This is a genomic window from Rhodopila sp., assembly GCF_035548095.1.
GTDB lineage: Bacteria > Pseudomonadota > Alphaproteobacteria > Acetobacterales > Acetobacteraceae > Rhodopila.
In genome coordinates, this window is record NZ_DASZUV010000005.1 from 230,687 (window position 1) to 316,009 (window position 85,323).

Annotated in this window: 78 protein-coding genes, 1 tRNA gene and 1 CRISPR repeat array (1 of these 80 running past the window's edge); of the genes, 32 read left to right on the plus strand and 47 right to left on the minus strand. The window is 66.1% G+C overall.

The annotated features are described in order from the left end of the window. From glmS to VHC04_RS07100, 3 genes are all read left to right on the plus strand, one after another. Nucleotides 1–44: the 3' portion of a glutamine--fructose-6-phosphate transaminase (isomerizing) gene (gene glmS / locus VHC04_RS07090; RefSeq protein WP_325679466.1), read on the plus strand. Its footprint begins 1,780 nt before the window's first position; 44 of the gene's 1,824 nt are visible here — the last part of the coding sequence; the start codon falls outside the window, past its left edge; the stop codon is at nucleotides 42–44. 188 nt (nucleotides 45–232) lie between these two features. Continuing rightward, nucleotides 233–478, plus strand: a complete 246-nt coding sequence (locus VHC04_RS07095) for a type II toxin-antitoxin system Phd/YefM family antitoxin (RefSeq protein ID WP_325679468.1) — start codon at nucleotides 233–235, stop codon at nucleotides 476–478. Between the two features lie 5 nt (nucleotides 479–483). Next, on the plus strand, nucleotides 484–867 hold the full coding sequence (locus VHC04_RS07100) for a type II toxin-antitoxin system VapC family toxin (RefSeq protein WP_325679470.1): 384 nt from the start codon (nucleotides 484–486) through the stop codon (nucleotides 865–867). 116 nt (nucleotides 868–983) lie between these two features. On the opposite strand, the gene VHC04_RS07105 is transcribed toward VHC04_RS07100, so the two are convergent. The 5 genes from VHC04_RS07105 to VHC04_RS07125 form a co-directional block, all read right to left on the minus strand. Further along, a complete protein-coding gene (locus tag VHC04_RS07105) occupies nucleotides 984–1,889 on the minus strand; it encodes a PhzF family phenazine biosynthesis protein (protein WP_325679472.1) in 906 nt (301 codons plus the stop codon). A 90-nt stretch (nucleotides 1,890–1,979) separates the two neighbouring features. Next, entirely contained in the window at nucleotides 1,980–3,110 is a 1,131-nt protein-coding gene (locus tag VHC04_RS07110) for an FUSC family protein (protein WP_325679475.1), read from the minus strand. A 12-nt stretch (nucleotides 3,111–3,122) separates the two neighbouring features. Beyond that, complete coding sequence (locus tag VHC04_RS07115; RefSeq protein WP_325679477.1) at nucleotides 3,123–4,151, minus strand: HlyD family secretion protein; 1,029 nt, start codon at nucleotides 4,149–4,151, stop codon at nucleotides 3,123–3,125. A gap of 75 nt (nucleotides 4,152–4,226) precedes the next feature. Then, entirely contained in the window at nucleotides 4,227–4,919 is a 693-nt protein-coding gene (locus VHC04_RS07120) for an SDR family NAD(P)-dependent oxidoreductase (protein ID WP_325679479.1), read from the minus strand. Nucleotides 4,920–4,921: 2 nt separating this feature from the next. Further along, nucleotides 4,922–5,668 carry an SDR family oxidoreductase gene (locus VHC04_RS07125; protein ID WP_325679481.1) on the minus strand — a complete coding sequence of 249 codons (747 nt, stop codon included), beginning with the start codon at nucleotides 5,666–5,668 and terminating at the stop codon, nucleotides 4,922–4,924. Nucleotides 5,669–5,849: 181 nt separating this feature from the next. On the opposite strand from VHC04_RS07125, the gene VHC04_RS07130 reads away from it, so the two are divergent. The 3 genes from VHC04_RS07130 to VHC04_RS07140 all read left to right on the plus strand — a co-directional run bounded on the left by VHC04_RS07130 (nucleotide 5,850) and on the right by VHC04_RS07140 (nucleotide 9,856). Continuing rightward, nucleotides 5,850–7,496, plus strand: coding sequence for a long-chain-fatty-acid--CoA ligase (locus VHC04_RS07130; RefSeq protein ID WP_325679483.1), 1,647 nt, complete (start codon nucleotides 5,850–5,852; stop codon nucleotides 7,494–7,496). Between the two features lie 56 nt (nucleotides 7,497–7,552). Then, nucleotides 7,553–8,203: a thiamine phosphate synthase gene (locus VHC04_RS07135; RefSeq protein ID WP_325679485.1), complete on the plus strand. Its 651-nt coding sequence runs from the start codon at nucleotides 7,553–7,555 to the stop codon at nucleotides 8,201–8,203. A gap of 129 nt (nucleotides 8,204–8,332) precedes the next feature. Further along, entirely contained in the window at nucleotides 8,333–9,856 is a 1,524-nt protein-coding gene (locus VHC04_RS07140) for a tetratricopeptide repeat protein (RefSeq protein ID WP_325679487.1), read from the plus strand. A 198-nt stretch (nucleotides 9,857–10,054) separates the two neighbouring features. On the opposite strand, the gene VHC04_RS07145 is transcribed toward VHC04_RS07140, so the two are convergent. The 19 genes from VHC04_RS07145 to VHC04_RS07235 form a co-directional block, all read right to left on the minus strand. After that, nucleotides 10,055–10,435 carry a histidine triad nucleotide-binding protein gene (locus VHC04_RS07145; protein ID WP_325679489.1) on the minus strand — a complete coding sequence of 127 codons (381 nt, stop codon included), beginning with the start codon at nucleotides 10,433–10,435 and terminating at the stop codon, nucleotides 10,055–10,057. A 141-nt stretch (nucleotides 10,436–10,576) separates the two neighbouring features. Further along, the gene (locus tag VHC04_RS07150) at nucleotides 10,577–11,059 is read right to left on the minus strand and encodes a phosphoribosyl-ATP diphosphatase (RefSeq protein ID WP_325679491.1); all 483 of its coding nucleotides are present in this window, start codon (nucleotides 11,057–11,059) and stop codon (nucleotides 10,577–10,579) included. Between the two features lie 2 nt (nucleotides 11,060–11,061). Then, the gene (gene hisF, locus VHC04_RS07155; protein WP_325679493.1) at nucleotides 11,062–11,832 is read right to left on the minus strand and encodes an imidazole glycerol phosphate synthase subunit HisF; all 771 of its coding nucleotides are present in this window, start codon (nucleotides 11,830–11,832) and stop codon (nucleotides 11,062–11,064) included. Between the two features lie 102 nt (nucleotides 11,833–11,934). Then, nucleotides 11,935–12,672 (minus strand): 1-(5-phosphoribosyl)-5-[(5-phosphoribosylamino)methylideneamino]imidazole-4-carboxamide isomerase, encoded by a 738-nt coding sequence (gene hisA / locus VHC04_RS07160; protein ID WP_325679495.1) that lies wholly within the window; start codon nucleotides 12,670–12,672, stop codon nucleotides 11,935–11,937. A gap of 31 nt (nucleotides 12,673–12,703) precedes the next feature. Next, a complete protein-coding gene (locus VHC04_RS07165; RefSeq protein ID WP_325679497.1) occupies nucleotides 12,704–13,273 on the minus strand; it encodes a GNAT family N-acetyltransferase in 570 nt (189 codons plus the stop codon). A 14-nt stretch (nucleotides 13,274–13,287) separates the two neighbouring features. Then, entirely contained in the window at nucleotides 13,288–13,923 is a 636-nt protein-coding gene (gene hisH, locus VHC04_RS07170) for an imidazole glycerol phosphate synthase subunit HisH (RefSeq protein WP_325679499.1), read from the minus strand. A 23-nt stretch (nucleotides 13,924–13,946) separates the two neighbouring features. Next, the gene (locus tag VHC04_RS07175) at nucleotides 13,947–14,318 is read right to left on the minus strand and encodes a DUF2628 domain-containing protein (protein ID WP_325679501.1); all 372 of its coding nucleotides are present in this window, start codon (nucleotides 14,316–14,318) and stop codon (nucleotides 13,947–13,949) included. Beyond that, entirely contained in the window at nucleotides 14,315–14,905 is a 591-nt protein-coding gene (hisB, locus tag VHC04_RS07180; protein WP_325679635.1) for an imidazoleglycerol-phosphate dehydratase HisB, read from the minus strand. The genes VHC04_RS07175 and hisB overlap by 4 nt, the downstream gene beginning before the upstream one ends. A 72-nt stretch (nucleotides 14,906–14,977) precedes the next feature. Further along, nucleotides 14,978–15,505, minus strand: coding sequence for a signal peptidase II (gene lspA, locus VHC04_RS07185; protein ID WP_325679503.1), 528 nt, complete (start codon nucleotides 15,503–15,505; stop codon nucleotides 14,978–14,980). Between the two features lie 8 nt (nucleotides 15,506–15,513). Further along, complete coding sequence (gene ileS / locus VHC04_RS07190) at nucleotides 15,514–18,321, minus strand: isoleucine--tRNA ligase (RefSeq protein WP_325679505.1); 2,808 nt, start codon at nucleotides 18,319–18,321, stop codon at nucleotides 15,514–15,516. A 464-nt stretch (nucleotides 18,322–18,785) separates the two neighbouring features. Continuing rightward, on the minus strand, nucleotides 18,786–19,679 hold the full coding sequence (locus tag VHC04_RS07195; protein WP_325679507.1) for an NAD(P)-dependent oxidoreductase: 894 nt from the start codon (nucleotides 19,677–19,679) through the stop codon (nucleotides 18,786–18,788). Nucleotides 19,680–19,736: 57 nt separating this feature from the next. Then, nucleotides 19,737–20,879, minus strand: coding sequence for an FAD-dependent monooxygenase (locus tag VHC04_RS07200; RefSeq protein ID WP_325679509.1), 1,143 nt, complete (start codon nucleotides 20,877–20,879; stop codon nucleotides 19,737–19,739). Continuing rightward, nucleotides 20,825–21,325, minus strand: coding sequence for a hypothetical protein (locus VHC04_RS07205; RefSeq protein ID WP_325679514.1), 501 nt, complete (start codon nucleotides 21,323–21,325; stop codon nucleotides 20,825–20,827). The genes VHC04_RS07200 and VHC04_RS07205 overlap by 55 nt, the downstream gene beginning before the upstream one ends. A 93-nt stretch (nucleotides 21,326–21,418) precedes the next feature. Next, nucleotides 21,419–22,090: an ABC transporter ATP-binding protein gene (locus VHC04_RS07210; RefSeq protein WP_325679516.1), complete on the minus strand. Its 672-nt coding sequence runs from the start codon at nucleotides 22,088–22,090 to the stop codon at nucleotides 21,419–21,421. Beyond that, nucleotides 22,083–23,336, minus strand: coding sequence for a lipoprotein-releasing ABC transporter permease subunit (locus tag VHC04_RS07215; protein ID WP_325679518.1), 1,254 nt, complete (start codon nucleotides 23,334–23,336; stop codon nucleotides 22,083–22,085). The genes VHC04_RS07210 and VHC04_RS07215 overlap by 8 nt, the downstream gene beginning before the upstream one ends. Beyond that, the gene (proS, locus tag VHC04_RS07220) at nucleotides 23,337–24,656 is read right to left on the minus strand and encodes a proline--tRNA ligase (protein ID WP_325679519.1); all 1,320 of its coding nucleotides are present in this window, start codon (nucleotides 24,654–24,656) and stop codon (nucleotides 23,337–23,339) included. A gap of 406 nt (nucleotides 24,657–25,062) precedes the next feature. Further along, complete coding sequence (locus VHC04_RS07225; protein ID WP_325679521.1) at nucleotides 25,063–25,332, minus strand: DUF1467 family protein; 270 nt, start codon at nucleotides 25,330–25,332, stop codon at nucleotides 25,063–25,065. Nucleotides 25,333–25,339: 7 nt separating this feature from the next. After that, a complete protein-coding gene (locus VHC04_RS07230) occupies nucleotides 25,340–26,992 on the minus strand; it encodes a ribonuclease J (protein WP_325679523.1) in 1,653 nt (550 codons plus the stop codon). An 18-nt stretch (nucleotides 26,993–27,010) separates the two neighbouring features. Then, the gene (locus tag VHC04_RS07235; RefSeq protein ID WP_325679525.1) at nucleotides 27,011–27,820 is read right to left on the minus strand and encodes a type III pantothenate kinase; all 810 of its coding nucleotides are present in this window, start codon (nucleotides 27,818–27,820) and stop codon (nucleotides 27,011–27,013) included. 564 nt (nucleotides 27,821–28,384) lie between these two features. Here VHC04_RS07235 and VHC04_RS07240 point away from each other — a divergent pair. The 5 genes from VHC04_RS07240 to VHC04_RS07260 all read left to right on the plus strand — a co-directional run bounded on the left by VHC04_RS07240 (nucleotide 28,385) and on the right by VHC04_RS07260 (nucleotide 33,989). Then, nucleotides 28,385–29,977, plus strand: a complete 1,593-nt coding sequence (locus VHC04_RS07240; RefSeq protein ID WP_325679527.1) for an ABC transporter substrate-binding protein — start codon at nucleotides 28,385–28,387, stop codon at nucleotides 29,975–29,977. Nucleotides 29,978–30,149: 172 nt separating this feature from the next. Then, complete coding sequence (locus tag VHC04_RS07245; RefSeq protein ID WP_325679529.1) at nucleotides 30,150–31,091, plus strand: ABC transporter permease; 942 nt, start codon at nucleotides 30,150–30,152, stop codon at nucleotides 31,089–31,091. Beyond that, nucleotides 31,088–31,999: an ABC transporter permease gene (locus VHC04_RS07250; RefSeq protein ID WP_325679531.1), complete on the plus strand. Its 912-nt coding sequence runs from the start codon at nucleotides 31,088–31,090 to the stop codon at nucleotides 31,997–31,999. The genes VHC04_RS07245 and VHC04_RS07250 overlap by 4 nt, the downstream gene beginning before the upstream one ends. 2 nt (nucleotides 32,000–32,001) lie before the next feature. Continuing rightward, entirely contained in the window at nucleotides 32,002–32,991 is a 990-nt protein-coding gene (locus VHC04_RS07255; protein ID WP_325679533.1) for an ABC transporter ATP-binding protein, read from the plus strand. Continuing rightward, complete coding sequence (locus VHC04_RS07260; protein WP_325679535.1) at nucleotides 32,988–33,989, plus strand: ABC transporter ATP-binding protein; 1,002 nt, start codon at nucleotides 32,988–32,990, stop codon at nucleotides 33,987–33,989. Before VHC04_RS07255 ends, VHC04_RS07260 begins: the two co-directional genes overlap by 4 nt. A gap of 132 nt (nucleotides 33,990–34,121) precedes the next feature. On the opposite strand, the gene VHC04_RS07265 is transcribed toward VHC04_RS07260, so the two are convergent. Together VHC04_RS07265 and VHC04_RS07270 are read right to left on the minus strand one after the other, a co-directional pair. Then, on the minus strand, nucleotides 34,122–35,444 hold the full coding sequence (locus VHC04_RS07265; RefSeq protein WP_325679537.1) for a hypothetical protein: 1,323 nt from the start codon (nucleotides 35,442–35,444) through the stop codon (nucleotides 34,122–34,124). Continuing rightward, nucleotides 35,441–36,853 (minus strand): MBL fold metallo-hydrolase, encoded by a 1,413-nt coding sequence (locus tag VHC04_RS07270; protein WP_325679539.1) that lies wholly within the window; start codon nucleotides 36,851–36,853, stop codon nucleotides 35,441–35,443. Before VHC04_RS07270 ends, VHC04_RS07265 begins: the two co-directional genes overlap by 4 nt. 373 nt (nucleotides 36,854–37,226) lie before the next feature. Here VHC04_RS07270 and VHC04_RS07275 point away from each other — a divergent pair, with 373 nt between their 5' ends. Then, nucleotides 37,227–39,020 carry a hypothetical protein gene (locus VHC04_RS07275; RefSeq protein ID WP_325679541.1) on the plus strand — a complete coding sequence of 598 codons (1,794 nt, stop codon included), beginning with the start codon at nucleotides 37,227–37,229 and terminating at the stop codon, nucleotides 39,018–39,020. A gap of 192 nt (nucleotides 39,021–39,212) precedes the next feature. Here the strand turns inward: VHC04_RS07275 and VHC04_RS07280 are convergent, their stop codons facing one another. From VHC04_RS07280 to VHC04_RS07300, 5 genes are all read right to left on the minus strand, one after another. Next, a complete protein-coding gene (locus VHC04_RS07280; protein WP_325679542.1) occupies nucleotides 39,213–40,202 on the minus strand; it encodes a sterol desaturase family protein in 990 nt (329 codons plus the stop codon). Between the two features lie 257 nt (nucleotides 40,203–40,459). Further along, nucleotides 40,460–42,484 carry a glycosyltransferase gene (locus VHC04_RS07285; protein WP_325679544.1) on the minus strand — a complete coding sequence of 675 codons (2,025 nt, stop codon included), beginning with the start codon at nucleotides 42,482–42,484 and terminating at the stop codon, nucleotides 40,460–40,462. Further along, nucleotides 42,477–43,622 carry a glycosyltransferase family 4 protein gene (locus tag VHC04_RS07290; protein ID WP_325679546.1) on the minus strand — a complete coding sequence of 382 codons (1,146 nt, stop codon included), beginning with the start codon at nucleotides 43,620–43,622 and terminating at the stop codon, nucleotides 42,477–42,479. Before VHC04_RS07290 ends, VHC04_RS07285 begins: the two co-directional genes overlap by 8 nt. Beyond that, nucleotides 43,619–44,863, minus strand: a complete 1,245-nt coding sequence (locus tag VHC04_RS07295; RefSeq protein WP_325679548.1) for a glycosyltransferase family 2 protein — start codon at nucleotides 44,861–44,863, stop codon at nucleotides 43,619–43,621. The genes VHC04_RS07290 and VHC04_RS07295 overlap by 4 nt, the downstream gene beginning before the upstream one ends. Continuing rightward, nucleotides 44,787–45,764 carry a UDP-glucuronic acid decarboxylase family protein gene (locus VHC04_RS07300; protein ID WP_325679551.1) on the minus strand — a complete coding sequence of 326 codons (978 nt, stop codon included), beginning with the start codon at nucleotides 45,762–45,764 and terminating at the stop codon, nucleotides 44,787–44,789. The genes VHC04_RS07295 and VHC04_RS07300 overlap by 77 nt, the downstream gene beginning before the upstream one ends. Nucleotides 45,765–46,027: 263 nt before the next feature. On the opposite strand from VHC04_RS07300, the gene VHC04_RS07305 reads away from it, so the two are divergent. The 3 genes from VHC04_RS07305 to VHC04_RS07315 are packed head-to-tail and all read left to right on the plus strand — an operon-like array spanning nucleotide 46,028 to nucleotide 49,608. After that, nucleotides 46,028–47,587 (plus strand): oligosaccharide flippase family protein, encoded by a 1,560-nt coding sequence (locus tag VHC04_RS07305; RefSeq protein WP_325679553.1) that lies wholly within the window; start codon nucleotides 46,028–46,030, stop codon nucleotides 47,585–47,587. A 7-nt stretch (nucleotides 47,588–47,594) separates the two neighbouring features. Continuing rightward, nucleotides 47,595–48,899 carry a glycosyltransferase gene (locus VHC04_RS07310; RefSeq protein WP_325679554.1) on the plus strand — a complete coding sequence of 435 codons (1,305 nt, stop codon included), beginning with the start codon at nucleotides 47,595–47,597 and terminating at the stop codon, nucleotides 48,897–48,899. Further along, nucleotides 48,883–49,608, plus strand: a complete 726-nt coding sequence (locus tag VHC04_RS07315) for a class I SAM-dependent methyltransferase (RefSeq protein ID WP_325679556.1) — start codon at nucleotides 48,883–48,885, stop codon at nucleotides 49,606–49,608. The genes VHC04_RS07310 and VHC04_RS07315 overlap by 17 nt, the downstream gene beginning before the upstream one ends. A gap of 20 nt (nucleotides 49,609–49,628) precedes the next feature. On the opposite strand, the gene glf is transcribed toward VHC04_RS07315, so the two are convergent. After that, the gene (gene glf / locus VHC04_RS07320) at nucleotides 49,629–50,801 is read right to left on the minus strand and encodes a UDP-galactopyranose mutase (RefSeq protein WP_325679558.1); all 1,173 of its coding nucleotides are present in this window, start codon (nucleotides 50,799–50,801) and stop codon (nucleotides 49,629–49,631) included. Between the two features lie 169 nt (nucleotides 50,802–50,970). Here glf and VHC04_RS07325 point away from each other — a divergent pair, with 169 nt between their 5' ends. Then, complete coding sequence (locus VHC04_RS07325; protein ID WP_325679560.1) at nucleotides 50,971–52,023, plus strand: glycosyltransferase; 1,053 nt, start codon at nucleotides 50,971–50,973, stop codon at nucleotides 52,021–52,023. 10 nt (nucleotides 52,024–52,033) lie between these two features. On the opposite strand, the gene VHC04_RS07330 is transcribed toward VHC04_RS07325, so the two are convergent. Then, nucleotides 52,034–52,759 carry an aspartate/glutamate racemase family protein gene (locus VHC04_RS07330; protein WP_325679562.1) on the minus strand — a complete coding sequence of 242 codons (726 nt, stop codon included), beginning with the start codon at nucleotides 52,757–52,759 and terminating at the stop codon, nucleotides 52,034–52,036. A gap of 61 nt (nucleotides 52,760–52,820) precedes the next feature. Here VHC04_RS07330 and VHC04_RS07335 point away from each other — a divergent pair, with 61 nt between their 5' ends. The 5 genes from VHC04_RS07335 (at nucleotide 52,821) to ligA (ending at nucleotide 59,580) form a co-directional block, all read left to right on the plus strand. After that, a complete protein-coding gene (locus VHC04_RS07335) occupies nucleotides 52,821–53,516 on the plus strand; it encodes an RraA family protein (protein WP_325679564.1) in 696 nt (231 codons plus the stop codon). A 368-nt stretch (nucleotides 53,517–53,884) separates the two neighbouring features. Then, nucleotides 53,885–54,832, plus strand: coding sequence for a UDP-3-O-acyl-N-acetylglucosamine deacetylase (gene lpxC / locus VHC04_RS07340; RefSeq protein WP_325679566.1), 948 nt, complete (start codon nucleotides 53,885–53,887; stop codon nucleotides 54,830–54,832). Nucleotides 54,833–54,887: 55 nt separating this feature from the next. Further along, the gene (locus VHC04_RS07345; protein ID WP_325679568.1) at nucleotides 54,888–55,739 is read left to right on the plus strand and encodes an outer membrane protein assembly factor BamD; all 852 of its coding nucleotides are present in this window, start codon (nucleotides 54,888–54,890) and stop codon (nucleotides 55,737–55,739) included. Between the two features lie 30 nt (nucleotides 55,740–55,769). Beyond that, nucleotides 55,770–57,467, plus strand: coding sequence for a DNA repair protein RecN (recN, locus tag VHC04_RS07350; RefSeq protein ID WP_325679570.1), 1,698 nt, complete (start codon nucleotides 55,770–55,772; stop codon nucleotides 57,465–57,467). 43 nt (nucleotides 57,468–57,510) lie between these two features. Continuing rightward, nucleotides 57,511–59,580, plus strand: a complete 2,070-nt coding sequence (gene ligA / locus VHC04_RS07355; RefSeq protein WP_325679573.1) for an NAD-dependent DNA ligase LigA — start codon at nucleotides 57,511–57,513, stop codon at nucleotides 59,578–59,580. 18 nt (nucleotides 59,581–59,598) lie between these two features. Here ligA and VHC04_RS07360 read toward each other — a convergent pair whose 3' ends face one another. From VHC04_RS07360 to VHC04_RS07385, 6 genes are all read right to left on the minus strand, one after another. Continuing rightward, nucleotides 59,599–60,144 carry an NUDIX hydrolase gene (locus VHC04_RS07360; protein WP_325679575.1) on the minus strand — a complete coding sequence of 182 codons (546 nt, stop codon included), beginning with the start codon at nucleotides 60,142–60,144 and terminating at the stop codon, nucleotides 59,599–59,601. Between the two features lie 111 nt (nucleotides 60,145–60,255). Then, a complete protein-coding gene (locus VHC04_RS07365; RefSeq protein WP_325679577.1) occupies nucleotides 60,256–60,834 on the minus strand; it encodes a DUF2852 domain-containing protein in 579 nt (192 codons plus the stop codon). A 318-nt stretch (nucleotides 60,835–61,152) separates the two neighbouring features. Then, nucleotides 61,153–63,834: an MGH1-like glycoside hydrolase domain-containing protein gene (locus tag VHC04_RS07370; protein ID WP_325679580.1), complete on the minus strand. Its 2,682-nt coding sequence runs from the start codon at nucleotides 63,832–63,834 to the stop codon at nucleotides 61,153–61,155. A 120-nt stretch (nucleotides 63,835–63,954) separates the two neighbouring features. Continuing rightward, entirely contained in the window at nucleotides 63,955–64,401 is a 447-nt protein-coding gene (locus tag VHC04_RS07375; protein WP_325679582.1) for a VOC family protein, read from the minus strand. 62 nt (nucleotides 64,402–64,463) lie between these two features. Continuing rightward, a complete protein-coding gene (locus VHC04_RS07380) occupies nucleotides 64,464–65,132 on the minus strand; it encodes an amino acid ABC transporter permease (protein WP_325679584.1) in 669 nt (222 codons plus the stop codon). A 19-nt stretch (nucleotides 65,133–65,151) separates the two neighbouring features. After that, nucleotides 65,152–66,051: a transporter substrate-binding domain-containing protein gene (locus VHC04_RS07385; RefSeq protein WP_325679586.1), complete on the minus strand. Its 900-nt coding sequence runs from the start codon at nucleotides 66,049–66,051 to the stop codon at nucleotides 65,152–65,154. Nucleotides 66,052–66,373: 322 nt separating this feature from the next. Between VHC04_RS07385 and VHC04_RS07390 the strand changes: the two genes are divergently transcribed. The 3 genes from VHC04_RS07390 to VHC04_RS07400 all read left to right on the plus strand — a co-directional run bounded on the left by VHC04_RS07390 (nucleotide 66,374) and on the right by VHC04_RS07400 (nucleotide 68,724). After that, nucleotides 66,374–67,216, plus strand: coding sequence for a lipid-binding SYLF domain-containing protein (locus tag VHC04_RS07390; RefSeq protein ID WP_325679589.1), 843 nt, complete (start codon nucleotides 66,374–66,376; stop codon nucleotides 67,214–67,216). Between the two features lie 108 nt (nucleotides 67,217–67,324). After that, the gene (locus VHC04_RS07395) at nucleotides 67,325–67,810 is read left to right on the plus strand and encodes a YcgN family cysteine cluster protein (protein WP_325679591.1); all 486 of its coding nucleotides are present in this window, start codon (nucleotides 67,325–67,327) and stop codon (nucleotides 67,808–67,810) included. After that, nucleotides 67,807–68,724 carry a dihydrodipicolinate synthase family protein gene (locus tag VHC04_RS07400; protein WP_325679593.1) on the plus strand — a complete coding sequence of 306 codons (918 nt, stop codon included), beginning with the start codon at nucleotides 67,807–67,809 and terminating at the stop codon, nucleotides 68,722–68,724. The genes VHC04_RS07395 and VHC04_RS07400 overlap by 4 nt, the downstream gene beginning before the upstream one ends. Before the next feature lie 100 nt (nucleotides 68,725–68,824). Here VHC04_RS07400 and VHC04_RS07405 read toward each other — a convergent pair whose 3' ends face one another. Continuing rightward, entirely contained in the window at nucleotides 68,825–69,469 is a 645-nt protein-coding gene (locus tag VHC04_RS07405; RefSeq protein ID WP_325679595.1) for a DUF4082 domain-containing protein, read from the minus strand. A 219-nt stretch (nucleotides 69,470–69,688) separates the two neighbouring features. After that, nucleotides 69,689–70,753 (minus strand): Ldh family oxidoreductase, encoded by a 1,065-nt coding sequence (locus VHC04_RS07410; RefSeq protein ID WP_325679597.1) that lies wholly within the window; start codon nucleotides 70,751–70,753, stop codon nucleotides 69,689–69,691. Between the two features lie 125 nt (nucleotides 70,754–70,878). Here VHC04_RS07410 and VHC04_RS07415 point away from each other — a divergent pair, with 125 nt between their 5' ends. After that, nucleotides 70,879–71,700: a nitroreductase family protein gene (locus VHC04_RS07415; RefSeq protein WP_325679599.1), complete on the plus strand. Its 822-nt coding sequence runs from the start codon at nucleotides 70,879–70,881 to the stop codon at nucleotides 71,698–71,700. Further along, entirely contained in the window at nucleotides 71,693–72,328 is a 636-nt protein-coding gene (locus tag VHC04_RS07420; RefSeq protein WP_325679601.1) for an NUDIX domain-containing protein, read from the plus strand. Before VHC04_RS07415 ends, VHC04_RS07420 begins: the two co-directional genes overlap by 8 nt. Before the next feature lie 500 nt (nucleotides 72,329–72,828). Here VHC04_RS07420 and VHC04_RS07425 read toward each other — a convergent pair whose 3' ends face one another. The 6 genes from VHC04_RS07425 to pdxH all read right to left on the minus strand — a co-directional run bounded on the left by VHC04_RS07425 (nucleotide 72,829) and on the right by pdxH (nucleotide 78,686). Next, nucleotides 72,829–73,971: an OmpA family protein gene (locus VHC04_RS07425; RefSeq protein ID WP_325679603.1), complete on the minus strand. Its 1,143-nt coding sequence runs from the start codon at nucleotides 73,969–73,971 to the stop codon at nucleotides 72,829–72,831. A gap of 333 nt (nucleotides 73,972–74,304) precedes the next feature. After that, nucleotides 74,305–74,400 (minus strand) — tRNA-Sec (locus VHC04_RS07430). Nucleotides 74,401–74,490: 90 nt separating this feature from the next. After that, on the minus strand, nucleotides 74,491–75,930 hold the full coding sequence (locus VHC04_RS07435) for an L-seryl-tRNA(Sec) selenium transferase (protein WP_325679605.1): 1,440 nt from the start codon (nucleotides 75,928–75,930) through the stop codon (nucleotides 74,491–74,493). Between the two features lie 309 nt (nucleotides 75,931–76,239). Then, nucleotides 76,240–76,986 carry an SDR family oxidoreductase gene (locus VHC04_RS07440; RefSeq protein ID WP_325679607.1) on the minus strand — a complete coding sequence of 249 codons (747 nt, stop codon included), beginning with the start codon at nucleotides 76,984–76,986 and terminating at the stop codon, nucleotides 76,240–76,242. A gap of 128 nt (nucleotides 76,987–77,114) precedes the next feature. Further along, complete coding sequence (locus VHC04_RS07445; protein ID WP_325679609.1) at nucleotides 77,115–77,981, minus strand: universal stress protein; 867 nt, start codon at nucleotides 77,979–77,981, stop codon at nucleotides 77,115–77,117. Nucleotides 77,982–78,089: 108 nt separating this feature from the next. Then, the gene (gene pdxH, locus VHC04_RS07450; RefSeq protein WP_325679611.1) at nucleotides 78,090–78,686 is read right to left on the minus strand and encodes a pyridoxamine 5'-phosphate oxidase; all 597 of its coding nucleotides are present in this window, start codon (nucleotides 78,684–78,686) and stop codon (nucleotides 78,090–78,092) included. A gap of 197 nt (nucleotides 78,687–78,883) precedes the next feature. Here pdxH and VHC04_RS07455 point away from each other — a divergent pair, with 197 nt between their 5' ends. From VHC04_RS07455 to cas2, 6 genes are all read left to right on the plus strand, one after another. Next, on the plus strand, nucleotides 78,884–80,050 hold the full coding sequence (locus VHC04_RS07455) for an acyl-CoA dehydrogenase family protein (protein WP_325679613.1): 1,167 nt from the start codon (nucleotides 78,884–78,886) through the stop codon (nucleotides 80,048–80,050). A gap of 276 nt (nucleotides 80,051–80,326) precedes the next feature. After that, the gene (locus VHC04_RS07460) at nucleotides 80,327–80,803 is read left to right on the plus strand and encodes a YybH family protein (protein WP_325679616.1); all 477 of its coding nucleotides are present in this window, start codon (nucleotides 80,327–80,329) and stop codon (nucleotides 80,801–80,803) included. Between the two features lie 304 nt (nucleotides 80,804–81,107). Further along, a complete protein-coding gene (locus tag VHC04_RS07465; RefSeq protein ID WP_325679618.1) occupies nucleotides 81,108–81,506 on the plus strand; it encodes a DUF6157 family protein in 399 nt (132 codons plus the stop codon). A 160-nt stretch (nucleotides 81,507–81,666) separates the two neighbouring features. Beyond that, entirely contained in the window at nucleotides 81,667–82,329 is a 663-nt protein-coding gene (locus VHC04_RS07470; RefSeq protein ID WP_325679620.1) for a hypothetical protein, read from the plus strand. 16 nt (nucleotides 82,330–82,345) lie between these two features. Further along, nucleotides 82,346–84,088 carry a CRISPR-associated endonuclease Cas4g/Cas1g gene (gene cas4g/cas1g / locus VHC04_RS07475; protein WP_325679622.1) on the plus strand — a complete coding sequence of 581 codons (1,743 nt, stop codon included), beginning with the start codon at nucleotides 82,346–82,348 and terminating at the stop codon, nucleotides 84,086–84,088. A gap of 7 nt (nucleotides 84,089–84,095) precedes the next feature. After that, nucleotides 84,096–84,389 (plus strand): CRISPR-associated endonuclease Cas2, encoded by a 294-nt coding sequence (cas2, locus tag VHC04_RS07480; protein ID WP_325679624.1) that lies wholly within the window; start codon nucleotides 84,096–84,098, stop codon nucleotides 84,387–84,389. A gap of 266 nt (nucleotides 84,390–84,655) precedes the next feature. After that, a CRISPR array of direct repeats spans nucleotides 84,656–85,284; the repeat unit is 36 nt; unit sequence GCTTCCGAGGTACGCGCGCCTCGGCCTCATTGAAGC. The last annotated feature ends 39 nt before the right edge of the window (nucleotides 85,285–85,323 follow it).

Genomic DNA, 85,323 nt, shown 5'->3' on the forward strand with positions numbered 1-85,323 from the left:
TGGATCAGCCGCGAAACCTGGCCAAGTCGGTGACCGTGGAATAGCGGCCCGGAGGAATAGCGGCCGGGGGAATAGCGGCCGGGGGAATAGCGGCATTAACCCCTTCTTCACGATCCACGGCCAGTATGGTCGCGGGTCGTGAAGAAGGAAGCGTCATATGGACGGATCGGTAAATGTTGACATCCGGAACGGCCCGGATGATATCTTGACCAACGTTGGTCAGGATCGTGCCATGGATACCGTCATCAACCTGTACGAAGCGAAGACTCACCTCTCCGACCTCGTCGAACGCGCTGCGCGGGGGGAGGAGATCGTGATTGCCAAGGCCGGCCGTCCCCTCGCCCGCCTGGTCAGCCTGGCTCAGCGTACCGCGGCGCGCCCGCTCGGCCTCTTCGCCGCCCAGGTCGCCATGGGCCCCGATTTCGATGCGCCGCTGCCGGATGACGTTCGCCTGGCCTTTGAAGGCGCCGCGCCCTGAGGCTGTTGCTGGATACGCACATCCTCATCTGGGCGCTGGCGGAGCCGGGCCGGCTGCGCCCGCGGATGCGGGGGGCGGTTGCATCGCCATCGAACCAGGTCTGGATCAGTGCCGCCACGGCGTGGGAAATCGCGATCAAACACGCCGCCGGACGGCTGACCTTTCCGGTGGCAGACTTTGACGACATGCTGCAACGCACGGGGTTTGAGCCGTTGGCCATCCAGCCGATGCACGCCATCGTGGCCGGCGGCCTGCCTTGGCTGCACGACGACCCGTTTGACCGGATGCTGATCGCCCAGGCACTGACCGAGCGGATGACGCTGGTGACGATGGACGACCGAATCCGGGCCTATGACGTGCCGGTCCTGTCGCCCGATGACGAAGACTGATACCAGCGTCATTCACGCCTTCCAACCGCCGGCTTCAGGCGATCGCGCTCCAGAAAGCCATGGCTGCCAAAAACCATGGCTGCCGGACACGGCGTCCGCGGGTCCTTTATCCCGCCTCAGATATCCAGCGTCCCCCGCATCATCGGCACGCAGTTTCCTGCCACCGTCGCCAGCACCGGCCCCTCCCCCGTCTTTCGCGCCGACGCAATGATCTGGCTTGGGCGGCCCATCTCGATCCCCTGCTCGATCTCATAATGCAGATCGACATTCTCGCCCGGCGCCAGTGATGTCAGCAGCGCCGCCAGGGCCGCGTTGGCCGCCCCGGTGGCCGGGTCCTCCAGCACGCCGATCAGCGGCGCGAACATGCGCGCGCGCAAGTGCAGAAAGTCGTCCTTGCGAGCATACAAATGCAGGTTAAAGCGCTCGGACAGCTCGGCGATGTGCCTGGCGCCATCCCGAAAGGCGGCCAGATCCGGCCTCGCCCGTGCCAGGACATCGACCGAGGCGACCTCGGCGATGACGAAAGGCGTGCCGACCGAGGCAACGATCGGTTGGTGCAGCTCCGTGGAGATGTCGGACGGAGCCAGGCCGGCGCAACGAGCGACCAGGTCGATCGGTACGGCGATATCCAGCGACAGCGCGCGCGGCGCGGAGACACGGGCGCCGCAAATGACCTGGTCATCGTTGCGGAGGACATGCACGCGCACCAGGCCGGCGCCTTCCTCGAACGTGAAATGTTCCGGCGGATTGTCCAGCATCCTGGCCAGGACATAGCCCGTGCCGACGTTCGGATGGCCGGCGAAGGGGATTTCGGCCTTCGGCGTGAAGATCCGCACGCGCGCGTGATGCTGCGGGTTATCCGGCGGAAGGACGAAGCTGGTCTCCGACAGGTTGAACTCCGCCGCGATCGCCTGCATCTCGCCGTCGGTCAATCCCTTGGCATCCGGGAACACGGCAAGCGGATTGCCGCCGAAGCGCTTCGACGTGAAGACGCCGACCGTGACGTATTCGTAGCTCGACATAAGACACCCTCCGAACCGGGCGGCACAATGGCCCGTCCGGGCGGCCTTCCGCAATCGCGGGCTTTCCAGGACCGCGCGGCCGCGACCGCCTCAAGCCGATGGGGCCGTTGCCGGACGGCGCGGCGGCGTGGTCAGCAGGACGACGGCCATCACGATCAGCAGGCCCAGGAAGATGCCGGCGAGCCGGTCGAGCGCCGGCTCCAGGCTGGTCGGCGGCCCGTGGCCCTGGATCAGCGTCATGACCAGCACGACGCCGGCCTGGGTGCCGACATAGGTCGCCGTATGGCTGCCATTCGCCACATAGGCGAACAGCCAGACCGGAACGGCCAGGCTCAACAGCCATGGCACGGTCGAATCGATGCCGAGGCCAAGCAGCGCCAGGCCTGCCACGCCGCCGGCGGCGCAGCCCACGAGGCGCTGCAGCCCCTTTGTGAGAATCTGGCGATTGGTATCACGCGGGTCCGATGCCACCGGCGTTGCCAGCACCGCCACCAGCGTCACCGCCATCTGCGTCATGCCGGTCACGCCGAACAGCCGCCACAGCCAGGGCAGCATCGCTACCGCAACGGCCCAGCGGATGGCATACAGCGTGACATCCAGCTGCGGCCCCAGAAGGCCGGACCAACCGCGCTCGACCGCGGGCGGCAGCGCGGGTGTCGGCTCCAGCACCAGTGCCATGCCGACGGCGCAGACCGTGCCGACCGTGACCTCCAGCACCCGGTAGACCGCGGTGACCGACGCGAGCGGCGGCGCATCCAGCGACGGCAGCACCACCAGGCCAAACGTGACCACGATCAGCAGCCAGGCATAGGCGTAGCGGCTGACATTGGCGCCGATCAGCCCGACCAGGGCAACCGCGAACAGCACCAGGGTGCACGCGATCATGTCGTAGGCGATCCACGAAATGGCCATGACGCCGAGACCGGCCCCCACGATCGTGCCGAGGATTCGAAGGATCGCGCGCCGCACCGAATCCGCTCCGCTCCGCTGTGTCGCCATCAGTCCGCTGATCGCCGCCCACCAGGGCTCGGGCAGGTGCAGCGCATTGGCCAGGCTGACTGCCAGCACCACGGCGAGGGTGGACGTCGTCGCCACGCGGGCGGCCGGTCCCTGAAACCGCGCGTCCAGGCAAGCCCTGCCGAACACAAGCGCCGAGGACATCACGGTCTCGGAGATCAGCGCGGAGATCCTGGCGATTTCCCTGATCAGGGCAGAGCGCATGCCGGCGGCCCTTCACGGGAAGATGATGACGCGGGCGTCCGAACCCATCAGCAGCATGCCGTCCGGCGGCAGTTCCAGCAAAGTCAGGGTTACCGGAAACCGCCGCTGCAGGCGGATCCAATCGGTCGACGGCGCGACATAGGGCAGCAACGCATTCTCTCCGTTCCCGCGGCTGATGCCACGCGTCACACCCTCGATACGGGCCCGGTAGAAGTGCCAGGGATGGGAATCGAGCCAGACCCAGGCCGTGCCGCCCGGCTGGAAGTGGCGCACGTAATCCTGCTTATAGTTGGCGACGATGCGGAATGCGTGGGCGTCGACGATGCCGATCAGCGGCGCGTCCGCGCGCGCCGTGTCGCCCGCCCGCACGGTGAGATTGTTGATGGTCCCGTCCACCGGTGCGTACATCCTGGTACGCGCCAGCTCCCATTCGGCCGTCGCCAGCTCCGCCTGCGCCTTCCGTTCCGCCGCGTCCGCCATCGTGATCATACGCTGCTCCCGGTCGACCTCGGCCTGGGCACCGTCCATGTCGGCCTGGGCGCGGCGCAACGCCTCGTTCGCGTCATCCAGTGCCTGCCGGGACCCGAAGGCATCGGCGGCGAGGCTGGCCGCGCGCCGCTGGTTCTCCATGGCAAGATCGCGTGCCGCAATGGCCGCGGTAAGCGTGTTGCGCGCGATCACCTCGGCATCGCGGTCCGCCTGCGCCTCGGCCTGGGCGCCTGCCACGGCCGCGCTGCGCGCATCCACGGCAAGCTGAAACGGGACCGGATCGATGGTGAGCAGCAGATCGCCCCGGTGCACCATCTGGTTGTCGGAGACATGGACGGCGGCGACGTGTCCGGTGACCTCGGGCGCGAACGCGACCAGATCGGACTGGACATAGGCATCATCCGTGTAGGCGACGATCGAGGTCAGGACCTCCCATCCCACGAACGCGGCGAGAATGGCGAGGGCCGCCAGCAGCATTCGTCGGCTGACCGGCATCGCAGCCGCGGGTTCGGTCCGGGCGGTGTCCGCGGCGCGGGAAACATCGTCGGGCATGGCGTCGGGATATCAATCGGTTCCCGGATCGTCATCGGCAAAGCGCATTCGTGCCCCCCGGCGGGCGCTTCGCCCTTAGAACGTCTCCACCCACGGGCGCAGCTCGACCTCCCAGGACCACGCGCTGCGTGGCTGCGTGGCGACCTGCCAATAGGTCTGGGCGATCGCATCAGGGTCCAGCGTGCTGTCCGGCTTGTCCGCCGGATCCGGTCTGGCGGCGCTGCGGATGCCGCCGTCGATGACGAAATGGGCGACGTGAACGCCCTTCGGCGCCAGTTCCCGCGCCAGGCTCTGGGCCAGGCCGCGCAACGCGAACTTGCCCATCGCGAAGGCGGACGAGTTGGGGTAGCCCTTCACGCTGGCCGATGCGCCGGTCAGCAGGATCGCCCCGGAACCGCGCGGCACCATGTGCCGGGCCGCCTGTTGCGCCACCAGGAACCCGCCATAGCCGCTGACGGCGATCGCGCGGGCAACCTCGGCCGGGTCCAGCTCCGTCACCGGGCCGCGCGCCCGGGCGCTGGCGTTGTAGACGACGATGTCCGGCACGCCCTGGGTGGCGAGCACGACGTCGAACAGCGCCGCGACTTCCTCGGGTTCGGTGGCCTCGCAGGCGAAGGTCGCGCCGGCGGTTTCCTCGGCCAACTTCCTCAGCTTGTCCGGCTCGCGCGAGGCCATCGCCACCTGCAGCCCCTTGCTGGCGAAGAGCCGAGCGAGCGAGGCGCTCAGGCCGGCGCCGGTTCCGACGATCAGCGCGGTTTTCGGGTCCATTCTCAACGCCCTCCTGATACCGGCACGTTTGCGCCCGTGACGTAAGATGCGTCCGGGGACAGCAGCCACAAGACCGCATGCGCAACTTCCTCGGCGCTGCCGGACCGGGCCATCGGCACGCCGGGTGTCATCCGGGCAACGCGGTCGGGCGCGCCGGCGCGGGCGTGCAGGTCGGTCTCGATCAGGCCAGGGCTGACCGCGTTGACACGGATGCCACGCGTCGCCAGCTCCTTCGCCGCGCCGATGGTCAGGCTGTCCAACGCGCCTTTCGACGCGGCGTAGTGGATCCATTCGCCCGCCCCGCCCAGTCCGGCGGCGCGAGAGGACACATTGACGATGGCGCCACCCGGCCCGCCCCGATCGGTGGCCATGCGTTTCACCGCTTCCCGGATCAGCAGGAAGGGGGCGCGGACATTCACCGCCAGAACCGTATCCAGGATCGCCGCGGTCACGCCATCGATCGGCGTGATCGGTCCCGGCGTGCCGGCGTTGTTCACCAGCGCGGTAACGGGGCCAAACGCCTCGTCCACCGTGCGGAACAGCGCCAGGATGGAGTCCTCATCCGCCATCTCGGCCCGCACCGCCAGGGCCTTGCCGCCGGCCAGCGCGATCCCGTCCGCGACCTGGTCGGCCAGCGCGCGGTTGGACTGATAGGTGAGGGCGACCGCGTAGCCCCGGGCCGCGCCCAGCCGCGCGATGGCGGCGCCGATGCCTTGACTGCCGCCCGTAACGATCATGACCTGCCGCATCGGACCATTCCCCCGCTTTCCAGCCCATTTTCCGCACCATACCCGGGCTGCCAAAGGTCGGCCAGGGATCGACCGGCCAGGGACCGGCCAGCCAGGGACCGGCGGGCGGGCGATCCGTCGCGCCTTTCCCCTGTCGGCCGCCACGACAGCCGTGTAACATCCCGATGCAAGAAAGCAGGAGGTGACGTCTGTGCTCGGCTTGATGCAGTCCCAGGGACTGATGATCTCGTCCATCCTCAAGCACGCCGCCCGCCACCACGCGGAGGCGAAGGTGATTTCCCGGACCCATGAGGGAACGACCCACCGGTATACCTGGGGCGAGGTGGAACGCCGGGCGCGCAAGCTGGTGCGCGCGATGGAGGCGTTGGGCGTCGGCCGGCAGGACCGGGTCGGCACGCTTGCCTGGAACGGGTACCGCCACCTGGAAGTGTATTACGCGGCGCCGGGCTGCGAGGCGATCTGCCACACGATCAACCCGCGCCTGCACCCGGACGACATCACCTACATCATCAACCATGCCGGCGATAAAGTACTGTTCGTCGACGCCAGCTTCGCCGGCTTGATCACCGCCATCGCCCCAAGGATCGCCGACACGGTGAAGGCGGTGGTGATGCTGACCGCGCCGGAGCACATGCCGGAGGTGACGCTCGCCCCCGGCATGGCGGTGCACTGCTATGACCGGATCGTCGACGACGCGGACGAGGACTACACATGGCCGCTGTTCGATGAGCGGACGGCCAGCGCGTTATGTTACACATCCGGCACGACCGGGCGGCCGAAGGGCGTGCTGTACAGCCACCGCTCGACCTTCCTGCACGCCTATGCCATTGCGCTGCCGGATGTTCTGGATCTGCGGGCAACCAGCCGGGTGCTGCCGGTGGTGCCGATGTTCCACGTCAATGCCTGGGGTATCCCCTATGCCGCGGCACTGACCGGCACCTCGCTGGTACTGCCGGGCCGGCACCTTGACGGCGCCAGCATGGCGACCCTGCTGAACGATGAGGCCGTCACCTTCACCTGCGGCGTCCCCACGGTCTGGCTTGGCCTGCTGCAGCACCTGCGCTCCAGCGGTGAACGGCTGAACACCGTGCAGCGCATCATGACGGGCGGGTCAGCGGCGCCGCAGCTGCTGATCGACGCTTTCCGCGACGAGTACAACGTTACGGTCGAGCACGGCTGGGGCATGACCGAACTCAGCCCCGTCGGCACCTACAACGCGCCGAAGCCGGCCCAGGACGGCCTGTCCGTCGAGGAAGCCACGCGGCACATGCTGAAGCAGGGCCGCGTGCTGCCCGGCATCGACATGAAGATCGTCGACGGCAACGGACAGGAGCTGCCCTGGGATGGCGTGGCGTTCGGCGACCTGAAAGTGCGCGGCCCCTGGGTTGCCAGCGCCTATTACGGTGACGAACCCGGCAGCGCGCTGGATGCGGATGGCTGGTTCGCCACCGGCGATGTGGCCACCATCGACGCGGACGGGTTCATGGAGATCACCGACCGATCCAAGGACGTGATCAAGTCGGGCGGCGAATGGATCAGCTCGATCACGCTGGAGAACATCGCCGTCTCTCATCCCGATGTCGCGGAAGCCGCGGTGATCGCCGCAACGCATCCGAAATGGGATGAGCGGCCGTTGCTGCTGGTCGTGCCGCGTTCCGGCGCGACGGTCGATCCCGCGTCGGTGCTGGCGCTGTATGAGGGCAAGGTCGCCAAATGGTGGCTGCCGGATGAGGTCGTGGTGGTTCCCGAACTGCCGCACACGGCGACCGGCAAGCTGCTGAAGACCGACCTGCGGTCGCAGTACCGAGACCACTATCTGAAGGCCTGATCTTGGATCACCGCCTGATCGCCTGGGGCCTGCGAACGCCGCGAGGAAGCCGGGCGATGCCTCGCCTGTGGCTGTTCACGGACCAGGCGCGCCTGCCCGACCCGCGCCCGGTGGCGGCCAGGCTGCCGGCCGGCCGCGCCGGGATCGTCCTTCGTCACGACGCGGCGCCGGACCGGCAGGCGTTGGGCCAGGACCTGGCCCGCATCTGCCGAACCCGCCGGCTGGTGCTGGTGGTGGCGGGCGATGCCCGGCTGGCGGCACGGCTTCACGCCGGCCTGCATCTTCGCGCCGGACGCTGGCCAGGCGCGGCGACACGACGCCAGGTCACGCGGTCGGGGGCATCCCAAGCGACATCGCCAATAGCATCCAGGGCGGCATCCACGGTGGCACCCGGGATGGCACCCGGGATGGCGTCCAGCGGGATGGCTGCACGGACGGTGCCGATTACCAGCTCCGCACACACGGTGGCGGATCTCGTCCGCGCGCGTCGAGCCGGTGTCATGCTGGCATTCCTGTCCCCGGCCTTCCCCACCGCCAGCCATCCCGGGGCACCGGGCCTGGGGCCGGTACGCTGGGGCCTGATGGTCCGCCAGGCGGTCCCCGCCGCGCTGCGCATCGGCGCGCTGGGTGGCGTGGACGGCCGCACCATCCACCGCTTGCCGGCCCGATGCGTGGCGGTCGGCGCGATCACCGCCTTCTGGGGATGATGCCGGCCGCGACACCGATAGCCGGTCCGGCGAACGTCGCGGATCATATCAGCGGACATCCGAACCGGAATCCCGGCATGGCCGTAGCCCTGTGACCCGCACAGGATGAACGGCCCGCTTCCCCTTGGAATGACCGACGCCCAAAGGCTGCTGGAACAGGCGCAGCACGCCCTGGGGAACCGTCGTCCCGACGACGCGAAGGCGTTGCTGGACCGCGCGCTGCGGGCCGAACCAGGCAACCCCATGGTGCTGACGAAGCTGGCCGAGTTCGCGCTGCGGGATCGGGACCAGGCGCTGGCCGAACGGCATCTGCTGGCCGCCCTCGCGGCCGAACCGCATTTCGCGCCGGCCTGGACGGAGCTGGCGCATGCACGCTGGCTGGCGGGCCGCCGTGGCGCCGCGACCGAAGCGGCCCGGCGCGCGCTCGACATCCAGCCATTCGTCATGCGGTTTCGCCTCCGCTACGTCCAGTTCGCCGCCTGGACCGGCCATATCAGGGAGGCACGCGAAGCACTCGCGCCGCTGCTCGATCCCGCCGGGTCCGAACCGCCCGCGCAGGCGATGGCCACTGCCATGCTGGGCGAGATCCTGATCGCCGCCGGCCAGTTCGAGGCAGCCATCCAGCCGTTGGAGGATGCGCTGCGCCGGCTGCCGTCGCTGCCCGCGGCTACCATCATGCTGGCGATGAATCGGCTCCGGCTTGGGGATTTCCGGGCGGGGTGGCCGGGCCTGGACATACGGGAGCCCGGCCGGGAACTCTACAAGGACGGGCCGCCCGCCGCCTTCGGCGCCTGGTGGACGGGCGGCCCGATCGCCGGCCGGTCGATCCTGATCGCCGACGACCAGGGCCATGGCGATGCGATCCAGGTGTTTCGCTATCTGCCGATGATCCGGGCGATGCGGCCGGCGCGGATCACCTGGCGTACCTTTCCGCCGCTGGTGCGCCTGTTCGCCGCGGCAGCCCCGGATGTGACGGTGCTGGCCGGGCTGCCGGAGGACGCAGCGTTCGACACACACTGCACCTCGACCAACCTGCCCCGCTGGCTGGACACGACGGCGGATACCATTCCCGGCGGCATCCCGTATCTTCGCGCCCCGGCCCGGAGCCGGCTGTCGCATCCGCGGAACCGCCGGCTGAAAGTCGGCCTGGTCTGGTCCGGCGACCAGCGCCACATGCGGGATCACCTGCGGTCGATTCCGGCGGCGCTGTTCCTGACACTCGCCGACATCCCGGACATCGCGTTCTACAGCCTGCAGCATGAGGTGCGGGACCAGGACCGCCCTGCCCTCGACGCTCGGCCGGCGATCGACCGCCGGGTCGAACAGGCGATTGACCTGGCCGACACGGCCACGCTGATCGCCGGTCTGGACCTGGTGATCGCTGTCGATACGGGCGTGGTGCACCTGGCGGGGGCGATGGGCAAGCCGGTCTGGCTGCTGCTGCACAGCACCCCCGACTGGCGCTGGCAGGCAGAGCGGACGGACAGCCCGTGGTATCCGTCGCTCCGGCTGTTCCGGCTCAAGCCCGGGGAATGGATCGACCGTCCGCGCCGCGATCCCGAGGACATGGGATGGCGCCCGCTGGTGCGCCGGGTCGCCAAGGCGCTGCGGACCCTTTCCGCCCGCCGCGACGGACGAGGCATGACCGCCTGAGACGGGCCAGCGGCCGGAAGAAGCGGGTCAGGCCGCCGAATCAGAGCGCGATCGCCTGAAGCCGGCGGTTGGAGGGTGTGAAGCGTGCTTTTGAAGCAAAGAGTTGCTGAAGCACGGGGTCAACCTGACCCCATGATGCCTAGAGGATTGCAGGGCATGATGGGATGAACCCATCAGGCTCCGGCCAGACCGCCGGCGTCAGGCGGTCGGGATCATCCGGCCGAGCGGGCGGCCGCCAAACAGGTGGACATGGAAATGCGGCACTTCCTGTCCTCCATGCTGACCCATGTTGGCCAGGATACGGTAGCCCGGTGCCTCCAGCTCCAGGTCGCGCGCGATCTTGCCGACCGCGCGCATGAACCCGGCGATCTCGTCAGGGCTGGCCAGGGCGCTGAAATCGGCGAAGGAACAATACGGCCCCTTCGGGATCACCAGGATGTGGATCGGCGCCTGCGGCGCAATGTCGTGGAATGCCAGCGCCCAGTCATCCTCATAGACTTTCTTGCTGGGTATCTCCCCGCGCAGGATGCGCGCGAAGATGTTCTGATCGTCGTATGGCGGCAAACCGGTAACCGGCATCCTGCATATCCCTCCCCGCGGCCCGGTCAGCCAGGCCACGCCGGTCAAAAGGCGCATCAGGCCGCGTCGGGCGAGTATACGCCGATGACCGGCCGCGCTGAAGCGCAACAAGGCCGGAACGCCGGTCCCGGGCGATCGGCGCTATGGAATTTTCTTCGTCCGCAGCCGGCGCGGGATTGCCAGGACCTTCTCCCTGGCGGCCTTTTCGGCAATGCCGCTGATGCCTTCCCGCCGGGTCAGTTCCGCCCATACCTCATCCGGCTCCACGCCGGCCGACACCCACAGGACCAGCAGGTGGTACAGCACATCCGCGCTCTCCGCGACCACGGCGGTGCGATTGCCGGCCACCGCCTCGATCAGGCACTCGACCGCTTCCTCACCGAATTTCTGCGCCACCTTGGCTGGTCCGCGCTGCAGCAGGCGGGCGGAATGGCTGATGTCCGGGCTGGCCGTGCGCCGGGATTCGACAACCGCATACAGCCGGTCCAGCACCAGGGCGCTGGCGTCGCCGGTGCCGATGATTGGCAGGACCTTCTTGATCGCCGTCCGCTTCTTCGGCTTGTTCGGTTTCGGCTTGGCGACGGCCTTGTCGCCTTCGACCTTCTTTCTTGCGGACTTCGCCATGATCAGGCTGCCTTGCGCGGCAGTCGCACCGGCAATCCGGCAGCGGCCAGGGCGGCCTTGACGTCGGATATGGTGAACGTGCCGAAGTGGAAGACACTGGCGGCGAGCAGGCCGGTCGCACCGGCCTTCGCCCCCTCGACGAAATGCTCCAGCGTGCCGACGCCGCCCGAAGCGACGATCGGCACCCGCACGGCGGCACAGGCGGCACGCAGCAGATCGAGGTCGAACCCCTTGCCGGTGCCGTCGCGGTCCATGCTGGTCAACAGAATTTCTCCCGCACCCAGTGAGACCACCTGCCGGCACCATTCGATTGCATCGATCCCGGTGGGCCGCCGGCCGCCATGGGTGAAGACGTCCCACCGCCCGGGCGCGGTCTGCTTCGCATCCACCGCCACGACGATGCACTGGCTGCCGAACTTGGTCGCCGCTTCGCGCACCAGCTCCGGCCGCGCCACCGCCGCCGAATTGATGCTGCACTTGTCGGTGCCGGCCAGCAGCAGGCGCCGCATGTCCTCGGTCGAGCGGATGCCGCCGCCGACGGTCAGCGGCAGGAACACCCGTGCCGCGGTACGCGAGACGACATCCAGGATGGTGTCGCGATCTTCGTGGCTGGCGGTGATGTCCAGGAAGGTCAGTTCATCCGCGCCGGCCGCGTCATAAACCGCAGCCTGCTCAACCGGATCGCCGGCATCGCGAAGGGACACGAAGTTCACGCCCTTGACGACGCGACCGTCCTTCACATCCAGACAGGGAATGACCCTCAGTTTCAGCATGGGGGCGCTTTAGAAAACGTCGCTCCCGCCGATGCAAGCGATTTAGCCCCACCGCCGCCAACTAATCCGGCCAGTGCCCGACGACAGGGCAACTCATCCGCATCATGCCGCGAACAGCGCCAATGCCGCCGCCGGATCGACCCGCCCGTCATACAAGGCACGCCCGACGATGACGCCTTCGATTCGCGTACCGCGCGCCGCCTGCTTGAGCGCCGCCAGGTCATCCAGCGATCCGACGCCGCCGGAGGCGATCACCGGAGTCGTCAGCCGCTCCGCCAGTTCCACTGTCTGTTCCAGGTTCAGACCGGTCAGCATGCCGTCACGGCCGATATCCGTGTAGATGATCGCGGCGACCCCGGCATCCTCGAAGCGCAGACCCAGATCGACGGCGGACATCGACGATGTCTCGGCCCACCCCTCGGTGGCGACGAAGCCGTCGCGTGCATCGATGCCGACGGCGATGCGTCCCGGAAAGCGCTGGCAGGCCTCCAGCACCAGCGGCGGGTTCTTGGCGGCCGCGCTGCCCAGGATGACGCGGTGGACACCGTTGTCCAGCCAGGCAGCGATGCCGGCGATGTCGCGAATGCCGCCGCCCAGCTGCACCGGGACCGAGGTGCAGGCGAGGATGGCCTGAACCGCGCCGCCGTTGACGGGCCGGCCGGCGAAGGCTCCATTCAGATCGACCACGTGCAGCCGGCTGAACCCGGCATCCTGCCAGGCGCGCGCCTGGGCTCCCGGATCGGCGGAATATACCGTGGCCTGGTCCATTTCCCCGCGACGCAGCCGCACACAGGCGCCGTCCTTCAGGTCGATGGCCGGATAGATCGTCAGGCTGGTCATGGGATCGGCCCATCCATCGGTTCAGGGCCGGTCATTGACCGAACGCGCCCTTCGGCGGTCGCAGCCGCTTGTAATAGAAATAGCCCCGCACGGGCCGGCCGCGCACCAGCGCGTATTCCGGATGCTCACCCCAGCGGTGGTAGCCCAGGTGCTCATACAACCGGATGGCCGAGGTCTGGGTTTCGCGAACATCCAGATTGAGGATGTGATAGCCCAGATCGCGTGCCCGATCCTCCACGCACAAGGTCAGCATGCGCGCCAGTCCGTGGCCGCGCGCGTAAGGCGCGATATAGGAGTGCATCAGGTTGGCGGCGAAGGACTGCGCCTCGTTGTTGCGCGGCGGGCGCACCAGGATGGCGGACCCGACGATGTCGCCGTTCAGCCGAGCGACGAACAACTCTCGTTCCGGCACCAGCAGAACGCCGCGAAAATAAGTTTCCAGCGCCCGCCGGCCCGGCGGATTGAGCCAGCCGAACCCGCCGCCGTCGATGATCGCGGCGTCCGTGGCCTCGCACAGGGCGTTCAGGTCGGCGTCGGAAAACTCCTCCAGCCGCTCGACGAAAAGCTGCGGCTCGACGTCGGGCTGCCGGGCTCCGGGCATCGCTGTCGGCACGGTCACGGCGCCCAAAGCAGGAAGTTGCTCAACAGGCGAATGCCGACATCCTGGCTCTTCTCGACATGGAACTGGGTGCCGGCACGGTTGCCCGCGACAACGACGGCCGGCACGACACCGCCATAGTCGGTCGTCGCGATCGTTTCCCCAGCCATGCCATTGGTCAACGCGTAGCTATGCACGAAATAGACATGGTCATCGGGTTGCAGGCCGTCCAGTAGAGGATGCGATCCAGGAACGAAATCCAAACCGTTCCATCCCATCTGCGGCAGGCGCAGCCCTCGCGCCTCCATCTCGGCGATATCGCCCTTGATCCAGCCGAAGCCCGGCGTCACCCCATGCTCCAGCCCACGCTCCGCCATCAGTTGCATACCAACGCAGATGCCCAGGAACGGCGTGCCGCGCGCCGTGGCCCTTTCGATGACATCGCGCATGCCCGGTACCGCGGCCAGGCCGGCGGCGCAGTCGGCGAAGGCACCCTGGCCCGGCAGGACGATCCGCTGGGCGTTCGCAACGACCTCGGGCTCTGCGGTCACCAGGACTTCGGCCGGCAGCCCGGCACGGTCCGCAGCCAGGGCCAGAGCCCGCGAGGCAGAGGCCAGGTTGCCGCTGCCGTAGTCGACGACGGCGATGCGCATCGGGGGCTTCCCGGCAGGCGCGGTCATGGCACGCCGACGCCCAGGCGCGCCACCAGGTCGGGCCGGTGGGTCAGCAAGCGCATCCACGCATCATCCCGATCCCGGCCCGCCACCACATGCGCAACGACATAGCCGCGATGATCCAGCGCCCAACCCTGCATATCGTGCCCGTTCAGGCCCAGCAGCAGCGCAATGCCACAGGCCGCCGCGACGCCCCACGCGGCGGGCAGCCACAGCAGAACCACCACATAGGCCAGGAGGCTGAACGCCGCCGGTATCCAGGCGCGCTGCGAGGCCAGCCAGAGCGGCCCGAGGAAGAACGACGCCCAGGCAAACCCTTCCGACATCAGTACCGGCTCGGCGTCCGGCTTCACATGCACGGCGTAGAGTCTCACAGCGCCCCCTTGGTCGACGGGATGGCATCCCCGATCCGGGGGTCCTTCGCCACCGCCATACGTAGGGCGCGCGCGGTCGCCTTGAAGCACACCTCGGCAACGTGATGCGCGTTACGGCCGGCCCGCCGCGTCACATGCACCGTCATCATTGCGTTGAAGGCCAGCGCTCGGAAGAATTCCTCGAACAGCTCGGTGTCCATCTCACCGATCTTCGGCCGCTCGAACGTCACGTCCCAGGCGAGGAAGGGCCGGCCGGAGATGTCGATCGCCACCTCGGCCAATGCCTCATCCATCGGGGTCACGGCGTGGCCGAAGCGGGTGATGCCCCGCTTGTCACCCAGCGCCTTGGCTATGGCGGCGCCGATCACGATGCCGACATCCTCGGTGGTATGATGAAAGTCGATGTGCAGATCGCCCTTCGCCCGCACCGTCAGGTCGAACAGGCCATGGCGTGCCAGTGCGGTCAGCATATGGTCCAGGAAACCGACGCCGGTGCTGATTTCGGCCTTGCCGGTGCCGTCCAGGTTCAGGGAGACGGTGATGTCCGTCTCCGACGTCGTGCGCGTCAGGGTCGCGGTGCGTGCCATCATGCACGTTCCACTACAGCGGCAGGCCGGTGCGGTCCAGCGCGGTCAGCGGCCGGTGCGCACCGGTGCCGATCAGGCCGGATCGGCGGATCGGGACCCGTGCCGGCGCAGCACCAGGGAGTCGAGGATCAGGGCCGCGACACCGCAGACGATCGCCGCGTCCGCCACATTGAACACGTACCAGGACACGTCGCCCCAAGGGGTCGCGACATGCGCATGGATGAAGTCGACCACGGCGCCGAACCGCAGCCGGTCGACCACGTTGCCGATGGCTCCGCCAGCGATGGCGCCGATCGACATGGCTACCAGCCGCGTCTCCGCCCGCCACAGCCAGAAGCCCAAGGCCGCCACGACCACCAGCGCGACGGCCACGAGGCCCAGCGCGCCGGACGCGCCGAAGCTGGTCAGCAGACCGAAGGTGACGCCGCGGTTCCAGACCATCGTCAGGTTCAGCACCGGCAGCAGCACCACCTGCCGAAGCGCCGGCAGGTCCAGCATGTCCAGCACCCACCATTTGCTGAGCTGATCGGCCGCGAGCACGATCAGGGCTGCCAGCAGCCCCAGCGCGATCAACCGCCCCCGCCCCGGATCACCCGCCATGCCGGGGCTCACGCCACCTTGCACACCAGCCCGGACTCCACCGCGTCGGCGCAGCGCAGGCACAGCGTCGGATGGGTCGCGTTCGTCCCCACTTCCGGCAGCACTTTCCAGCAGCGGGCGCATTTCTCGCCGGGCGCGGGCGTGACCTTCGCGGGGGTATCGTCCATTGCCGGCGCGATCCGTACGGAGGAGACGATCGCGATCTCGGACCATGCGGCTTCATCCAATAATGTCTGATCGTCGGCCAGTAGCGGCAGTTCCACCGCCGCCTGCAGGGAGGAGCCGATGATGTTGTCCTTCCGCGCTTCCTCGATCGGCACGGTGATGCGCCGGCGGATGGCGCGGATGCGCTCCCACTTCGCGGCCAGCAGCGCATCCCGCCAGGCGGCGGGCGGCGTCGGGAACAGTTCCAGGTGCACGCTGGTGTCCTCACCGAAACGGGCGCACCAGGCCTCCTCGGCGGTGAAGCACAGCACCGGGGCGAGCCAGGTGCACAGGTAGCGGTGCAGATGGTCGAGGACGGTCCGAGCGGCGCGGCGGCGAAGGCTGTCGGGACGGTCGCAGTAGATGGCATCCTTGCGGATGTCGAAATAGAACGCCGACAGGTCGACGGAGCAGAAATTGTGCAGCTCCGGATACACGCCGGTCCAGTCATAGGACGTGACGGCGGCGCGGATGCGTGCGTCGATCTCGGCCAGGCGGTGCAGGACCCAGCGTTCCAGCTCCGGCATCTCGGTCTCGGGGACGCGTTCGGCCGCGGTGAACCCGTCCAGGCTGCCCAGCACCCAGCGCAGCGTGTTGCGCAGCCGGCGGTACAGCTCCGCCTGCTGCTTCAGGATCTCCGGCCCGATCCGCAAATCCTCGCTGGTGTCGGACATCATCACCCACAGGCGCAGGATGTCCACGCCGTACTGCCTGGCGACCTCATCCGGCGCGACGACGTTGCCCAGGGATTTGGACATCTTGCGGCCGTGCTCATCCAGCACGAACCCGTCGGTCAGCACCGCCTTGAACGGCGCCACGCCACGGGTACCGACAGCCTCCAGCAGCGAGGACTGGAACCAGCCGCGATGCTGGTCCGACCCTTCCAGGTACAGGTCGGCCGGCCAGGGCAGGCCGCGTGCCTCCAGCACGAAGGCGTGGGTCGAGCCGGACTCGAACCACACGTCGACGATGTCCATCACCTGTTCATAGTCATCCGGGTTGCGGTCCGGACCCAGGAAGCGGGCGGGCGGCGAGGCATACCAGGCATCCGCGCCCTCGGTGGTGAAGGCCGCGACGATCCGGTCCACCACGACCTTGTCGCGCAGCGGCTCACCGGTGCGCTTCTCGACGAAGACGGTGATCGGCACGCCCCAGGCGCGCTGGCGGCTGATGCACCAGTCGGGCCGGTTGGCGACCATGGAGCCGATGCGGTTGCGGCCCCGGTCGGGCACGAAGGTGGTGGCGTCGATCGCCGCCAGGGCCTTCTCCCGGATTCTCTCCGGCCCGTCCATCCGCACGAACCATTGCGGCGTGGCGCGGAAGATCAGCGGCGCCTTGGAGCGCCAGGAATGCGGATAGGAATGGACGATCTTGCCGCGCGCCAGCAGCGCACCGGCCTCGGTCAGCGCCGCACAGACCGGATCGGCGGCCTTGTAGACATGGGCGCCGGCGAACAGCGGCACCCAGGCGTTGAAGGTGCCGTCGTCGCCGACCGTTTCCGGGATGTCCAGCCCGTTCGCGCGGCCCAGATGGAAGTCGTCCTCGCCATGGCCGGGCGCGATATGGACGAAGCCGGTGCCGGCCTCGGTGGTCACGAAATCGGCCAGCAGAAGCGGCGTATCCTGGTCATAGCCCTTGCCGCGCAGCGGATGCGCCATGACGGTGCCGGCCAGATCGGCGCCCTTCACGGTCGCCAGCACCGTATGTGCGGTGATGCCGGTATCGGCCAGCACGCCGGGCAGCAGCGCCTCGGCCAGCACCAGCCTCTCACCGGTGCGGGCCAGCGACTTGTCGGCCGCGCCGTCGACGCGGATCACCACGTAGTCGAACTCCGGTCCGGCCGCGACGGCGCGGTTGCCCGGCATCGTCCAGGGGGTGGTGGTCCAGATCACCACCGACGCATCCGCCAGCGCAGGGACCGACGGGCTGATGACGGGGAAACGCACCCAGATCGTGGTGCTGGCATGGTCGTGGTATTCGATCTCGGCCTCGGCCAGCGCGGTCTTCTCGACCGGCGACCACATCACCGGCCGCAGGCCGCGATACAGCGCGCCGTTCAGCAGGAATTTGCAGATCTCCGCCGCGATCGCCGCTTCCGAGGCAGGGTCCATGGTGGCGTAGCGCTGACGCCAATCACCTTCCACGCCCAGGCGGCGGAACTCACGGCCCTGCACCGTCATCCAGTGATCCGCATAGGCCCTGCATTCCGCACGGAAATCCAGGACCGGGACGGAATCCTTGTCCTTCTTCCTGGCGCGATATTCCTCCTCGATCTTCCATTCGATCGGCAGGCCGTGGCAGTCCCAGCCGGGGATGTAATTGGCGTCGAACCCGGCCATCTGGCGGGTGCGGTTGATGACGTCCTTGTGGATCTTGTTCAGCGCCGTGCCGATATGGATGTTGCCGTTCGCATAGGGCGGGCCATCATGCAGGATGAACAGCGGACGCCCGGCCGAGGCGGTGCGCAGCTTGTTCCACAAATCCATGGCATCCCAGCGGGCGAGAATCGCTGGCTCCTTCTTCGGCAGGTCTCCCCGCATCGGAAAGCTGGTGCGCGGCAGGAACACGGTGTCCCGGTAATCGCGCTGGGAGTCGGTCGCGACGTCGTTCATTGTAGTCCCGTATGATGACGGGCACCCCGGTTGGGGGCCCTGCTGGGTGCCTTCCTGGGCTGGTCCCATATGGGCTGGTCCCATAATGGATTGGCAGCCGATCCGGCCAGCCTATACACGCAGCTTGCCGGCACCACCATGGCGAAGGCGCGGACCGAGGGACGCCCGCCGTGCAGAGCCCTGTCCATCGGCCGGCCCTTCCTGGTCACGCGCCGCCTTCCCGCCCGCGCGAACGGTCCATCGAGCCCGCGCTTATCGTTGCGCCGCGGGGCGCAGCCCCGCATCGCCGCCCGCGCAGCCCACCGTCAAACGCGTGCCGAGGAGGAGGGATCTCGGCGGCCAACTCACAACCCGAAGGCGTACGGCGAGGCGGCACGGCCAGCGGTCTGGAATTGGACGCCGGGCGGACAGACCATCGCACGCTGCCCCCCGGTCAACGCCCCGCTCGGCTATCAGGTCTTCGGTTATCGGGTCTTTGGTATCTCGAACCCGGCGCCGCGTTCGACGTATTTGACGATCTCGGTCAGGTCCTGCCTGGCGGCGCCCTGGAACATGGCGTGCTTGAACACCAGCCTGGCGGCCTGGCACACCCACATCGGAACGCCCAGCGCCTCGCCCTGCTCGATCGCCAGGTCGATATCCTTCATCAGAATGTGCATCTCGGCGCCGAAGTCGAAGCGGCGGTTCAGCACCGACATCGGGAACTTGGCATCGACCGCGCTGTTGCGGCCGCTGCCGGCACTGATCGCAGTGACCATGACCTCCGGGTCCAGCCCGCCCTTGGCCCCCATGACGAAGGCTTCCGAGGTTGCCGCCAACGCCACGGCCGACAGGATGTTGTTGGTCAGTTTCAGCACCTGTGCAGCGCCCGGCTTGTCACCGGCGATGGTCAAGGTGCGGCCCCACTGGCTGATCATCGGGCGCACCCGCTCGATCGCCGCCGGATCGCCGGCCGCCATCACCGACAGGGTGCCGGCGCGCGCGCCGGGTGGACCGCCGGAGATCGGGCAATCGACGACCGTCACGCCCTTGGCCGCCATGCCCTTCACCAGTTCGTCGACGAATGGGACGCCGACGGTGCAGGTGTTCACCAGCAGCGTCATCCTGCCGCCGTGCACCAGTCCGTCCGGCCCGAACGCGACGGCGCGGAACGCCGCTAGCGTGGGCAGCGAGACGAACACGATCTCACATTTGTCCGCCATGTCCCTCGGCGATTCGGCGCGGCGGGCCTGCCGGTCGAGCAGCGGCCGCATCGCGGCCTCATTGATGTCGTAGACCGTCAGGGCATGCCCGGCATCCATCAGCCTGCCGGCCATCGGCAGACCCATGTTGCCGATGCCCAGATATCCCGCTTCCATTTGGTTTCCCCCGTTTGGCTTCCGCCGGTTTGGCGCCCCTCATCAGGATTCCGGCTCTCAGGATGCCGGCGCCAGCGGCTCCGTCCAGGCGTCATAGCCGTAGACCCAGTCGGCGTCATGCGGCTGCCTCAGCCAGGTATTCTGCGCCGAGGTCAGCTGGATGCGTGATGTCCGCGGCTTCCGCGTCGCCTCATAGCGGCGCAGCGCCGCATTCACGCCGTCGCGGTCCACGCCATCCAGGCAGCGGGACAACACCGCGCCGTCCTCGATCGACGTGGAGGCACCTTGCGCCATGTAGGGCGTCATCGGATGGCAGGCATCGCCGAGCAGGGCGACGTTGCCCTCGACCCAGCGGGGCAATGGATCGCGCTCGACCAGCGCCCATTTATGCACGTCCGGGCAAGCGGCCAGGATGGCGCGCACCTGCGGGTGGAACATGTCGTAAGCAGCGCGCAAAGTGTCCAGATCACCCTTGGACGACCAGGATTCGATGGAGAAATCCGGCTCCGGCGTGGAGGTGACGAAATACAGCTCATCGCGCCGGGGGTTGACGAAATAGCTGACGATGTGGCGGTCCGGCCCCCACCACTTGATGCACGGATACACATCGAGACCGTTCAGCCGTCGCGTGGGGAACACCGTGCGATAAGCGACGCGGCCGGTGAAGCGCGGCGCCTCCGGTCCCAGCATCGCCTCCCGTACGATGGAATGCACGCCATCGGCGCCGATGACGGCGTCCGCCTCGGCGCTTTCACCATTGGTGAACCGCAGGCGGACGGTGCCATCGGGGTTGTGGTCGAGGCCCATGAGCCGGTGGTTCAGGCGGATGGCCTCCGGCGGCACCAGTTCCGCCAGCATCGCGTGCAGGTCGCCGCGATGCATCAGGAAATAGGGCACGCCGTGGCGCGCCCGCACCGCCTCGCCCAGCGGCAGGGAGTTCGTCAAGGCGCCGGTATCGTAGTCGCGGGAGTCGTTGCTGTCGGGCTGGAAGGCCTGCGCCAGCAGCCGGTCCTTCAGACCGAGCGCATACAGCACACGGATCGCGTTCGGCGCCTGCTGGATGCCGGCGCCCAGGCGGGTGAAGCCGCGTGCCTGTTCGAAGATGCATACTTCAACGCCGATCCGGCGCAGGCAGGCGGCGGCGGTCAGGCCGCCGATGCCGGCGCCGATAATCGCGATCCGCAGCGTCTGCTGGCGCATTGGCCTGCCCTCTTGGAAATCTTCCACGACCGGATGGTGGGAGATTTGCCGGCCGCCGGCAACCGTCCGGCCAGGCACCGCCCGGCCAGGCGGGGGCCTTTCCTGCCCGGCCGCGTCCTTTCACACGCTCTCGCAACGACTGGAACTCCACGTGACTGGAACACCACATACAGGATCGGGATGACGAAGATGCCGGCCGCGCTGGCGGCGATCATGCCGCCGAACACTGGCGTGCCGACATTGCGCCGCGCGAGCTGGTTGACGCCCGGCAGGGCCGAGGACTGCTTCTTCACCGTCACGCCCTGCTGGCGCAGCTCGGACAACACTTTCGACAGCGCGACCTGGACCCGGTTGTCGGCATTGACGGCATCGATGTCGGGGTCAGTGCCCGGCTCGAACGACAGGGTCAGCGTATAGCCGCCATCGTCGCCGCTGATGCTCTCCATACAGATAGAGTAGCAGGACGGGGCCAATCGAGCGGAACGATGCATCAATGGCCCCGGTGGCAACGATTGGGCACCATGCCGAATGCGCCCTGCCTATACCAGCCTTCCGTCCCGCAATGTCACGATTCGGTCCATCCGCTCCGCCAACTCGGGGTTGTGCGTCGCGATCAGCGCCGCCAGTCCGTGTGCCCGTACCGCGGCCAGCAGCTCGATGAAGACTTTCTCGGCGGTCGGAACGTCCAGGTTTCCCGTCGGCTCGTCCGCCAACAGGATTTTCGGACGGTTTGCCAGGGCCCGGGCGATGGCGACACGCTGCTGCTCACCACCGGACAGCTTCCCCGGCAGGTGCCCCAGCCGATCCGTCAGGCCGAATGAGGATAGCAGGCCCTTCGCACGCTCCTCGGCCCGCCGTCGCGCGACACCGGCGATCATCTGCGGCAGCACGACATTTTCCAGCGCGGTGAATTCCGGCAGCAGGTGGTGGAACTGGTAGACGAAGCCGATCGTGTCGCGGCGCACCGCCGTACGGGCGGCATCCGGCAGGTTGCCGGCGTCCTGGCCCTCGATGACCACGGCTCCGCCGTCCGGCCGATCCAGCAGGCCAGCGACATGCAGCAGGGTCGACTTCCCCGCTCCGGACGGGGCCACGAGGGCGACGATCTCACCGGCCCGCAGCGACAGGTCCGCGCCGCGCAGGACGGCGAGTTCGCCGGCGTCGCCGCGATAGGACCGGCGCACCCGGCGCAGCTCCAGCGGGTCACTCATGCCGCAGCGCCTCCACCGGATCGGTGCGGGCCGCCCGCCAGCTTGGATACAGGGTCGCCAGCAGGGACAACGCCAGGCCAAGCACGACGACCCGTCCGACATCGCCCCAGTCGATCGTGCTGGGGAGTTCCGACAGCATGAAGACCGAGGCGTCAAAGACCCGGCCGCCGGTGACGTTTTCGATGAAATGCTGCACCGCGACGATATTCCAGCAGAACACGATGCCGATCAGCGTGCCGATCAGCGTGCCGGCGACGCCGACAAAGGCGCCGCACATCAGGAAGATGCGCATGATCGCGCCGTTGCTGGCGCCCATGGTCCGCAGCACGGCAATGTCGGAGCGCTTGTCCTTTACCAGCATGATCAATGACGACACGACGTTGAACGCCGCCACCAGCACGATCATGCCCAGGACGATGAACATCGTGTCCTTCTGCACCTGCAGCACGCCGACGATCGTGTCGTTGGCGTGCCGCCAGTCCCGTGCATAGACGGGTTTGCCGGCGATCAGCGCGCGCAACGGCGCCTCCACCGCGGCGATGTTGTCGGGGTTGGTCAGCCTGATCTCCATGCCGGTGATCGCATTCGGTTTCTGAAAGAAGACCTGCGCCGCCGGCAGCGGCAGGAACACGACGCTGTTGTTGTAATCCGCCAGGCCGGAGTCGAAGATCGCGACCACCTTGTATGCCCGCACCCGCGGGATGGTGCCGAACGCCGTCGCCGCCCCGTCCGGGGAAATGATGGTCAGCGGATCGCCGGTCTTCAGCCGGTAGGAACGGGCGAGGCCGATCCCCACAAGGATCGCGTCGTCGCCCTGGAAGGCCGACAGGTCGCCGGCGACGACATGGTCGCTGATCGGATGCAGGTTGCGCAGGTCCGCCAGCGTGATGCCGCGCACCAGCCCGCCGCGCGCGCCCCCATTATCCGTGCTCAGCAGCGCCTGTCCGTCCAGCACCGGCGTGACCGAGGCGACGCCGGGGATCGCGCGCACCTTGTCCACCAGCGGGGCGAAATCGGTGATCTTCTGCCCGGCATAGGCCTCGATCGTCACGTGCCCGTTCACGCCGAGGATGCGGGACACCAGCTCGACCTGAAAGCCGCTCATGACCGAGGTCACCACGATCAGCGTGGCGACCCCCAGCGCGATGCCCACCAGGGAAAAGATGGCAATGATGGAAACGAACCGTTCCCCCTTGCGGGCGCGCAGATAGCGGCCCGCCACCATCCGCTCGAACGGTCCGAACATTCAGCCGATCCGCGCCAGCGCCTCTTCCGGGGACGTCTCGACCCGCTCCCCGGTCGCGCGGCGCTTCAGCTCCACCGTGCCGGCGGCCGCCCCGCGCGGGCCGACGATGATCTGCCAGGGATGGCCCATCAGATCGGCATCGGCGAACTTCGCGCCGGCGCGATCCGAGCGGTCGTCATAGAGGGCATTGCCGTTGAAGGCGGCGTAGAGTTTTTCGCACACCGCATCGCATCCAGGGTCGCCGACCTTCAGGTTCAGGATGGCCGCCTTGAACGGGGCAATGCTGTCGGGCCAGATGATGCCGGCGTCGTCGTGGCTGGCCTCGATCACCGCGCCGACCAGGCGGGACACGCCGATGCCGTAGCTGCCCATTTCCGGGAAGACGGGCTTGCCGTCGGGGCCGGCGACGGTGGTGTTCATCGACTGGGTGTATTTCGTGCCGAAATAGAAGATGTGGCCGACCTCGATGCCCCGCCCTTCCCGGCGGCGGTCAGGCGCCACCTGCTCCCACCGGCCGGCGTCATGCTTTTCGTCCGTCGCGGCGTAGTGGGTGGTCATCTCCTTGAAGAAGCGCTCAAGGTCCCCGGCGCTACCGTGGCTGAAGCCGCCGGCGCCGGAGGACAGGTAATCGATCTCCTCGAACGCCGCGTCGAAATAGACCTGGCTTTCACCGGTGGGCGCCAGGATGATGAACTCGTGGCTCAGATCGCCGCCGATCGGGCCGGTGTCGGCTTCCATCGGGATGGCCTTCAGCCCCATGCGCTGGAAGGTGCGCATATAGGCCAGCATCATCTTGCGGTAGCTGAGGACGGCGCCGGCGTGGTCGAGGTCGAAGGAATAGGCGTCCTTCATCAGGAACTCCCGCCCACGCATCACGCCGAAGCGGGGCCGCACCTCGTCGCGGAACTTCCATTGGATGTGGTACAGGATCTGCGGCAGCTCGCGGTAGCTCTTGATCGCCTGGCGGAACAGGTCGGTCACCATTTCCTCATTTGTCGGCCCGTACAGCATGTCGCGCTCATGCCGGTCGCGAATCCGCAGCATCTCCTTGCCGTAATCCTCATACCGGCCGCTTTCCCGCCACAGCTCGGCCGGCTGGATCGTCGGCATCAGGATTTCCTGCGCGCCGGCACTGTCCTGCTCCTCACGCACGATGCGCTCGACGTTGCGCAGCACGCGCAGCCCCAGCGGCAGCCAGGCATAGATGCCGGCCGAGGTCTGGCGCACCAGCCCGGCCCGCAGCATCAGCCGGTGCGACGCGATCTGCGCCTCGCTGGGCGTTTCCTTCAACGTGGGGACGAAGCCATGGGACAGGCGCATCGCGGTGTCGTTCCGTTCAAACCGAAGAGCGCGTAGGTATCGTGTTTGCCGCCTCGCCGCTACCCGTCGCCGTTGGCGGCGTCCGGCCGGAGCGGTCCGGCCAGGGACGTGCCGGTTGGGGACGTGCCGGTTGGGGACGTGCCGGTTTGTGCGTCGCACAATAACAAAAGCGAATTCTTCATGACCGGAAATCTTGTTGCATTGCACAACATTAGCGTGAAATAAAATCGTCGAATCGACCGAAAATTTCCACAAAAGCCCGTGACACTGCCCTGGAACTTGGCTAACACAACGGCGGGCCATCTACCGGTGGGTAGCAGGCCCAGGTTTGGGGAGGAAACGCCAACCGCCCGGCAGTCGAGGACGCGATCCTCACTGTCCGAGGCGGGGCAGTTTCACCGCCGGATCAGAGCCCGTCCGCATCGTGCATCGCCAGCACCCCGTGCCGGAAGCTGATGTAATCACTGCGCACCACCGCATAGATCCCAAGCCACAGCACGCTCGTTACCAGGGTGGTAACGATAACCTTCATCACCAGCCGGGGATTTTCCGGCGTGCCCCGCCAGCCGCTGACCTCATCAGGGCGGTCCATCGGCCGCGTTCGCAGCGGCAGCACGGCGAACAGGGCCGTCCACCAGATGATGATGAATAACATGCAGCCGGTGAACCAGTTCATGGGCGCATCAAACCCTCAAGAGGTGGATATCGACCATCGGCCGCTTGCCGATCCGTCGGCCAAGCGTCCGCCGCAATGCCGCGCGCGCGGCATCCGCCAAAGCCGAGTCCTCGCGCCGGACCGAAGCGGGCAAATCTTCCACAAGGCCGCGCAGGTCATCGGCCACGCGATCCATACCCGGGTCGTCGCTGTCCAGCAAACCCGGCGCGCTGATCCGCGGCTGCCCGACGACCATGCCATGCCGGTCGACCGCGAGGCTGGCGACGACAATGCCGTTGAACAGCATCCGCCGCCGCGCCGACATCACCTCTCCATTCATCGGGATGACCCGGCTGCCGTCCAGAACCATCCGTCCCACCGGTGCGCTGCCGATGATCTCGGGCCGGTCGGGTGCCAGGCTGAGGATGTCCCCATCCTCCAGCAGAAAGGGCGTGGCCCCGGCCGCCCGGGCGAGCTCGGCGTGCGCCGCAAGATGGCGCCATTCACCGTGCACCGGGACCGCATAGCGCGGCCTTACCAGACTATAGAGCTTGCGCAGCTCATCGCGCGCCGGATGGCCGGAGACATGGACGCTATGGTCCTCGTCGGTCATCAGCCTGACGCCGCGCCGTACCAGGCCGTCCTGCACCAGGCCGATCGCCCGCTCATTGCCCGGGATCATGCGGGACGAGAAGATCACCGTGTCGCCTTCGCCCAGGGAGACGACGGGATGGCTGTCCTGGGCGATCCGCGCCAGCGCGCTGCGTGGCTCGCCCTGGCTGCCGGTGACCAGGATCAGCAGGTTGTCGTCCGACACGTCATCGATATCGTCCTCGGTCAGGAACGGCGGCAGACCGGCCAGATAGCCGCATTCCCGCGCCGCCGCGTCCATGTTGCGCAGCGACCGCCCGACCAGCGCCACGCTGCGTCCGGCCTCGCGCGCCGCGACCGCGACCGATTCCATGCGCGCGACATTGCTGGCGAAGCAGGTCACCGCAACCCGCCCGCGCAGGCCACGGATCAGCGCGGTCAGCACCTGCCGCACGTCCCGCTCGCTGCCGGAATGCCCCTCCACCATCGCGTTGGTCGAATCGCAGACCAGCGCCAGCACCCCTTTCTCCCCCAATGCCGTCAGCGCCGCCTCATCGCTCGGCGGCCCGATCAGCGGATGCGGATCCAGCTTCCAGTCGCCGGTGTGCAGGATGGTCCCCAGCGCCGTCTCGATGACCAGCGCCTGCGCCTCGGGGATCGAATGCGCCATGCGGATGAAGCGAAGGTTGAACGGCCCCACCGAAAAAACGCCGCCGGGCGGCACGACATGCACCGGCACCTGGTTGGTCAACCCGTTCTCGCCCAGCTTGCGCCGCAACACGGCAGCGGCGAACGGGGTCGCATAAACCGGACAGCGCAGCCGCGGCCACAGCCAGGCGACGGCGCCGATATGATCCTCATGCGCATGCGTGATCACCAGGCCGGCCAGATCGTCGTGGCGATCGGCGATGAAAGCGGGGTCCGGCATCATGACCTCCGCTTCCGGATGTTCGCTGCCGCCGAAGCCGATGCCGCAGTCGATCGCCAGCCACCGCTCCTTCCCCGGGCCGCCGAAGCGGTAGAGGTTGAGGTTCATGCCGATTTCGCCGGTCCCGCCCAGGGGCAGAAAGGCCAGGTCACCATCATCCATTGGGCAGGGGTCGTTCCGTCACTCGTGATCGATCAGGCGGGTTTTTTCGCGACTCAATGTGGGGGCCGGGTTGCGTTCCGCCAATAAGCGCAATCCATCCAGGGTCAGATCGGGCTCGATGTGCTCGATCATCATCGTGCCCTCGGCGAACAGCGGCGCCAGCCCGCCGGTCGCCACGACCTTCATCGGGCCGCCATACTCGCTCTTGATCCGCGCCAGCAGTCCTTCGATCAGGCCGATATAGCCCCAATACATCCCGGACTGCATCGCCGGCACAGTCGACCGGCCGATCACCGATTGCGGCCTGCCGATGCCGATGCGCGGCAGGCGTGCCGCCGCCTGGTGCAGCGCTTCCAGTGACAGATTGATGCCCGGGCAGATGACGCCGCCCAGGTAGCTGCCGGTCGTCTCGACGACATCGAAGGTGGTCGCGGTGCCGAAATCGACGACGATCAGCGGGCCGCCGAACCGGCGATGGCCGGCCAGCGCGTTCAGCAGGCGGTCCGCGCCGACCTCGTTCGGGTTGTCGACACGGATCTCGAACCCCCAGTCCAGGGAGGCATTGGCGATCAGCGGTTCCACGTTGAACCAGTCGCGGCACAGGCGGCGGAGGTGATACAGCGCCGCCGGCACGACGGTACCGATCACCGCGGCACTGACCTGTTCGCGCGTCAGGCCGGACAGTTGCAGCAGCGCGCTCAGCCAGACGGCGTATTCGTCCGAAGTCCGCTGCGCATCGGTGCGGATGCGCCAGGAGCCGCGCCAGCCGGTGTCGTCATGCACGGCGAAGACGATGTTGGTGTTGCCCGCGTCAACGACCAGCAACATGAACCAGCTCCCTGCCCCGCGTCGTGCCGGGCCGATAACGGCGGACCCCCGGTCAGAGAGCCGGTCCGAGGCGTGCGCCCCGAAGATCCTGGATGGCGGCCGACTTTCCGGTCGGCCGCCGCCACATGAACGCGTGGACGCGCGGAGTCAACGCCGGTTCCAGAACAGACGTTCGCACACGCGACGCATCCCGTTGATCTCACGCAGGAAGTGCGGCGCGATCGGCGCCCGGGCACGGCATTTGCGCAGATTGCGGACGGTGTCTGCTTAATCCAACGGCAGGCCTGGGAGCGATCGCCCATCCGACGCCTCCATCCGGGCATGGCACAGGGTCGGGCATGGCAAGGGATTGATGGCATAGGGATTGAATGAACCGACCGCTGTGTGGCGGCCGGGACCGATCGAAACCCCTATGGCGTTTCTTGCGATGCTGAGGCACGCTGGACGCATATCTGACGGGGCATGGGCCAGATCTCGGCGTCCACGTTTGGTGAAACGCGAAACACGGGTGCGCCGCGCGGGCGGCCGCGCCGGTGACGGAGGTTGAATCGGCTCATGAGGCCCATGCGTAGACGCACCTTGCTGACCGCCGCCGGCGCCATCGCCGCCGGTTCCCTCGCCGCTCCGCGCCTGTCCCGGGCTGCCGACAGCAAGGTCCTGAAATTCGTGCCGCAGGCGAACCTGGCCAACCTGGATCCGATCTGGACGACGCAGTACGTCGTGCGCAACGGCTCCCTGCTGATCTGGGACATGCTGCTCGGCGTGGACGACCAGTTGCGGCCACAGCCGCAGATGGTCGAGAGCTATGAGGCATCACCCGATTTCAAGGTCTGGACGTTCAAGCTGCGGCCCGGCCTGAAATTCCACGACGGCGAACCGGTGCGGGCCAGGGACGCGGTCGCCAGCATCAACCGCTGGATGGCGCGGGACGCGCCGATGGGGGTGCCGATCAAGAAGCGCATAGACGCCTTGGAAGCGGTGGATGACAGGACGTTCCGCTTCCGCCTCAGCCAGCCCTATCCGAAAATGCTGTTCGCCCTGGGCAAGAGCAGCACGCCCTGCCTGTTCGTGATGCCCGAGCGGATCGCCGCGACCGATCCGTTCAAGCAGATCACCGAGTATGTCGGCTCCGGTCCGATGCGCTTCAGGCAGGACGAATGGGTTCCCGGCGCCAAGGCGGTGTTCGAGAAGTTCGACGGCTATGTGCCGCGCACCGAAAAGGCGAACTGGCTCTCGGGCGGCAAGCGCATCAACTTCGACCGGATCGAATGGCAGATCATCCCGGACGGCGCCACCGCCGCGGGCGCATTGCAGAACGGCGAGGTGGACTGGGTGGAGACGCCGGTGACCGACCTGGTCCCGTCGTTGCGGCAGAACCCGGCGATCGCCGTCGACATCGCCGACCCGCTGGGCAATATCGGCTCCTTCCGCATCAATCATCTGTATCCGCCGTTCAATGACGAGCGGGTGCGGCGGGCGGTGCAGATCGCGCTGAGCCAGGAGGACTACATGGGCGCGGTCATCGGCAGCGATGAGTCGCTGTGGAAGACGCTGCCCAGCTTCTTCACGCCGGGCACGCCGTTGTACACCGAGAATGGTGGCGATCCCCTGAAGGGCAGGCGCGACTACGACGGCGCGAAGCAGCTGCTGGCCGAGGCCGGCTACAAGAACGAGCCGATCATCCTGCTGGTGGCGACCGACGTGGCGATCACCAAGGCCCAGGGCGATGTGACCGCGGATCTGCTGAAGCGTATCGGCATGAACGTGCAATACCAGGCGCTGGACTGGGGCACGGTGGGCCAGCGCCGCGCCAGCAAGGAGCCGCCGGACAAGGGCGGCTGGCACATCTTCCACACCTGGCATGCCGGCGCCGACTGCGTGAACCCGGCGCCGTACACAGCCTTGGACGCGTCCGGTCCGACCGCATGGTTCGGCTGGCCGAAATCCGACCTGGTGCAGGAGAAGATCGCCGCCTGGTACGCGGCGCCGGATCTCGCCGCCGAGAAGGTTGCGATCGCGGAGCTGAACAAGGCGGCCATGGATTTCGTGGTTTACATCCCGACCGGCTGGTTCAAGTTCTATCAGGCCTGGCGCACCAGCCTGTCCGGGGTGACCAAGGCCCCCTTCCCCGTGTTTTGGGATGTGACGAAGGCATAAGCATGCAAGCAGTTCCGGTCAGGCAAGACAGGGTATGCCGTTCTCCCGCCTCCGCGTGCCGGTCCAGCCCCTGCGCCGGTCCCTCCGGCGAGACCCCTTCCATTGACGGACAACACCCGCCGCCGCGTCCATTCGGCGGTCGCTCTGACATGCCTGGGCGGGACCGCGCCTGATGCTCGCCTATGCCACGCGCCGGATTCTGGCGACGATCCCGGTGGTGCTGCTGGTCGCGCTGTTCGTGTTCAGCCTGCTGTACATCGCGCCCGGCGACCCCGCGGCGATCATCGCCGGCGATCAGGCAACGCCGGCCGATGTCGAGCGAATCCGCGCGTCGCTGGGCCTGGACCGGCCTTTCCTGATCCGGTTCGGGGACTGGTTCTTCCATGTCCTGCAGGGGGATCTGGGGACCTCGATCTTCACCAACCTGCCGGTCTCCCACATGATCGCGCAGCGGGTCGGACCGACCATGTCGCTGATGGCGCTGACCCTGATCCTGTCCCTCAGCCTGGCGATTCCGATGGGCGTCGTGGCGGCCTGGAAGCAGGGCGGCTGGATTGATCGCGCGGTGATGCTGACGGCGGTGTTCGGGTTCTCGACGCCGGTGTTCGTCGTCGGGTACCTGCTGGCCTATGTCTTCGCGCTGCGGCTGGATTGGCTGCCGGTGCAGGGTTACACCCCGCTCGACCAGGGGTTCTGGCCGTTCCTGCGCAACCTGATCCTGCCGGCGGTGGCATTGGGCCTGATCTACATGGCGCTGATCGCCCGCATCACCCGCGCGGCCATGCTGGACGTGCTGTCGCAGGATTACGTGCGAACCGCCCGGGCCAAGGGGCTGGGCCAGACCGGCATCCTGTTCATCCACGCGCTGAAGAACGCCGCGGTGCCGATCGCCACCATCGTCGGCATCGGCTTCGCGGCCCTGATCGGTGGCGCGGTCGTGACCGAAAGCGTGTTCGCCATTCCAGGTCTCGGCCGCCTGACGGTGGATGCGATCCTGCGTCGCGACTACCCGGTCATCCAGGGCGTCGTGCTGCTGTTCAGCTTCGTCTACGTGCTGGTGAACCTGGCGGTGGACCTTCTTTACACCGTGTTTGACCCGAGGATCCGGTATTGAGCGCGACGACACATGACAATGTCCGGGTGGTGGAGGCGCCGGCGCTGCCGGCGATCCTGCCGACGCCGAAGCAGCGCGGACGGGTGGCGGGATTCATCTACCGGCATCCGACCATTTTCGTGGGCGCCGTGCTGGTGGGGATCATGATCCTGATCGCCATCCTGGCACCCTATCTGGGCACCAGGGACCCGACGGCCCTGGCACCGGCCCGCCGCACGCGGGAGCCTTCGGCATTGTACTGGTTCGGCACCGATATGCTGGGCCGCGACGTCTATTCGCGTGTCATCTACGGATCGCGGGTCTCGCTGGTGGTGGGCTTCGCGGTGGCGCTGTGCGCCTCGGCGGTCGGAACCTTCTTCGGATTGATCGCCGGCTTCGTCCGCCGCCTCGATTCCGTGGTGATGCGGATCATGGACGGGCTGATGTCGATCCCGTCGCTGCTGCTGGCGATCGCGCTGATGGCGCTGACCAGGGCCTCGGTGCAGAACGTCATCATCGCGATCTCGGTAACCGAGTTCCCCCGTGTCTGCCGCCTGGTGCGCGGCGTGGTGCTGTCGCTGCGCGAACAGCCTTATGTGGAGGCGGCCATCGCGTCCGGCACGCGGACGCCGCTGATCATCTGGCGCCACATCCTGCCGAACACCCTGGCGCCGCTGATGGTGCAGGCCACCTTCATCGCCGCCTCGGCGATGATCACCGAGGCCATCCTATCCTTCATCGGCGCCGGCACGCCGCCCACCATCCCAAGCTGGGGAAACATCATGGCCGAAGGCAGAGCGTTGTGGCAGGTGAAGCCGTATATCGTGTTCTTCCCGGCGATCTTCCTGTCCGTCACCGTCCTGGCGGTGAACCTGCTGGGCGACGGGCTGCGCGATGCCCTGGACCCGCGCCTGGCGAAACGGCTGTAACCATGGCCCTGCTAGAAGTCGAGAACCTGCAGACGCATTTCGGCACGCCAGACGGGGTGGTGCGCGCGGTCGACGGATTGTCCTTTCACGTCGAGGCCGGCGAAACGGTCGGTATTGTCGGCGAGTCCGGCTGCGGCAAGTCCGTCACGTCGACGTCGATCCTGCGGCTGGTGCCGGTGCCGCCGGGCAAGATCGCCGGCCGTGTCCTGTTCGAGGGCAAGGACCTGGTGAAGGCCAGTGAGCAGGAGATGCGGAACCTGCGCGGCAATGCCATCAGCATGATCTTTCAGGAGCCGATGACCAGCCTGAACCCGGTGCTGACGGTGGGCCGGCAGATCGGTGAGACGGTGCGGCTGCATCAGGGGATGAACGCCAAGGACGCCGAGGCGAAGGCGGTGGAGATGCTATCGCTGGTCGGCATCCCCGCCCCTGGCCGCCGCGTGCGGGAATATCCGCACCAGTTGTCTGGCGGCATGCGGCAGCGGGTGATGATCGCCATGGCGCTGGCCTGCAATCCGCGCCTGCTGATCGCCGACGAACCCACGACGGCGCTGGACGTGACCATCCAGGCTCAGATCCTGGACCTGATGCGTGACCTGAAAAGCCGCATGGGATCGGCGATCATGCTGATCACCCACGATCTGGGCGTCGTCGCGGAAATGGCGCAGCGCGTCGTGGTGATGTACGCCGGCCGCAAGGTCGAGGAAGCGCCGGTTGCGGAGATCTTCGCCCACCCGATGCACCCCTACACGCGGGGCCTGATGGGTGCGATGCCGAAACTGGGCTCCTCACTGGAGAACAACGCACGCGGCAAGCTGGCGGAGATCGCCGGGTTGGTGCCGAGCCTGCGCGAGCCGATCATCGGCTGTGCCTTTGCCGGCCGCTGCACCATGGCAACCGATCTGTGCCGGAGCATCGCGCCGGCCATCGAAACCAAGGCACCGGCGCACAGCGTGGCGTGTCACTACGCCGGCGAAAGGATGGCGGCATGACCGCGTTGCTGGAAGTCAACGCGCTGCGGAAGCACTTTCCCATCCGCAGCGGGTTGCTGGGCCTGGAAACCGCCAAGGTCTACGCCGTCGATGGCGTGACCTTCGACATCAACAGGGGTGAGACGCTGTCGCTGGTGGGTGAGTCCGGCTGCGGCAAGTCGACGGTCGGCCGCGCCATCCTGCGGCTGTTCCCGCTGACCGATGGCGAGGTCTATCTGGACGGCGAGCGCATCGACAACATGCCTGCCGGCAGGATGCGGGCGATGCGCAGGCGCGTGCAGGTGGTGTTCCAGGACCCGTTCAGCAGCCTCAATCCCCGCATGCGGGTGCGCGACATCCTGGCGGAGCCGCTGATCAATTTCGGCATGGCGAAGAGCCGGCGGGACCTGGATGAGCGGGTCGCCCAGTTGATGGACCAGGTACACCTGCCGCGGGAGGCGGTGCATCGGTTTCCACACGAATTCTCAGGCGGGCAGCGGCAACGCATCGGGATCGCCCGCGCCCTCGCGCCGGGGGCGGACCTGATCATCTGCGATGAGGCCGTCTCCGCGCTGGACGTGTCGGTGAAGGCGCAGATCATCAATCTGCTCGCGGAACTGCAGGACAGGCTGGGCCTGACGCTGCTGTTCATCAGCCATGACCTGGCGACGGTGGAGCATCTGACCCACCGCGTGGCGGTGATGTATCTGGGCAAGATCGTCGAACTGGCCGATCGCCGGGCACTGTTCGGACAGGCGCACCATCCCTACACCCGGGCGCTGCTGTCGGCGGTGCCGGTGCCCGATCCGACGGCCAGGCGCAAGCGGATGATCCTGACCGGCGACGTGCCCAGCCCGATCAATCCGCCCAGCGGGTGCAAGTTCCATACACGGTGCCCGTTCGTGTTCGATCGCTGCAGGATCGAGGAGCCGGTGCTGCGGCCCGTCGGCGACGATCGCGGACACGTTGCGGCCTGTCACCTGGATTCCGTTCCGGACGCGGTGCCGGCGGCGGCCTGAACCGCCCGCCCGGTCGTCATCCGCTGGCCAATCGTCAAGCCCTGGCCGGTCGTTATCCCCTGGCCGGTTGTTACCCCCTGGCCGGTCGTTGCGCCGGTCGTCACGCCTTGGCCGGCCGTCGCGCGCCGGTCGTTACGAACCGGCCTGATCGGCGCAGGGCGGCGTGCAGGCCAGGTGGACCTGATCGAAGTCCTGGGTGAAGCGGACGACGATGGGCAGGTTGTTGATCGCGAACAGGACGATCAGCAAGGTCACGACGCCGAGGTAGATCCTGCCGGCCAGGTCACGCCCGCTCAGCCATGGCGCCAGCCCCGCGGCCAGGGCAAAGACCAGGAAGTGCATATGGGCCGCGTAGATGTACAGGCTGCCGCGAAACTGGAAATCCAGGTGGAAGATCAGGTTCGCCGCCAGCGCCACCGCCAGTCCCGCCGCGAGCACTCGGAAACGCGGGTGCAGCAGCGCGGCGACCGCGCCGGTCGCCCAGAACAGCAGCCACAGTACAACCGCGACCTGTCCGGTCCCGCCGAACGACCAGGCCCTGAAATCGCGCATGTTGATCCCCTCGGGCAGCAGCAGCCAACTGTAGCGCGGCGAGACGAAGGAGAAGCCGAGGAAGGTCGCCACCACTTGCAGCGCCCCGGTGCGCGGCCCCTTCGTCTGCTCCCACCAGACATGCTTCAGTGCCAGGATCGGGTCCCGCAACTCGGCCAGCAGCGGATGGAACCAGACCGCGCAGGCCAGCGCGACGATCGGCACGGCGAGGATCAGGCCGAATACGATGCATCGGCGGATCGCCCGCCAGAAGCCGTCCCGATGCCAGGCCACCATCATTTCGGCGATGAAGCTCTGCACCACGTTGGTGACCGTGGTGCCGAAGACCAGCACAGCCACCCCGTAGCGCAGTCGCCGGAAGCGGGCGGGGTCGCGCAGACGCGCCTGGCCGACACACCAGGTCGCGGCGATCGAGAACGCCGCAACGCCATAGGTCTCGGCGATGATCGAGGTGAACATCTGCGCGCCGGACACGATGAACAGCAGCGCCAGCGCGATGGCGATGGGCCGCTCCACCGGAATGCCGCGCAGGAAGGCATAGCTCAGCGCCACGGTGCCGGCGCCGAAGCCGGACATGAGCAGCGCCGCCGCTTCCTTGCCGGTCAGGCCCAGCGCCAGCAGCGGCCAGGCAAGCGGCCGCAGCAGCACGAACAGCGGGTGTTTCACGTTGAGGAAATCCGGCGGCGTGCTGGTCAAGGCATCGACGGTGCGGATCGGGTCGAAGTCGAACGCCAGATTGTAGTATTCCAGGTAGTGCCCCTGGGCGAGCCGGAACCCGAGCGGCGCGTAGAGTACGAGCGACAGCACCGCCAGCAGTGCGGCGGCGGTGACGTCGGCCGGATGCAGACCGCCACGCGCGCGGAGGGCATTGTCCTGCCGGATCATCGACGCCGAAAGGGTCACGTCACATCCGGCAGGACCGGATCGCCCAGGAATTTCCGATAGACGAATTTCAGTGGCTTTTTCAGCCCGAGCGCTTCCGCGGTGCGGCGGATCCAGGGCAGCCACACCTGATTGAACTCGATGTCGATCAGTGTTGCGGCCGTGCCGATGGGATTGCGCCGGGCGTATCGGGCCAGGAACCGGATATAGTCGGCGCGCGTGTAAACCTTGGCGTTTCCGCCGACCTTGGCGACCAGCGGCGTGAACCGGGGGTACAGGTGCGTGTTGATCAGCCGCGTCTTCATGAAATTGCCTATCAGCAAATCATCGAAATAGCCCCACGTGGCCGTCTCGAGCAAGGAGCGACGCGGCACCATGAACGCGATGCCGCGACGCTGTTCGTCCCGCCGGCCGCCCGGCGGGTTCAGATCGACCCGATGGGACTCGCCCCCGACGGTGAATTCGACGAAATCGATATAGCGGCGAACCAGTTGGAACCGGTGCATGAAGGCTTCGACACGGTGCCATTCCTCGGCCGACAGGGTCTCGGCCCAGTCATCCTCACCCGTCGCGTCGGTGATCTGGCTGGTGTCCGATTCCTGGGTCGGATGGTTTCGCGTCACCTCGCCGGTGGCCAGATCGATCGTGACGAAGGGCTCGATGATCCGGATATCCGGCCGGTGCCAGTGCGTTTGAATGTCGTTCCAGGTAATCCGGTATGGGTTGGCCCATACGGAATCGGATCGTACATAAATGTGTTGGGAAGAGGAGACGCAGAAGCTCCCGACCCCCAGTGTCTCGGCGATGCGCGCGGTGCGCCAGATCATGCCGCGCTTGCGTTCGTCCGGCGGACCGGCCAGCGAGTTTCCCGTGTCATCGACGAAGTTGAACATGTCGGCGTCGATCGCACACAATGCCAGCATATAGGTTTTCCGCCGGTCGTATTGCCGGACCAGACGGCGGATGAATCCCGTCTCCCCACACAGCGGCGAATCGTTCAGGTTCACGATCAGGCTGTCGCCGGCCTCGATCAGCAGGATCGCGTCCTGATTGAGATTGTCCATGCACATGACCCGGACGCTGTCCGACAAACGCATCCACTGCCGATAAGCCAGGATGGTGACGGCGAACCCGGCTTCCCGCAACGAATCGGCGATTTCGCCATGATAATGGTCGGGCAGCAGGATCCTGGCGCCGCGCGGCAGGGTGGCGAGCGAGTCATGGTGCAGATGGTCGGGATGACCGTGCGAGATCCAGTAATAATCGGCCTGCCGCATGGCGGCGAGCTGCGCGTCGGACAGCGGATGGTCCAACGCCCAACTGCCGAAATAGCAGGTGCCGAACAGCCACGGATCGGTGGCGAGCACCGGATGGCCGTCCTCCCGCACCAGGACGGACGCATTGCTGAGTGTCTCAAACGAACAAGGCAATGTCCCGCCCCCCTAGTCTGTTCCGGCCGCCGCCGGAAAGCACGTGTCATCCGATGCCGAAAGGCAGCAGGCCGGCTGGATGACCTGCATTCCGTCACTGGCACGACACCGACAGCCGCAAGCCAAGCACGCCTTGTAGATCGCCGTTAAGTGCGGAATCAATACGATAACGTGCGGTCACGGGAAACGCCGGTACCCCATCACGACCGTGCAACAATACCGGCACCGTATGGCGCGCGGTTCTGCCCTGCTACGAAGCCTTTCATGGCTTTCCCCGCCGCCGGACGGCATGGCGGCGGGTCCTTCCGCCCTGCTTGTGCCGGACCGGCACCCGAACTATCCGGCCACGCATTCCCAATCGGACGATCCGCCCATGCCCAGTGACGCCAGCCGGTCGGCCCCATCCCCCCTGCTTGAGGCGGCTGGCCCGCTCCTGTTCTGGCTGCTGCTGGCCGCCGCGGTGCTGGTGGTGATGGTCCTTGGACCGATCGCCACCAGCGACGGACCGGCCCATGTGGCGATTGCCCATGCGATCACCGTCGCCGGCGATCCGGCCTGGCCCATGGTGAACCGTCTGTACGACATCAGCCCGATCCTGACGCCCAACGCGCTGGGCCACTACCTGCTCGCCGCCCTCATGCTGATCCTGTCCCCGGCGGTGGCCGAACAGACCATCCAGATCCTGTGCATCGGCGGGGTGCCGCTGGCCGGTTGGCTGCTCCTGCGCCGGCTGCACCCCTCGGCCGGCTGGCTGGCCCTTCTGCTGTTCCCGGTGGCGCTGCAGGCGACCTTTCTGATGGGCCTGTACAATTACAGCCTCTCAATCAGCTTCTGCCTGCTGAGCATCTGGGCCTATCTGCGCCTGCGGGAGCGTGCAACGGCCGGCGCGGCACTGCTGCTGGCATTCCTGCTGCTGGTTACGCTGGCAAGCCAGGCCCCCGGCTGGATCGAGGCCATCGCCGCGATCGGCACCATGACCGGTGTCGAAACGGGGCTGCGATGGCTCCATGGCCGGAATGCCGGCGCAATGTCTCCTGGCGCGTCCCGCGGCAAGCCCCTGCGCGAACCCTTGGCCAAGTCCCCGGGCGCGGCCGAGGGTACGGCCTGTCCCGATACGCCTCTGGGCACGCCGTTTGGCGTGACGCTCCGGCTCCTTGCCATGGTCCTGGCCTCGTCTCTGCCCTCGCTGCTGCTGTTTCTGTGGTTCATGCGGCAGAGCACCGGCTTTCCCACCGTCTATGGACCATCCCTGGTGGCGCGGCTGATCGCCGTGATCCTGGGCCAGCCGTTCTCGACCATCGGACGGGCGACGGCGCTGTCCAGCCTGCTGCTGATGGTCCTGATCATCGGCCTCTGCGCCGCCGGCCTGCTTACCTGGCTGCGCAATCCAGCGCGCTCGGCCGCCAGCCTGCGCCTGGGCGTCCTTCTGGTGCCGGTGGCATTTCTGGCCGTGCTCGCGGTGATACCGGATGAGGCGGGCGGCGGATGGACCCATACCTGGCGGGCCCAGCCATTTCCCCTGATCGGCCTTGTGCTGGCCTGCGCGGTGCTGCCGCTGCCGCCCCGGCTTCGTTTTCCCGCCACGCTGCTCGCCGCGGCGATCGCACTGGTCTCCATCGGTATGGTCGCCAAGGTCCAGGCCATGGACCTGCCGCCGGTGCTGCGTGAATTCAACGAAGTGGACGGCGTGATCCCGCCCCATTGCACGATCGCGCCCGTGCTGAGCCAGTTCAAACTGGACCCGGCCAACAGGGCGCAACTGGTCTACCACCCGCTGTTCCACGCCGCGAGCCGGTTCGAATTGCGCGACGACCGGCCGGTCCTGTTCAGCTACGTGGCCCGCCTGCCGGTCTATCCGGCCCGTTTCCGCCCCGCCATGGACCCGCAACGGTTGCTGTACGGGTGGCAGCCATTCCAGCGCGATACGCATGTCGTGACGATGGATATCCCCCGGTTTGAAGCCGCCACCGGCCTGCCGGTGGATTTCGTGCTGCTGTGGGATGTTCCCGACGCGCCGCCGGCGGGTCCCTTTGCCCAGATCCGCCGGGACATCGACAAGGCGGGCTACCGGCCGGTGTTTCGCAGTTCGGGGGGGCGCATGGAAGCGTTCAGGCGCCCGGGCACCAGTGGCTGCGGGCCTTCCCGCGGCGCCGCGCCATCAGGTTGATGTGCTCTTGTCGTCCAGCAGCGCTTGTCCAGTACCGCCGGCTGCCGTTCCAGCAGGCTCGATCGTCCGAGAGTCTGGAGCGCGATCGCCTGAAGCCGGCCGTGAGAAGGCGTGAATTGCATTCTCGAATCAAAGAGTTGGTAGAGCACGCCAGGGTCAACCCGACCTTGGCATGCTCTATCTGAAGCCGGATCAGACCGAATGACCCTCGGCATCCGGCAGCGCTTGCGCCGGTCGCCGCAGCACGCGGTGGGCCCATGCCCAGCTGGTCGTGCCCAGCTTGCCGACGGATTCAATGACCGGTCCAAACCAGGCCTTTGCCAGGCCGGTGTGCGGCTGCGCCGTGTAGCCGGCCAGGCCGAGCTTCAGATCCTCCCGCCCGTGCGGCAGGTAGAGCGTACCGAACAGCCAGTCGAACAAGGCCCAATGCTCCGCGAAGTTCTTGTCGATATGGCGCGGCAACGAGCTGTGATGGATCTGGTGTTGCGCCGGGCTCATGATGATCCGGCTGATCACCGGGCCGAAATAGACCCAGATATGGGAATGGTGCAGGTGATGGCCGAGGATGAAGAACAGCGAGCCGAACACGTCCAGCCCGAGCGCCGGCAGCACGCCGGTCCTGCCGGCATACAGGTAGAGCAGCGGCCCCATCAGGGCGCCGGTGGTCAGCGCCATGAAGACCCCCATGATCGGCTTTTCCAGCGGGTGCACCCGGGCGGCCGTGAGGGGGGAGAGAACTTCCGCGGAATGATGCAGCTTATGGATCGCCCAGAGCGGCGGATAGACATGCGCGGCCCAGTGAAAGAGGAAGTAGCCGAAATCCGACGCCATCGAGAACGCCATGGCGAACAGGACGATCGCTACGGGGTTCCACGGTCCCACCGCCTCCCGCGCCCCGAACAGATGGGTGAGCCCCAGCGTGATGCCGGATGCCACCAGCGCGCCGGAGATGCGCCAGGTGATGTTGAGTGCGCCACCGCCGAACAGGACGAAGTTGAAGAAGCCGACCTTCATGTCGACCAGGGTCGAGGGATGGCGCCAGATCGTCCGCGGGAAGCAATAGGCGAACAGGCCGCCGGTACGGTTGCGGTACCTCCGTCTCTCGTAACGGAAGGCAACCGTGGCGATGCATAAAGCGGCGGCCATGCCCCACCAGGGGAAACGGCCCGGATGATCGATCAAGGGACCGGCCGCATACTCCAGAACGCGCTTGGCCGGTTCCACCGAACCCTGCAGACCGGACGGCAGAAGATGAGAGAGCGCGTCCCCTGACGATTGTATGGCGCTTTTGATTTGTTCGTCCCACACTTGACTGTGGCCCCGTCCTTGCGGAGCCGATATTTACGCCAGCGCCCGAACGGGTTCCAGAATTTTCCGAGACATGTCGCAATCTGTCGAGCGACACTGGATGGCAGGACGCCGCGAGGCGCCGAGGCGTGTCACGCGTCGGCGGTTTCCAGCGCCGCGGCGGCCTCAATCGGCTTTCCGGTCCGCAGCGCTTCATGCACCGCCCGCCAGGTGGTCAGCGCGCCGCCCAGTTCCGACGTGAAGAACGCATAGAACTCATCGAGCCAGCGCAGGAATATCTCCAGGTCCTGCCGCGTCTTCACATAAGGTGTATTCCCCGGCTCCAAGGATGGCGTGTGATAGGTCAGCACGAATACCTTGTGCCCGTCCGACACCATCACGCGAGCCAGACGCTTGGCTTCCTCGATGGTGATGCCTTCCGGCGTCAGCTTGATCCGCTCCAGCAGGCCCAGGCGCGCCAGAATGGATGGCAAGCCGGTCCATTCGCTCTTGCGGCCGAACAGCGCCGCCTTCAGACGGTGCGGAATGTCGGTGATCCGCCCGACCAGCGTCGCCGATACCGGCAGCTCCAAAAGCGTCCGTTCCGCATCGATCCAGAACGGCCGCGACGTCATGTCCCAGAAATCCGGGCCGCCCTGGCCGCCGAAATCCCAGTACGGGATGACGCTACAATCGGCCTGGTAGCCGAAATGGCTCAACATCCGTCCGGTATTCGGGCCGACGCCGTAGCGGCCGGCTCTGAAGATGCGCGGCCGCACGTTGAACGCGGCCTGCAATTCCTCGGTCAGCCGCTGGACCTTGGCGAATTCCAGCGCCGGCGGCAGGTTGCCGACATAGCTATTCTCCGAAGACACATATTCCGCGTAGGGCGGCGTCACCCATGGGTGCAATTGCGCGCCGATATCGCACAGGCCGGACTGCAGCAGCTCCCGCAACGGCGCCCGTCCGGCGTCCTGGGATGCGACCGGAAAATCCACCATGTAGGCCGGGATCACTCCGTGACGCTCAAAAACCCGATGCGCGAGATGCTGCGACCGCATCGATGTCACGTCCGTCCAGGCGCGGGAGAAGGGACGCGTCCAGTCGAAATCCTCCTCGGCGTCGATCGTGGTGATCAGCACCGGCCGGGTCAGGTGCGCTTCGGAGGCCGGAACGTGACAGCGCCGATCGACGATCGACGCACTCAGATGCAAGGTCGCCTGGTGGTCCGCCTCGAACGGGAATGCGACGAAGCTGTCGTCATTCGGGTCCCGTGTACGCGCGGAGCGGCCTTCGACCAGCCGGCGCATCGTCCGCCTGATGTCCAGCACCGGCGCCGGCAGCGACGCCACCGCGAAATGCGCCAGGTTGCGCACGCTGGCCTCGTCCTTCACCGCGGTGCGCAGAAGACGCCGGGCGGTCGGCAGGTCGCGTTCGAACAGCGCCTTGCAGCCGAAGTCGAAGATCATCTGGTTGCGCTTCCGCCGCACCTTGTCGGCCGGCAGCGAGAAACGCGTGGCAATGTCGTCGAGATTGAACAATGAGGCGCGCAGGAAACGGTCTGAATGCGAGGAGATGCCAATCCCCCTGGTGTAGTGGAAGAGCGGCTCCGGACATGTCACCAGGCGCCACCGGGACGCCGCCATCCGCATCCATAGATTATAGTCCTCGACGCTGATCAGCTCCTTGGCCTCATTGAACCCGCCAAGCTCCTCGAACGCCTGCTTGCGGAGCATGACCGAGGAATTGCTGACCCAGTTGCGTTCCCACAGGTCGTCAAAGGTCAGGACGGCCGGCATGACCTCATCCTTGTGGTCCGGCATGCAGTGGATCATGCCGACCGCCGGATCTTCCGCATACCGCAACTGCCGGGCCAGCTTCTCGGGGAACCACCAGTCGTCGGCGTCCAGCAGGGCCAGCCATTCGCCCCGCGCCTCGGCGGCGCCGCGGTTTCGGGCCGATGCGGGGCCCCCATTCTCCTTGCGGATCAGCCGCACGGGCGCGGGATAGGCGGCGGCAATCTCGGCGGTGCGGTCGCGCGAGCCGTCATCGATCACCAGCACTTCCACCGGCGGGTGCGTCTGCGCCAGCACGCTGTCGATCGCTCTGCCCAGATGCGTCGCGGCGTTATAGGCCGGGATCAGCACGCTGACCGTGGGAAGTGGGCTTTCAGCCAAGTCGACGTTCCGCCTCAACAGTTTCGTACATTGCAATCATCGCCCGCGTCACCGCGCCCGCGGAGTATCGGGCCTGGACATGGCTGCGCCCGGCCGCGCCCAGCGCCTTCCGCTCCGCCGGTTCGGTCAGGCGCCGAAGGCCGCGCGCGAATGCTTCCTCATTGCCGAGGTCACCGTATAGCGCCCCAGGCCCGGCGATGGCACGGAAATCCGCCGTATCATTGCACAGGACGGGCAAGCCGGTGGCGAGCGCCTCCAGCAGCACGATGCCGAACATCTCATAGAGCGACGGCAGCACGAAGGCATCGGCTGCTCGGTACAGCGCCGGCATGGCATCGCGCGGCAGGTCGAGCAGGAACCGCACCCGGTCGCCAAGCAACGCCGTTCCCTCGGCGATCAATTCATCCGTGTCGGGTTCGCGGCCACCGGCGATGACGAGATAGACGCCGTGCGGCGTCCGCGCGGCGGCGAAGGCGGACAGCAGCGCGTCGATCCGTTTATGGCGGCGGCGGATGGCGGCGCAGCACAGCAGGATGGTGCCTTCGGCCGGCAAGCCGAACCGGGCTCTCGCGGCGGCTCGGTCGCCGGGGCTAAAGCGCACCGTGTCGATGAAATTGGGAATGGTGAAGACACGCTGATCCGCTGGCTGCCGGGGCGCCCATTCGGCCGCGGCCCCCGCCGTCAGCAGGTGCAGGTAGCGGAATCGCCGCATCACCTCCGGCCCCTCGCCGGTGCCGTTGGCGTAGATGACCGCCGGTTTCGACCATCCGGCGCGACGGGCCCGCTCCAGCCAGATCGCAATCAGGGGATCCTGCACATGCAGGATATCGAAGCCGTGCCGAATGCGCCGCCACAGTGCCAGGGAGAAGCTGGTCTGCTCCACGTCGTACGGCGAGCCGAAGCCATAGCGCCAGCCACCCAGGTGCCGAAGCCCGCCAGCCAGCCCGCGCGCGCCGGTGCCGCCGCGGCGCAACGTCGGCAAGGCGATGGCGCCGCCGCACGGCGCGCCGGAGAACAAGGTGACGTCGGCGCCGGACGCGCCGAGGGCCTGCGCGAGGTCGGAGGCCCAGGACTCGATCCCGCGCTGGATGTGTCCTAGGCCGGAGCAGGCAACGGCGATCCGCGGCCTCGCGCTCAACCCGCGACACCCCGCGATGGCCACCGGCGGTCCAGCAGCGCCAGCCAGAAGGGTGCGCCGCGACCAAGCAGCAGGCGCAGCAGGGCCGGCGGGCGCCGGTCCGGATCGTAGGCGCCACCGCGGCCGCGCACCCCGTCCCAAAGACCGGCGATGACGGCCTCGACCGCCCTGGGCTGGTCGCGCATGCGGACGATCTGGGCCAATCGCTGCCGCAGGAACCACAGGCTGGACTTCCGCCACCACACCGGGCCCGGCAGCTTGCGCCAGAGCAGAGGGTAATTCCGGCTCATGAAATAGTGGACATAGGGCGCCACGGTCGCCGGCGCCTCTACCGGCTGCTTGAACGTGTGCAACACGACGACATCGGGCAACGCCACCGCCTTGAAGCCGGCGGCGTGGCAGCGGAGGGAGAAATCGACATCCTCTACATAGGCGAAGAATTGCGGGTCCAGCGGGCCGATCGCCCGCAGCAGGTCCCGGCGGACCAGCAACGCGGTGCCGAGAAGCAGGACCCGGTGCGGACATGTCCGCTGCCAGACCGCCGCCTGCGCCGGATCGGCGGTCTGGCTGGCGAAGCGGGCTTGCGGGTCGAAGATGGCCAGGCAATGTTCGGGCACGTCCGGGCGATCGGCGGCATGAAACACGGGGCTGACAAGGCCGATCCGCTGATCCGCTTCGGCCGCCGCGACCAGCCGCGCCAGCGCATCCGGCGGCACGACGGCATCGCTGTTCAACAGCCAGACATAGTCGGCGCCATCCTGCAACGCTCGGCTGATGCCGGCATTGACGCCGCCGGTGAAACCCAGGTTCACGGGGTTGCGGATCAGCAGCGCGTCCGGCGCCGCAGCCGCGACGCGCTGAGCCGAACCGTCGATCGAGGCATTGTCCACGACGATCACGCGCCATCTTGGGTAGGACGTGCCGGCCAGCGATCTCAGGCACCGGAGCGTCGCTTCGGCGTCGTTCCAGTTCAGCACCACGACGGCGACCAGGGGCTGATCCGCTGCCGGTTGACCAGAAGCGGACGGCGTCGTGGTGACCTGGATCGCGATAGCTTGGGTCGCGATCGCTGGGGTCGCGATGGATTGATTCGCGATAAACGGGCTCGCTGCGGGGTTTTCTCGCGAACCGCCGGCCGCGTCGCCGGCGGCTGCCAGGGTCATGTCATGCGACGGGGACCGCCCGCCCCTGCACCTCACCCAGCAATTGCCGGAAGTACTCCGCCGTCCTGCGCAAGCCATCGTCCAGCGCGACGGTCGGCTTCCAGCCGAGGACGGAGCCGGCGCGGGTGATATCCGGGCAGCGCTGCAGCGGATCATCCTGCGGCAGCGGCCGGTGGACGATCTTGGATCGGGACCCGGTGATGCGGATCACCCGCTCCGCCAGCTCCTTCACCGGGATTTCGTGCGGATTGCCGATATTGATCGGGCCGGTGACGTCCGCCTCCGTCTCCATCATGCGGATGAAGCCTTCGATCAGGTCGTCGACGAAGCAGAAGGCGCGCGTCTGCGAGCCATCGCCGTAGAGCGTGATATCCTTGTTCTGCAATGCCTGGACGATGAAGTTGGACACCACCCGTCCGTCATTCGGGTGCATGCGCGGGCCATAGGTATTGAAGATCCGCACCACCTTGATCTTCACCTTGTGCTGGCGGTGGTAATCGAAGAACAGCGTCTCGGCGCATCGCTTACCCTCATCGTAGCAGGCGCGCGGGCCGAGCGGATTGACGTTGCCGCGGTATTCCTCGGTCTGCGGGTGGACGGTGGGATCGCCGTACACCTCGGAGGTGGAGGCCTGCATGATCGTTGCCCCGACCCGCTTGGCCAGACCCAGCATGTTGATGGCACCGATGACCGAGGTCTTGGTGGTCTGCACCGGGTCGTACTGGTAGTGGATGGGCGAGGCCGGGCAGGCCAGGTTGAAGATGCGGTCGACCTCGACATACAGGGGGAAGGTGATGTCGTGACGCATCAGCTCAAAATGCGGGTTGCCCAGCAGATGGGCGATGTTGTCCTTGCGGCCGGTAAAATAATTGTCGACACACAGGACATCGTGGCCGTCGGATATGAGGCGTTCGCAGAGATGGGAGCCGAGGAAGCCGGCGCCGCCGGTGACCAGGATGCGCTTGCGGGTAAGGGACAATGCAGAAATCTCCCGATTGCAGGCGCGGACTTTAAGGTTTCCCCCGCGTGAAGCCAATGGAATTTGCTTGTCTCACCGCTGTCGGTTGCCCTAGCTAGGGCACCTTCCAGCAAGGTTGCGGTGCCAGTCTGGCTCCGTGCCACCAAGATCCCGGTTTGGATGCTGTTATCAGTCCCTCGTGAGGTCTGCCTGTCCGCGCCCGTCCCTCGCTCTCAGGCCAGTGCGGGCGCCTCGCAGGCATTCGTTTCTCCGTGGCCAGAGACGTGACCGAACCAGTCGGTCCCGGCGGTTCCGTCGCACGCAGAGCGGCAAGCGGTGTCGGATGGATCATCGCCTGGCGAATGGTATCCCGAAACCTCGGGCTCCTCAGTACATTGGTGCTGGTTCGCCTGCTGTCGCCCGGTGACTTCGGCCTTGTCGCCCTGGCAAACGGCCTGATTTCGATGGTTGACGCGCTGACCTCGATCGGGGTGTACGACGCCCTGGTCAGGGCGCGCGATCCCAACCGGGCAACGTACGACACGTGCTTTACCGTGAATGCGCTGCGCAACATCGCCACGGCGATTGTCATCGTGATCGTCGCAGAACCCGTTGCTATTTTGTTCAATGATCACCGCCTTACGATCGTTATGCTCGCATTATCCGTTCGCTCGCTTCTGAGCGCGGGTCTCAACGTCAGGGTTGTGGATTTCCGCCGCGATCTCGATTTCCGGAAAGAGTTCAACCTCAACACCTGGTGCCGGGTGGTCGGGATCATTGCCACCGTTTCATGTGCCCTGATCTGGCCGTCCTACTGGGCCTTGATCATCGGCCTGATCAGCATGCACATCGTCCAATTGCCGCTAAGCTACTGGATGGTTCCATATCTGCCGCGTTTCAGCCTCGCCGCCTGGCGCAGCATATTCAGCTTCTCGATGTGGACCTGGGCGCAGACATTGCTCTTGCAGGCTCGCGACCGTACCGACGCCTTCGTCATCAGCCGGTTCGTCGGCACCAAGCCATTCGGCACCTATTCCGTGGGCCTCGAACTGGGCACCCTGCCAGCGACGGAACTTATGGAGCCCCTCAGCCGGGCGCTGTTTTCAGGTTTCGCCACACTCCATAATGCGGCAGCGGGAACTGGAAAGATGTTCATCGACGTGTTCGGTGTCAGCGTCATGCTGGTTCTGCCGGCTGGCTTTGGTATTTCAATGGTAGCCGATCCGATGGTCCGGATCATGCTGGGCGATCAGTGGACCGCGGCAATCATCGTGGTCCAGGTGATTGCGCTGTCATCGATCAGCTCGACGTTCGTCCAACCAGCAGGGGCGCTCGTAAACGCCATCGGGCGCCCCCATGCAGCGTTCTACGTGGGTATCGTATCCGCGATCGTGAAACTTGTTACGATGTTGCTGCTGGTTCCCGCGATCGGACTATTCGGCGCGTCGCTGTCGCTCGCGATCTGCAGTGCCGTGGAACTGATCCTGTTCGCCGCTGTGGTCCTGCCGCGTGTCGGAGTGACCGTCGGTGCACTCCTTCGCCAGATGATAAGGCCTGTCATCGGGGCTGGTGCGATGATTGCGGTTCTGTGGTCGCTGCACATGGCCTGGACACCCGCTGACGCAAATACTTACCTTGGCACATGCATCGACGCCGCGCAGCGCTCGCTGGTGGGGGCAACCGTCTATGTCAGCGTGGTTGGATTGCTGTGGCTGGCAGCGGGACGTCCCTCCGGGCCGGAGCAATTCCTGCTGTCCACAGGGATGCAGATGCTTCGGCGCTTTTCGGTGGTCCTGCCAACCATGCTCCGCCGCATCGGCATCAGCAGACGGGCGGGAGCCTGAAACCGCCTTGCAGACCACCACGATAGACGCAAAGTCCATGGCACCGGCGCCGGCCCAAGGTTCTTCGTCCGCCCCGCATATCGTGATCTTTGAGCCGGAAGCCACCGGCCACCAGATGGATTTCGTCCGCTATCTGCTGGATGGCATCGACACGGGCATACCCCGTGCAAGGGTGACATTGCTGACCACGCAAGCTTCGGCAGCCCATGCAAACTGTGTTCGCCTCGTCTCCACCCATGCATCTCTATTGCGGATCCGAGTCATCCCCGACATGCGGGACAGTTCCATGCTCCGCACGCTGATCGGCAGGTTTTACGCAAGACAATGGCAGACCGGCAGCCAACTCAAACGCGGCCTCCGGGCGCTCGCCGCGGAGGAAGCTATTGATTTTGTCCTGATTCCCCATCTCGAATCCGTCGGACTGCCAACGCTGGCCTTGCGTCCCCATTTGCTGCTCGGACGCCGGTGGGCGACCATTTCAGTTGGTATCCGCTTTCATCATCGGCAGGCTGGCATTCTGGGACCGGCCGGATGGCGCGACCTCGCGCAGCGGATTTGCTTTCACATGCTTCTGCACCGCGCAGATCTGGTATGTTTTGGTGCGGTGAATCCCTATCTCGCTCAGACCGTCCGTCACCCGAAGATAGCCTGGTGCCCCGAACCGGCCCCCCTCTTTGTCCCGGCAGATCCCGGGGAGGCTCGGCGCTTCTATGGGCTGCGCCCGGACACACTGGTCATTCTGGTGTTCGGCTTCATCGATCGCCGCAAATGTGTCGGGCCCCTGTTGGATGCGATCGCTTCCCTGGACGAATCACATGATATCACCGTCCTGCTGGCCGGCACCCAGCATGCAGGGCACATGCAATCCGTGCTGTGCAGTCCTGCCGCACAGGAACTTCGACGGCGGGGCCGGCTGGTGGAAGCGAACCGCTTTATCATGAGCGGCCGCGATATCGATCCAATGAATGTCGCCGATATAGTCTGGGTATTCTATGATGCGGGTTTCGTATTCACCGGCAATGTCCTTGCTCGTGCCGCCCGCGCCGGACGTGCCGTCATCGCCAGAAATACCGGGGTCATTGGCAGACTGGTCAACGACAGCGGTTGCGGACTCGTACTGTCGAGCGAGGCACCGGACATTATTGCAGAGGCCGTTCTTGAACTCGCCCGTAGCCCGGAGGAGCGGGCACTGATGGGGATGCGCGGCAAGGCGGCCTTTGCCGACCATTCACCCGAAGCCTTCGCGGCACCGATCGTAGCGAAAATCGCCGAGACCCTTCCAGCGGAGTCGAGCCGTGAAAAATGCGACTGACCAAGGGACCGCGATACCTGCCGCCTATAGCAAGGAACGGCGTGAAATCGCCCCCCTGTTACCAGGCAGGTTCGATTCGGTGCTGGAAATCGGATGTGGTTCCGGGTCCACAATGGCATGGCTGAGGCGGACACGTGCGGTCGAGTATGCTGCCGGCGTCGAATATGCGGAAGCCGCCGCCAGTCTGGCGCGCCCGCATTTTGACGATCTGGAGATCGGCGACGCAGCGACCACGCCCATGCGGTTTAAGCGAGAACATTTTGACCTGGTTCTGGCATTGGACGTTCTGGAGCATATCCCGTACCCGGAGACGACGGTCGCGCGACTGGCAGAACGCCTTAAACCGGGCGGCACCATGGTTGTTTCATTACCAAACATCGCGCATTATCATGCATCGGTTCCACTGTTTCTTCGCGGTCAGTGGACGTACGGGCGTGACGGCATTCTTGACCGCACTCACCTGCGGTTTTTCTCCGAGGCTGGGGCACGCGCCCTGATAGAGGGAAGCGGCTTGCGGATTACATCCATACGCTACAATTTCCACTACCCCAGTCCGCTTTCATGCTTCGGCGTCACAAATCCGAAATGGCTATGGGCCAGCCGGCGGCTGGCAGGCCTGTTTTTGATTTGGCCGAAGCATCTATTCAAATATCAGTTTTTGATTGCAGCGACCCGGCCAAAAGAGCGAGCACGTGAAGACGGCCACTGAGCCCAGCGGCATCGATCTGATTATGAAATTTTATTGACAGGACGCCCTTCCAAAACATATGGCACGATTTGATGGTCAAATACCTTCAGCGCCGCCCCGATCGCCTGGTGCATGTCCAGATACCGATATGATCCCAGGCGCCCGCCAAAAATGACATTTGGCTCGGCCGCCGCCATCGTCTTGTAGACATCGTAACGGTCCTTGTCCGCCGGGCGGTCAATCGGATAGTACGGATCGTCTGCCCGGCCGGCGAACCGGGAGAACTCCCGGAAAATGACGGTCCGCTCCGTCTGATACGACCGCTCCGGGTGCAAGTGCCGGAATTCATGAATCCGGGTGAACGCCACATCGGCGTCCGGATAGTTTATCACGCTGGCGCCCTGGAAATCGCCGACCGCCACGACTTCCCGCTGGAAGTCCAGCGTTCGCCAACCCAGTACACCCGCTTTGTATTCAAAGAACCGGTCGATCGGGCCGGTAAATACGACGGGTGTCGTCGCCGGGATACGATCCCGCACGGCGAAATAATCTGTATTCAACACGATATCGATGCCAGCGCGCCGCAGCATCCGATTGAAGATCTCCGCATATCCGGCAAGCGGCAAGCCTTCATGGTCGTCGGCAAAATAGAAATCGTCGAAGGTCAGCCGCACTGGCAACCGCGTGATGATATCCGGCGGCAGCTCCCGCGGGTCGGTCTGCCATTGCTTTGCCGTATAGCCCTTGATGAAGGCCTCATACATCGTGCGCCCGACCAGGGAGATCGCCTTCTCCTCCAGGTTTCGAGGCGTGCCGATCCCGCTCGTCGCCACTTCCGCCGCGATCAACGCCTTGGCCTCGGCGGGGGAAAGAAAGCGCCCGAACAAGGACGACAGCGTGCCAAGGTTCATCGGCATGGTGAAGAAGCGGTCGCGGTGCCGCACGATCACCCGGTGGCGATACCGGGAGAAGCCCGAGAACCGGTTGACATAGTCCCACACGTTCCTGCTGCTGGTGTGGAACAGATGCGATCCATAGGTGTGGACTTCGATGCCGGTATCCGGATCGGTCTCAGACCAGGCATTGCCGCCTATATGATTGCGCTGCTCGATCACGCAGATCTTCAGGCCAAGTGCCTCGGCGCACCGCTCCGCAAGCGTGGCGCCAAAAAAGCCGCTGCCGACAACGATCAGATCAAAGGCAGAAAAATCCATCACCCGGCCAGACTTTCTCGCATGCCGAACGAGCTAGCATGCCCCGACAGATATCGGAATGATTGGCTGGCCCATCCAAGAACGTTGAAATGCCCTGGTCCGACCTTTAGGGTCCGACCGCCGGGATGAGAGGCTCCGGCGCAAGGGGTGGCGGGTAAAGCAAGGCTGCATGACCATCTACGTTCTAAACCCGCTGAATGAGCCCGTGGCGTCCGGCGGCGTGCAGAAGTTGCACGATCATGTGGAGATCCTCAATGATGCCGGGCTGGATGCCTGCATCGTCAATCCGCCCGCGTTTTCCCCCTGGTGGTTCACCACCCGCGCCCGTATCGTTCGTCCGCCGGTAACGCTCCGGCCCGGCGACCTGCTGGCAATCCCCGAGGTTTACGGCGACAACATGGCCCGGATCGCACCGGGCGTACCGCGCATCTCGGTCAATCAGAACGCTTTCTTCACGTTTGAGAACGTCAGGGACCCGGCGCGGCACCCCTATCTGCACTGCGCATCCTTGCTGGGTATCATGACGATGTCGCAGCACGACGCCACGTACCTGACGCACACATTCCCGGGCGTGCCGGTGCGCCGCGCATTCTACCGGATCGATGCGGATATGTTCGGTTTCGCCGCGGGACCCAGGCCGAAGAAGATTGCCTATATGCCGCGCAAGCGGAAAGCCCTGGCCTATCAGATCGTTGGCTCACTGCATGCGCGGGGTGTCCTGGCCGGATGGGACCTCCAGGAAATCCAGGGAATGACCCAGGCGCAAGTCGCGGAAGCACTGGCAACCACACGGCTGTTCCTCAGCTTCAGCCAGCGCGAAGGTTTCGGCCTGCCGCCGGCCGAGGCCCTGGCGCGCGGCTGCCACGTCATCGGCTACGCCGGATGGGGCGGCAATGAGTTCTTCTCGGGTCCCAACGCCACGCTGGTCCTGGAAGACGACCTGGACGGCTTCATCGGCGCCGTCGCGGACTGGCTCGTCGGCCCGGGCTGGGATGAAGAACGCAGCCGGTCCGGGTCGGACGCCATCCTCCGCACCTATTCGAAGGAAACGGAACGCGACAGCGTCCTGGCCGCATACGCCGCGCTGCAGGCACGGTATCCGGCCGGCAGCACCGCCACCGGCACGATCACCCTGCAGGAACTCGCCGTTCCCTACCGCAGCCCGCTGAGACGCTTGGCGGGCCGCGTCAAGGCCAAGCTGGAGCACCTTGCCGGGTTATGATCCGAACCGGTCAGCCCTCGAACCCGCGTGGTCTGACCCCCGCCCGCAACCAGGTGACCAGCGAATAGACGTCGAACACCGGCACCCCCAGCGCCGCCCGCAGCGCCTTGGCGTAGGGCGGCATGTTGGTGCATTCCAGCACCACCGCGCCGATATCGGCATGCTCCCGCATCAACCGTTCGCCCGCCCGCAGGATGTCCCGACGCGCGAGGTCCACATCCATATCCTGCTTCTCGGCCCTGATCAGCACGCGGAAGAATTCCTCGCCATCCTCGGTGCCGACAAAGGGTGTATCCAGCGGCACCCCAGCCGCTTCCAAATGGCGCGGCGTCAGCGACCCGGCCGAGACGGTGATCACCCCGACCCGCTTCCCGGGCGGCAGCATGGCCTGCACCCATGGCACCTGCATCAGCGAACTGGTGGCCACCGGCACACCGACATGCGCCGCGATCTCGGCCTGGAACAGCGACAGGAAACCGCAATTGGTGGTGATCGCCTCGGCGCCGAAATCCACCAACTCTTTGGCCGCATCCAGGAAATCCGGCAGCAACCCAGCCGCGCCGTCCAGCACCACCCGTTCCGGGCTGGCGCCGCGCACCACGCGATACAGCACCGGGAACGGCCAGGTCTCGGCATTGCCCATGTCGCCCGGGATGCGGGGAAATCGCGCCTCCAGCATCAGGATTCCCAGCGGCGCCCCGTAGACCGCCTTACCGCCGCGCGCGATGGTACCCATCCTTGCCCCCGCTCGTGAACGCGCGGACAATACCCCGAACCCGACACGAAAAGGAGACGTCATGGCCGACTTTCCCTTCAATCAGGCCGACCTCGATCTGCTGGCGCAGTGGGACACGCCGACCATCTGCAACGGGCTGGAGATCACCAATCCGGAGCGGCGCGCCTTCGGCTACACGGTCGAACCGATGGTCTGCACCGATCCCAAGGCCCCGCCGATCGTCGGTTTGGCCCGCGTCGGCATGATCCGCTCCACCGAACCGCCACGCGGCAAGGTGACCGACCGGGCGGACTGGTATGACTATGTCGCCCGCACGGACCTGCCGACCATCGCCGTGCTGCAGGATATCGACGGCCGTGTCGGCTATGGTGCCTATTGGGGAGAGGTGCAGTCGACCATCCACAAGGCCCTGGGATGCCTGGGCTGCGTCACCAATGGCTCGTTCCGCGACCTGGGGATGTGGGCCGAGGGGTTCCAGATGATCGGCGGCCGGGTGGGGCCGAGCCATGCGTGGGTACACATGGTCGATTTCGGCAAGCCGGTGAATATATTCGGCATGCAGGTCGGGCATAACGACGTGGTCCACGCCGATTATCATGGCGCCGTTGTTGTGCCGGCCGATGCGGTGCGCAAGTTGCCGGCGGCGATCGACCTCGTGTCGCGGCGGGAGAAGGTGATCCTGGATGTCTGCAAGGCACCGGGCTTTACCCCCGCCAAGCTGCGGGACGCGCTGAAGCGGTCGGGCGAGATCCATTGAGCACGATCCGCTGAACCAAGGCCGCCTGCCGGGGACTGCCCGTCGGGGTGCCCCCGGCAGGAGACACCGTCACACGGACACCGCGGGCATCACGGTCGCGGGCATCACGGTCGCGGGCACCACGGCGGCGCCGGTGACAGGATGGGCAGCCGCTCCCGCACGGGGCCGGCATTCCCCGCCGGATGGCACTTTTGCTGCACTGCATGCCACGAAGCGTGACTCACGGTCTGCCGAACGCGACGGTGCGAAGCAACAAATTCAACAAAACCAGTTAGTTGGAGAGTAACACTGGGCAATAAACCTTGATTCGCCCTGACCGGTGCATTGCGGCTATGCAATGTATGGATCAGCGCCGGAATACGACTCGCATGGATCGACTTGTCACGTTTCCTCTTACGGAGGCGAACCCGAACGGGTTCCGTCAGCGGACGCTCAAGACCGCGATCGATTGCGTCGGCATCGGCGTCCACTCCGGCCGCAAGACACGCCTGGTCATCCGCCCGGCCGAGGCCGGGCACGGCATCGTCTTTCAACGCACCGACCTGAACCGCACCATCCCGGCCCGCTACGACACCGTGTGTGAGACGCGGCTATGCACCGTCATCGCCGACCCCGCGATGCCTTCGGCCCGTGTCGGCACGATCGAACACATCATGGCGGCATTCCACGGCGCCGGCATCGACAATGCCTTGATCGAGGTCGATGGCCCCGAAGTCCCGATCCTGGATGGCTCTGCCGGCCCTTATCTGTTCCTGCTCGACTGCGCGGGATCCGTGGAGCAGGACGCGCCGCGCGCGGTCATCGAGGTGCGGACCCCTGTCCGGGTGGCCGCCGGAGAGGCCTGGGCCGAACTGCGGCCCCTCGGCCCGTTGCCGCGAAACGGCCAGCCGACGCTGGAGATGGAGCTGTCGATCGATTTCAAGGCCCCTGTCATCGGTCAGCAAAGCGAGACGCTGCGGCTGACCTCGGACAATTTCCGCCATCGCCTGGCCAACGCCCGCACCTTCGCCATGGCGGCCGAGGTCGAGCAGTTGCGGGCCAGCGGCCTGGCGCGAGGCGGCAGCCTGGACAATGCGGTCGTCGTCGATGGCGATTCGATCCTCAACCCGGGCGGGCTGCGGATGGACAAGGAATTCGTCCACCACAAGCTGCTGGACGCGGTGGGCGATCTCGCCTTGGCGGGCGCATGCCTGCATGGCCGGTTCGTGGCCCATCGCACCGGCCATACGCTGAACAACCGCCTGCTTCATACGCTGTTCGCCCAGGCCGCGGATTGGCGGGCTTCAGAAGCCGGGAAACTGTCGGCCGCGGCGTGAGCGCGCGGGACGACAATCGTCTTCCCCGCCGCGACGCCGATGATATAAGCCGCCCATGAACCAGACTCGCCCCGCGTTGTCATTGGCTGCGGCCTTGGTGGTCGCGCTGCCTCTCCTCTCAGCATGCAGCGGCAGCAAGTCGAGCGACAGCACACCCTCCGGCCCGACCGGAACGGCCGAAGAGATGTACAGCCACGGCATCGACGCGCTGAACGCCCGCCGGTTCTCGACGGCGGACGAACAGTTCAACGCCGTTGAGGCCAACTATCCGTACTCGTCCTGGGCGGTGAACGCACAGCTGATGTACGGCTATTCGCTGTACCAGCAGAACAAGTATACCGATGCGATCGGCCAGCTCGATCGGTTCATTCAGCTGCATCCGGCGCATCGCGATATCGCCTATGCCTACTATCTGCGGGCGCTTAGCTATTATGAGCAGATCGCCGATATCCAGCGGGATCAGAAGGGTACGGAGCAGGCGATGAACGCGCTGCAGGAGGTGGTGAACCGCTTTCCCGATACCAGCTACGCCCGCGACGCCAAGCTGAAGATCGATCTATGCGTCGATCATCTGGCCGGCAAGGAGATGGAAATCGGACGCTACTACCAGAAGCAGCATTTGTATGAAGCGGCGATCGGCCGGTTCCAGCGTGTGGTCAACGAATACCAGACCACCAACCATGTCCCCGAGGCGCTGCTCCGGCTCACCGAGATCTACCTGACCCTTGGTCTTCCAGAGCAAGCCCGCCAGACCGCGGCGGTGCTTGGCTACAACTATCCCGGCAGCGACTGGTATCGCGACAGCTACAACCAGCTCGTCCGGGACGGGGTGGCAACGGGGAACGAGATCCCCGAAGAGGAAAGGCCGAAGGGCTTCTTCACGCGCATGTGGGATTCGGTGTTTTAACGACGCGGCGACGGCCGGTAACATCGCGGCATGCTGACCGCGCTGTCCATCCGCGACGTCGTGCTGATCGAACGCCTGGATCTGGCGTTTGGCCGCGGATTGACGGTGCTGACCGGCGAAACCGGGGCCGGCAAATCCATTCTGCTCGACAGTCTCGGCCTGGCGCTTGGCGCGCGCGCCGAAAGCGGCCTGGTGCGAGAGGGAGCCGAACAAGCCTCGGTCACCGCCTGCTTCATGCCCCCGTCGAACCATCCGGTCGCGCCGGTGCTGCGGGAGCACGGGCTGGATCATGAGGACGAGATTGTATTGCGGCGCGTCATCGGCCGGGATGGACGCTCCCGCGCGTTCATCAACGACCAGCCGGTTGGTGTTGCCCTGCTGCGCCGGGTCGGCGCCTTGCTGGTGGAGGTCCAGGGCCAGCACGAGCAGATGGGCCTGGCCGACCCGGCCGGACATGCCGGTTTGCTGGACGCGTTCGGGGTCTCGCCGAGGCTGCGCGCCAGCGTCACCGAAAGCTGGCGCGATTGGCGCAAGGCGGTCGAGGCCCTGAGCATGGCCAGGGAAGCCATCGCCCAGGCGGAGCGGGACGAGGACTATCTGCGCCACGCGGTCGACGAGCTGGCGGCGCTGAAGCCCATGGCCGATGAGGAGGAGATGCTCGCAAGGGAGCGTCATCGCCTGCAGCAGCAGGAACGCCGGGTGGAAGCGATCCATGCCGCGTTGTCGGAACTCACGCCGCGGGACCGGCGCTCGACCGGTCCGGCCGCCGCCTTGCGGGCCGCGTCCCGCGCACTCCAGCGCCTGGCGCCAAGCGGCACGGCCGAGGAAACGACCGCGAACCCGGCCGAACCGGCGATGGCGGCGTTGGAACGCGCGGAAGAGGCCCTGGCCGAGGCGGAGACGCTGTTGACCCGTCTCGCCGCCGAGGCGGACGCCGATCCGCGCATGCTGGAACTGGCCGAAGAGCGGCTGTTCGCCCTGCGCGCCGCCGCGCGCAAGCACAGCGTCGCCGTTGCCGACCTCCCCGCCCTGCTCGACACGCTGGCATCCCGCCTTGCCGCCCTGGAAACCGGTGCGGCCGAAGTGATCGCCCTGGAGCAGGCCGCTCGAAGTGCGCGGGACGCCTACCTGGCCGCCGCCGCCGATCTGTCGGCAGCCCGCTCGGCGGCGGCGGTCAAGCTACAGAAGGCCGTGATGCGGGAGCTGCCGCCGCTGCGCCTGGACAAGGCCCGCTTCGCCGTGGCGGTCGAACGCCGGCCCGAGGACGATTGGGGCGCGGCGGGAATGGATCAGGTGCGGTTCCTGATCGCCACCAACCCGGGGCAGGCGGCCGGGCCACTGGCACGCGTCGCCTCGGGCGGCGAATTGTCGCGGTTGATGCTGGCGATGAAAGTCGTGCTGTTGGCCGGGTCGGCCGTGCCGACGCTGGTGTTCGACGAGGTCGATTCCGGCATTGGTGGCGCCACCGCCGCCGCGGTGGGTGAACGGCTGGTGCGGGTGGCGGATCAGGTGCAGGTGCTGGTCGTCACCCACAGCCCGCAGGTCGCGGCCCGCGGCGCGGCACATCTGCGCGTGGTCAAGGCGATGAGCCGTGACCGCACGGTGACGCAGGTGGAACGGCTGGAAGACACCGAACGCCGTGAGGAGATCGCCCGCATGCTGGCCGGCGAAACAATTACCGAATCCGCCCGCGCGGCGGCGGACGACCTGCTGGGCGTGGCCGGGTAACCGATTTTGCCATACGCTGTGGAATGCTAACCTCCTTCGTCTGATGAGCGCCAATCCACGTCCCATCGAAGACCTCAGCCCGGAGGACGCCGCCGTGGAGTTGGCGCGGCTCGCGACGGAAATCGCGCATCACGACGCCGCCTACCATACGCGCGACACGCCCGAAATCGCCGACGCCGAATACGACGCGCTCCGCCGCCGCAATGCCGCGATCGAAGCCCGTTTCCCGTCGCTGATCCGCGCCGACTCACCCTCGAACCGCGTGGGCGGCGCACCGGAAAGCGGCTTTGCCAAGGTGCGCCATCGGGTACCGATGCTGTCGCTCGACAATGCCTTCGGTGCCGAGGAATTTCGCGACTTCTGCGGTCGTATCCGCCGGTTCCTGGGCCTGACCGACCGCCTTGTCTTCGTGGCCGAACCAAAGATCGACGGATTGTCGATCAGCTTGACCTATGAGCACGGGCATTTCGTCCGCGGCGCCACGCGCGGCGACGGCACGGAAGGCGAGGATGTCACGGCGAACCTGCGCACGATCGCCTCGGTTCCGGAAAAGCTCCGCGGTCACGCCCCAGCGCTGATCGAGGTGCGCGGCGAGGTGTTCATGACGAAGGCCGACTTCCTTGCGTTGAACGAGGCCCAGGCCAAGGCCGGTGGCAAGATCTTCGCCAATCCACGCAACGCCGCGGCCGGCAGCCTGCGGCAACTCGACCCCTCGATCACCGCCGAGCGGGCGTTGTCGCTGTTCGCCTATGCCCAGGGTGAAAGCAGCGTACCGGTGGCGGAAACCCACTGGACCTATCTGCAGCGGCTGCAGGACTGGGGCTTCGACGTCAATCCGCTCTCCCGCCGCCTGGAAGACGAGTCGGAGGCCGAGGCGTTCCAGACGGAGATCGGCCTGCAACGCGCCAGCCTGGGCTACGACATCGATGGCGTCGTCTACAAGATCGACGATCTGAAGCTGCAGACCCGCCTGGGTTTCGTCGGACGCGCCCCGCGCTGGGCGATCGCCTGGAAATTCCCGGCGGAACAGGCCACGACGGTACTGAAGGGGATTGGCATCCAGGTCGGCCGCACCGGCGCCCTGACACCCGTCGCTCGGCTGGAACCGGTCAATGTCGGCGGCGTGCTGGTGCAGAATGCGACCTTGCACAATGAGGACGAAATCGCCCGCAAGGACATCCGCGTCGGCGACACGGTCATCCTGCAACGCGCCGGCGACGTGATTCCCCAGATCGTCGCGGTGGTGGCGGAGCGCCGGCCCGCCGACGCCAAACCCTACGTATTTCCCGATATCTGTCCCGCCTGCGGCAGCCATGCCGTCCGCCCGCCCGGCGAGGTCGTCCGGCGCTGCACCGGCGGCCTGATCTGTCCGGCTCAGCGGGTGGAGCGGCTGGTCCATTTCGTGTCCCGCCCCGCCTTCGACATTGACGGCCTGGGCGAGAAGACCATCCAGGAGTTCTACGACGAGGGCTGGCTGCACAGCCCCGCCGACCTGTTCCACCTGCCGGAACGGGAAGCGCAGATCGCCGAGCGCGAAGGCTGGGGCAAGACGTCGGCGCGCAACCTGTCGCGGGCGATCGAGGCGCGCCGCCGCGTGCCGCTGGACCGGTTCATCTACGCCCTGGGCATTCGACGCATCGGGGCAACCAACGCACGGCTGCTCGCCCGCCACTATGGCAGCTTCGTGAACTGGCGGGATCAGATGATCAAGGCAACCGTGATCGGCTCCGACGAACGGCTGGCCCTGGGCAGCATCATCGGGATCGGGCCGGCCATCGCCGAGGAATTGGCGGAGTTCTTTTCGGAACAGCGCAACATCGATACGCTGGACCAGCTGGCCGCGGAGCTGAGTATCGAGGAAACGGTGGTCGAGCAGTCCGCTGACAGCGCGATCGCTGGCAAGACGGTTGTATTCACCGGCACTCTGGAAACCATGACCCGCCCTGAAGCCAAGGCCCGCGCCGAGGCGCTTGGCGCCAAGGTGACGGACTCGGTGTCGAAGAAGACCGACATCGTGGTGGTCGGTGCCGATGCCGGCTCCAAGGCTCGCAAGGCCGTGGAGCTGGGCGTGAAGACGCTGACCGAGGCCGAGTGGCGGGCGTTGATCGAGTAGCGAGGACCGGACGGATCGCTACAACAATCCCCGCAGCCGCAGCAGGCTGTAGGCGGACAGGGTCATCGACTCGCAGACCGTGCCGTCGCGGATCATCGTCTCCAGCTCCGGCACGCTGACCCATCGACAGATCATGTCCAACTCGCTGGCCTCTCGGTCCGGCTCACCCTCTCGAAGACCGCGCGCGAGGAAAATATGGCCCCGCTGCGTGCAGTAGCCCGGTCCCTGAAAGATCGTGCCGATGCAATCCAAACGCTCTGCCACCATGCCGGTCTCCTCGCGCAGCTCAGCGGCCGCCGCCGTTTCGGGCATCACATCCGCCGATGGACTCGGCATGCTGCCCATCGGAAACTCCCAGACCCGTTCGCCGACCGGATAGCGATACTGCTCTACCAGCGTCACCCGGCCATCGCGGAATGGGACGATCACCACGAAATCCGTCCGCTCCACCACGCCATACAGCCCGGGTGAGCCATCCTTGTGCCGAATCCGGTCTTCGCGGATGCGAAGCCAGCGGTTCTGGTAGGCGATGCGGGAGGACAATGTGATGTACGGGCTGCTCATCGCGGGGATGGTGCAGCCGCCCAGGTGCTGACGCCAGCGATTTGCATCACACGGCGACACAAAAGAGCCGCGCCTGACGGCACGGCCCTTCGATGCCCGCGGGAGCCAGAGTCAGGCGGATGGCCGATCCTCACCCGATGGGGGGGCCGGCGGCGCCGGCGGACGATTGCGCCGTTCCGCCATGAACTGGTCGAACTCGGCCTTGTCCTTGGCGAAGCGCAGCCGCTCCAGGAAGGCGCCGAATTCCTTCTGTTCCTCCTCCAGCCGGCGCAGGGTCTCGGCCTTGTATTCATCGAAGGCATGATTGCCGCTGGACGGGCCGAGGCCGCTGGCCGGCGCTCCGCACGCCCAGGCCTTCCACTCATCCCAAGGCAGGCCGCCATTCCGCGCCATCCATGCCCTGCGGCGGCGTCCGAAGCATCCCATGCGACCACTCCCAATCATGTAGAACAGCACGGCCAGTCCGACCGGCCACCAGAAGATGAAACCAAGCACGGTCAACGCGATGGCCATCGGCCGGGCGATCCCCGGCGGATACCAGAACGGCGCCCAGGGCCGCTGGCCCCACGGGCCACCACTCGCCCCGGGCTGATCGCGCCATCCGCCGGCCGACGGGCCGGGGTTCGCACCCCAGGGCCCTGTGCCCCAGGCTTGCCCGTAATAGGTGTCTTGAGGCGCAGCGCTCGTCATCGAGGGCTCCATGTGAATGTAAGACACATTTACATTGGTGGTGACGCGTGACCAAGTCAAGACAAACCGTCGGAGAAATCGGGCGAGCGGAACGGGCCGGGTTGTGGGCTGGCGGATGCGGATGGCCGACCCGCGGCACGCCGGCCAGGCCGGCGGTCTTTATCATCGCCACCGTCCGGGTGCGGTCGGATTCAGCGATGAAGGCAAGCCGCGGCGTGTGGTTGCCGGCGGCGTTCCATGAACAAGTCTCAGGTCCCGGACCGACACGGGGGCTCATGGCAAGACGCGACTCACGCCTGTCTGTCCTGGTCCGTGTCTCTACACGGAATCCGAAGGCTGGCCAGGCTCGAGGCTCACGTCCATCCGTGTCGGATCTTCATTGTTTCGATGGTGCAGCAGAAGGGCGATCAGGCCGGTCCAGCCTGTCTGGTGGGAGGCACCGAGGCCTTCGCCTGTTTCGCCATGGAAATACTCATGAAACAGCAACCGGTCGCGGAAATGTGGATCATCGTGCACAAAGTCGCTCGGCCCCATGGCGGGGCGGCGGCCATCCTTGCCGCGCAGGAACAGATGCGTCAGACGCGCCGTCAGCTCATCCGCGATCTCCTTCAAGCTGCGTGTTTCGCCCGAATCGACGGGATATTCCACTTGAAAATCGTCGCCGTAGTAGCGGTAGAAACCATACAGCGCCTCCGCCAGCATGAAGTTCACCGGCATCCAGATCGGGCCGCGCCAATTTGAGTTGCCGCCGAAGGCGCGCGTATCGCTTTCGCCCGGCACATAGTTGACGCTGAAATGCTGGCCGTCCAGATCCAATGTGAACGGCTTGTCCTTGTGCAGCTTCGACACGCTGCGCACGCCGTAGGGAGAGAAGAATGCCGCCTCATCCAGCATCCGCCGCAGCAGCCGCTTGATCCGATGCCCTCGCAGCAGGGATAGCAGGCGCCGGGCGCCCTGCCCCTCGATGTCCCAGTTCGACACCAGCGCGGCGAGGTCCGGACGATGCTCCAGCACCCAGTTCAGGCGGCTGGCAAAGACCGGGTTGCGCGCGATCGTGTCGGGTTCCAGCACTTCCACGGCAAGCAGCGGAAACAGCCCGACGATGGAAAACAGGCGCAGCGGGATCGATGATCCATCGGGGCGGCGCAGCACGTTGAAATAGAATTGCTCCTTCTCGTCCCACAGCCCGAGCTGGCCCGACTGGCGGGTCATCACCTCGGCGATGGCCAGGAAATGCTCGAAGAACTTGGTGGCGGTGGATTGGTAGACCGGATCGCGCGTCGCCAGTTCCAGGGCGATGCGCATCATGTTCAGCGCGTACATCGCCATCCAGGACGTGCCGTCGGACTGATCGATGATGCCCGCCACCGGCAGATGTTGGGACCGGTCGAATACCTCGATATTGTCCAGCCCCAGGAAGCCACCCTGGAAGACGTTGCGTCCCTCCACGTCGTTGCGGTTGACCCATCCGGTGAAGTTGATCAGCAGCTTCAGGAAGATCTCTTCCAGGAAGGCGAAATCCGGTTTCCCCGTCAGCGCCGCGTCCATGCGGAAGACGCGCCAGGCGGCCCAGGCATGCACCGGCGGATTGGCCTGGTTGAAATCCCATTCATAGGCCGGCAGGGACCCGTTGGGGTGCATGTACCATTCATGCGTCAGCAGCATCAGCTGCTGCTTGGCGAAGGTCGGGTCGATCAGCGCGAAGGTCACGGCGTGAAACGCCAGATCCCAGGCGGCATACCAGGGGTATTCCCAGGTATCCGGCATGGAGATGATCTCGCGGTTGTTCAGGTGCCGCCAGTCGCGGTTGCGGATGTGCTCCCGACCCGGCGGTGGCGGCGGCTGCAGCGGATCGCCATCCAGCCAGCGGCGCACATCGAAACGATAGAACATCTTCGACCACAGCATGCCGGCCAACGCCTGGCGCTGCACCGCGCGCGCGTCCTCGTCCTCGATGTTCTGCTGCAAAGCCGCATAGAATTCGTCGGCATCCGCGATCCGGGCGGCCATGATCTCATCGTGATCGGCGAACGGATCGGCCTTCAACTCCGCCGGCCGCCAGCGCAGCCGGATCACCGTCTGCCCGCCTGGCGGCACCGTCAGCTTTACCTGGGCCGAGACCTTGGTGCCCGTCGCGCGGTCGATCGCTTCCTTCCGCCCGTTCACGACGAAGTCGTTGATGCCGTCCTTGAACGGCCCGGGCTCATCCGAGCCATATAGTTTCTGTGTATTGGTTTCGTTACGGCAGAACAGCCAGGGCGCATGGGTGTCGATATAGAATCGACGCTCGCTCATGCGGTTGTGGGTCGCGGCGACGGCGCCGCCCACCACCCGCAAGGCGGGGATCGGGATACCCGGCCGCCAGTCCCAGGTGTTGCGTGCCCACAAGGTCGGCAGCACTTGCAGATCGGCGGCCTCCGGTCCCCGGTTTGCGACGGTGATGCGGATCAGCACGTCCTCGGGGGACGCCTTGGCGTATTCGACGGTCACGTCGAAATAGCGATTCTCCGCGAACACGCCGGTGTCGGTCAGCTCGTATTCACGCTGATCCTGGCCGCGGCGCGCATTCTCCTCGATCAGCCTCTGATATGGGAATTCGGCCTGCGGGTATTTGTAGAGCATCCGCATATACGAATGCGACGGCGTCCCATCCAGGAAGTAATACAGTTCCTTGACGTCCTCGCCATGGTTGCCCTGCTGATTGGTCAGGCCGAACATCCGCTCCTTCAGGATCGGGTCCTTGCCGTTCCACAGGGCAACCGACAGGCACCAGCGCAGCCGGTCGTCGGTGAAGCCGGCAATACCGTCCTCGCCCCATCGGTATGCCCTGCTGCGGGAGGCGTCGAACGGCAGATAATCCCAGGCATTGCCGTCCGCGGAATAATCTTCTCGGACGGTCCCCCATTCGCGCTCCGCCAGATAGGGGCCCCAGTGCAGCCAGGCGGCGCGATCCTCGCTCAGGCGCTTGCCCTCGGCGGTATTCAGAAGACGGCCGTGCATCGCTCGCTCATGACTTGATCCAAGGCTCAGGGCCCCCCACCCGGTGCGCCGCTATCGCGTCCGGCTTTATCCCGGCGGCGCGACGGACGCCAACACGCATCCGGCCGCGCAACCGGAATGTCACAATTGGTCGCTGTGCAGGAACTCGATCACCTCGCCGTTCGGACCGGTGACAAAGGCGATATGCACCTCAACCAGCGGGTCCTGGCCCAGTTGGCGGATGACTGGCTCGACGCGGGAGACGGCGCCGGCGGCGAGTGCCTTGCGATACGCGGCGGGCGTGTCGGTGACGCGCAGACAGAAATGCAGCAGCGCGCCCTCCGTCGGTTCCTCATGCGGCTGGCGCCGCCGCCCCTCCGACTGGACAATGGAATCCTGGCCGAACACCTCGATGCAGCGCCCGTCGCCGGCATCGAGGAAGGCGGCTCTGTCGATGCGGCCTGGCACCGAGAACCGGTAGCGCACGCCAAAACCCAGGCCCTCGGTGTAGAACCGGATCGTTTCGTCAAAGTCGATCGCGCGAATCGCGACATGGTGGAAACCGGGTGCCGTATCCGGACTTTGCATCGACGCCTCCTGTGTCTTGGCTGGGCATCCCGCGGCCGTTTCATCCCCCCGGCGACCGCCCTTCAGTTCGGCCGCCGCGCGAGCCGCCGCTCATAGTATTGCGCCAGCATCGTGCTGGGGAACAGCAGGATGAAATAGATCACCGCCACGACCGTGTAGACCTCCAGCGGGCGATAGGTGTCCGCGGTGATCAAGGTTCCATTGTACAGCAGGTCCGGCACCGCGATGGTCGATACCAGCGATGTGTTCTTCAACTGCGTGACCGATTGGTTGACGAAGGGCGGGATCATCCGGCGGATGGCCTGCGGCAGGATCACGTGCCGCATCATGCGCCACCGGCTCAGACCCAGTGCCCGCGCGGCATCCCACTGCCCCTGCTCGATGGAGATGATGCCGCCCCGGAAGATCTCCGCGTAGAAGGCGCCGGTATAGCAGGACAACGTCAGTCCGGCGGCGATGATGGCGGGAATCTGAATGCCCAGCAGCACGGGCAGCGCATAGTAGAACCAGACGATCTGCACCAGGACCGGCGTGCAGCGGAACACCTCGATGAAGCCGATCAGCGGGATGTTCAGCAGCCTGGATTTCGACAGCCGGCCCAGCCCGACCAGCAGGCCGATCACCAGGCCGATGACGATCGTGGCGAAGGTATAGGCAAGAGTGACACCGACCCCGCGCCAGAACAGCGGCGCATAGCGCAGCAGGAAGACGAAATCCCACTGATAATGCATGCCGGGCGGCGCGCGCGGCTCAGAACGTCAGGTTCGGGGGTAGCTGCTTGCGATCGATACCGAACTTGGCGACACCGTCCAGCATCCATTCACGGATCTGGCCGGTACCGCGGTTCATCTGCAGCCAGGCGTTCAGCACCTCTCTGAAGCGCGTATCCGGCTCCCGCTGCACGCCCATGCTGCTCGGCAGGGCAACCGTCGGATCGGTCAGCAGATAATACGGTCCCAGCGACGGGTTCTTGCCAACCGTGGACAAGCCCAGCAGCGCCGCCTGGACATGCGCATCCGCCCGACCCGACTGCAGCGCCAGCGTGCACTCGTCGCGCGTCTTGTAGCCGACCAGGTTGGCTTTCGGGCAATAGCGCCGCGCCACCGTCTCATGCAGGGAGCCGATATCGAACACCACGGTCAGCTCCGGCTTGTTCAAATCGTCCCAGACCTTGGGCGCCAGGCCCTTGCGGGCAAGGCATCCGAACGGATGGGTAATCATCGGATCGGTGAAACCGATGGACAGCGCCCGCGCCGGCGTCGGGTTCAGCGCGAAGGCGAGGTCGATCTTGTTGGACTGCAGGTCCAGCACCGAGTTCCCATAGGTGGATTCCAGGTAGGTGAGCTTCGCGTCGAAGACCTTGGCGATGTCCTGCGCCATGGCAATGGCGGCACCCGACCATTCCCCCGTGGCCAGGTCCTTCTGGAAATACGGCAATTCGCCGGGCAGCACGGCGATGCGGAGGATCTTGGTGCCGCGCACACGGTCGAACGTGCTGTCGGAGGCATCCGCGGCCCGCGCGCCGCGAATACCGACCAGGCCAAGGGCCGCGGCCGGGATCGATGCGGCGGCGGACAGCCCCAGGCGCCGCGAGATGCCGGGCCTCGGTGCCGTGGTCTGGATCATGTCGGTCCGGAGTTCGTCGCTCATGCACCACCTCATGCTCATGCCGTGAGACTCGTGATCGCATCGTTATGCACCACAATAGGTGCGCACGCAGCACCACAATACGGCTCCAAGCGGAATGGGTCTGCATGTTGCGGGCCACTCTGGTTTCGGGCCACTCGGTTTCGGACCACTCTGGCACTCGTCCGCGCGCGGCGGGCTCACGCGGTTGCGTGGTGACCGCACCGGCCGGCGCGGGCGGGGTGACCCCGCGACCGATGCCGGATTCGACGGCCTCCCGGCATGATTCCGCCCGAATCGGGCGCAAGGCGTAAGGCTATTGGCCTAGGATGGCGGGAGACACGCGATGAGAAAACTATTGATGACGGCCGCCCTGGTGTTTCTGGTGTCGGTCGGGTCAGGCTGCGGCGGCCCCACCACGCAGGGGGAGCAGCAGACACTGGTCGACCGGTCCGCGCTGGCGACCCAGGAGATGATGACGCAGACGATCAGCAACGGCCCGCGCGACTTCCTGCACAGGGCGAAGGCGGTGATGATCTGTCCGCGCATCTTCAAGGCCGGATTTTTCTTCGGTGGAGAAGGTGGCCGCTGCGTCCTGCTGGCCCGCGCCGGCAACGGCACGTGGTCCTATCCCGCCTTCTACAATATCGGCAGCGGCAGCTTCGGCCTGCAGATCGGCATTCAGGACAGCCAGCTGCTGATGCTGATCATGACGGACAAGGGCCTGAACGCGATCCTGGACAGCCAGTTCAAGATCGGCGGCTCCGCCTCGATCGCGGTGGCGACGCTGGGCGCCGGCATCCAGGGCTCCACGACCGCCGCGGTGGGCGCCGACATCCTGGCCTTCTCGGCGGCCCGCGGGCTGTATGGCGGGATCTCCCTGGAAGGCAGCCTGATGACGTCGCTGACCGACTGGAACAGATCCTATTACGGACAGCCATTCGCTGCCCGTCAGATCGTGATCGAAATGCAAGGTTCCAATCCCGGCGCCGATCCGCTGCGCGATCTGCTGACGCGGTTCGGCACGCCGCAGGCGGCCGTGCCGCCTCCCGCCCCGGCCCAGCCCTCGCAGGTTCCCCCCGGCTACCAGCCCGCCGCGCCGGCTTCCGCAAACCCGACCTATCTGACACCGCCCGCCGCTACCGGCCGCGGACCCGTTCAGGAACAGAGCCTCCCAGCCGCCAGGTAGCCGGCGGGACCGGCCGCGCGAGCGCCAGTGGCAATAAAGGCATCGCGCGACCGGGCGGGCCGACCGGGCGGGTATCAACCACGCTGCTTTGCCGCTAGCCTGGGACCCATGGCTCGCGATCTGCCGTTCTGGAAGACGAAACGCCTGGAGGACATGAACAGCGCCGAGTGGGAGTCGCTCTGCGACGGCTGCGGGCGGTGCTGTCTGCACAAGCTGCGCGACCTGGATACCGATGAGCTGGCGTTCACCAACGTCGCCTGCCGCATGCTCGACCTTCAGAGTTGCCGGTGCAAGGACTATCCGCGCCGCCGCCGCTGGGTGCCTGACTGCGTCAGCCTGACTCCGGCGGCGCTGGGCGAAATCGACTGGCTGCCGCCGAGCTGCGCCTATCGCCTGCTACACGAGGGCAAGGACCTTTACTGGTGGCATCCACTGGTGTCCGGCGACCCGAACACGGTACATGAAGCCGGTGTGTCGGTGCAGGGCCGCGCGATAACGGAACGCAAGGCCGGCCCGTTGGAAAACCACATCGTTGACTGGCCTGGCAAGATGCCGAAAACGAAACGTCCACCCAGCAAGGAGACCGATGGATGAAGAATGCGCTGTATGGCGGGGTGAACGCCGCCGTGCTGACCCCGATGAATGAGGATCTGTCGGTCGACCTGGACCGGATGGCGGCGCATTGCCGCTGGCTGCTGGCGAATGGCTGCAATGGCCTTGGTGTCATGGGTACGACGGGCGAGGCGAACAGCCTGGGCCTGCAGGAACGGATGGATGTGCTGGAGGGGCTGGTCGCCCGCGGCATCCCCGCCGCCAGGATGATGCCCGGGACCGGCGTCGCCAACCTGACCGATACGGTCATCCTGACCCGCCACGCCGAGAAGATGGGCTGTCCCGGCGCGCTGCTGCTGCCGCCCTTCTATTATAAGAATCCCACCGATGACGGATTGCTGGCCTACTTCAACGAAGTCATCCAACGCGTCGGCGGGGCGATCAAGATCTACCTGTACAACTTTCCCCAGCAATCAGCCGTGCCGTTCTCCGTGCCGTTCATCGAGCGGTTGCGCGCGGCCAATCCCGGCAAGGTGAAGGGCATCAAGGACAGCAGCGGCAGCTATGAAAACGGCCTGTCCTATGTCGAGGCTTTCGCCGGCGACGGGTTCGAGGTCTATGCCGGGGACGACACGCTATTGAAGCCGCTGCTGGAGAAGGGCGCGGCGGGCTGCATTACCGCGGCCTCCAACGTGAACTGTTCCATCGGCTCGATCGTCTACGCCGCCTGGAATGCGCCGGCCGGCGCGGCGGCGCATGAGGTGCTGTCGGCAACCCGCAAGGCGGTGATTTCCGTGCCGTTGATCTCCGGCCTGAAGGCGCTGGTGGCGCGCAACACCGGCGATCCGCGCTGGGAAACGATCCGGCCGCCGCACATGAAACTGACCGACGCGCAGAAAGCGGCGCTGTTCACCGTGTTCGATGCCAGCGGGCTCACATTGCCAAAGGCGGCATGACGGAAGGCCGGTGGGGCTGTCCCCACCGGCCGGTTTCCATCGATTCCCGATCGCTCCTCGATGCCTGCTGAACAGTCGGCGCTTCGGGGGCTGTCGCTGATCAGGCGGCGGAGCCCGCATCAACCCGCTTGCGGCGGCGGATCGCCGCAAGCCCGGCGATTCCCGATCCAAATGCCAGCAGGCTGACCGGTTCCGGTATCGCCGTGATGTCAAAGTTTGGACCGAAATAGGCGGGGGCCAGGGTGCCCAGCGCCAGATCCGTCGTCGGGTTCATGCCGAGACCGATCGCACTGACGGGCGCCCCATACGTGATCGCCGACTCGGTCACGGGCGTATCGACCGTAAACCAGGCACCCAGCCCGGCCGGAAGATCCTGCACGACATAATACGTTGCGTTCGCGTCGAGCGTTACCGGCGTCGTGAGGGTGGCGCTATAAAACAGCGGGCTTCCCTCGGTCGGGTCGCTGGTGCTCACCATCGCGCTGGCAACCAAAGTGCCAAGGCCGTCATAAAGCCGGACTTCCGTCCCGCTCCGGCCGGGATCGTAGGCATCCAGCGCCACCACCGTGCTGGCCTGCGTGGTCGTAAACGACCAGCCGACCGAAAAATCCTGTTGCGACGACAGAACCGTTCCGGTGCCGGTGCTGAATGACAGCACGGGCGTTGCCTGCGCCGATGCCGCGAAACCAAACGCCGCCGCGGCTGCCAGCGCGGCCACTGAAGCTCTCGTCATGGCCCCCTCCATCCCACCATCAAAAGCAATGAACGATATCGTGCCAGCGCAACAATACCATTGCAACTACGGAAGACAGCCAAATTATTGCAAACAGAATATTTCACGGCACGCCGCAATAAAAAGAAAAGTGTAGCAAAGGTAGCCGGACTTCAAGACGCCGTCGGGGTCACCCTGGCTCGACGCTCCCGGCGCCGGCGACAGTCCCATGCCGCCGGCGCCGGGAGCCGGTCAATCCAGCATCCACGGGGCGGCCGCCGCCTGGGCGATCTGGCGAACCTGGTTCAGCAGGCCGGGGCCGACCGGAATGCCATCCTTCATCCGTTTGTCGGCGTTCTTCCACTGCGGATCCCCCGCCACCATCACCGGCTGAGCGGGATCGACCGGCCGCGTGCTACGCAGATCGCTCATGAAGCGCGCCACGTCTTTCTCGAAATCGCCCGTCCCACGGAAAATCGATGGATCGATCGCCATGAAGAAATGACCGATATCCATCCCCTGCGGCTTCTTCGTGTGCATCGGGTCGGTGATCAGCGTCGCCCCCGACAGGCACGACGCCAGGATGTTCACCATCACCGCCAGTCCATAGCCCTTGTAGCTGGAATTCTCCGGCGAGCCGCCCAGCGAGGTCAGGAACCCGCCCTTCTCCTTCGCCACCAGCGGATCGTTGCTCGGCCGGCCCTCGGCGTCCAGCACCCACCCGTCCGGCGTCGGCAGGCCCTCATTGGCCTTGTTGCGGATGCGTCCGGCCGCCACGGTCGTCGTGGCCATGTCCAGCAGGAACGGGACCCCGTCCGCGCTGGGCGCCGCGAAGGACCATGGATCGGTACCCAGCCGAGCCTGCTTGCCGAAGGTGGGCGCGACCTGGATGCCGGAGGCCGAGGTGCAGGCGATGCCGATCAGCCCCCGCTTCGCCGCCATCAGGCTGTAATAGCCGGCGGCGCCGAAATGGGCGGACGTGTGCACGGCGCTGATCGCCATGCCGATCTTCTTCGCCTTGTCGATCGCCACGCTCATGGCGAAATGGCCGGGCACATGGCCCAGCCCCCCGCCGCCGTCGATCAGGGCCGAGACCGGCGTTTCCCGCACGATCCTGGGCACCGCGTCCATCTTCGCGCGGCCCGAGCGGCGCAGCCCGTCATAACCGGGGATCATCGAGATGCCGTGGCTGTCGACGCCGTGCAGGTCCGCCCAGGACAGGATCTCGGCGGTGATCTCGGCATTGTTCTCCGGCATGCCCCAGGCACGCAGGATGGCTTTCAGCTGGGCACGATGGGACTCGTATGAGGCTGGCATGGCGTTTCCTCCAGGTCGGTACCCCAAGCCTTGCGCGTCGGCCCGGTTCCGGCAAGGGTTGGTGCCGCGAACGAGACATCCCTTGGGAGGACGAGGTGGCCGACAACGAGGCAGGGAAACCAGGCTTGGACGCCGCCGGTCTGCTGCGGGCGCGGTTCGGCATCGACCTGCCGGACACCGAGGTGCCGGAGCCGATCCGCTTCCTGCTCGATCGCCGGGTGACGCGCCGCTACACCGCTCAGGACGTGCCGGATTCGCTGCTGGACGGGCTACTGGCCGCGGCGCAGTCGGCGCCGGCGAAATCGGACCTGCAGCAATATTCCGTCATCGTGATGCGCGACCGCGCCCGCATCAAGCAGATCGCCGACTGGATCGGCACAATGGACTGGATCGCGACCGCGCCGGTGTTCCTGGTCTGGTGCGGCGACATGCGGCGGGGACAGCGGCTGTGCGACCGGCACGGCATGCCGCACGCCAACAACAACCTGGACACATTCCTGAACACCGCGGTGGACTGCACGCTGGCGATGGCCGGCTTCATGGCGGCGGCCGAGGCGATCGGCCTGGGCACCTGCCCGATCAGCTATGTGCGGAGCCATATCGAACGCGTTTCACCGCTGCTGGGCCTGCCAGACGGTGTCTACCCGGTGGCCGGGCTCAGCATTGGCTGGCCGCAGTTCCGGCGTCCGATCGCCATGCGGCTTCCGCCAGCCGTCGTCGTGCATCGCGAACGCTATGACGATTCGGCGCTGGACACCGCGGTTGCCGCCTATGATGAGCGGCGGCGCGCGTGTGAGCCGGTGGCGCCGGGCGGCCTGAAGAACAACGACATCTACCCGCCGCGCGAAGGGGTCGGCTGGAGCGAGAACGTGGCCCGGCAACTATCGGTGCCGGAACGGTTCGGCTTCGCCGCCTATCTGAAGACGAAAGGATTCGATCTTGCCTGACGATGCCGCCGCCCTGCCCGCCGCCCGCGCACGGGCCGTGCGGCCCAGGCATGCCGCCAGCCTGATCGTCCTGGCGACAGAAGCCGGCGAACCGAGCATGCTGATGGGCATGCGTGGCGCGAAACACCGGTTCATGCCCAACCGGCTGGTGTTCCCCGGCGGCAGCGTCGACACGGCAGACCTGCGCTCGCCGTTCGCGACGCCACTGTCACCGCGGACGGAGTGGCACCTGCGCAAGAAGGCGAACCCACGCCTGGCTCTTGGTCTCGCCCTGGCTGCCGCGCGTGAGCTGGAAGAGGAAACCGGCTTGACGCTGGGCCGGCCGCCGCGCCTGGATACGTTGCATTACCTGGCGCGCGCGGTGACGCCGCCGAATAGCCCGATCCGGTACAACGCGCGCTTTCTGGTTGTGCAGGCTGACCATGTTTCCGGCACCCTGGGCGGCGATGGGGAGCTGGAGGGGCTGCGTTTTTACGGGCTGCGGGAAGCGTTGGACCTGGACCTGGCGCTTCCCACGCGGCGGGTTCTGGAACGCCTGAAACTTTGGCTTAGCCTGCCGGAGCCGGAACGCGAAGCCCTGGAGGAAACACCAGTCCTGCTGCGGGACCGCGGCTGGCTGATGGAGTAGCGACCACGCGAGCCCCGTCATCACGGCGGGAAACAGCGGCGGAGCGGCAGCGCCGATATCGCTGATATCTGTTCTATTCCGCGCCGATGGACCGGCGGAAGACGCCGTTACCGTGACTTTGCCGAAACAACCGGTGCGGTCGTCACCGGCACGCGCTACCGGCATGCGCTGGACCCGGGAATGCGGCATCGGCGGCACGTCCTTCGACCTGCCGTGACCGTCCGCGCAGAACCCCAAAGGGCATGCCGCTTGACCCGTCCGGATCGCCGTCCAGGTCCGGCACGGCGGGCTCCGTGCCTGGCGGTGATGGGCTGCGCCACCGGCTGGCGGCCGTGCTGGCGGATACGATCGGGAGGCGATTGCCGACCCGCCCTGGTGACGGCGATCCGCCAATATGGCGGCGGCAAGGGCCCGTCTCGTCCGAATGGCGCTATCGGCCAGCCGGACATGAAAAGGGGCACCCGAAGGTGCCCCCGTTCAACTCCGTCCTGACTGCGAGATCAGTGCAGGATGATTTCGACGCGCCGGTTCTGCGGCTCACGCACGCCGGGGCCGGTCGGCACCAGCAGGTGGGTATCGCCGAAGCCCTGGATCGAGATTTCCTGCTTCGGCACGCCATTCCGGACCAGTTCCGCGGCCACCGCCTGAGCGCGGCGGATCGACAGGCCCATGTTGTACTTCGGCGTGCCCGACGTATCGGTATAGCCGTTGACCTCGATCCGGGTGGTCTGGACCTTCTTGGAGTTGGCGGCCGCCTCGGCAATGATCTGGCGGGCGCGGTCCGTAAGGGTCGCCTTATCCCAGTCGAAGAACACCAGGTAGGACTTGGCGATCGGGGCCGGCGGCGGCGCAACCGGAACCGGCGCCGGAGCCGGAGCCTGGCCGAAGTTGTAGCGGACGCCAAACATGATCTGGTTGTCGTAGGTCGGGCCCATCTGGACGCGGCCATAGCTGTGGAAGTTCTGGCCCGAGACCGACACGTTGTAGTTCGCCGAGTCGGTGCGGTTGCCCGCCGTGCCCAGGAAGCGGTAGTCCGCCGTCAGGGCCAGGCCCGGCACGCTGGGGACCGGCACGGAGAAGCCAACGATCGCCTGGTAGGCGAACACCGCCGTGGTGCCGTTCGTCTGCGCCGTGAAGCCGCCCGGGGTCAGCGTGTTGCCGCCGTAGCTGAACGTGCTGGTGTTGCGGGCATGCAGATCATCGTTGACCCACAGCGCGCCGACACCGACGCCGACATACGGCACGAACATCGGAGACAGCCCGTTAAAGTCATACAGGCCGTTCACCATGACGCCGTACTTCTGCTGCGTGCCGCCGCCGGCGAGGCCATTCGTGCGGGTGAAGTCGGTGAAGCCGTTGCCCTTGTTGTTCAGATACACGCCTTCGACCTCAGCCCGCAGGCCGTTGCCGAACCCGTAGCCCAGCGATGCCTGGCCGGTGAAGCCAACGCCGAACTTGGCCTTGCCCGAGGTCGACAACCCACCCAGGGCGCCGTTCGTCAACTGAAGATTCTTGACATCCTGGTTCAGCGGGATGTCCGGACCCGCGCCCGCGCCCAGGTAGATGCCGGTAACCGGCTGAGCGCTCGCCGCGATCGGCATCGCCAGGATCGTGGCGGCAACCAGTGCCCTGCGGAAGTTCATTGTAACTCTCTCCTTGATCTCTTCACCAACCGGGCGAAACGGGCCCGTGGACAAGCGCGATGGGGTCCCCGCCTTTTCGCTGCCCACAGCATTAACTCCAAAGTTGGCCAAATGCGAGGGACACAACCGCCTCTATCAGCCGATAAGGACACACTGTTGCGTCTTAGCCACAACAGGATCACACTTACGTCATTTTCCGGCCTGCACGGCCGTCTTCAGCCAAGCAACCCGCTTCGTCAACCGGCCGGCTCGAGCCGCCGCCCACCTCGTCGGCATGACAGATGACCAAAAATCTCGTCCGCATTCAACCGGCACCGCTGCCGCCGCGTCCCATGGCGGAAGAGAGCAGGAGTCGAACCTGCCCGGGACTGCTCAGCCGCCCCAACCGGGTTTGAAGTCCGGCCGGCCCACCGGGACCGCTTCTCCTCCATCGCCACCATCCGACATGCCGCCGTTGCCGGCAATTCCGCTCCCCCGTTGCCCTCTTTGGCCTTCCTTTGGCGCGATCGCCGGTCGGAATCAACGGAGCTGCGCGAGGAACGCCGTCTCGTCCGGCATTTCCAGGCAGCGGCAATCCAGCAGCAACAGCCCCCGCGCAATGCGCCCGATCACCGGTCGGGGCAAGGCGCGCAACGACGCGGCAAGCCCTTCCAGGTCCGCGCCGCCGATGCCGACCGCGGCGGAGGGCAGCCGGTCGACCGGTAATGCCCCCGATCCGATCTGACTGCGGCACGCGCAGACCACCACCGGCCTGTCCGGCCAGCGCCCCGCCAGAGCCATGGCCACCCGCTCGGCGGTCCGCCGTATCTCGTCTGCCGGCCGAGCGAGAAGCCGCAGCGCGGGCAGCCGGTCGGCGAGCAGATCGGGCGCGAGATACAACCGCAGCACCGACTCCAGCGCCGCCAACCGACCCTTGTCCATCCGCAACGCGCGCTTGAGAGGATTGCGGTTCACCGCGGCGATCAGGTCGCGCCGGCCGACGATCAACCCGGCCTGCGGACCACCCAGGAGCTTATCACCCGAGAATGTCACCAGATCGGCGCCGTGACGGAGCGATTCGCGTGGCGTCGGCTCATGGGGCAGACCCCAGCGTGCGAGGTCGACGAGGCTGCCGCTGCCAAGATCCTCTACCAGCGGGAGGCCGGCCTCCCGCGCGATCGCCGACAAGGCGGGCGTCGGCACGGCGGCCGTGAAGCCGGTGATGGCGTAGTTCGCCTGATGCACTCTCAGCAGCGCGCCGGTCTTCACCGTGCCGCCCCGATTGGAACTCCCCCCACTGGAACTCCCTTGAACCGAGCCTTCCTGGATGGAGCCGCCGTGGATCGAACCCCCCAGGCATATCGCCTCCCGGTAGTCACGGGCATGGGTGCGATTGGTCGTGCCGACCTCGCGCAGGATGGCGCCCGACCGGGCGATGATATCAGGGATGCGAAAGGCGCCGCCGATCTCGATCAGTTCGCCGCGCGACACCACGACCTCGCGTCCCAGTGCCAGCGTATTCAACACCAGCACCACCGCCGCGGCGTTGTTGTTCACCACCGTGGCGGCCTCGGCGCCGGTCAGTTCGCACAGCAGCGGCGCGATGTGGTCGTCACGCTCGCCGCGGCCGCCGCTTGCCAGATCGAACTCCAGCGTGGTGGCGTTGCGCAGGGCCACCGCCGCCGCCTCCGCTGCCTCCGGCGGCAGCGGCGCCCGGCCCAGATTGGTGTGCAGGACCGTTCCGGTCAGGTTGAACACCGGCCGCTGGGACGCGGCAAAGCGCCTCGCGAGATCGTCCGCCGCCTCGTCGAGGAGGTCGGCTTCCGGCACGCCGAACCGGCCGGCGCTCCGTCGGCGCTCCAGCACGGCCCGCAATGAGGCGGTGACGGCGGTGCGGCCGAACCGGGCCAGCAGCACCTCGGTGTCAGGGGCACGCAGCAGCGCATCGACTGATGGCAGCCTGCCGGGTTGCTTTTCCACCGCGCCGCGCTCCACCTGTCCGTGCCCCGTCAGCGCGACGGTCCGCCGGGCGGCCGACCGTCCCGCTGGCCACGCAGCGTCATCGCCTTGTCGTTGCCAGTCACACTGCCCATCCCGCCAGCCGCCCAAAACGCGACAGCTGACCAGCATACGTCACGTAAGCGGCGTTGCGGCAGATCTACCATCGCAGCGGGCCGCGCCGCTGTCGCGCTGTCATAATGGCCACGTAAGGACCGGCCATCGGACCGGATGCCGCCACGGCGCGGCGTGCGATGGCGCGGACGTGCCCGATGCAGATCCTCCGGGTCTTCAGCCGCGCCCGATCCAGGGCATCTTGGTGGCCATGATGGTGACGAACTGCACGTTCGACTCCAATGGCAGGCTGGCCATGAACGCCACCTGCTGGCCGACATGGTCGACGTCCATGCGTGCCTCGACGGCGACCAGGCCGTTCGGCTGCATCTGTCCGGTCACCGTACGGGCAGTCATCGGCGTCGCCGCGTTGCCGATATCGATCTGGCCACAGCAGATATCGAATTGACGGCCGTCCAGCGCAATCGACTTGGTCAGCCCGGTGACCGCGTGCTTGCTGGACGTATAGGCCACCGAACCCGGCCGGGGATTATGCGCGGAGATCGAGCCGTTGTTGATGATCCGCCCGCCCATCGGCGACTGGGCCTTCATCATGCGGAACGCGGCGTTGGCGCACAGAAACATGCCATCCAGGTTCACCGCCAGCACCTTGCGCCACATCTCGAACGTGAAATCGCCGAAATTGGTCATCGGCACGTTGCCGCCCGCGTTGTTGAACAGCATGTCGCAGCGGCCGTATTTCGCTTTCACCTGGGCGAACAGCGCGTCCACCGACGCGGGGTCGCTGACATCGGTGGGCACCACCAGCGTGCGGCCGGGCGGGCCCATGCCAGCGGTTTCTTCCAGTGCGTCCTTGCGACGGCCGGCCAGGACGACGTCCCAGTCGGATTTCAGCAGGTTCAGCGCGGATGCGCGGCCGATGCCGCTGCCGGCGCCGGTCACGACGGCGATACGATTGGCCATGGAACGGTTCCTCCCCGGGGAATAACGGACGCCCATTCTGAACCGCGGCGCGCCCGGCGGGAAGATGGCGGCCGGCGGGTCATCGGCGTCACGGCGCCCGGCTGCCCAGGGTGTGGATGCGTGCCGGATTACCGGTTCATCATCACCGCCAGCGACGCATTCTCCAGCACATGCCGGGTCACGCCGCCCAGGATCAGCTGGCGCAGACGCGAATGCGAATACGCACCCATCGACAGCAGGTCGCAGCCGAAATTCCTGGCCGCCTCCAGCAAGCCCGCACCGACCGATCCGCCGACGGCACGGAAGGTGATGATCTCCGGCATCACGCCGTGCAATGCCAGGTAGGCGGCCAGATCCGGCGCACCGGGGCCACGCCGCTGGTAGCCCTCGGCGGTCAGGATCGCCACCGCCTCGGCGCGCTGCATCCACGGCATCGCCGCGGTCACCGAAGAGGCCGACTCCGCCGTGCCGTTCCATGCGACGCATACCCGTGAGCCGATCGAAGTCTGCACCGCGTGCGGTGAAATCAGCACCGGGCGCCCCGAATCGAACAGCACCGCATGCAATGCGTCCGAGGACGAGACGTCATCGTCGGACTCCGGATGCGGCACGACCGTCAGGTCCGCCAGGCGGGCCTGCTGGGCGACGATATCCTCCTCCCTCCCCATCACGGCCGCGAAACTGGCGGTGGGGTGGTCGAGCAGGCTGTGCGCCTCCTGCACCGCGACATTGTGGCGCGCAACGAAGTGCTCGAACATCGTGCGCACGGCATGGGCACGCTCCGAGCTCTCTTTCTCCGTCGCGGACATCATTTCCTCGATCATCGCGCCGGACAGGCCTTCCCCGGCCAGTGGAGCGACGTCGCGGCTATCTACGCGCACGTGCAGCGCCAGCATGTGCGCGTTCCATCGGCGGGCGATCATCAACGCGGTGGCAAGCGCCGCTTCACCCGCGGCGGTGCCGGTCAGCGGCAACAGGATCTTGCGGATGGCCATGGCCTAGGTCCTTCGGGAAGTTCTGCGCTTGGAGCAATGCAGGTTTGCGCGGCCACTGCAAGCGCAATCCGGCGCCGGGCCGAGGCGCCCCGGTTCACGGATGAGGGATCAGGGGAACAACTTGCTGCGGACCCAGGCGTCGCCGGCCCCGCGCTGATAGATCGTCCGGTCGTGCAGGCGGAACGGCATGTCCTGCCAGAACTCGAACAGGTCGGGCGTCACCCGATAGCCCGACCAGTATGGCGGGCGCGGCACCTGGTTCGGATACTCCGCCTCATAATGCGCGACCCGGTCCACCAGCACCTGCCGCTCGGCCAAGGCGCGGGACTGCCGCGAGGCCCAGGCGCCAAGCTGGGACACGCGCGGGCGGGTGGCGAAATAGGCATCGGCCTCGGCATCGGTCACCGAGGTGACGGTGCCTTCCACACGGACCTGCCGATGCAGCGACTTCCAGAAGAACAGCAGAAAAATGTGGGGGTTGGCCTCCAGCTCACGCGCTTTGCGGCTTTCCTTGTTGGTATAGAAGACGAAACCGGCGTCATCGGCATCCTTCAACAGGATTGCCCTGGCCGACGGCCGCCCATCCGGTGTCGCGGTCACGACGATCATTGCGTTCGGGTCATTGATCTCTTCCTTCGCGGCGTCCGCCATCCAGGCGCGGAACTGAACGAAGGGTGATGGGTCGAGCGGCGGCAGATCCGACATGATGCGTGTCCCTGGTTGAATGGGCCGGATCGGGATAGGACGGCGGCACCGATCCGCCAAGCCATGATCCGGGTCATGGACAGCCGTGCTTCCGGCGGATTGCCTAACCTCCGGAAATGGCCATAAGGGCGGCTATTGCCCGCCACCGGCTGGCATCGGGCGCGACACGCCGACTGTTCATCCCAGTGGAGAGACCCATGAAAGACACCTTGCGCCCCGATCCGCACCAGGAAATACGCGATGAGGTGAAGAAGCTGTGCGCCCGCTTCCCCGGCGAGTACTGGCGCAAGCTGGATGAAGTCCGTGGCTACCCGACCGAATTCGTCAAGGCACTGACCGAGGCGGGCTATCTGGGCGCGCTGATCCCCGAGGAATATGGCGGCGCCGGCCTGCCGCTGTCCGCGGCGGCGGCGATCCTGGAGACGGTACAGGCCGAGGGCTGCAACGGCGCCGCCTGCCATGCGCAGATGTACATCATGGGCACGATCCTGCGGCACGGCACCGAAAAGCAGAAGAAGACCTACCTGCCAAAGATCGCCACCGGCGAACTGCGCCTACAGGCCTTCGGCGTGACAGAACCGACCAGCGGCACCGACACGACCAGTCTGCGCACCTTCGCCAAGAAAGAAGGCGATCATTACGTCGTGAATGGCCAGAAGGTGTGGACCAGCCGCGCGGAACATTCCGACCTGATGCTGCTGCTGGCGCGCACCACGCCGCGCGACCAGGCTGCGAAGCGGACCGAGGGGCTATCGACCTTCATCGTCGACATGCGGGAGGCACTGGGCAAGGGGCTGACGATCCGGCCGATCCGCACGATGATGAACCACAACTCGACCGAGGTATTCTTCGACAACATGATCGTGCCGGCCGAGAACCTGGTCGGCGTCGAGGGCCGCGGCTTCCGCTACATCCTGGACGGCATGAACGCGGAACGGCTGCTGATCGCGGCGGAATGCATCGGCGACGCGAAATGGTTCCTGAACAAGGCGACGGACTACGCCAAGGAGCGGAAGGTGTTCGGCCGGCCGATCGGGCAGAACCAGGGCATCCAGTTCCCGCTGGCGAAGGCCTACGCGCAGATGCGGGCGGCGGAGCTGATGGTGCATGCCGGCTGCGAGAAGTTCGAGGCGGGTGAGACGCCCGGCGAGGAAGCCAACATGGCGAAGATGCTGGCGGCTGATGCGTCCTGGGCGGCGGCGGAGGCCTGCGTGCAGACGCATGGCGGGTTCGGCTTCGCCGAGGAATACGATGTCGAGCGGAAATTCCGTGAGACGCGGCTGTATCAGGTGGCGCCGATCAGCACGAACCTGATCCTGTCCTACATCGCGGAGCACGTGCTGGGACTGCCGCGCAGCTACTGACATCCACGGGGACCTGGCGCTGCGACAATTGCCGGACCGCTTTGGCGGGGACCGGGGCCGACCAGCCGATCGCACGCGGGTCCCAAGGTCCGGCGACACACCGGGGCGCCCCGGTTTGGGCAAGTCGTTTCGCTATATGCGTTTTCGCTACAGAGGCCGCCGGGCGCCCTGCCGCATCTTGACGGGTAGCCAGCGCGGCCCCTGCCCGGTTAGCCTGCCCGTGATCCGGCGGCACGATCGCCTTGCCGGTCGTCACAACGCGGAAAGGCATGCAGCATGACCGAAACGACCGGCTCCGGACTGCCCATGGCCGACGCGGAAACGCGGGCCTTCTTTCTGGACTGGCTCGACACCTTCGCCAGCCATGTCCGCGCCGTCGACTATGCGCCGGCGCGGCCGCTGTTTCATCCGTCGATTCTCGCCTTCGGCACGCATCAGGACGTATTGCCGGACCGCGAGGCGTGGATCGCCACGCAGTGGGACAATGTCTGGCCGAAGACCAGCGATTTCCGGTTCACCCTGGATGCGGCGCAGGTGCTGGCGTCGGACGATGTCAGCATGGCCGTGGTGATCGCCCCCTGGACCAGCACCGGCTACCATCCGGACGGTTCGGCCTTCGACCGGCCCGGCCGCGCGACGATGGTGTTTCATCGGAAACCGGATGGCGGCTGGATCGGCGTGCATACGCATCTGTCGCTCAATCGTGGCGTGCCGCAGACCAGTCATGCCAACCGCCCGGTCAAGTCGCGGTAGCGGCGGCAGGGCAGTCGGGTGCAGGCGGCCTGTCGTGCGACTGGCACAGCGCGTTTTGAAAGCCGCCGCGGCTCCCGAAGGAGACACGCCGATGGCAATCACCGTCTGAGACGCCGGAGTTCCTGCAACCTGCAGAAGGCGACGTGGCTGGTCGACGAACTCGGCATCCCGCACACACGATAAGGTATTTCTGATCTGGGCCGTCGGCGAGGTTCGCGGGCCGCGAAGAAGGGACGCCAGATTATTGGCAAGGCGAGTGACGGTGCACCGCACGTAACTCTCCGAGCGAGGTCAGGAGACGATCATGGCGATGGGATATCTCAACACATTCATTGCTGTCGCGCCGGACTGTCCAGTGGGCGCGGGTATCGTTCCTGATCGACCACGGTCGATCGCCGGCCTTGAATACATGTTGCTGGCCGCCAATCCGTATCGCTTTACCGGCAAAGATCTCATCCTGGCGGTCCACGCACGGCATAAGAGCATCGATGACACTGATATCGAGCCTTTCAAGTTGGCGCTGTTTTCCAGATCGCACCCTTGCCTTCGCGCGTCTTTGTTGCCGAATCGCTACGGCTGGGGAGCGCACTATGATGCTAGCGGTCGGATCGCTCTTTATGGGCTTGGGACTGACGACTATCGACGCTTCACGTCCCAACCGGGTATCAAGGTCATTCCGGCTATGCGGAACCGGAGACTATGACCGCTCCGTCGTGCACGGTGCTGACCGTCTTTTTTCCCACGCCTGCCACCGCGCGGCAACGGAGACCGGCGAATGACCGCGGCGCAATCTCACCGCCTCGACTGGCCGGATCCTGACAATCTACTGGCCTTTCCTGCATTACATAGGACTCTTGCGTGCGTTGGAGACTGCCGACCCGACGCTTTACCCGCGTGTCGCCTGGGATATTGATCGACCACCGCTCAGACCGCGGCTGTTTCTTGCACGGAAAATGACCGCTGAGCAAATTTCAGAAATTGCCGTCGGGGGGATCGAGACGATTGCGGCAAGTTATGAATTTGACGACCGCGAAGGTTTGAACTATTCTCGAAAGGAATGCTGTAAGCTGTTTGCGGGGGAGGCAAGGGTATCCCTTGTCAATCAGCGCGAGCGCATCGACCTCTTGGCAAGCTTAATGAGCGATGTAGCCGTCAAGGACGACAAAACGGAACCGGTGGACCCGACGCCGCTGTGGATGCTCTTCGATCAGGGGCATCAGCATTTCCTTGCACGGCGCCAGTCGCCTTGCGGCCATCGGCCTAGCCGTACTCACTCTCGTTCCGGAGATGCGAGCAGGACGCGTCCGCCCCTACATCATCGATGGCATGTCCGAAGCAGATGGTTTTCCTTTGCATTTCCAATCTGGCGTGGTGCGACGACGCTGACTGCCGTCCGCGCTTTGCTCTGCCATCCGAATTTGCGTGAGCCCGAGGGGCTCAAGCATCCAGGGGTCGATCATGTTGTCGTCGTACAGCGAATTTCGCTGGGAAAATACATGAACTTCGCACGCGCCCGGCCAATCTAGCGGATTGAGCATATTCATGCCGACCGACAACCAGCTCGAATTCCACCTTCCCGCTCCGCCGGTCAGCGGGGATATGCCGCTCATTCCGGCACGGATGGTGAATGAGTTCGTCTATTGCCCGCGTCTTGCCTATCTCATGTGGACCCAGGGCGAGTGGGCGGAGACGGGCGACACGGTCGAGGGCAATCGCGTCCATGCGCGGGTCGATCGTCCCAGCGCACCGCTCCCCGCGCCGCAGGCTTTGGAAGCCGGCGAAGCGCCGGCGAGCGACAAGATTGTCAGCCGGTCGTTGACGCTCTCCTCGACCGGCCTGGGTGTCGTCGCCAAGCTCGACATTGCCGAGGCGGACGACGGCGTGGTGACGCCTGTCGATTACAAGCGGGGCAAGCGTCCGCATGTCGCGCAAGGCGTTTACGAACCGGAGCGCATCCAGATCTGCCTCCAGGGATTGCTGCTCGAAGAGCACGGTTATCGCGTTGAGGAAGGCGCCATCTATTATGCCGAGAGTCGGGAACGGGTACGCATTGTGCTGGATGACGATTTGCGCACCGCGGCGCGCACCGCCGTTAGCGAGCTGCGATTGACGGTCTCGCAAAGCCGGATTCCGCCGCCTCTCAAGGACAGCCCGAAATGCCCGCGCTGCGCGCTCGTAACGATCTGTCTTCCCGACGAAATCCGCTCACTGTCCGGCTCCTCGCTCGCGCCGCGAACCATCGCCGTCCCGCCCGACGAGGCGCTGCCGCTGATCGTGCAATCCCAGCATGCGCGAATAGGCAAGGAAGGCGAAACGCTCAAGATCACGGACGGCGAGAAGGGCGAAGCGCAGGTGCGCTTCATCGATATTTCGGATGTAGCGCTGTTCGGCAATGTATCCATCACCACGCCGGCCCTTGCGGCGCTGCTCGAACGCGAGATTCCGGTAACCTTTCATAGTCACAGCGGCTGGTTTCGTGGTGTGGCTCACGGCGTTGGTCACCGCAATGTCGAGGTCCGCACGGCGCAATATCGCTTAAGCTTCGATGAGGCAGCCTGCCTGCGCTTCGCCAGGGAGCTGGTTGCGGCAAAGATCACGAACCAGCGGACGATCCTGCGCCGGAATTGGCGCAGGGCCCCGGAAGAGCGACAGACGGCGCTCGACCGGCTTGGGGCGGCACGCAAATCCGCGGGTGGCGCGGCGACTCTGGCGCAGTTGCTTGGCGTCGAGGGCGATGCGGCGGCCGTTTATTTCCGCGCCTTCGCGGGTCTATTGAAACCGCCCGAGGACAAGCAAGGCGGCGGCGAACTGGCGCCATTCCGCTTCGAGACGCGCAATCGTCGTCCGCCGACCGATCCGGTCAACGCGATGCTATCGCTCGCCTACGCGATGCTGACCAGGCATTTGACGATCGCGTTGGCATCGGTGGGGCTCGATCCCTACCGGGGCTTCTATCATGCGCCGCGTTATGGCCGGCCAGCGCTGGCACTCGATCTCATGGAGCCATTCCGCGCGATCATTGCCGATTCCGTCGTGCTGTCGGTTGTCAACACGGGCGAAGTCGGGCCGAGCGATTTCGTCGTGGCGGTGACAGGCACGGCGCTCACGCAAGCGGGACGGCGCCGCTTTGTCGAGGCCTTTGAGCGTCGTCTCTCTCAGGAAACGACGCATCCGGTCTTTGGCTATCAGGTGAGCATGCGCCGCATGCTGCTGGTTCAGGCGCGATTGCTGTCCCGGTTTCTTTTGGGAGAGCTGCCGACCTATCCTCATTATTTGCCGCGGTAGCTTACCCATGGCCGACGAACGCCTCTTCATCGTGACCTACGATATCTCCGACCAAAAGCGTTGGCGTCGCGTTTTCAAGGCAATGCATGGATATGGGGAATGGATCCAGCTTTCCGTTTTCCAATGTCGTCTTTCGCAGCGGCGTCGCGCCGAGCTTGAGACGCGACTGCGTGAGTTGGTGAAGAATGGCGAGGATCACGTTCTCCTGATCGATGTCGGACCGGCCGACAAGGTCGAGTTGGCCATGGAGAGCATCGGCAAAACGTTCTCAAAAATGGAACGCCGTGCTACCGTCATATAGCAAGATCCGGTAAGACCATCCGTGATTCCGACAAAGTTGAGCGGCCGATAGAATGCATTTCGTAGTCGCCGGGTACTTTCGAGCGGTGAGGGGCCGAGCGGAACCCCGCACCCGCTCGAATCTCGATAGATTGTTGGAATCATGAGGCTCTTTGACATTGTTGATACGATATCGTATGAGAACTGACAGGCGGCGCCCGTCGTCCGGGGCCACCGGTCGAAAATGTGGCGAGATTGCCTTGGTATCCAAGGGCTTGTAGGGTGGCTGCTTCCGAGGTACGCGCGCCTCGGCCTCATTGAAGCTACGGCACGCCGAGCATCGCGGATCAGATCATCGTAGCTTCCGAGGTACGCGCGCCTCGGCCTCATTGAAGCAACCCTCGCCTTGTTGTTGTTCGATTGCGATGAGCAGAGGCTTCCGAGGTACGCGCGCCTCGGCCTCATTGAAGCCAGAAAGGCGATCATAGGTTCTCCTCAATGGGTCTCGGCTTCCGAGGTACGCGCGCCTCGGCCTCATTGAAGCTCCAGGTCCCGCTCCACCATCACGTGGATGATCTGGTCGCTTCCGAGGTACGCGCGCCTCGGCCTCATTGAAGCGCACTCGCCGTCGGCGGTGCTAGAGATGATCGGCAACCGCTTCCGAGGTACGCGCGCCTCGGCCTCATTGAAGCTCGCTGGACAAGCGCGCCTGATTCGGTCTTCATCCCTGGTTGCTTCCGAGGTACGCGCGCCTCGGCCTCATTGAAGCGTCAGCGCTATCCACGCCCGTGATCGTGCCGGCGTTCTTGCTTCCGAGGTACGCGCGCCTCGGCCTCATTGAAGCTTGGACCCCAATCTGGTCGCGTCGAGATGATATGTGAGCTTCCGAGGTACGCGCGCCTCGGCCTCATTGAAGCCCAGCCCATCACGAGAGAATAGGTCATTTCTCCGCGGAG

What these genes read in the sequence shown, in the direction of transcription:
- VHC04_RS07095 (WP_325679468.1), top strand. Translation starts at nt 233, where the DNA reads ATGGATACCGTCATCAACCTGTACGAAGCGAAGACTCACCTCTCCGAC.
- VHC04_RS07105 (WP_325679472.1), bottom strand. Translation starts at nt 1,889, where the DNA reads ATGTCGAGCTACGAATACGTCACGGTCGGCGTCTTCACGTCGAAGCGC.
- VHC04_RS07110 (WP_325679475.1), bottom strand. Translation starts at nt 3,110, where the DNA reads ATGCGCTCTGCCCTGATCAGGGAAATCGCCAGGATCTCCGCGCTGATC.
- VHC04_RS07115 (WP_325679477.1), bottom strand. Translation starts at nt 4,151, where the DNA reads ATGCCCGACGATGTTTCCCGCGCCGCGGACACCGCCCGGACCGAACCC.
- VHC04_RS07120 (WP_325679479.1), bottom strand. Translation starts at nt 4,919, where the DNA reads ATGGACCCGAAAACCGCGCTGATCGTCGGAACCGGCGCCGGCCTGAGC.
- VHC04_RS07125 (WP_325679481.1), bottom strand. Translation starts at nt 5,668, where the DNA reads ATGCGGCAGGTCATGATCGTTACGGGCGGCAGTCAAGGCATCGGCGCC.
- VHC04_RS07135 (WP_325679485.1), top strand. Translation starts at nt 7,553, where the DNA reads ATGCCTCGCCTGTGGCTGTTCACGGACCAGGCGCGCCTGCCCGACCCG.
- VHC04_RS07140 (WP_325679487.1), top strand. Translation starts at nt 8,333, where the DNA reads ATGACCGACGCCCAAAGGCTGCTGGAACAGGCGCAGCACGCCCTGGGG.
- VHC04_RS07145 (WP_325679489.1), bottom strand. Translation starts at nt 10,435, where the DNA reads ATGCCGGTTACCGGTTTGCCGCCATACGACGATCAGAACATCTTCGCG.
- VHC04_RS07150 (WP_325679491.1), bottom strand. Translation starts at nt 11,059, where the DNA reads ATGGCGAAGTCCGCAAGAAAGAAGGTCGAAGGCGACAAGGCCGTCGCC.
- hisF (WP_325679493.1), bottom strand. Translation starts at nt 11,832, where the DNA reads ATGCTGAAACTGAGGGTCATTCCCTGTCTGGATGTGAAGGACGGTCGC.
- hisA (WP_325679495.1), bottom strand. Translation starts at nt 12,672, where the DNA reads ATGACCAGCCTGACGATCTATCCGGCCATCGACCTGAAGGACGGCGCC.
- VHC04_RS07165 (WP_325679497.1), bottom strand. Translation starts at nt 13,273, where the DNA reads ATGCCCGGAGCCCGGCAGCCCGACGTCGAGCCGCAGCTTTTCGTCGAG.
- hisH (WP_325679499.1), bottom strand. Translation starts at nt 13,923, where the DNA reads ATGCGCATCGCCGTCGTCGACTACGGCAGCGGCAACCTGGCCTCTGCC.
- hisB (WP_325679635.1), bottom strand. Translation starts at nt 14,905, where the DNA reads ATGGCACGCACCGCGACCCTGACGCGCACGACGTCGGAGACGGACATC.
- lspA (WP_325679503.1), bottom strand. Translation starts at nt 15,505, where the DNA reads ATGGCGGGTGATCCGGGGCGGGGGCGGTTGATCGCGCTGGGGCTGCTG.
- ileS (WP_325679505.1), bottom strand. Translation starts at nt 18,321, where the DNA reads ATGAACGACGTCGCGACCGACTCCCAGCGCGATTACCGGGACACCGTG.
- VHC04_RS07195 (WP_325679507.1), bottom strand. Translation starts at nt 19,679, where the DNA reads ATGGAAGCGGGATATCTGGGCATCGGCAACATGGGTCTGCCGATGGCC.
- VHC04_RS07200 (WP_325679509.1), bottom strand. Translation starts at nt 20,879, where the DNA reads ATGCGCCAGCAGACGCTGCGGATCGCGATTATCGGCGCCGGCATCGGC.
- VHC04_RS07205 (WP_325679514.1), bottom strand. Translation starts at nt 21,325, where the DNA reads ATGGAGAGCATCAGCGGCGACGATGGCGGCTATACGCTGACCCTGTCG.
- VHC04_RS07210 (WP_325679516.1), bottom strand. Translation starts at nt 22,090, where the DNA reads ATGAGTGACCCGCTGGAGCTGCGCCGGGTGCGCCGGTCCTATCGCGGC.
- VHC04_RS07215 (WP_325679518.1), bottom strand. Translation starts at nt 23,336, where the DNA reads ATGTTCGGACCGTTCGAGCGGATGGTGGCGGGCCGCTATCTGCGCGCC.
- proS (WP_325679519.1), bottom strand. Translation starts at nt 24,656, where the DNA reads ATGCGCCTGTCCCATGGCTTCGTCCCCACGTTGAAGGAAACGCCCAGC.
- VHC04_RS07225 (WP_325679521.1), bottom strand. Translation starts at nt 25,332, where the DNA reads ATGAACTGGTTCACCGGCTGCATGTTATTCATCATCATCTGGTGGACG.
- VHC04_RS07230 (WP_325679523.1), bottom strand. Translation starts at nt 26,992, where the DNA reads ATGGATGATGGTGACCTGGCCTTTCTGCCCCTGGGCGGGACCGGCGAA.
- VHC04_RS07235 (WP_325679525.1), bottom strand. Translation starts at nt 27,820, where the DNA reads ATGTTGCTGGTCGTTGACGCGGGCAACACCAACATCGTCTTCGCCGTG.
- VHC04_RS07240 (WP_325679527.1), top strand. Translation starts at nt 28,385, where the DNA reads ATGCGTAGACGCACCTTGCTGACCGCCGCCGGCGCCATCGCCGCCGGT.
- VHC04_RS07245 (WP_325679529.1), top strand. Translation starts at nt 30,150, where the DNA reads ATGCTCGCCTATGCCACGCGCCGGATTCTGGCGACGATCCCGGTGGTG.
- VHC04_RS07255 (WP_325679533.1), top strand. Translation starts at nt 32,002, where the DNA reads ATGGCCCTGCTAGAAGTCGAGAACCTGCAGACGCATTTCGGCACGCCA.
- VHC04_RS07260 (WP_325679535.1), top strand. Translation starts at nt 32,988, where the DNA reads ATGACCGCGTTGCTGGAAGTCAACGCGCTGCGGAAGCACTTTCCCATC.
- VHC04_RS07275 (WP_325679541.1), top strand. Translation starts at nt 37,227, where the DNA reads ATGCCCAGTGACGCCAGCCGGTCGGCCCCATCCCCCCTGCTTGAGGCG.
- VHC04_RS07295 (WP_325679548.1), bottom strand. Translation starts at nt 44,863, where the DNA reads ATGGCTTGCGCAGGACGGCGGAGTACTTCCGGCAATTGCTGGGTGAGG.
- glf (WP_325679558.1), bottom strand. Translation starts at nt 50,801, where the DNA reads ATGGATTTTTCTGCCTTTGATCTGATCGTTGTCGGCAGCGGCTTTTTT.
- VHC04_RS07325 (WP_325679560.1), top strand. Translation starts at nt 50,971, where the DNA reads ATGACCATCTACGTTCTAAACCCGCTGAATGAGCCCGTGGCGTCCGGC.
- VHC04_RS07330 (WP_325679562.1), bottom strand. Translation starts at nt 52,759, where the DNA reads ATGGGTACCATCGCGCGCGGCGGTAAGGCGGTCTACGGGGCGCCGCTG.
- VHC04_RS07335 (WP_325679564.1), top strand. Translation starts at nt 52,821, where the DNA reads ATGGCCGACTTTCCCTTCAATCAGGCCGACCTCGATCTGCTGGCGCAG.
- lpxC (WP_325679566.1), top strand. Translation starts at nt 53,885, where the DNA reads ATGGATCGACTTGTCACGTTTCCTCTTACGGAGGCGAACCCGAACGGG.
- VHC04_RS07345 (WP_325679568.1), top strand. Translation starts at nt 54,888, where the DNA reads ATGAACCAGACTCGCCCCGCGTTGTCATTGGCTGCGGCCTTGGTGGTC.
- recN (WP_325679570.1), top strand. Translation starts at nt 55,770, where the DNA reads ATGCTGACCGCGCTGTCCATCCGCGACGTCGTGCTGATCGAACGCCTG.
- ligA (WP_325679573.1), top strand. Translation starts at nt 57,511, where the DNA reads ATGAGCGCCAATCCACGTCCCATCGAAGACCTCAGCCCGGAGGACGCC.
- VHC04_RS07360 (WP_325679575.1), bottom strand. Translation starts at nt 60,144, where the DNA reads ATGAGCAGCCCGTACATCACATTGTCCTCCCGCATCGCCTACCAGAAC.
- VHC04_RS07365 (WP_325679577.1), bottom strand. Translation starts at nt 60,834, where the DNA reads ATGACGAGCGCTGCGCCTCAAGACACCTATTACGGGCAAGCCTGGGGC.
- VHC04_RS07370 (WP_325679580.1), bottom strand. Translation starts at nt 63,834, where the DNA reads ATGCACGGCCGTCTTCTGAATACCGCCGAGGGCAAGCGCCTGAGCGAG.
- VHC04_RS07375 (WP_325679582.1), bottom strand. Translation starts at nt 64,401, where the DNA reads ATGCAAAGTCCGGATACGGCACCCGGTTTCCACCATGTCGCGATTCGC.
- VHC04_RS07380 (WP_325679584.1), bottom strand. Translation starts at nt 65,132, where the DNA reads ATGCATTATCAGTGGGATTTCGTCTTCCTGCTGCGCTATGCGCCGCTG.
- VHC04_RS07385 (WP_325679586.1), bottom strand. Translation starts at nt 66,051, where the DNA reads ATGAGCGACGAACTCCGGACCGACATGATCCAGACCACGGCACCGAGG.
- VHC04_RS07390 (WP_325679589.1), top strand. Translation starts at nt 66,374, where the DNA reads ATGAGAAAACTATTGATGACGGCCGCCCTGGTGTTTCTGGTGTCGGTC.
- VHC04_RS07395 (WP_325679591.1), top strand. Translation starts at nt 67,325, where the DNA reads ATGGCTCGCGATCTGCCGTTCTGGAAGACGAAACGCCTGGAGGACATG.
- VHC04_RS07400 (WP_325679593.1), top strand. Translation starts at nt 67,807, where the DNA reads ATGAAGAATGCGCTGTATGGCGGGGTGAACGCCGCCGTGCTGACCCCG.
- VHC04_RS07405 (WP_325679595.1), bottom strand. Translation starts at nt 69,469, where the DNA reads ATGGAGGGGGCCATGACGAGAGCTTCAGTGGCCGCGCTGGCAGCCGCG.
- VHC04_RS07410 (WP_325679597.1), bottom strand. Translation starts at nt 70,753, where the DNA reads ATGCCAGCCTCATACGAGTCCCATCGTGCCCAGCTGAAAGCCATCCTG.
- VHC04_RS07425 (WP_325679603.1), bottom strand. Translation starts at nt 73,971, where the DNA reads ATGAACTTCCGCAGGGCACTGGTTGCCGCCACGATCCTGGCGATGCCG.
- VHC04_RS07440 (WP_325679607.1), bottom strand. Translation starts at nt 76,986, where the DNA reads ATGGCCAATCGTATCGCCGTCGTGACCGGCGCCGGCAGCGGCATCGGC.
- VHC04_RS07445 (WP_325679609.1), bottom strand. Translation starts at nt 77,981, where the DNA reads ATGGCCATCCGCAAGATCCTGTTGCCGCTGACCGGCACCGCCGCGGGT.
- pdxH (WP_325679611.1), bottom strand. Translation starts at nt 78,686, where the DNA reads ATGTCGGATCTGCCGCCGCTCGACCCATCACCCTTCGTTCAGTTCCGC.
- VHC04_RS07455 (WP_325679613.1), top strand. Translation starts at nt 78,884, where the DNA reads ATGAAAGACACCTTGCGCCCCGATCCGCACCAGGAAATACGCGATGAG.
- VHC04_RS07460 (WP_325679616.1), top strand. Translation starts at nt 80,327, where the DNA reads ATGACCGAAACGACCGGCTCCGGACTGCCCATGGCCGACGCGGAAACG.
- VHC04_RS07465 (WP_325679618.1), top strand. Translation starts at nt 81,108, where the DNA reads ATGGCGATGGGATATCTCAACACATTCATTGCTGTCGCGCCGGACTGT.
- cas4g/cas1g (WP_325679622.1), top strand. Translation starts at nt 82,346, where the DNA reads ATGCCGACCGACAACCAGCTCGAATTCCACCTTCCCGCTCCGCCGGTC.
- cas2 (WP_325679624.1), top strand. Translation starts at nt 84,096, where the DNA reads ATGGCCGACGAACGCCTCTTCATCGTGACCTACGATATCTCCGACCAA.